An 82,902-nucleotide genomic window follows, 5' to 3' on the forward strand; every position below is an offset into this window, starting at 1 on the left:
GTTTTTTTTTTTTTTTTTTTTTTTTTTTCTTTGTTTTCTTTTTTTTTTTTTTTATAATTATACTAACACCCCACCCCCCCCCCCCCCCCCCCCCCCCCCCCCCCCCCCCCCCCCCCCCCACAAAGGCAGCTTTTGCTGCTTTATCCAAATAACCTATGCGCACTCAATCTAGAGCACCGGCGCAGCCGCCGTCAGCTTCGGCTGGCGATACAAGTCCAGCAGCACCTGATCCAGCACCGACGAGGCGCCCCAAGGCTTCGAATCGTTGAGGATCGCAACCACTACCCAGCTGTTCCCATTGTTGTCGCGACTAAACCCGGAAATAGCGCGCACTGTGTTCAGAGTGCCCGTTTTAACGTGAGCTTCCCCACGCATGGCGGTGGTTTTCAGACGCTTGCGCATCGTGCCGTCGGTGCCTGCAATCGGCAGCGAGCTGATGTATTCCGCCGCATACGGGCCTCTCCACGCAGCCTGCAGCATCGCGGCCATCTCGCGCGCGCTGACCCGTTCGGCGCGGGACAGGCCAGAGCCGTTCTCCATCACCAGGTGCGGCGCAGTAATGCCCTTTTTCGCCAACCACTGGCGCACCACACGTTGCGCCGCCTTGGCGTCGTCGCCGTCGGCATCGTTGCGAAACTGCGCGCCGAGGCTCAGGAACAACTGCTGGGCCATGGTGTTGTTACTGTATTTATTGATGTCGCGGATGATTTCCGCCAGGTCCGGCGAAAACGCACGGGCCAGCACCTTGGCGTCCTTGGGCACTGGCGCCTGAATGTCACGGCCCTGAATAGTGCCGCCCAATTCTTTCCAGATCGCGCGCACGGCGCCGGCGGTGTAGGTGGCGTGGTCGAGCAGCGACAAGTAGGTCTGCGAACTGCAGCCATCGCCCAACTGCCCGCTGACGGTCACGGTAACGCTGCCATCGGCGGCGGTTACCGGGCTGTAGCGCACGTCGCCGGTGCACTGCTTGGCGTTGGACACTTTCACCTGGTTGTCGATGCGAATGCTCGCGATCGGCGGCTCGACCGACACGATTACCCGGCCCGAATCATTACGGGTGACAAAGCGCAGGGCTTTGAGGTTGACCAGCAGGGCATCCGGCTTGACCAGGAACGGTTTGTTCTCATCGTTGCCGTCGTCATTGAATTCGGGCAATTGCGGCGGGTTGAAGAAGCTGCGGTCCAGCACCAGGTCGCCGGTGACTTGTTGCACGCCGTTGGCGCGCAGGTCGCGCATCAACAGCCAGAGTTTTTCCATGTTCAGCTTGGGGTCGCCGCCGCCCTTGAGGTACAGGTTGCCGTGCAACACGCCACCGCTGAGGGTGCCGTCGGTGTAGAACTCGGTTTTCCACTGGTGGTTGGGGCCGAGCATTTCCAGGGCCGCGTAAGTGGTGACCAGTTTCATGGTAGAGGCCGGGTTCACCGAAACATCGGCGTTGAACACGGTCGGCGTGCCGGGGCCGGTGAGGGGCAACATCACCAGCGACAGCGAGGTATTGGGTATTTTGGCCTTCTGCAGGGCCTGCTGAACATTCGGCGGCAGGGTGGTATTGATCGGCGCGGCAGTCACGGAAAAGGCCAGTGGCAGAAGAAAGCTGGCGAGTAGTGCTGAACGAAAAGACTGAGGACGTAAAGAAAGGCAACGCAACGATTTGATCATAACGAATAAGACCCTGCAGCGGAAAGGGCGAAAAAAGGCGAGGGGTATGTAAGAAAATCCCTCATTGGTCACGAAAGTGTCGGCATTATGCCCCAAGGTGGAGCCAGTTGTAGCTGAACGATAGCTGCAAATCAGCGTTTTTTTTAGCGGCTATGGGCCGCCTGTCTTAGAGAGTCGGGCAATCGTCACCTTAAACTGCTAAAGTGCCGCCCGTTATTACTTATGAGGATTGTTCCAATGGCGACTAACCGTTCCCAGCGTCTGCGCAAAAAACTGTGCGTTGATGAATTTCAAGAGCTGGGTTTCGAACTGAACCTGGACTTCAAAGAAGGCCTGAGTGAAGAAGCTATCGACGCTTTCCTCGAAGCATTCATCAAAGAAGCCATGGAAGCCAACGGTCTGGGCTATGTCGGCGGCGACGACTACGGTCTGGTTTGCCTGCAGAAGCGTGGCTCGGTCTCCGAAGAGCAGCGTGCTGCTGTTGAAGCTTGGCTGAAAACCCGTTCCGAGCTGACCAAGGCTGAAGTCAGCCCGTTGCTGGACGTGTGGTATCCGGAAAAGCCGATCAACGCGGCTAAGTGATACTGAAAAAACGGCGACCCTCGGGTCGCCGTTTTTTTATGCCTTGCGCCCGTTCAAAATCAGCAGCGTCAACACGCCCGCCACAATCCCCCAAAATGCCGACCCGATAGAAAACAACGTCAAGCCTGACGCAGTGACCATAAAGGTGATCAGCGCCGCTTCGCGTTCCTTCGGCTCATTCATCGCGATGCTCAAGCCATTGATGATCGAGCCAAACAACGCCAGCGCCGCAATCGACAGCACCAGCTCCTTGGGCAAGGCTGCAAACAATGCCGCCAAGGTCGCGCCAAATACCCCGGCAATGCCGTAGAACACCCCGCACCACACGGCAGCGGTGTAGCGCTTGTTGCGGTCTTCATGGGCATGCGGCCCGGTGCAGATGGCTGCACTGATCGCTGCTAAATTGATCCCGTGGGAGCCGAAGGGTGCGAGCACCAACGAGGCCAGACCCGTCACTGTGATCAATGGCGAGGCGGGCACGGTGTAGCCGTCGGCGCGCAACACGGCGACGCCGGGCATGTTCTGCGAGGTCATCGCCACCACGAACAGCGGGATGCCGATGCTGATGGTTGCCGCCAGCGAGAAGTGCGGCGTGGTCCATACCGGCGTTGCCACTTCCAGGTGAAAGTGGCTGAAATCCAGCAGCCCCATCACGCCCGACAGCACGCTGCCGATCACCAGCGCAGCCAGCACTGCATAACGCGGCGACAGGCGCTTGATGATCAGGTAAGTAAAAAACATCCCCAGCACCAGCCCGGTGCGATGTTGGGCGGCGACGAAAATCTCGCTGCCGATCTTGAACAGAATTCCCGCCAGCAAGGCCGCCGCCAGCGATGCCGGAATGCGCTTGACGAGTTTTTCGAAGCTGCCGGTCAGCCCGCAGAGCGTCACCAGCACTGCGCAGGTGACGTAGGCGCCAATCGCCTCGCCGTAACTCACGCCGCCCAGGCTTGTGATCAACAGCGCCGCGCCCGGCGTCGACCATGCAATGGTGATTGGCGTGCGATAGCGCAGCGACAGGCCGATGCTGCACACCGCCATGCCGATGGAGATGGCCCAGATCCACGAGGAAATCTGCGCCGTGGTCAGCCCGGCGGCTTGACCGGCCTGGAACATCAGCACCAGCGAACTGGTGTAACCGGTCATCATCGCAATAAAGCCTGCGACAACGGCCGACGCAGAGGTGTCGGCCAGCGGGCGCAAAGGCGCTTGGGTGGCGTCGGTCATGGGGCGGTGTTCCTTTTACCAGGGTGTTTGCCGGTGAAGGCGCAGATTCAAGCCTAAACTTAAACGCAACGAGCCATTGCAATACAGCCGGGGCCGCAAACAGCCGTACAGTGTGTTGGCGCATTCGGTTGTGTACAATATGCCGTGTTTTTAGGTGATACTTGCCAGCGGCTCGCCGTTGCCGTATTACCGTTAATTCGCCGCCGTTCTCCAAACCCGAGTGCCCATGAACGAACAGTTGCAACCTCTCAAGAAACAACCGCGAGCCGGCAAGGTCGGTCGCACCGGAACCCAGGACGACATCGTCTACGCGCATATCTTCGAGGCAATCCTTGAGCAGCGCCTGGCACCCGGAACCAAATTGAGTGAAGAGGCACTGGGCGAAATCTTTGGCGTCAGCCGCACCATCATTCGCCGAGCGCTGTCGCGCCTGGCCCATGAAGGCGTGGTGTTGCTGCGGCCCAATCGCGGCGCGGTAGTGGCCAGCCCGAGTGTCGAAGAAGCGCGTCAGGTATTCCTGGCCCGGCGTCTGGTCGAGCGGGCGATCACGGAGTTGGCGGTGCAGCACGCTACCGCCGAGCAGTTGGCCGAGTTGCGCCAGATGGTCAACGACGAGCGCGACAGCTTCTCGCGTGGCGATCGCGGTGCCGGTATCCGCCTCTCCGGCGAATTCCATTTGAAGTTGGCAGAAGCGGCAAAAAACGCACCGCTGATCAGCTTCCAGCGCAGCCTGGTGTCGCAGACCTCGTTGATCATCGCCCAGTACGAAAGCGGCAACCGCTCGCACTGTTCCTACGATGAACACACCCAGTTGATCGATGCGATCGAAGCGCGGGACGCGGTGCTGGCGGTGAACCTGATGATGCACCACATGGATCACATCGACAGCAAACTCAACCTCGATGAGGAAAGCGCGTCGGATGATTTGCACGCGGTGTTCTCGCACCTGTTGCAGACCAAAAAGCCAGGGCGCTCCTCAGTAAAACTGTAATTTCCCTGACTCACCAGGGCCAAGAAATGTGCGAGCGGGCTTGCTCGCGAATGCGGTAGATCAGTCAATGCATCTGGTGACTGACACTCCGTATTCGCGAGCAAGCCCGCTCCCACATTTGTTTCTCGGTGTGCTTTAGATCAGCGTTGATGCACGAGATTGCCGGCCGCGTAGGTCTGCAGAATCGCCCGGTCATCCCCCAGCGTCATCAACACAAACAACGTCTCGGCAATGCTGTTCGCCTGCTTCAAGCGATAGCTCAGCAGCGGCGTCGCGTTGTAGTCCAGCACTAAAAAGTCCGCGTCGTTGCCTGGCTGCAAGGTGCCGATCTTGTCTTCCAAACGCAGGGCCCGCGCGCCGCCCAAAGTCGCCAGGTACAGCGACTTGAATGGGCTCAACCGTGCGCCCTGCAACTGCATGACCTTGTACGCTTCGTTCAGCGTTTGCAGGAGCGAGAAGCTGGTGCCGCCGCCGACGTCCGTGCCCAGGCCCACGTTCAACTTGTGTTTCTCGGCCATCGGCAGGTTGAACAAACCACTGCCAAGGAACAGGTTCGAGGTCGGGCAGAACGCCACCGCCGAACCGGTTTGCGCCAACCGTGCGCACTCGTCATCACACAGGTGCACGCCATGGGCGAACACCGAGCGTTCACCGAGCAATTGGTAGTGGTCGTACACATCCAGATAGCCGCTGCGCTCCGGGAACAGCTCCTTCACCCATTCGACTTCCTGGGTGTTCTCACTGATGTGCGTCTGCATATACAAGCCCGGATACTCGCCGAGCAGTTGCCCGGCCAGCGCCAACTGCGCAGGTGTGCTGGTCGGTGCAAAGCGCGGCGTCACCGCATAGTGCAGGCGGCCTTTGCCGTGCCAGCGCTCGATCAGCGCCTTGCTTTGCTGGTAGCCGGTTTCGGCGGTGTCGGTCAAATAGTCCGGCGCGTTGCGGTCCATCATCACCTTGCCGGCGATCATGCGCAGGTCGAGTTTTTGCGCCGCTTCAAAAAACGCGTCCACCGACTGCGGGTGCACACTGCCAAACACCAGCGCGGTGGTGGTGCCGTTGCGCAGCAGTTCCTTGATGAAAATATCGGCGACTTCTTCGGCATGGGCCGTGTCGGCGAACTGGCTTTCACACGGGAACGTGTAGGTGTTGAGCCAGTCCAGCAACTGCTCGCCATAGGCGCCGATCATGCCGGTTTGCGGCAGGTGGATGTGCGTGTCGATCAGGCCGGGGGTGATCAGTGCATCCGGGTAATGCGTCACGGTGATGTCGGCGGGCAGGCTCGCCAGTAAGTCACTGGCGTGGCCCAAGGCGCTGATCTGGCCGTTATCGATCACCAGCAGGCCGTCTTCAAAATACTCATAAGAGGCGTCGACGCCCACCTCGGCAGGGTCGGCGATGCTGTGCAGGATGGCGGCTCGGTAGGCTTTGCGAGTCAAAGGCATGGTTATCTCAATACTTGGCAACAGAAGCTTGGCTGCGGCGTGAAGCTGGCAGCAGTTTGGCAATCGGTTCGGCGCTCGCAGTGTGCTGGCCGAAATTCGCGTTATAGGTGGCGATGATTTCGCCGGCGATAGAGATCGCAATCTCCACCGGCAATTTGCCCTTGACCTCGCTGAGGCCCATGGGGCAACGCATGCGTTGCATGTGTGCAGTGTCGAAGCCGCGATCACGCAGGCGGTGTTCGAACTTGACCCGTTTGGTCTTCGAGCCGATCAGGCCGAAGTAGGTAAAGTCATTGCGCTTGAGCAGGGCGGCGGTCAGTTCCAGGTCCAGCGCGTGATTGTGGGTCATGACGATGCAGTAACTGCCCACGGGCAAGTCGGCAATTTCGTCGACCGGGTCTTCGCTGACGATTTTACGCACGCCTTGCGGGATATGTTGCGGAAACTCCTGATCACGCGAATCGATCCAGCGTACCCGGCACGGCAGGCTGGCCAGCAGCGGCACCAGCGCGCGGCCAACATGGCCTGCGCCAAACACGGCGATTTGCGCCTGCACCTGGCCCATCGGTTCGAACAGCAGCACGGTCACGCCGCCGCAGCATTGGCCCAGGCTTGCGCCGAGGCTGAAACGTTCAAGATGGGTGTTCTGTTGGCCGCGCACGAGCATGTCCCGGGCGATCTGCATCGCCTTGTATTCCAGGTGCCCACCACCGATGGTGTCGAAGGTCTGCGCGGCGCTGATAACCATCTTCGAACCGGCATTGCGCGGCGTCGAGCCGAGCTCCTCGATGATGGTCACCAGTACGCAGGGCTCACCCTGGTTTTGCAGGTCGGCAAGGGCGCTGATCCAGTTGTTCATGTTTACCTCAACATTTCTGTTGTCAGTTCGGCCATCATCGGGGGCAAGCCCCCTCCCACATTTAGAGCGGCGAGTACATTCCAGTGTGGGAGGGGGCTTGCCCCCGAGGGTGGCGCCTCGATCTAAAGCGACGCCATCTCGGTATCAGCCTCAACCACCTTCGCCACAGTCAATTGGCGCATTTGTTCGCACCCCCACAACACCCGCTCAGGCGTGGCTGGCGCGTCGATGTTGGGCTGATGCCGATAGTCGCCCAAGCTCGCCACGGCGTCCTTGATCGCACACCACGAGGCAATACCGAGCATAAACGGCGGCTCGCCGACCGCCTTGGAATGGAACACCGTGTCTTCCGGGTTCTTGCGGTTTTCCACCAGATTCACGCGCAAATCCAGCGGCATGTCCGCAACGGCGGGGATCTTGTAGCTGGCCGGCCCGTTGGTCATCAACTTGCCTTTGTTGTTCCACACCAGCTCTTCCATGGTCAGCCAGCCCATGCCCTGAATAAAGCCGCCCTCGACCTGGCCGATGTCGATGGCCGGGTTCAGCGAGGCGCCCACATCGTGGAGGATGTCGGTGCGCAGCATCTTGTACTCGCCCGTCAGGGTGTCGACGATCACCTCGCAACAGGCCGCGCCGAACGCAAAATAATAGAACGGCCGACCACGCGCCTGGCTGCGGTCGTAGAAGATTTTCGGGGTTTTGTAGAAGCCCGTGCTCGACAGCGACACCTGACCGAAATACGCCTGCTGAATCAGCGCCTCAAACGTCAGGATCTGCTCACGCACGCGCACATGGCCGTTGCGAAATTGCACATCCGCTTCACTCACGTCGTACTTGCGCGCGGCGAATTCCACCAGGCGTTGCTTGATGGTTTCGGCGGCGTTCTGCGCGGCCTTGCCGTTCAGGTCGGCGCCGCTGGACGCAGCGGTCGGCGAGGTGTTGGGCACTTTGTCGGTGTTGGTCGCAGTGATCTGCACGCGGTCGATGTCAACCTGGAACACTTCGGCCACTACCTGCGCAACCTTGGTGTTCAACCCCTGGCCCATCTCGGTGCCACCGTGGTTGAGGTGGATGCTGCCGTCGGTGTAGATATGAATCAGCGCACCCGCCTGATTGAGGAAGCTTGCGGTGAACGAAATGCCGAATTTAACCGGGGTCAGCGCCAGGCCTTTTTTCAGGATCGGGCTGTGCGCGTTGTACAAGCGAATCGCCTCACGGCGCTCGGCGTATTGGCTGCTGGCCTCAAGCTCGGCGGTCATTTCTTCGAGCATGTTGTGCTCGACGGTCTGGTAGTAATGGGTGACGTTGCGCTCGGTCTTGCCGTAGTAGTTGGCCTTGCGCACGGCCAGCGGGTCCAGGCCCAAGTGGCGGGCGATGGTGTCCATCACTTCTTCAATGGCGACCATGCCTTGCGGGCCGCCGAAGCCGCGGTAAGCGGTGTTGGAGGCGGTGTTGGTCTTGCAGCGATGACCGTTGACGATGGCGTCGCCCAGGTAATACGCGTTGTCGGCGTGGAACATTGCGCGGTCGACAATCGAGTTCGACAGGTCCGGCGAGCAGCCGCAGTTACCTGCCAGTTCCAGGTTAATACCGTGCAGGCGGCCGCTGTCGTCAAAGCCCACATCGTATTCAATATAGAAGGGGTGGCGCTTGCCGGTCATCAGCATGTCTTCGACGCGCGGCAGGCGCATTTTAGTCGGCTGGCCGGTGAGGCGCGCGACCACCGCGCACAGGCACGCAGGGCTCGCCGCCTGGGTTTCTTTGCCGCCGAAACCGCCGCCCATGCGGCGCATGTCGACCACGATTTTGCTCATCGACACGTCGAGCACTTCGGCCACCAGCTTCTGCACTTCGGTGGGGTTTTGCGTGGAGCAGTAGACGATCATGCCGCCGTCTTCGGTGGGCATCACCGACGAAATCTGCGTCTCCAGGTAAAAGTGTTCCTGGCCGCCGATGTGCAAGGTGCCCTGCAGGCGGTTCTTCGCCGTGGCCAGCGCGCCCGCCGAATCACCGCGTTGGTGGGTGTGGCTGTCGAGCACGAAATGCTTGTTGCGAAACGCCTCGACCACGTCCAGCACCGGCTCCAGGTCTTCGTATTCGATCACCGCGGCCATCGCGGCTTTGCGCGCGGTTTCCAGGTCGCGGGCGGCAACCGCCAGCACCACTTGGCCGACGAATTGCACCGTGTCGATGGCCAGCAACGGGTCGCCGGGCAACAGCGGGCCGATGTCTTTCAGGCCCGGCACGTCTGCGTGCGTGATAGCGATGCGCACGCCGTCAAACGCATAGCAGGGCGCGGTGTCGATGCTGATGATTCTGGCGTGCGCGCGGTCGGACATGCGCGCGTACAGGTGCAACTGATTAGGGAATTCCAGGCGGTCATCGATGTACTGCGCTTCGCCGCTGACGTGTTTGGCGGCGCTGTCATGCTTGACGCTGCGGCCGACGCCTGAGGTCAGATCCTGGGCAAACAGCTCGGCGAGTTCGGCCTGGGTTTTTACCACGGCGTGATGGTTAGACATAAGCGGTCACCCGAGTCTCGATGTGCGGCGTTTGCAGTTCGATGAAGTATTTGCGCAGCAGGTTTTGCGCGCTGAGCAGGCGGTATTCCTTGCTCGCGCGAAAGTCTGACAGCGGGGTGAAATCCTCGGCCAAGGCGGCGCAGGCTTTTTCTACGGTGGCGCAATTCCATGTGGCGCCGACCAGCACCGCCTCGCAGCTTTTAGCGCGTTTGGGCGTGGCGGCCATACCGCCGAAGGCAACACGCGCCTCGCGGATCACGCCGTTCTCAAGCTTCAGGTTGAAGGCCGCGCACACCTTAGAAATATCATCGTCCAGGCGCTTGGAAACCTTGTAGGCGCGAAACAAGGTATGGCCCTTGGGCACGATGATCTTCTCGATGAACTCGCTGTCTTGGCGCGCGGTGACCCGGTAGTCGATAAAGTAGTCTTCCAGCGCCAGGGTGCGGCGCGCAGTGCCTTTGCACAGCACGATTTGCGCGCCCAGCGCGATCAGCAACGGCGGCGAATCACCAATCGGCGATGCGTTGCCGATGTTGCCGCCCAAGGTGCCCTGGTTGCGTATTTGCAGCGAGGCGAAGCGCTGCAGCAGCTCGCCAAAATCCGCGTATTCGTGGTGCAGCGCGCTGTAGCAATCAGACAGCGCGGTGGCGGCGCCGATTTCCAGGCGGTCGTCAAACGACTCGATGCGCTTCATCTCCTCGATGTTGCCGACGTAGATCATCACCGGCAAGCTGCGGTGAAACTGCGTCACTTCGAGTGCCAAATCCGTCCCGCCAGCGAGTAGCCGTGCTTGCGGGTAAGCGTCGTAAAGGTCGGCCAGGTCGGCGACGGTCAGCGGCACCAGGCAGCGCTTGTCACCGCTGTTGAGTTCGCCGGTGTGGGTTGGCGCGATGGCTTTGAGGCGAGCAATGGTCTGCGCCTCACGGCTGTCGAACTGGTCGTGGGGCTTGTTGCAGCAGGCCCGTTCGGCGGCCGCCAGAATCGGCCGATAGCCAGTGCAGCGGCACAGGTTGCCGGCCAGCGCTTCATGGGCTTTTTGGCTGTCGGGGGCGTCGCTGTTTTTTTGCAGGGCAAACAACGACATCACAAAACCTGGCGTGCAAAAACCGCATTGCGAGCCGTGGCACTCGACCATGGCTTGCTGAACGCTGTGCAGTTGGCCTTGATGTTTGAGGTCTTCGACGCTGATCAGTTGTTTGCCGTGCAATGACGACACAAACGTCAGGCAGGAGTTGAGGCTGCGATAACGAATCTGCTCGGTGCCTTGCGCGTCGCTGTGCAACTCGCCGACTACCACGGTGCACGCGCCGCAATCGCCGCTGGCGCAGCCTTCCTTGGTCCCGGGTTTGCCCACGTGTTCGCGCAAATAGTTGAGCACGGTGAGGTTCGGGTCCAGGGCGTGCTCGCTACGGAGTTCCTGGTTAAGTAAAAACTGGATCACGGAAGGCCTCACAGAGTCGTTATTGTTGTAAACCGCATTGCGCCGAATCTAGTCATGTCTGACTTTTCGGTCAATGAGTTTCTGACCTGAGGGTCAAGAAATTGCGATCACAACACCTTTAATTAAAGCCCAGTCTTTTGCAGCCAGTGTTTTTGCCGGCTTTCAGGCTTCTTCTGGTGATTGATCTTTGCTTATTTCATGCCAAATTCGCCAAGGTGGGCGTAGCGCCATCAGCGGGCCAATGCGCTACACTGCCGCGCTTGTACCGATAGAAGATTTTGAAGGGAAAACATGACGTTCAAGGCGCCGGACAGTCTCGCCGAGCAAATCGCTCACCACCTCGCCGAACGTATTATTCGCGGCGATCTCAAGCCTGGAGAGCGGATCCAGGAGCAGAAGGTCACGCTGGCGCTGAATGTCAGCCGTGGTTCTGTGCGCGAAGCCTTATTGATCCTTGAACGCCGCCACCTCGTCGCCATCCTGCCGCGCCGTGGCGCCCACGTTACCGAACTCACCGCGCACAAGGTGCAGAGCCTGTGCACGCTGATGGGCGAGCTGTACATTCTGCTGGGCAATGCGGTGGCCGAGGGCTGGCAGGTGCAGGCCGACATGGCGCCGTTCCTGCACATCCAGCAACGCCTGGTGAGCAGTTTCGAGCGTGAGGACATCCGCGCCTTCGTCGAAGAAAGCTTCAACGTGATGCGTGCTGCGTACCCCTTCGCCAATAACCCGTATTTGCAGGAAACCGTCGATAACCTGCAACCGGCGATGAGCCGCGCCTATTACTTGGCGCTGGAACAGCGCAAGGCAGAGATGAGCGAGTACCTGGCGTTGTTCGAGCAATTGCTCGCGGCCGTGCTGGCGCGTGACCTGACGCAGATCCGCCTGGTGCTGTCGGCCTACTGCCACCGCAGCAGCGCGTTGGTCATCGCTGCGTTGGCGGACGCCTAAACGTGCGGCTCAAGTGCATCAAACTGGCGGGGTTCAAATCCTTCGTCGACCCGACCACGGTGAACTTCCCCAGTAACATGGCGGCGGTGGTGGGGCCCAATGGCTGCGGCAAGTCGAACATCATCGACGCCGTACGCTGGGTGATGGGCGAGAGCTCGGCGAAAAACCTGCGTGGCGAGTCGATGACCGATGTCATCTTCAACGGCTCCACCAGCCGCAAACCGGTGAGCCAGGCCAGCATCGAACTGGTGTTTGATAACTCCGACGGCACGCTGGTCGGCGAATACGCGGCGTACGCGGAAATTTCCATCCGCCGCAAGGTCACGCGCGACAGCCAGAACAGCTACTTCCTCAACGGCACCAAGTGCCGCCGTCGCGACATTACCGATATTTTCCTCGGCACCGGCCTCGGCCCGCGCAGCTACTCGATCATCGAGCAGGGCATGATCTCCAAGCTGATCGAGGCCAAGCCCGAAGACCTGCGTAACTTTATCGAAGAAGCGGCCGGCATCTCCAAGTACAAGGAGCGCCGCCGCGAAACCGAAAACCGTATCCGCCGCACCCATGAAAACCTCGCCCGCCTGACTGACCTGCGTGAAGAGCTGGAGCGTCAACTTGAGCGCTTGCACCGCCAGGCCCAGGCCGCCGAGAAGTATCAGGAATACAAGGGCGAAGAGCGTCAGCTCAAGGCGCAACTGTCGGCGTTGCGCTGGCAGGCACTGAACGATCAGGTGGGCCAGCGCGAAGCAATTATCGGCACCCAGGAAATCAGCTTTGAAGCATTGGTGGCCGAACAACGCAATGCCGACGCGAGTATCGAGCGCCTGCGCGACGGGCACCATGATCTGTCCGAGCGCTTCAATCTGGTGCAGGGGCGCTTCTATTCGGTGGGCGGCGATATTGCCCGCGTCGAGCAAAGCATCCAGCACGGCCAGCAGCGGCTGCGCCAGTTGCAGGATGATTTGAAGGAGGCCGAGCGCGCGCGCCTCGAAACCGAATCGCACCTGGGCCATGACCGTACTTTATTGCTGACCCTCGGCGAAGAGCTGGACATGCTCACCCCCGAGCAGGAAATCACCAGCGCCGCAGCCGAAGAAGCCGCCGCTGCGCTGGAAGAGTCCGAGACCACCCTGCACGGTTGGCAGGAGCGCTGGGACACCTTCAACCTGCACTCCGCCGAACCGCGGCGTCAGGCCGAGGTGCAGCAGTCGCGCATCCAACAGTTGGAAACCAGCATGGAGCGCTTGGCCGAACGCCAGCGCCGCTTGCAGGAGGAGCGCGTATTGCTCGCCGCCGACCCGGAAGACGCGGCGATCATGGCGTTGAGCGAGCAACTGGCCGAAAGCGAGATGACGCTGGAGGAGTTGGAAGCCAGCGAAGAACAGCAAGTGGAGCGCCTGGAGCAATTGCGTCAGCAACTGCACCACGCGACCCAGGCCCAGCAGCAAGCGCAAGGCGATTTGCAGCGGCTGAACGGTCGCTTGGCCTCACTTGAAGCGTTGCAGCAAGCCGCGCTCGACCCCGGCACCGGCACCGCCGAATGGCTGCGCGACCAGCACTTGGCCGAGCGCCCACGCCTGGCTGAAGGCTTGACAGTAGAAGCGGGTTGGGAGCTGGCGGTAGAAACCGTGCTCGGCGCCGACCTGCAGGCCGTGCTGGTGGACGATTTTGGCGACTTTGACCTGGCCGGTTTCGCCCAGGGCGATTTGCGTTTGCTCAGCCCGGCCGCCGATGGCACCCGCGTGCCCGGCAGTTTGCTGGACAAGGTCGAGGCGGCGATTGACCTGTCGCCGTGGCTGGGCCAGGTTCGGCCGGTTGAAACACTTGAGCAGGCCCTGGCCCAGCGCAGTCAACTGGCCGCCGGCGAAAGCCTGATCAGCCGCGACGGCTACTGGGTCGGCCGGCACTTTTTGCGCGTGCGGCGCGCCAGCGATGCGCAAAGCGGCGTATTGGCGCGCGGGCAAGAAATCGTCAGCCTGAGCGCCGAGCGCGAAGAGCGTGAAGCCACCCTCGAAAGCCTTGAAACCGAACTGCAAACCCTGCGCGCCACGCAGCGCCAGCAAGAGACCGGCCGCGAACACCTGCGCCGCCTGTTGCAGGACGAAGCACGCCAGCAAGGCGAGCTGAAAGCACAATTGTCGGCGAGCAAGGCCAAGGTCGAGCAACTGACCCTGCGCCGCACTCGCCTCGACGAAGAGGTCGTGGAAATGGCCGAGCAGCGCGCCCTCGAACACGAGCAAATCGGCGAAGCGCGCCTGCAGTTGCAAGACGCCCTCGACAGCATGGCCCTCGACACCGAGCAGCGTGAGCTGCTGTTGGCCGAGCGCGACAGCCTGCGCGAACGCCTCGACCGCGTGCGCCAGGAAGCCCGCCAGCACAAGGACCACGCGCACCAATTGGCGGTGCGCCTCGGCTCGTTGCGCGCTCAACACACGTCCACCGCCCAAGCGCTTGAGCGCCTGGAAATGCAGTCCGAACGCCTCACCGAAAAGCGCGAGCAACTGAGCCTCAACCTGGAGGAGGGCGAAGCGCCGCTTGAAGAGCTGCGGCTCAAGCTTGAAGAGTTGCTCGACAAGCGCATGACGGTCGACGAAGAACTCAAGACTGCGCAGATCGCCCTGGAAGATGCCGACCGCGAACTGCGTGACGCCGAAAAGCGCCGCACCCAGGCCGAGCAGCAATCGCAACTGATTCGCGGCCAACTCGAACAACAGCGCATGGAATGGCAAGCCTTGACCGTGCGCCGCAAAACCCTGCAAGACCAATTGCTGGAAGACGGCTACGACCTGCACGGCGTACTTAATACGCTGACCGCCCAAGCCAACGAAAAAGATGCCGAAGAAGAACTTGAGCGCATTGCGGCGCGCATCCAACGGCTGGGCGCGATCAACCTTGCGGCCATTGATGAGTACCAGCAGCAGTCCGAGCGTAAACGCTATCTGGATGCGCAGAACGCCGACTTGGTCGAAGCGCTGGACACCCTGGAAAACGTGATTCGCAAGATCGACAAGGAAACGCGTAATCGTTTCAAAGATACCTTTGATCAGATTAATGGCGGTTTACAGGCGTTATTCCCGAAAGTTTTCGGCGGTGGCAGCGCTTACTTGGAACTGACGGGCGAAGATCTACTCGATACAGGGGTGACGATCATGGCGCGGCCGCTGGGCAAGAAGAACAGCACCATCCATTTGTTGTCCGGTGGTGAAAAAGCCCTGACCGCATTGGCGCTGGTATTTGCCATCTTCAAGCTGAACCCGGCGCCGTTTTGCATGCTCGACGAAGTTGATGCGCCGCTGGATGACGCTAACGTCGGGCGCTATGCACGGTTGGTCAAAGAGATGTCGCAGACCGTGCAGTTCATCTACATCACGCACAACAAGATCGCCATGGAAATGGCGGACCAGTTGATGGGCGTCACGATGCACGAGCCGGGTTGTTCGCGGTTGGTGGCGGTGGATGTGGAAGAGGCGATGGCGATGGTGGACGCCTAGCGGCGTAGCGGCAAGCGGCAAGCTACAAGCTAAAAGCTAAAAGCCGACTCACTTGCAGCTTATAGCTTGTAGCTTGCAGCTTGCAGCTATCACCTTGTAGCTCACCGTTGGCGGGGTTAGTCAGATATCTTCCCGAGGGTAGAAAAATGGCAAACCGACACACTTCTCGCCAACGGTGTAACGGTCGTGCTAGTTTAATGTCAAATTTTCGTGTGCGTGGGCAAAACGTCAGTCAGAACATAGAGTTGGCGCCACGTTTTAAAGCGGTTTGCACGGTGCTAAACCCCTTATTTTTCAGCATTTTTTATTAGAGGCACGGGATTACATGGAAATCGGTCTGCGCGAGTGGCTGATCGTCATCGGCATTATTGTCATTGCCGGTATTCTTTTTGATGGCTGGCGCCGCATGCGCGGTGGCAAGGGCAAGCTTAAATTCCGTTTGGACCGCAACCTGTCCAACTTGCCCGACGACGACGGCAGTGCCGAGTTGCTGGGGCCACCGCGTGTGCTGGACACCCATAAAGAGCCGCAACTGGACGAGCATGACTTGCCGTCGATGAGCGCGCCTATGCGTGAAGCGCGTGAACCCACCGCCAAGCGTGGCAAGCGCGGGAGCGCGGCGGTGGCTGAGCCGCATCAGGGTGACTTGAACCTCGACGCCGATGACGGCCCGAGCTTCAGCAGCCGCGACGACGATTTCCCTGACGAGGCGCCGGCCAAAAGCGCGCCACGCCAATCGGTGAACGACCAGCCGGCCGCCGAAGAAGTGTTGGTGATCAGCGTGATCTGCCGCGACACCGCCGGCTTCAAAGGCCCGGCGTTGTTGCAGAATATTCTGGAAAGCGGCCTGCGTTTCGGCGAAATGGATATTTTCCACCGTCACGAAAGCATGGCCGGTAACGGCGAAGTGCTGTTCTCGATGGCCAATGCGGTCAAGCCGGGCACCTTTGACCTGGACGATATTGACCTGTTCAGCACCCCGGCGGTGAGCTTCTTCCTCGGCCTGCCAGGCCCGCGTCACCCCAAGCAAGCGTTCGACGTGATGGTGGCCGCAGCCCGCAAGCTGTCGCAGGAACTCAACGGCGAGCTTAAGGATGACCAACGCAGCGTGCTCACCGCCCAGACCATCGAACACTACCGCCAGCGCATCGTTGAGTTTGAGCGTCGCGCTCTGACACAAAAACGCTGAGGATTGCTTCACAGCGTTGTCGATAGAATAAGCGCACTACCATTTGAGCAGCTTCGGCTGCTCTTTTGCTTTCTGAGAGAACACCCATGACCGCCGCCCACACCCGCATCCTTGAATTGCGCGCTGAACTGGATCAGCACAATTACCGCTACCACGTCCTCGATGAGCCGAGCATCCCGGACGCCGAGTATGATCGGTTGTTCCACGAGCTCAAGGCGCTGGAAGCGGCGCACCCGGAGCTGGTCACGCGTGATTCTCCGACACAGCGGGTCGGCAGCGCGGCGCTCTCGGCGTTTACTCAGGTGAAGCATGAGACGCCGATGCTCAGCCTCGGCAACGCCTTCGATGAAACCACGATGCTGGAGTTTGATCGCCGGGTTACCGAAGGTCTCGACCTGCCGGTGGGCGATCTGTTTGGCGCTGGCGCGGCGGTCGAATACAGCTGCGAGCCGAAGCTGGACGGCCTGGCGGTCAGCTTGCTGTATCAAGATGGCGAACTGGTGCGCGGTGCCACGCGCGGTGATGGCACCACCGGCGAAGACATCAGCGTCAACGTGCGCACCGTGCGCAACATCCCGTTGAAGCTGCACGGCAGCGGCTGGCCGGCGACCCTGGAAGTGCGCGGCGAAGTGTTCATGTCAAAAACCGGTTTCGAGCGGCTGAACGCCTCGCAACTGGAAGTGGGCGGCAAGACCTTTGCCAACCCGCGCAATGCCGCCGCCGGCAGCCTGCGCCAGTTGGACTCGAAGATCACCGCCAGCCGCCCGCTGGAATTCTGCTGCTATGGCGTGACCACCGACATCAGCGACACGCATATTGGCAACCTGCACCAATTGCAGAAGTGGGGCATGCCGATCAGCCATGAACTGAAGCTGGCCAAGGGTATTCAGGATTGCCTGGACTACTACCGCGACATCGGCGAGCGGCGTAACAGCCTGCCGTATGAAATCGACGGCGTGGTGTTCAAGGTCAACAGCATCGCCTCCCAGCGTGAACTGGGCTTTCGCGCGCGTGAGCCGCGCTGGGCCATTGCGCATAAATTCCCTGCGATGGAAGAACTGACCGAGCTGCTTGACGTGGAATTCCAGGTTGGCCGTACGGGGGCGGTGACCCCGGTGGCACGCTTGAAGCCGGTCAAGGTGGCGGGAGTGACTGTCTCCAACGCCACCTTGCATAACATGGATGAGGTCGCACGTTTGGGCGTGATGATCGGCGACACCGTGATCATCCGCCGCGCCGGTGATGTGATCCCGCAGGTGGTTTCGGTGGTGCTTGAACGCCGCCCCGAAACGGCCCGCGCCGTGCCGATCCCCGAGCGCTGCCCGGTGTGCGGCTCCCACGTGGAGCGCACGCAGCTGGTCAAGCGCAGCAAGGGCAAGGAAACCGTCAGCGAAGGCGCGGTGTACCGCTGCGTTGGCCGCCTGGCCTGTGGCGCGCAGCTCAAGCAGGCGATTATCCACTTCGTCTCGCGCCGCGCCATGGACATCGACGGCCTGGGCGATAAAACCATCGAGCAGTTGGTGGACGAAAAGCTCATCGGTTCGCCGGCCGACCTCTACAAACTCAAGTATGAGCAGATTATCGACCTGGAAGGCTTTGCCGATATTTCCAGCAAGAAGCTGATCACGGCCATCGACAACAGCAAGACGCCGACCCTGGCGCGGTTTATCTACGCCTTGGGCATTCCCGATGTGGGCGAGGAAACAGCCAAGGTGCTGGCGCGCTCGCTGGCGTCGCTGGCGCGCGTGCAGCAGGCCTTGCCCGAAGTGCTGACCTACCTGCCGGACGTTGGCCTGGAAGTGGCGCACGAGATTCACAGCTTTTTTGAAGACGGCCATAACCAGCAAGTGATCGGCGCATTGCTGTCGCCGGATGAATGCGCCTTGCAATTGCAGGAGCAGGGCGACCTGAGCGCCGAGTTCGCCGCCAGCACCACCTTGGGCGGTTTGCTCGACAAGCTGCACGTGCCAAGCGTCGGCCCCGGCGCCGCGCAAAAACTCGCGGATAAATTCACCACCCTCGAAGGCGTGATCAAGGCGGACTGGCTCGACATGCGCCAGGCGCTGCCCGAGAAGCAGGCCAAGGCGGTGCGCGACTTTTTTGATAACGCAGACAATGCCCATCGCGCCCTCGCCATTGAGCAGCAGCTCAAGGACTTTGGCATGCACTGGCAGAGCGAAAAAAAGGTCGTCGAAGGCTTGCCGGAAGCCGGGCACACTTGGGTGCTGACCGGCTCGCTGGAGCTGATGAGCCGCGATGTGGCCAAGGACAAGCTCGAAAGCCTCGGCGCCAAGGTGGCGGGTTCGGTGTCGGCGAAGACGCATTGCGTGGTGGCGGGGCCGGGCGCCGGTTCGAAACTGGCCAAGGCCAGCGAGCTGGGGCTCAAGGTGCTGGATGAGGAGGCGTTTGTGGCGTTCCTGGCCACACACAACATCAGCGTCTGATCGTTTGCCGGGGCGACGCAGCATGCTCCCGTTGGGCTGCAAGGCAGCCCCTTGAATAAAGTGGAACGATTTTAAGGGCTGAATGATCTAGTCTTGGTCACCCAGGGAGAGATCGCCATGTTCCGCTATTTCGAGCAACTCAGTTCACGCATCGCCGCGCCGTTCATGGTCGAATCCTCGCGCAACAGCAAGGTCTGGCAATGCCGTTGCGGGCAAGCACTGTTCTTTCGCAACAGCCAGTGCCTGGCGTGCCAGGCACTGCTGGGTTACCAGCCGCAACAGAGTCGGTTAGCCTCGCTGCAACCTGGCCCCGTCGCCGGCACCTGGCTACAAGACGACAACCTCGATGCCGGCGCCTTTCGCCGCTGCGCCAACCTTGACACCCCGGCTGCGTGTAACTGGCTGATCCCGGCCCACAGCACTGCGACACTGTGCGTGGCGTGCAGCCTGAATCGTACGATCCCCGACCTCTCGATTCTGGAAAACGCCGAGCGCTGGCGCAAAGTCGAAACGGCCAAGCGCCGGCTGGTCGCGCAACTGATCGGCCTGGGCCTGCAAGTGCTGCCCAAAAGCGTCGACGAGGCCACCGGCCTGGCCTTCGATTTTGTCGGCGTTGACCTGCAAGGCAACGCGCCGACCACCGGCCACGCCAACGGCTTGATCACCCTCGACATCAAAGAGGCCGACGACGCCCACCGCGAGAAGATCCGCGTGCAGATGCGCGAACCCTACCGCACCTTGCTCGGCCACTTTCGCCATGAGGTCGGCCATTACTACTGGGACCGGCTGATCGCCAACAGCCATTGGCTCGAACCGTTTCGTAACCTGTTCGGCGACGAACGCGCCAGTTACGCCGATGCTCTGGACCAGCATTACCAGGAAGGCCCGCGCCCCGACTGGCAGCAAACCTGTGTCAGCGCCTACGCGACCATGCACCCTTGGGAAGATTGGGCCGAAACCTGGGCCCACTACCTGCACATGATGGATGCCGTCGACACCGCGCTGGGCTTTGGCATGAGCGCCCGCGAGATGGACCTGGATTACCTGCCGTTCCCGCTGTCCAGCCTGTATGACCCCGAACACCCGGGCGGTGCGGCGTTTTTGTCGTTCGTCAACGCGTGGATCGAACTGGCGGGCATGCTCAACGAACTGTCACGCAGCATGGGCCAGCCAGATTTCTACCCGTTCGTGCTGCCGCCGGCGGTGATCGCCAAACTGCACTTTATTCACTTGGTGATCCAGGAAGAGGGCGGCAGGGCGGATAAAGCCGTTCTGCTGTAGTCGCAAGCACGCCCCGGCCTGCCGGGATCTGTACGAAACCAGTGGGCAAGTGCTTGAACCATCGAATATTTTTAATCTGGCACCAACGGTTGTAACTTCCGATCAGATCGGTACAATGGCCCCGCTTGCCGAGAGGCAAGCGTCGTTATGGTGACCCCATCGGTCCCCCCGCAACGATTACCCGTGAACCTGGTCAGAGCCGGAAGGCAGCAGCCACAGCGGGAACATTGTGTGCCGGGGTGTGGCTGGTGGGGTTGCCTCCATAACGCTCTTCCTTGCTGCAACCCGCCTGTTTCAAATCAAAAAATCTCTCTTTCGTTCACCTGCCCAGTCTTGTTGGCAGCGCTGACGGCTTTGCGCTGGACAACCTCCAGCCGCCTGCTAGCTTCAATCATGCGTATTTTTAAAAAAACCGTGGTGCTGGAGTAGTAAGGAAGTGATGGCGCCCATTTCTTGGACAAGGATGATTGCCATGAACAGCCCTCAAAGTTTACCCCCGCGCATCACTGCCTCAGTCGGCACCCTTGGCAAGGCGCGCAATGTGCCTGCCGATATTCAGTACATTCAGCGACTGTTTAATCTGATCACGCCCAAACCCGCTGTGCGCTTGCTGGAGAACGGCAAGTGCGACGCGCAGTTGGTGCGCCGCATCAGCGATTATCAGTCGAGTCGCCTCAATGTCAGCCGGCCCGACGGTGTGATTGACCCGGCAGGCCGCACGTTTAACAGCCTGGTCGAGGATATGCGCAAGGCGCAGGCGGGGGCTCAGGCGCCCGAAAGTCTGCCCCCGCCGGTGCAGCCTGAACCAGACAAGCGGCAGTTGGTCACGCGCGCCACCTGTGACGGTAGCGTGGTCCTCACCGGGGCTGACTTTCAGGGCGCCGCCGCGCAATTGGGCAATGGTATTTCGGTGAATCTCATCAAGGCGTTTGCCACGGTCGAATCGGGTGGGCGCTCAGGGTTCGGGCCAGCCAAAATGCCGGTGATCGCGTTTGAGGGGCACATCTTTCGCAAGTACACCCAGCGCAAGTACGACGCCAGCTATCCCTTGTTGTCGTACCCGTATAAAGAGCCGGCCGGCGCGCAATGGCGAGCCAATAACAAGGACCAGGCGAAGGCTTGGGAAACCCTGATTGCAGCGTTTAACCTGGACCCGAACGCGGCGCTGATGTCGGCGTCCTGGGGCATGTTTCAGATAATGGGTTTCAACTTCGCCGCCTGCGGATACGCGTCCGTGGTCGAATATGTCACCGTGATGAAGGTCAATGCCGGCCAGCAATTGATGGCGTTCGTCGGCTTTTGCCGCAAGAACCCGGCGTTGGTCAGAGCCATGAAGAACAAGGACTACGTGGGCATGGCTTCCCTTTATAACGGCAAGGACTACGGCGACTACGACAAACGAATCAAAAAAGCCTTTGATGCGCTGGAGAAAAAATAGCAGCGCGGTAATGGCTCCTCGCAGTGTTGCGCCCCGCGTTGGTAACGGTCTCACCGGCAGCAACGCCGGATGGACAACCCAAAGCCGTCTTGGTAGTTTCCGCCAGCCACCTCTACCACGCCGCGCACCGGCTGCGGTCAGCCCTTGACGATGACGTACTCAGGCCCGCACCGCACTTGAAGGGAAAAATACTATGAGTCGTTTTCTAGCCATTGGCGTGTTGTCGTTGTGTGCCATGGTGCCTGCAGTGTCCAGCGCCGCCGAGTTGCATTCGGGCCAGTACGAAGGGCTGATGCTGGCGGTGACGCCCGAGCATCAGGTGGAGGGCTTTTACGCGCAAGAGATGGGCGAAGGTGTGAGCCGTAATTGCGCCTTCTACTTGCAAGGCAAGCCCGAAGCGCTGACTACCTGGCTCGACGAGGCCTATCCCGGCAGCGTGGCGGCGGCGTCCGAGGGCGTGACGTTGACGGTGGAGCAGGGGCGCCAGCATCCCGGCTGCTTCAGCGTATTGATGCCTGAAATTGCCAGCGGGCTGGAACTGACCCAAACCGTCGCCAGGCAATGGATCGGCCTTGTGACCGTGACTGCCGACAAGGCTCACCTGCTGGAAGCACCAGGCGCCAACGCCGACAAGCGCCCGTATATCGTCAAGGGTGATGTAGTCGGTGTGCTGGCAGCCAAGGACGGCTGGGCTCAGGTTGAGTTCACCAATGCCAAGGGCCGTTCGTTCACCGGTTGGATCAGCCAGGATCAATACAACCGGGTGTCTGCGCCCAATAGCTGAGTAGCGCCTCGGGTTGCGTGAGCGAGCCGTGGACGCCGCAGTGTGCCAAGCACACCGCGGCGTTTTTGTGTGTGCGGTTTACGCCTTGTTGCGGTTGAACAGCTTGCGGATCATTGCCAACAGCGCGACAACACCGATCACCAGAAACTTCTTCGCCGCCAGCAGGAACAAGCCGATCTTGGCGAACAAACCCGCCTTTGCGGCGATACCGCCGGCCACCAAAGCCGCCAACCCATACGTGGCGAGTTTGTCGGTGCTCGGGTTGAAGTCGGTGTACAGGTTGCCGTCGGTGAAGTTGGTAAAGGCCAGCACCTTGGGCAACTCCTGCTTGATCACGGGCAAGTCGGCCATGGCGGCGACTGCGTTGAGTTCCAGCACGCCTTCACGGCCCAGCACGCGGATGCTGTAGTTGAGGGTGTTCTGGTTGGCGTCATCGGCTTTCAGTTCGCGCGCCCAGTACATTTTATGGGTGCTGTCATCGTAGTGCGGCGGCTCGGCCCAGCCCAGCAGGTGCAGGCCTGCGTAGCCTTGTTTCTGACGTTGCTTGTTGTCTTCGACGTCTTCTTCCTGCATTTGCTTGAGCATTTCGGCGTAGTCGATTTTCGCCGCATCCTCGTCGGAAACGTGGCCGTCGGCGTTGTAGCTGACGATCACGCCCCAGCCGCGCTCCGATAACGGGCTGACGGCCTTTGGCACGATCATGCCCAGCGTTTTGAAGCCAGGCGGGTTGCCCCAGCCATCGGTCAACAAGCGCTCGGTGTCGGCGGGGTCGAGGTAGTAAAACTCGTCGTTGAGCTTGAGGGTTGCAATGCCACTCGGCAGGGTGATCAAGCCGGTCTTTTGCTTGAGTGAACCGAGAAAGTGTTCGGCGGTTTCGGCTGGTGCACTGGCTTCAGCGGGAGCCGGTGCGGGTGCCGCGAAAGCGGGAACGGCACACAGGGCGAGTGCGCTCGCCGCTATTAATAAGCGCAAGTAGTTCATGGTAGTCCCTTACATTTTGAATTAATTTCGCGGAAGAATAACGTAAAGGGGTTGTTCTGCGTTAGCCGAAAGCCTCTCGGGTAAGCGTCGCGCCGCGTCGAGGGCGGCAAGCGAAAACATCCATAAATCGCCAGAACGACGCGCCTGCACGCTGCGGGTTCAGGCCTTTGCGTGGCCAGCCAGCAGAGCCTGGTTAGATTAGACGAGCGTGCCGGATGCAATTTTCCCCTTGCTCCGCTAGCATTACCGGCTTCCGCTTCCCAGTTGCGACGGTTTTCGATGAGTTATCAGGTTCTTGCACGTAAATGGCGCCCGCGCTCGTTCCGCGAAATGGTCGGCCAGACCCATGTGCTCAAGGCTCTGATCAATGCCTTGGACAGCCAGCGGCTGCACCACGCCTACCTGTTCACCGGTACTCGGGGGGTAGGCAAGACCACCATTGCACGCATCATCGCCAAATGCCTGAACTGTGAAACCGGTATCACCTCGACGCCCTGCGGCACCTGTTCGGTGTGCCGCGAGATCGACGAAGGGCGGTTTGTCGACCTGATCGAGATCGACGCCGCCAGCCGCACCAAGGTGGAAGACACCCGCGAGCTGCTCGATAACGTGCAGTACGCGCCGAGCCGTGGCCGCTTCAAGGTCTACCTGATCGACGAAGTGCACATGCTTTCCAGTCATTCCTTCAACGCGCTGTTGAAAACCCTGGAAGAGCCGCCGCCCTACGTCAAATTCATTCTGGCCACCACCGACCCGCAGAAGCTTCCGGCAACGATTTTGTCGCGTTGCCTGCAGTTCTCCCTGAAAAACATGACCCCTGAACGTGTGGTCGAGCATTTGACCCACGTGCTGGGCGTCGAGAACGTGCCGTTCGAAGACGACGCGCTGTGGCTGCTCGGCCGCGCCGCCGACGGTTCGATGCGTGATGCCATGAGCCTCACCGACCAGGCCATCGCCTTTGGTGAAGGCAAGGTCATGGCCGCCGACGTGCGTGCGATGCTCGGCACCCTCGACCACGGCCAGGTGTTCGACGTGCTGCACGCGCTGATCGAAGGTGACGCCAAGGCGCTGCTTGAAGCCGTGCGCCATTTGTCGGAGCAAGGCCCGGACTGGAATGGCGTGCTCTCGGAAATCCTCAATGTGCTGCACCGTGTTGCCATTGCTCAGGCCTTGCCTGAAGGTGTCGACAACGGCCATGGCGACCGCGACCGCGTGTTGGCGCTGGCCCAGGCCTTGCCGGCCGAAGATGTGCAGTTTTATTACCAGATGGGCCTGATCGGCCGCAGGGATTTGCCCCTCGCGCCGGACCCGCGCGGTGGCTTCGAAATGGTCCTGCTGCGGATGCTGGCGTTCCGGCCCGCCGATGTCGCAGACGCGCCGAGACAGCCGCTAAAGCCAGTGGGGATCAGCCAGGCCACAGTTGATTCCGCCCAACCAGTGGCTGGCACGGCGGCAGTCGCGCCAGTGGTTGCGACACCTGCGCCGGTTGCGCCGGTGCCTGAACCTGATCCTGAACCTGCGCCTGTAAAGGTCGCGCCGGTAGTCGAACCGCAACCGGTCATCGAGCCCGAGCCGCAACCGGTGCCCGTGGTCGACTTGCCGTGGAACGACGCCGCAGAGCCCGAAGCCGAGTTGCAGCCTTTCGTTGAGCCGGTGCTTGAGACCGCCGGTGAGCAGCCCGAACTGACGCCCATGCCGGCGCCTGCGCCAGACAGCGTAGTGCCAGCCGCGCCGGAATGGGTGTCTGCGCCGGTGCCCGAGCCAACCGTCGCGCAAGTCGACGCCGCCACGCCGGGTATTGATCTGGATGACGAGCCGCCGCTGGACGAAGACTACATCGAGCCGGACATCGATTCGGCCTACAGCTACTTGGACGAGTTGGCCAGTGAACACGCTGCCGAGCCTGCACCCGAGCCCGAGGCGGAGCCCGCTGCAGCCCCGGCCACCGGCCTGGCGTTGCAATGGCTGGAGCTGTTCCCGAAACTGCCGATCTCCGGCATGACCGGCAGCATCGCCGCCAACTGCACCTTGATTTCGATTGAAGGCGACCACTGGTTGCTGCACCTGGACCCGGCCCACAGCGCCCTGTTCAACGCCACCCAGCAACGCCGCCTGAATGACGCCCTGAACCAGTACCATGCACGCACGCTGACCATTACCATCGAGTTGATCAAGCCCGAGCAGGAAACCCCGGCCCAGGCCGCGACTCGCCGGCGTATCAACCGCCAGCGCGATGCAGAAAACTCGATTCACGCTGATCCGCTCATCCAGCAATTGATGCAACAGTTTGGTGCGGTCGTGCGTGAGGATACTATTGAACCTGTCGAAGCCCCGGTGCCCCAAGCGTCATAACACCGGGCTACTAACTTGATCCACGTACTTTTGAGGTGATTCCCATGATGAAAGGTGGCATGGCCGGCCTGATGAAGCAGGCGCAGCAGATGCAGGAAAAGATGGCCAAAATGCAGGAAGAACTGGCCAACGCCGAAGTCACCGGTAAAGCCGGTGGCGATATGGTCAGCGTAGTGATGACCGGTCGTCACGACATCAAACGCGTGAGCATCGACCCAAGCGTATTGCCAGGCGCCAGTGAAGACGACCTGGAAATGCTCGAAGCGCTGTTCGCTGCGGCCGTCAACGACGCCGTGCGCAAGATCGAAGCGAACAGCCAGGACAAAATGTCCGGCGTTACTTCCGGCATGCAACTGCCGCCGGGGATGAAGCTGCCGTTCTGATGGGTTAGCTTGGCTGCACTCGAATGCCAGGCCATGCGCCTGGCATTTTTGTTTCTGGCGTGAGCCTTCAGGCAAGAAGGACCCTCGCGATGCGCGTTCAATATGAACCCTGGCGCTGCGTGTACGGTCTGCACCCTATACCGATGAATTCGATAAAGGAGTCCTTTGATGTCTCAAGAAGCCATTTTGAACCAGCGTATTGTCCTGGTTTCACGCCCTCAAGGCGCGCCGACCCCGGAAAACTTCCGCCTGGAGCGCGTTAATTTGCCGGAACTGGCTGAAGGCCAAGTGCTGCTGAAAACGCTGTACCTGTCCCTCGACCCCTACATGCGTGGGCGCATGAGTGACGCGCCGTCCTACGCCGCGCCGGTGGAAATCGACGAGGTGATGACCGGTGGCGCTGTCAGCCGTATCGAGCAGTCACGCCATCCGAAATTCGAAGTCGGTGACCTGGTGGTCGGCTCCACCGGTTGGCAGACCCACAGCATTTCTGACGGACGTAACTTGATGCCAGTGCCCAATGGCTTGGCCAGCCCGTCGATGGCGCTGGGTGTGCTGGGCATGCCGGGCATGACCGCCTACATGGGCCTGATGGACATCGGCCAGCCCAAAGCTGGCGAAACCCTGGTGGTGGCTGCAGCGTCCGGTGCCGTGGGCTCGGTGGTCGGGCAGGTGGCCAAACTCAAAGGCCTGCGCGTAGTCGGTATTGCCGGTGGCGCCGAAAAATGCCGCTATGTGGTCGATGAGCTGGGCTTTGATGCCTGCGTGGATCACAAAAGCGACGATTTTGCCAACGAGCTGGCCGCAGCGTGTTTCAACGGTGTGGACATCTACTATGAAAACGTCGGTGGCAAAGTGTTTGACGCCGTGCTGCCGCTGCTCAACGCCAAGGCGCGGATTCCGTTATGCGGGCTGATCGCCGGTTACAACGCGCATGAAGCCCCGAGCGGCCCAGACCGTCTGCCGGCGCTGCAACGCACCTTGCTGACCAAGCGTGTGCGCATTCAGGGTTTTATCGTGTTCGACGACTACGGCGACCGCCAGCCCGAATTCCTCAGCGCCATGGCGCCGTGGGTGCGTGATGGCAAAATCAAGTTCCGCGAAGACGTGGTCGACGGGCTGGAACAGGCGCCGGAAGCCTTTATCGGTTTGCTTGAGGGGCGCAACTTCGGCAAGTTGGTGGTGCGCGTCGCGCAGGATTGATCATTTGACGCTAAACCGGGGCGCGGGTATAAACCGCGTCTCGTTGTTTTGCCGGACCTTTGCCCATGAGCTTCAGCCCTCTGATTCGTCAATTGATCGACGCCCTGCGCACCTTGCCAGGCGTGGGTCAGAAAACCGCCCAGCGCATGGCGCTGCAACTGCTGGAGCGTGATCGCAGCGGTGGCACACGGTTGGCCCAAGCGTTGAGCCAGGCGATGGTCGGCGTAGGCCACTGCCGCCAGTGCCGCACCCTCACCGAAGAAGACCTTTGCCCGCAATGCGCCGACCCACGCCGCGACGATACGCTGCTGTGCGTGGTCGAAGGGCCGATGGACGTGTACGCGGTGGAGCAAACCGGTTACCGCGGGCGTTACTTTGTGCTCAAGGGGCATTTGTCGCCGCTCGACGGGTTGGGGCCGGAAGCTATCGGTATTCCACAGTTGGTGGCGCGGATTGAAGCGCAGGGCACGTTTACCGAAGTGATCCTGGCCACCAACCCGACAGTGGAAGGCGAGGCGACCGCGCATTACATCGCGCAGTTACTCAGCAACAAAGGCCTGATCACCTCGCGCATCGCCCATGGTGTGCCGTTGGGTGGCGAGCTGGAGTTGGTCGATGGCGGCACCTTGGCGCACTCGTTCGCCGGGCGTAAGCCAATCGCGCTCGGATAGTTTGGATTCACTGTGGCGAGCGGGTCCACCTGCCACAGAGAGGCCAGGCAGCCGCTTATCGTTCAGTCAGCGCAAACTGCGTCAGGCAAAACGTCGGAATGCCCATGTCTTGCAGGCGTTGTGAGCCGCCCAGTTCCGGCAGGTCGATGATTGCAGCCGCTTCGAAGATCTTCGCGCCCATGCGCCTTACCAGGTTGGCGGCGGCGATCAAGGTGCCGCCTGTCGCAATAAGGTCATCGAACATCAATACCGAGTCGCCTTCGCACAGGCTGTCGGCGTGTACTTCGAGGAAGGCTTCGCCGTATTCGGTCTGGTAACCCTCGGCCAGCACGTCAGCCGGCAGCTTGCCTTGCTTGCGGAACAGGATCAGTGGTTTGTTGAGTTGGTAGGCGATGATCGAACCGATCAAAAAGCCCCGCGCATCCATCGCGCCGATATGGCTGAAGTCGGCCTCGACGTAGCGTTGCGCAAAGCTGTCAGCCACCAGGCGCAGGGCACGGGGCGATTGGAACAGCGGCGTGATGTCACGAAAGATCACCCCAGGCTTGGGGAAGTCGATGACAGGGCGAATCAAGGATTTGATGTCGAACGAGTCGAAGGTCATCGTCGAAGAGTCCTGAAGGCGGAAAACGGACTCGAAGTATACCTGCGGCCTCGCCGATTGGCTCGGCCGCAAGTGTCTGGATCAGCCGTCGAGGGTGCCGCCGGCCAGGGCACACAACTGGATCGGGTCGAGGATATGCACTTCCTTGCCTTCAGCGGCAAGCAACTCATTCTGCTGAAAACGCGTGAACACGCGCGACACGGTTTCCACCGCGAGGCCCAGGTAATTGCCGATTTCGTTGCGCGACATGCTCAGGCGGAACTGGTTGGCCGAGAAACCACGTGCGCGGAAACGCGCCGACAGGTTGACCAGAAACGTGGCGATGCGCTCGTCGGCGGTTTTTTTCGATAACAGCAACATCATCTGTTGGTCGTCACGAATCTCGCGGCTCATCACGCGCATCAGTTGGCGACGCAATTGCGGTAACTGCAGGGCTAATTCATCGAGGCGCTCGAAGGGGATTTCGCACACCGAGGTGGTCTCCAGGGCCTGGGCCGACACGGGGTGAATGTCGGTGCCCATGCCCGACAACCCGACAAGCTCGCTGGGCAGATGGAAGCCGGTGATCTGTTCTTCGCCGCCGTCGCTCAGGCTGAAGGTCTTCAACGCGCCCGAACGCACTGCATAAACCGAGTCGAATTTGTCACCTTGGCGGAACAGAAACTCGCCTTTTTTCAGCGGGCGACCGCGTTTAACAATTTCGTCCAGCGCATCCATGTCTTCCAAATTCAACGAAAGTGGCAGGCAGAGGGGGGCGAGGCTGCAATCCTTGCAGTGAGCCTGGCTGTGAGCGCGCAGTTTGACTGGCTCGGACATTTCTTAAATCCTTGTGGTGAAACACACATAAGACGTAAGGGTAACGCACCGAGGGTGGATCAGGCCAGCGTGTACAAAAAAGCAACAACGGTATAAATATTTATGTATCGAGGCCGATACAGTTGGCATATCTATTCAACGGAGCCTGAATCATGTCTGTTATAGCCGCCTACACATCGGCCATCCGCGTACCTTACGTGCCGGACGCCAAGCCGGTTGCCGAGACCGAAAAACAAGCCTCAAGCACCGCGCTGCCGCCTGAAAGCCCAGCGGTGGCGGTGACTATTTCCGCCAATGCATTCAAGGCCGCGGGTTCGGCCAAAAGTGCCAATGCCGATATCGACGACAGTGGCTTGGCCGATAACGTCAAGCAAGTGCTGAAAATGATCCGTCAATTGAAGCAGCAGATCGCCGAGAAACAGGCTCAACTGGCTGCGGTTGCGGCCAACAGCAGCCTCTCGCCAGAAGAAGCGCGGATCAGAACCAGTGCACTTCAAGGTGAAATCAGCATGCTGCAGGCTGGGCTGATGACCGCCCAGACCTCGCTGGCAAAAGCCATGAAAGGCATGAGCGCTGAGGACTCGATGAAGGTTGCCTCGTTGTCGATGTGATCAGATCACCCGCGAGAATCGCTGCCGGTTCTGGTGCTCCAGGTAGGCATCGAACACCATGCACACCGAGCGCACGAGCAGGCGCCCGGCGGGCAGTACGCGCATGCCCAGTGCATCGAGTTCGATCAGGCCGTCTGCGGCCATCGCCTCCAACTGCGGCCACAGCGCATCGAAGTAGCCACGAAAATCGATGTTGAATACCTGTTCGATCCGCTCGAATCCCAGGCTGAAGTTGCAGATCAACTGCTGAATCACTTCCCGGCGTAACCGGTCATCCGTGGTGCACACCCAGCCACGGCTGGTGGCCAGTTGCGCGCCGGCGAGGGCGTTCTGGTAGTGATTAAGGTCACTGCTGTTCTGGCAGTACAGGTCGCCAATCTGGCTGATCGCCGACACGCCCAGCCCAATCAAGTCGCAATGCCCGTGGGTGGTGTAACCCTGGAAATTGCGTTGCAGCGTGCCTTCTTCCTGGGCGATCGCCAGCTCGTCATCCGGCAGCGCGAAGTGGTCCATGCCGATGTAGCGGTAACCGGCTTGGGTCAACTGTTCAATAGTGGTTTGCAGCATCAACAGCTTGGTTGCCGGGGAGGGCAGGTCGTCGCTGTTGATGCGCCGCTGAGGCATGAAGCGCTCCGGCAGGTGCGCGTAGTTGAACACCGACAGGCGATCCGGTTGCAGGCTGATCACCTCCTCGACCGTGCGCGCGAAGTTGATCGGCGTTTGCTTGGGCAGGCCGTAGATCAGGTCGATATTGATCGAGCGAAACTGCAGGGTGCGTGCCGCGTCGATCACCGCGCGGGTTTCTTCCAGGCTCTGCAGGCGGTTGACCGCACGTTGCACCTCGGGGTCGAGGTCCTGCAGGCCGATGCTGACGCGGTTGAAGCCCAGTTCACGCAACAGGCCCATGGTCGCCCAGTCGGCTTCGCGCGGGTCGATTTCGATGCCGTAGTCGCCGGAGTCATCGTTAAGCAAATTGAAGTGCTGGCGCAGCCGGGCCATCACTTGGCGCAGTTCGTCGTGGCTGAGGAAGGTGGGCGTGCCGCCGCCAAAATGCAACTGCTGCACCGGTTGTTTCGGGTCGAGGTGGCAGGCCACCAGTTGGATTTCCTGCTCCAGGCGCTGCAGGTAGGCATGGGCGCGGCCGCGGTCCTTGGTGATGACTTTGTTGCAGGCGCAGTAGTAACAAATGTTCGCGCAGAACGGCACATGCACGTACAGCGACAATGGCCGTGCCGCCTTGCGGCTGTCTCGCAGGGCATGCAGCAGGTCGAAGGTGCCGACCTGGCTGTCGAATTGCACGGCCGTGGGGTAGGACGTGTAGCGCGGCCCCGCCAAGTCGTAGCGGTGAATCAGATCAGTGTCCCAACGAATGGCGTCGAGCATGCGGGCGGTCCCCCGGATAGGCTAGGAGGCCGAGTCTAGGCGTGCGTGGGCGATGGCATGTTGACTTGCATCAACGGGGAGCGGCGCTCTGCCACACCGCGATTTAATGACCCATCAGCCAGTGTTGATGCGGGCCGGGCAAGGTCCACAGACCAAACACGATCACCAGCAACCCGCCGGCCACACGCACACTGCGTTGACGCAATAACGCGGTGGCGCGTTCGGCGGCCAAGCCGGTGGCGAGCAACACCGGCCAGGTGCCCAGCCCGAACGCGAGCATCAGCACTGCGCTGTGCAGCGCGTTGCCCTGGCTCGCCGCCCACAGCAGCGTGCTGTAGACCAAACCGCACGGCAACCAGCCCCAAAGTGCGCCCAGCAATAGGGCGCGGGGCAGGCTGCTGACCGGCAGCAAACGGTTGGCGACCGGCTGGAGGTGCCGCCACAGGCCGCGCCCGAGGCGTTCTATACGTGTAAGGCCGCTCCACCAGCCGGCCAGGTATAAACCCATGCAAATCAGCAGCAGCCCGGCGAGCACGCGCATAAACAGGGCCGCAGGGCTGTTGGCGACGGCCCAGCCGGCCAGCCCGATCAATAACCCGGCCGTGGCATAGCTGAGGATGCGCCCCAGGTTGTACGCCAGCAGCAGGCGAAACTTTCGGTGGCTCTGCGCTTTGGGAATCGCCAGCGTCAGCGCGCCCATCAGCCCGCCGCACATGCCCAGGCAATGGCCACCGCCCAACAGGCCGAGGATCAAGGCTGAGACCAGCAGCGGCGCGAGCTCAAGCATGCGGCGGATCTTTGCGCGGTTGCTCGGCGCCGTTGGCCTGGTCGACGGCGGCCAAGTGGTTCGGGTCTTGATCGTCAAACAGCACGCTGTGGGCAGGGCCGTCGAGGTCATCGTACTGGCCGCTGTCCACCGCCCAGAAGAAGACGTAAATGGCCACGCCCACCAACAGCAACGCCGCCGGAATCATCACGTATAGAGCTGGCATCTGCACTCCAGGCCCGCGCGGCTCAAGCCGGCAGCGGGCGGTTTACCAAGGTGGCGCGGTTAACCTGCACGCCAGGCAGGCGGGTCAGGCGCAGGGCGTTGAGTACCACGATCAACGAGCTGAGCGACATGCCGATGGCTGCCCAGATCGGGGTTATCCAACCCAGCGCGGCAAACGGCAGCATAAGCCCATTGTACAGCCCGGCCCACAGCAGGTTTTCGATGATGACCCGCCGCGTGCGCCGCGCCAGGGTAAAGGCTTGCACCAGCGCGTCGAGGCGGTTGGACAGCAGCACCGCATCGGCGCTGGTTTTCGCAAGGTCGGTGGCCGAACCCATGGCCACGCTGATGTCGGCGGCGGCGAGTACCGGCACATCGTTGACGCCATCGCCGAGCATCAATACCTTGCGGCCCTCCTTGTGCAGCCGTTGCAGCACCGCAAGTTTGCCATCGGGGGGCAGGCCGCCATGAGCTTCGTCGATGCCCAGCGCCAATGCGACACTGGCAACCATCGGTGAGCTGTCGCCCGACAGCAACAGCGTTCGCCAGCCACGCGCCTTGCACGCGGCCAGCAGCGCCGGTGCGTCGCTGCGCAGGCGGTCATCCAGTACGAACCAGGCGAGGGCACCTTCGCGGTCGCCGAGCAGCAGCCATTGCCCGGCGTCGTCCGGTGATGCGGGCGGTGTGCAACCACTCAACTGGCAAACAAAAGCGGGCTGGCCAATGCGCAACAGGCGTTCGCCCACGCGGCCTTCGAGGCCGAGCCCAGGGAAACTCAAGACTGCCTCGGCGGCCAGCGGCGCACGGCCAAAGGCGCGCGCAATCGGGTGTTCCGAGCGGTTCTCCAGCGCGGCGGCAAGGCTCAGGCAGTCATCGCTGTTTAACGCGCTCAAGGCGCGAATCGCGCGCAGTGCCAGGCGGCCTTCGGTGACGGTGCCGGTCTTGTCGAAAATAACCGTGTCGATCTGGTTCAAGCCTTCCAGCACATGGCCGCGCGTCAGCAGCAGCCCGAGCGTGTGCAAAGTGCCGGTGGCGGCGGTGAGTGCGGTGGGCGTGGCCAACGACAGTGCGCAGGGGCAGGTTGCGACCAACATGGCGAGGACGATCCAGAACGCCCGCGCTGAGTCCAGTTGCCACCACACCACGCCAATCACCAGCGCCGCGATCAGCGAGCAGAGCAAAAACCACTGCGCGGCGCGGTCGGCGATTTGCGCCAGGCGGGGTTTCTCGGCCTGGGCGCGCTCCAGCAGGCGCACGATGGCGGACAAGCGCGTGTCATGCCCCAGCGCACGCACTTCGACGGTCAGCGCGCCGTCGACGTTGAGCGTGCCCGCGGTGACGCTGTCGCCACTGCGGCGGGGTTGCGGCAGGTATTCGCCAGTGAGCAGCGACTCATCGATGCTCGACTGGCCGTCGAGGATTACGCCGTCCGCCGGCAGCACTGCGCCGGGGTGTACCAGCACGCGGTCGCCCAACGCCAGTTCGCTCAGCAGGATGCGTTCGCTCTGGCCGTCACGTTTGAGGCGCAGGCACGAGGCGGGCAATACGTTGACCAGTTGCGCGGTGGCCGCCGCCGTGCGTTCGCGGGCGCGGCGCTCTAGGTAGCGGCCTGCGAGCAGGAACAGCGCGAACATGCCCACCGCGTCGAAATACAGCTCGCCTACGCCGGTAATCGCGGTCCAGATACCCGCCAAATACGCGCCGCCAATCGCCAGCGACACCGACACGTCCATGGTCAGGTGGCGCGTGCGCACATCGCGCATAGCGCCTTTGAAAAATGGCGCGCAGCTGTAAAACACGATGGGCGTTGTCAGAAACATCGCAACCCAGCGCAGGATTACATGCAGCTCCGGGCTCAGGTCGATATTGAATTCGGGCCAGATGGCCATGGTCGCCATCATCGCCTGGAACCACAACAACCCGGCGACGCCGAGTTGGCGCAAGGCTAGGCGATTGTCGCTGGCCAGTTGCTCGGCGGCGCGGTCGGCTTGATACGGATGAGCGGCGTAGCCGATATGGCGCAGCTCGCTCAGTAGCTGGCTCAACGGTAATTGCGCAGCGGCCCAGCGGACCTGCAGGCGGTGGTTGGACAGGTTCAGCCGCGCTTCGGCCACGGCGGGCAGGAGGCGCAGGTGTTTTTCGATCAGCCAGCCACACGCGGCGCAACTGATGCCTTCCATCAGCAGCGTGGTTTCAGACAGCTCACCGTCGTGGCGCACGAAGGGCTTTTGCACGTCGGCGCGGTCATACAGCGCCAGTTCGTCCACTAGCTGCACCGGCAGCGCCTCGGGGTTGGCCGAGGCTTCGCTGCGGTGCTGGTAATAGTGTTGCAGGCCACCGGCCACAATCGCTTCGGCCACCGCCTGGCAGCCCGGGCAGCAGAGCTCGCGGGGTTCGCCGAGGATCACGGCCGTGAAGCGGCTGCCCGAAGGCACGGGCAGGGCGCAGTGGTAGCAGGGGGTGGTCATGGTTTGGAATCTATAGTGGCGGGCAGGGCCTCATCGCGAAGCGCAGGTTTTTATTTTTTCAGCTCTTCAGCACCTTGCAGCGGTTCATCACCCAGCAGCAAGTCCTTGTCGTGGCTGACCTGTTCTTCTTCGAACAGGCGCCAGGTTCTGTCGCCCTCGACGCCGAGCAACTCGACGAAGCGCCGGCCTTCGACCGTGTCGGTGACCTGGCCGATATAGCGGCCGGGTTCGCTGGCACTGCGCGCCAGGTTGATCTTGCGATCCTTCTCGGGCTGCGTCGGCGAAATCAGGTTGAGTTCCAGCGTGGCCGGGTTGCTGTTGCCGGTCAGGTGCAACTCGACTTCGCCGGTCAGCGCGTCCAGGTGCATCCTGGCGCGCAGTTGCAGGGTTTGCGCGAGCAGCTCGCGGTCCAGCGAGCGGTTGATGCCTTTACCGGCCTCGTAGTAGTTGTCGTTGACCAGGTTATCGGGGTTGTTTACCGCGATGGTCACCATGGACAAGGTCAAGGTCACCGAGCAGGCCAGTATGGCGATGATGATCCAGGGCCAAAGGTGTTTGTACCAAGGGCTTGCAGCGTTAGCGATGGGCATTGTTTGGCGCTCTTCCTGTTAACGGACCTGTGGGCCGATGAATCGGCTCTTGGCTTCAATGTGCACGCTGTCGTCGTCCGCATCGCGCAGGATGAATTTCACCTCGTTGGTGGTCGACGGCATCTGTTCCGGCGCGCTCGACAGCTCTACCGGCAGGCTGAAAATCTCCCCGGCCGCGACCTTGATTTCACGCAGGCCTTGCAGCTTGAGGTCCGGCAGGCCCGAGGCGTCGAGCACGTAGGTGTGGTCGCGCTGGTCCTTGTTCATGATCTTCAAGCTGTAGACGTTTTCGATCCGCCCTTCGGCGTTTTCGCGGTACAGCACGCGGTCCTTGCTGACGTCAAAACCGACCAGCGAACGCATGAAGAATGCCCCCGCCAACAGGCCGATCATCGCCAGCAATACCAGCGCGTAGCCGATCAGGCGCGGGCGCAAGGTATGGGTTTTCTGCCCGGACAGGTTGTGTTCGGTGGTGTAGCTGATCAGGCCGCGCGGGTAGTCCATCTTGTCCATGATGGTGTCGCAGGCGTCGATACACGCCGCGCAACCGATGCACTCGATTTGCAGGCCGTCGCGGATGTCGATACCGGTGGGGCACACCTGCACGCACATCGTGCAGTCGATGCAATCGCCAAGGCCTTGAGCCTCATAGTCGATGCCTTTTTTACGCGGGCCACGTACTTCGCCACGGCGTGGGTCGTACGACACGATCAGCGTGTCTTTGTCGAACATCACGCTTTGGAAGCGCGCGTACGGGCACATGTAGATGCACACCTGTTCGCGCAGCCAACCGGCGTTGCCATAGGTGGCGAGCGTGAAGAAACCCACCCAGAAATACGACCAGCCATCGGCCTGGCCGGTGAAGAACTCGAACAGCAGTTCACGGATCGGCGAGAAGTAGCCGACGAAGGTCATGCCGGTGGCAAAACCGATCAACAGCCACAGCGTGTGTTTGCTGAGTTTGCGCAGAAATTTGCTCGCGCCCATCGGCATTTTGTCGAGCTTGATGCGCTGGTTGCGGTCGCCTTCGGTGACCTTTTCGCACCACATGAAAATCCACGTCCACACGCTTTGCGGGCAGGTGTAACCACACCATACGCGCCCGGCGTACACGGTGATAAAGAACAGGCCAAAGGCTGCAACGATGAGAATGCCCGAAAGCAGGATGAAATCCTGTGGCCAGAACGTCGCGCCAAAAATGAAGAATTTACGCTCCGGCAGGTTCCACCACACCGCCTGATGGCCGCCCCAGTTCAGCCACACGGTGCCGAAGTACAGCAGGAACAACGCGGCGCCGCCGAGCATGCGCAAATTGCGAAAAAAGCCGGTGAATGCGCGCGTGTAGATTTTCTCTCGCGAGGCATAGAGGTCGACGGTTTTGGCAGGCGGGGTAACGTCATTTACCGGTATCTGGTTGCTCATCATTGCATCCCACGGCAGTGGAAATTTGCCTCGGCCAGTACGTGCCAACCGGGGTCAAACAAGGGTGTTGCAGTGGCGTAATGATACGCCCGCGATGGCGCTGAAGGGGTGCGACCTTTGGTCGCGTTGGGGTAAATCAATTGATGGTGTATGTGATCTGGATCAATTGACTTTGCAAGTATGGCCGGTTTCCAAGCGCAGGCTGATCATTCATCCCACGGATTAATCACCGCAACGCCGCTGGATTTAAAGTCTCTGACGTTACGCGTGACGACGGTGAGGCCATGCACCAGCGCGGTGGCGGCAATCAATGCGTCACTTTCGTTGGCCTGGTCCGGCACCTGCAGGTGGGCGCAACGCAACGCAACGGCGGCATCGACCGGCAGAATTCTGGCATCGAACGCCGGCATCACATGACGCTTTAGCCAGGTACGCAACACCTTTCCCTGGGCCGGGTCTCTGCGCTCCATGCGCAATACGCCTGTTTCCAATTCTTTAAGCGTAATCGCGGAGATAAACAGATGCAGCGCAATGACGCTTTTGGCCCAAGCGACGACGTTTGCATCCGCCTGGGGTTTACGAAGTTCAGAGATGACGTTGGTATCGAGTAGATACATCAAGCGAGGTCCACGGGTCGGTGAGTGATCACGGCACGTTCGGTTTCGAAGTCTATTTCGGCCGCTTCCTCCATCACCAGCAGGTCAACGATGTCGGCATTGAGGCCTGTCAGTTTCTGGTAGTCCTCAATGCTTAGCAGTACATGCGCGGGCTTGCCTCGATCGGTGATAAAAACCGGCCCCTGGCGGGCGGCTTTTTTGGCACCGCTTGTGTCTTGATTGAATTCACGGCTGGAAATAGTAGTGGTGGTCATGGGGGATTCCCCTTCGTCGGGCTAGATGTAGTTACGTTACTACTTGGCGCGGGGGCGCCGCAAGCCCGAAGCTACGAGTGGTCATGGGGCTCTCCTGCGGGCAGCAACCACACGGCGTTACTGCTCGTCGGCAGGTTTGTCCGCATGCGACAAGCTGTACACATACGCCGCCAGTAAGTGCACCTTGTCGTTGCCTTGCAGCAACTCCTGCGCAGGCATCTGGCCCTGACGGCCATAACGGATGGTCTGCTGCAATTGCGCGAAGCTCGACCCATAAATAAACGCGCCGGGGTGGGTGAGGTCGGGTGCGCCCATGGCGGGCGTGCCTTTACCGGCCGGGCCGTGGCAGGCCACGCAGTTGGCGGCAAACAGCTTGGCGCCATTGGCCACGTCGGCCTTGGCGCCTTCAGGCAGTGTGCGACCGCCCAGCTTGGTCACTACAAAACCCGACACGTCGGCCACGCCTTGTTCGCCAATGATGTCGGCCCAGGGCGGCATCACCGCGTGGCGGCCTTTAAGAATGCTTTCCTTGATGGCGTCGGGTTCGCCGCCCCAGCGCCAGTCGGCGTCGGTCAGGTTAGGGAAGCCGTAGGCGCCTTTGGCGTCGGAGCCGTGGCACACCGAGCAGTTGGAGGCGAACAGGCGGCCGCCCATCTTCAAGGCTTGCGGGTCTTTGGCGACTGCTTCAATCGGCATTGAGGCGAATTTGGCGAAGATCGGGCCGAACCTGGCCTCTGACCTGGCCATTTCCTTTTCCCATTCATGCACGCCGGTCCAGCCGGTTTTGCCATTGGCGAAGTGGGTTTGCGTGTCGTTGTCGAGGTAGTTGTAGCCCGGCAGCAGGCCTTTCCAGTTGCCCAGGCCAGGGTAAAGCACCAAGTAGCCGAGGGCGAAAATGATGGTGCCGACAAACAGCATGAACCACCACTTGGGCAGCGGGTTGTCGTATTCCTCAATGCCGTCAAACGAATGGCCGACGGTCTCGTCCGTTTGTTCGGTGCGTTGGCCTTTGCGGGTAGACAGCAGCAGCCAGGTCAGCGCGAAAATAGTCCCCAGGGTGAGGACTGTGACGTACAGGCTCCAGAACGTAGTCATTCGTTGCTGCTCCTGGACGTTTGCTCGACTTGCTTGATGGCGTGCGGGTCATCCGCAAAAGGCAGCAGGGTTGCCTCGTCGAACGCCGACTTGCGTTTGGGGCTGAACACCCACAACGCCAGGCCGATAAAGGCCACCATCACCACCAGAGTGCCCAGACCACGAATCATGCCGATATCCATGCAGGTCACCGTTTGCTTTTGATGAGGGTGCCAAGGCCTTGCAGGTAGGCCACCAATGCGTCCATTTCGGTCTTGCCCTTGACGGCGGCGGCTGCACCGGCGATGTCTTCGTCGGTGTAGGGCACGCCCAAGGTGCGCAAGACTTCCATCTTCTTCGCGGTGTCCTTGCCGTCCAGCTTGTTTTCGACGAGGAACGGGTACGCCGGCATTTTCGACTCAGGCACCACGTTGCGCGGGTTGTACAAATGCGCGCGGTGCCAGTCGTCCGAGTAACGTGCGCCGACGCGGGCAAGGTCCGGGCCGGTACGTTTGGAGCCCCACAGAAACGGGTGGTCCCACACGCTTTCACCGGCGACCGAGTAGTGGCCATAACGCTCGGTTTCGGCGCGGAACGGTCGGATCATCTGCGAATGGCAGCCCACGCAACCGTTGGCGATGTACACGTCGCGGCCTTCCAGTTCAAGCGCGGTGCGCGGCTTCATGCCTTCCACCGGCTTGTTGGTCACGTCCTGGAAAAACAGCGGAACGATCTGCGTCAGGCCGCCGATGCTCACGGCGATAACCATGAGAAAAGCCAGCAGGCCGATATTTTTTTCGACGACTTCATGCTTCATCAGTGCGCTCCCACAACGGCGATTCTGGCGGCGGCTTCGGCTTCTTTGGGGTCCGAAGCCCGCACGGTGCGCCATACGTTGTAGGCCATGAACAGCATGCCGCTGGCGAAGAACGTACCGCCCACGGCGCGCACGATATAGCCGGGGTGGCTGGCTTGCAGCGCTTCGACGAAGGAGTAGGTGAGCGTGCCGTCATCGTTGATCGCGCGCCACATCAGGCCTTGGGTGATGCCGTTGACCCACATCGAGGCGATGTACAGCACGGTGCCGATGGTGGCCAGCCAGAAGTGCGTGTTGATCAGCCCGACGCTGTGCATCTGAGCACGGCCGAACAGTTTGGGGATCATGTGGTACAGCGCGCCGATGGAGATCATCGCCACCCAACCGAGGGCGCCGGCGTGCACATGGCCGATGGTCCAGTCGGTGTAATGCGACAGTGAGTTGACGGTTTTAATCGCCATCATCGGCCCTTCGAAGGTCGACATGCCGTAGAACGCCAGTGACACCACCAAAAAGCGCAGGATCGGGTCGGTGCGCAACTTATGCCAGGCGCCCGACAGCGTCATCATGCCGTTGATCATGCCGCCCCAGCTCGGCGCCAGCAGGATGATCGACATCGCCATGCCCAGCGATTGTGCCCAGTCCGGCAGCGCGGTGTAGTGCAGGTGGTGCGGGCCGGCCCAGATGTACAGGGTGATCAGCGCCCAGAAGTGCACGATGGACAGCCGATAAGAGTAAATCGGGCGCTCGGCCTGTTTGGGCACGAAGTAGTACATCATTCCGAGAAAACCGGTGGTCAGGAAAAAGCCCACGGCGTTGTGGCCGTACCACCACTGGATCATCGCGTCGGTCGCCCCGGCGTAGGCCGAATAGGACTTGAACCAACTGACCGGCAATGACGCGTGGTTAACGATGTGCAGCATCGCCGTCACCAGAATAAACGCACCGTAAAACCAGTTACCCACATAGATGTGCTTGGTCTTGCGCTTGACGATGGTGCCGAAGAACACCACAGCGTAGATGACCCAGACGATCGCCAGCAAAATCGCGATTGGCCATTCCAGCTCGGCGTATTCCTTGGTGGTGGTGTAACCCAGCGGCAGAGTGATGATGGCGCCGAGGATAACCGCTTGCCAGCCCCAGAAGGTGAAGGCGGCGAGGCCATCAGAGATCAGTCGCGCCTGGCAGGTGCGCTGCACAACATAGTAGGAAGTGGCAAACAGCGCACAACCACCGAAGGCGAAAATCACCAGGTTAGTGTGCAGCGGGCGCAGGCGGCCAAAGGTCGTCCAGGGCAAACCGAAATTCAGTTCCGGCCACACCAGTTGCGAGGCAATGAACACCCCGAGCCCCATGCCAAGGATGCCCCAGACCACCGTCATGATGGCGAACTGGCGGACCACCTTATAGTTATAAGCAGTCGGGCTGATTGCTGCGCTCATTCTAAGGTTCCACGGTTTAGGTTTTTTATAATTGAATTTTGGCCGCAGTATGTAGAAAGCGAGGGGCCATTGCAACGCAATGACTGACCGCTACCGATGCGTTCCACGCCAGATTCTGCGCCCTTTCCATATAGGGTGTAAGGACATTTCAGTACTCTAAAGCTGATCGAGTGGACAAGAAATATAGCAGGTTGCGAAGCGCTTGGTTAGGCGCACAAAAAATCGGTCCGCTGTGCAGGCAAGCGTAGACCCGAATGGCAGGAGGGGACAGGGATGTATTGGACCAACACAAGCAATCACCTGTGGTCAGCAGGCTAACTGTGGCGAGGGGGCTTGCTCCCGATGGGCTGCGCAGCAGCCCCAAAATCCCGGGAGCGCTACGCACTCCAACGCGAGCAAGCCCGCTCGCCACAAGGGCGAGCAGGGCGAGTGGTTATTGCGCGGGGTGGGACAGGCTGTAAACGTACGCCGCCAGCAAGTGCACCTTGTCATTGCCTTGCAGCACGTCCTGCGCTGGCATCTGGCCCTGGCGGCCGTGGCGGATGGTCTGTTGCAACTGCGCCAAACTGGTGCCGTAGATAAAGCCGCCGGGCTCGGTCAGGTTCGGCGCGCCCATGGCTTCTACGCCGTGGCCTTGTGGGCCGTGGCAAGCGACGCAGGTGCTGCTGAACGCGGCTTGACCGGCGACGAGGTCGGCGCTGTTGCCAGCCGGCAACGGCAGTTTGGCCAGGTCGTGGCGCACGTAGGCGGCAAGGTTTTTCACCGCGTCTTCGCCCAGCACTTCACCCCAGGCCGGCATCGCCGCGTGGCGACCGTTCAGGATGGTGGCTTTGATTGCCTCGGCCGAACCGCCCCAGCGCCACAGGTTGTCGGAAAGGTTCGGGAAGCCGTAGCCGCCCTTGGCATCCGAGCCGTGGCACACCGCGCAGTTGGAGGCGAACAACCGACCGCCCATTTTCAGCGCTTGCGGGTCTTTGGCGACTTCTTCCACCGGCATTGCCGCGAATTTGGCGAAGATCGGCCCGAATCGGGTGTCGGCGCGCGCCATTTCCTTGTCCCACTCCTTGGCCGAGGTCCAGCCGTCTTCGTAGCCCGGCAGCACGCCTTTCCAGTTGCCCAGGCCCGGGTAGAGGATCAGGTAGCCGACCGCGAACACCAGCGTGCCGGCGAACAGCATGAACCACCACTGCGGCAGCGGGTTGTCATATTCCTCGATGCCGTCGAAGGCGTGGCCCATGGTCTGGTCGACACTGCCCTTGGTCTCGCCCTTGCGGGTGCCGATCAACAGCCAGGTCAGGCCGGTCAAACTGCCGAGGGTCAGTACGCAAATCCATGCACTCCAGAAAGGTGTCATGGCTGGTTGCTCCTTGTTGCAGGCTCTGGTTGAGCGTCGGATGGAGAAGGTTCATCGGCAAACGGCAGCAGGCGCGCCTGCTCGAAGTCTGCGTTGCGGCGGTTGTTGAACACCCACAGCGACAGGCCGATAAACGCGATGGCGACCACCAGCGTGCCTAGGCCGCGAATAGTCCCCGCATCGAATTCAAATCCCATGGCTCACCTCTTGCTCTTGATGGCAGTGCCGAGCACTTGCAGGTATGCAACCAGCGCGTCCATTTCGGTCTTGCCCTTGAGGCTGGCAACCGCGCCACTGATGTCGTCGTCGGTGTAGGGCACGCCGAGGGTGCGCATCACCTTCAACTTGGTCTCGGTGTGGCTGCTGTCGACCTGCGCCGTGACCAGCCACGGGTAGGCCGGCATTTTTGACTCGGGCACCACGTTGCGCGGGTTGTACAAGTGCGCACGGTGCCAGTCGTCCGAGTAGCGCGCGCCGACGCGGGCCAGGTCCGGCCCGGTGCGCTTGGAGCCCCACAGGAACGGGTGGTCCCACACGCTTTCGCCCGCCACCGAGTAGTGGCCGTAGCGTTCGGTTTCGGCGCGGAACGGGCGGATCATCTGCGAGTGGCACTGCACGCAGCCTTCGCGGATGTAAATGTCGCGGCCTTCCAGTTGCAACGCGGTGTAGGGCTTCATGCCCTCGACGGGTGTGTTGGTCACGTCCTGGAAGAACAGTGGGACGATCTGGGTCAAGCCGCCGATACTCACGGCGAGCACCATCAGCAGCATCAGCAGGCCGACGTTTTTTTCAATCGTTTCGTGTTTCATCGCAGTCTCCTCAGGCCATCTGCGCGACAGGCGCGGCTTCGACCGGTTGCGCCGAACGCACGGTGCGCCACGTGTTGTAAGCCATCAGCAACATGCCGCTGAGGAACACTGCACCGCCCACCAGCCGCACGATAAAGCCAGGGTGGCTGGCCAGCAGGGTTTCGACGAAGGAGTAGGTCAAGGTGCCGTCTTCGTTGACCGCCCGCCACATCAGGCCCTGGGCGATGCCGTTGACCCACATCGAGGCGATGTAGAGCACGGTGCCGATGGTAGCCAGCCAGAAGTGCGCGTTGATCAGCCCGAGGCTGTGCATCTGCTCGCGGCCGAAGACTTTCGGGATCATGTGGTACAGCGCGCCGATCGAGATCATCGCCACCCAACCCAGCGCCCCGGCGTGTACGTGGCCGATGGTCCAGTCGGTGTAGTGGGAGAGGGCGTTGACGGTCTTGATCGCCATCATCGGGCCTTCGAAGGTCGACATGCCGTAGAACGCCAGCGACACCACCAAAAAGCGCAGGATCGGGTCGCTGCGCAACTTATGCCAGGCGCCCGACAGCGTCATCATGCCGTTGATCATGCCGCCCCAACTGGGCGCCAGCAGCACCAGCGACATCACCATGCCCAGCGACTGCGCCCAGTCCGGCAGCGCGGTGTAGTGCAAATGGTGCGGGCCAGCCCAGATGTACAGGGTGATCAGCGCCCAGAAGTGCACGATGGACAAGCGGTAGGAGTACACCGGGCGTTCGGCCTGCTTGGGCACGAAGTAATACATCATCCCCAAAAAGCCCGCGGTGAGGAAAAAGCCTACCGCGTTATGCCCATACCACCACTGCACCATGGCATCCGTCGCACCGCCATAGAGGGAGTAGGACTTGGTCAGGCTGACCGGTATTTCCAGGTTGTTGACGATGTGCAGGATGGCCACGGTGATGATGAACGCACCGAAGAACCAGTTGCCGACGTAAATGTGCTGGGTGGTGCGTTTCATCACCGTGCCGAAAAATACGATGGCATAGGCGACCCAGACGATGGTGATCAGGATGTCGATCGGCCATTCAAGTTCTGCGTATTCCTTGGAGCTGGTGTAGCCCAGCGGCAAGGTGATGGCGGCCAACACAATCACCAACTGCCAGCCCCAGAAGCAGAACGCGGCGATTTTTGGCGCGAACAGCCGGGTTTGGCAGGTGCGCTGCACCGAGTAAAACGAGCTGGCGAACAAGGCGCAGCCGCCGAACGCAAAGATCACCGCGTTGGTGTGCAATGGGCGCAGGCGGCCGAAGCTGGTCCAGGGCAAATCGAAATTCAGTGCAGGCCAAACCAATTGAGCCGCGAGAAAAACCCCGAGCCCCATGCCGACGATGCCCCACACCACCGTCATAATGGCGAATTGGCGGACCACCTTGTAGTTATAGGCGGTACTTAAAGTAGTGTTCATGGTTCCCCATCCACGGTTCAACCCAAGCCAGTGCGGCACTTGGGCTGGAGTTATAGGCAGACTAAAAAGCGAGGCAAGCATGGGCAAAGAGCACAAGGCCAGTATTGACGGGGATCAATGGGCGCAGTGTGTGCGCGAACGCGGCTGGTTGTGGGATGTCGCGACGCCTGCGGCGACGGGCGAGCCCGTCACGTTGATCCTGGCCCACGGCGCCGGTGCACCCATGGACTCGGCCTTTATGCACGACATGGCTGCACGCCTTGCCGGGCATGGCGTGAACGTGTTGCGCTTCGAGTTCCCGTACATGGCGCAGCGCCGTTTGGACGGCGGTAAACGCCCGCCGAACCCGGCGCCCAAACTGCTCCAAGCCTGGCGCGAGGTGTATGCCGAGGTGCGGCGTCATGTCGCTGGGAAACTGGCGATGGGCGGCAAGTCGCTGGGCGGGCGCATGGCCAGTCTGTTGGCCGATGAACTGGGGGCTGATGGGTTGGTGTGCCTGGGTTATCCGTTTTATGCGGTGGGCAAGCCGGAAAAACCGAGGGTCGAGCATCTGGCCGGGCTGAAGACGCCGACGTTGGTTGTGCAAGGTGAGCGTGATGCGCTGGGGAATCGTGCGGCGGTGGAAGGGTATGACTTATCGCCGAGCATCAAGGTGATGTGGCTGGTGGCGGGGGATCATGACTTGAAGCCGCTGAAGGCCTCGGGGTTTAGTCATGTGCAGCATTTGGAGGCTGCGGCGGTGCACGTGGCTGAGTTTTTGGCCCGCTGTTAAGGCCCATCGGGAGCAAGCCCCCTCCCACATGTTGAACTGTGTTCACACATTTCAACATGTGGGAGGGGGCTTGCTCCCGATAGCGGTCTACCGGTTAAAACGCTCCACCAGCGAGTACTGGGTATGGGCGGTATGCGTCAGCTCTTCACTCAACTGCGCCGAGTTCATGGCCTGTTCCGAGGTCTGATCCGCCAACAGCGCAATGGTGCTGATGTTACGGCTGATCTCTTCGGCCACCGAGCTTTGCTCTTCGGTCGCTGCTGCGATTTGCGTGGTCATGTCGGTGATATGCGCCACCGCTTCACTGATCCCCACCAACGCCTGATCCGCCTCCATCACCCGCGCCACACCCTCTTCGGCCTGGCGATGCCCGGCGTCCATGGTTTGCACGGCGGCAGCAGCGGTGTGCTGCAGCTTGGCGATCAGGGCATGAATTTGCCCGGTGGATTCAGCCGTGCGCTGCGCCAGTTGACGCACTTCGTCCGCCACCACCGCAAAACCACGGCCCATCTCACCGGCACGCGCCGCTTCAATCGCGGCGTTCAACGCCAGCAGGTTGGTTTGGTCGGCAATGCCTTTGATCACATCGACCACGCCGCCGATTTCGTCGCTGTCCTTGGCCAATTGGGTGACCGTCACACCGGTCTCGCCCACGGCCACGGACAGGCGCTGAATCGCCTCGCGGGTTTCGCCGGCGATGTCGCGCCCACGGCCGGTCAAGCGATTGGCTTCCTGAGTGGCGTCCGCCGTGCGCTGCACGTGGCTGGCCACTTCCTGTGTGGTCGCCGCCATCTGGTTGACTGCAGTGGCCACCTGCTCGGTTTCCACGCGCTGGCGTTCCAGGCCGCTGGAGCTGTTATGCGCCAGGGTGTTGGACTGCGCCGCTTGGGCGTTGAGGTGTTCGGCAGTGTCCTGCAAGCGCGTGAGGCAGGTCTTCAGACGGGCTTCCTGGCTGAGAATCGACATCTCCAGCCGCGCTTGTGCGCCTCGACTGTCGGTGTACATCTGCGCAATCAATGGGTCGGAGGTGGTCTGCTCAGCCAGGCGCAGCAAACGCTTGAGGCCACGTTGCTGCCAGCTCAGGCCGAGCAGGCCGAGCGGCACCGATAACCCGGCCGCCAGGGCAAAGCCCCAGTGCGAGTTGAGTGAGGCTCCGATCATGAAGCTCAACTGGCTGACCAGAATAAACGGCAGCCAGTCCTGCAAAATCGGCAGCCACTTGTCGCGCTGTGGCACGGCAGACTTGCCCTTGTTGATGCGTTGGTAGAGCGCTTCGGCCCGGCGGATCTGCTCGGCGGTGGGCTTGATGCGCACCGATTCGTAGCCGATCACCTGGTTGCCATCAAAGACCGGCGTCACATAGGCGTTAACCCAGTAGTGATCGCCGCTCTTGCAGCGGTTCTTGACAATGCCCATCCATGGCAAGCCTTGTTTGAGCGTTGACCACATGTGCGCGAACACGGCCGCCGGAACATCCGGGTGACGCACCACGTTGTGCGGGGCACGAACCAGTTCGTCACGGGTGAACCCACTGATCTCGACGAAGGCGTCGTTGCAGTAGGTAATCGTGCCTTTGGCATCTGTAGTGGAGATCAACCGTTGCTGAGCGGGGAAGGTGCGTTCGCGCTGGGTAACGGGTTGGTTATTACGCATGAGAGTTCAATCCGCAAGGCTTTCAGGGGTTGTCGGCCGGAATCTGCATTTATTTAACTTGAATTTGCAACAATCGACGGTGCGCGCTTTTGCAATCAAGAAAATCAGCCAGCCAGCATCGGGTAGGTGAACAACCCGAAGTGAAGCAGATTCAGCCCAAAGTGCGTGGCAATTGCCGCGCCCAGCCCACCAAAACGATACGCCAGGCCGTAACCCACGCCTGCAATGCCCGCCAACAGCACCCAATACCCACCCGCGCCCACGTGCGCCAGGCCGAACAACAGCGAGGCCAGCAACACGGCCAGGTGCTCGCCGTAGGGCAGGTGCTGGAAGCGCGGGCTCAAGCCGCCCTGTATGTAACCCCGGAACAGCGCCTCCTCCACCAGCGTGACCAGCAGCAGGTTGTTGAGTACCCACAGCCAGGCTTGCGCCGGCCATTTTGGTGCCCAACTGATGATCCCCAGCAACGCTGCGCCACCCAGCGCGGTGATTGCCGTGAGCGTCAACGCCAGTGCCGTCACGTAGATCGACAGGCGCAATGAGCGCTGCGCCACCAGCCATGGGCAGGCCAGCAGCAACCAAAAGCCAATCAGCGGTTTGTCCTGGTTCAGGTACATCGAAAACGGCGCGGAGTCAGGCGTAAAACGCTGTGGCGCGATGCCCAGGCCGTTGTAGAACCCCGGCAGCCAGTGCAGCGCCAGGCCCAGCGCCAACACAATAAACAAGCCGTGCCCGAGGTAACGCGCCCAAGGGTTGCGTTGCTGGCGAACGGCGTACCCGGCGATCAGCAGCAGGGCGACCGAAACCCCTGCCAGCATGCCCAGTTGCCCATAGGTCAACGCCACTGCGTAGCCAATCGAAAGCAACATCAGGTACAGCCAGGGCAGAGCGAGCATGTGAATGCCTCCAAAAAAACCGGCAGGCATTGTAGCGAGCGACCTGCGTTGGCTGTATGAAACTCTTGCGCGTAATTCGCCTGGGTGCGCCGCTAAAGCGCGTTGGCGGCTTTCCCCGGTCGCAACACCAGCCACAACGCCCCGGCAATCAACACCCCGCCGTACAGATGCGCCATCGACAACGGTTCATCCAGCAGCAGCGCGCCCCACAGCACGCCGAACGGCGGAATCATGAAGGTCACGGTCATCGACTTCACCGGCCCGATGGATGACAGCAGGCGGAAGTAAAGAATGTAGGCAAACGCCGTACACACCAGCCCCAATCCCAGCAATGACCACCACACTTGCCAGCCGCCCCAACTGGCCGGCGGATGGCTGATGGCGCTGTAGGCAAACAACGGCAGCAGGAACAGCGTAGCGCCCAGCATGCTGCCCAACGCCGCGAGCCGGCTGTCCAGCCCGCCGCGCTGGTCCAGCCAACGCCGCGCGAGAAAACCGGCAAAGCCGTAACAGGTGGTGGCCAGCAGGCAGGCGAGTGCACCCATCAGCAATTGCATGTCAAACGCCACCGGCCCGGCACGGGTCAGCACGCCCACGCCGAACAGGCCCAGCGTGACCCCGGCGATTTTTGACGGGGTGAGGCGTTCGCTGAAGAACAGCCCGCCGATTAACACGCCCATCAATGGCGTCGTGGCGTTGAAGATCGCCGAATACCCCGCGGGCAGCACTTGGGCTGCCAGCGAATACAGGGTTGCGGGAAGCCCGGAGTTGATCACGCCCAGCAGCAGAATGGTTTTGAATTTGCCCTGGAAGTCCCATTTCACGCGCATTGCCGCAAGGATCACCAGCAAGCCGGCGGCCGCAATCGAGACGCGAAAAAACGCGGTCGGCACGCTGCCGATTTCCGGCGCGATGACGCGCATGAACAAGAAACTCGCGCCCCAGATAGCAGCCAGCCCCAACAGGTACAGGATGTCGACAGGTTTCACGAAACGCTCCTCCATCAATAAGGTGGCGGAGTGTTGCGCAGCGGCTTGCTCGACACAATTGCTAATTACACGGTAAGCGGCAAGCCGTAAGCCGTAAGCGGCAAGCGGCAAGCGGCAAGCTGCAAGCAAACGCAATTCGGCAGGTACTTGCCGCTTGAAGCTTGAAGCTTGCCGCTTGCAGCTGCTTTTCTGCGACAATCGGCCCCCTGCATAAATAGATGACCAAAACGCACCTGATGACTGACCAAGCGCCCACTATCGACACACTGCTGAAAAACCTTGATCACGCCATGCTCGCCGACCGCCAACGCCTGCGGCGCCAGTTGCTTGAGCTGCGCAAGAAGCCCGATGAGCAGAAACTCGCGCAGTGGGTCGCGCGCATGCAGGCGTCTTACGCCCAGGTGACGGCGCGGCGCGCCAGCCTGCCGGTGATTCGTTACGACGACAGCCTGCCAATCGCCGCCAAGCGCGACGAAATCAAGGCCGCGCTGCTCAAGCATCAGGTGCTGATCATTGCCGGCGAGACCGGCTCGGGTAAAACCACGCAACTGCCGAAAATTTGCCTGGAAATCGGCCGTGGCCAATACGGCTTGATCGGCCACACGCAGCCGCGCCGCATTGCCGCGCGCAGCGTCGCCAGCCGCGTTGCCGAAGAACTGGCCACACCGCTTGGCGCGCTGGTCGGCTACCAAGTACGGTTCGAAGACCAGAGCGACGCCAATACCCTGATCAAGCTGATGACCGACGGTATCCTGCTGGCGGAAACCCAGAATGACCGCTACCTCGAACGCTACGACACGATCATCGTCGACGAAGCCCACGAACGCAGCCTGAACATCGATTTTTTGCTCGGCTACCTGAAAACCCTGTTGCCGCGCCGCCCCGACCTCAAAGTCATCATCACCTCGGCGACCATCGACCTGGAGCGCTTTTCCAAGCACTTCGACGACGCGCCGATTGTCGAGGTCTCGGGCCGTACGTTCCCGGTGGATACCTGGTATCGGCCGCTGACGCTGGAGCAGGACGAGGAGGGCAACCGCGTCGAGGACGACTTGACCGTCGACCAGGCGATCCTCGCCACGCTTGATGAAATCGCCGCTTATGAGCGTAGCGAGCGGCGCAGCCCCGGCGATGTGCTGGTGTTTTTGCCGGGCGAGCGCGAGATTCGCGACGCCGCCGAGATGCTGCGCAAAGCTCAATTGAAGCACACCGAAATTTTGCCGCTGTACGCGCGCTTGTCGCCGGCCGAACAGCAGCGCATTTTTCAGTCCCATCCTGGGCGGCGTGTGGTGCTGGCCACCAACGTCGCGGAAACTTCGCTGACGGTGCCAGGCATTCGTTATGTAATCGACAGCGGCACCGCGCGCATCAGCCGCTACAGCTACCGCGCCAAGGTGCAGCGCCTGCCGATTGAAGCGATTTCCCAGGCCAGCGCCAACCAGCGTAAAGGCCGTTGCGGCCGGGTTGAGCCGGGTATTTGTATTCGCTTGTTCAGCGAAGAAGATTTTATCGGTCGCCCGGAATTTACCGACCCGGAAATCCTGCGCACCAACCTCGCTGCCGTCATCCTGCAGATGCTGCACCTGCGGCTTGGCGAAATCACCGATTTTCCGTTCATCGAGCCGCCCGACGGCAAGGCCATCAGCGACGGCTTTAACTTGCTGCAAGAGCTTTCGGCGGTGGACCGCAACAGCCAGCTCACGCCGCTGGGCCGCCAACTGGCGCGCTTGCCGGTGGACCCGCGCATGGGTCGCATGCTGCTTGAGGCCGCCAAGCTCGGCAGCTTGCAGGAAGTGCTGATCGTCGCCAGTGCGATGTCGATTCAGGACCCGCGCGAGCGCCCGCCGGAGCGTCAACAAGCCGCCGACCAGGCCCACGCACAGTGGAAGGACGCCGATTCGGACTTCGCCGGTTTGGTTAACCTGTGGCGCGGTTTTGAAGAACAGCGCCAGGCACTCACTGCCAGTCCTTTGCGTAACTGGTGCCGCAAGAACTTCCTGAATTACCTGCGGCTGCGCGAGTGGCGCGACTCCCACCGCCAGCTCAGTCTGATCTGCCGCGACATGCAGTTGACCGTCAATAAAGAACCGGCGGACTTTGCCAAGCTGCACAAGGCGGTGTTGTCCGGCTTGCTCAGCCAGATTGGGCAAAAAACCGAAGACGGCGATTACCTCGGTGCACGCCAGCGGCGCTTCTGGATTCACCCGTCATCGGGCATCGGTAAAAAACGCCCGCAGTGGCTGATGGCCGCTGAGCTGGTAGAAACCACCAAGCTGTATGCGCGCATGGTGGCGAAGATCGATGCTGACTGGATCGAGCCGCTGGCCGGGCACCTGATCAAGAAAAACCACTTCGAACCGCATTGGGAGAAGAAACGCGGCCAAGTGGTCGCGTTTGAGCAGATCACCCTGTTCGGGCTGATTGTGGTCGGGCGTCGGCCAGTGCATTACGGGCCGATTGACCCGGTGGTGTCGCGCGAGCTGTTTATTCGTGAAGGTTTGGTGCGCGGCGAGATTCAGTCCAGGGCCAAGTGCCTGACGGCTAACCAGCAATTGCTGGAGCAGCTCGATGAACTGGAAGCCAAGGCGCGTCGTCGCGACATTCTTGCCGACGAAGAAACGCTGTACGCCTTCTACGATGCGCGCTTGCCGGCGGAGATTCACCAGACCGCAACGTTCGACAGTTGGTACAAGGTCAACAGCCAAAAAGACCCGCAGTTGTTGATCATGCGCGAAGAGGACGTGCTGGCCCGCGAGGCCAGTGAAGTCACCGCCGCGCATTACCCGGACACCTTGCACCTGGGCGACCTGGCGTTGGCGCTGAGTTACCACTTTGAGCCCAACCACCCGCGCGACGGCGTGACCCTGCGCGTGCCGGCGCCGCTGTTGCCGGCGTTGCCGCCGGAGCGGCTGGAGTGGCTGGTGCCGGGCGTGATCGAAGCCAAGTGCATTGCGCTGGTGCGCAACCTGCCTAAAGCGTTGCGCAAGAACTTCGTGCCGGTGCCGGACTTCGTCAAGGCGGCGCTGCAACGTATCGAGTTTGGCCAGGGTTCATTGCCCCAGGCGCTGGGGCGTGAACTGTTGCGCATGACCGGCGCGCGGGTCAGCGATGAAGCGTGGGCCGAGGCCGCGCAACAGGTGGAAAACCATCTGAAGATGAACCTGGAAGTGGTCGACGGGCAAGGCAAGTTCCTCGGCGAAGGCCGCGACTTGGCCGAGCTGACTGCGCGTTTTGCCGAAGCCAGCCAGGCCGCGTTGGCCGTGCCGAATACCGCGAAAAGCCAGCAGCCGGTAGAGGCCAAGGTGTTTGCGGCAGTGGCTGAAAAGACTCAGCAAAAGATCGCCGGCCTGTCGATGACGGTGTACCCGGCGCTGGTCGAAGACAACGGCACGGTCAAAGAAGGCCGCTTCTCTACCGCCGCCGAGGCCGAGTTCCAGCACCGCCGCGCCTTGCAGCGCTTGTTGATGCAGCAATTGGCCGAACCGGCGAAATTCCTCCGCGGTAAGTTGCCGGGCCTCACCGAGTTGGGGCTGATGTACCGCGAGCTGGGGCGCATCGACGGGTTGGTCGAGGAGATTCTGCTGGCCAGCCTCGACACCTGCATACTCGAAGGCGAAACCAGCCTGCCGCGTGACGGCGCGGGCTTGGCCGCCCTGGCCGAACGCAAGCGCGGCGCCTGGACCGAGCACGCCGAGCGCCTGGCACGCTTGACCCTTGAAGTACTCAAGCTTTGGCACGCGTTGCAAAAACGCTTCAAAGGCAAGATCGATTTGGCCCAAGCCGTGGCCTTGAACGACATCAAGCAACAACTGAGTCATTTGGTGTACCCAGGTTTTGTGCGGGAAACCCCGGCGCAGTGGTTCAAGGAATTGCCGCGTTTTCTTAAAGCCATTGAACTGCGCCTGGAGAAACTGCCGAGTCAGGTGCAAAAAGATCGCGTGTGGAGCACCGAGCTGAGCGGGTTGTGGGCGCAGTACCAGAACCGCCTGAATAAACACGCTCAAGAAGGCAAGCGCGACCCTCAGCTGGAGCTTTACCGCTGGTGGCTGGAGGAATATCGGGTGTCGCTGTTTGCCCAGCAATTGGGCACCAAGGTGCCGATTTCCGACAAGCGCCTGAGTAAACAGTGGAGCCTGGTAGAGAGCTAGGAGCCTATTGTAGCGATCGGGTTCGTGCTGGATATGGCGCTAAACCTCCGGGGTTGTGGCAAACTTGGCGGCTATAAATGCCGGGATCGTCGTGATGGGCTGGTGCAGCCGCGGCGCGATGGAATAAAGCGTTGCCAGTTTGATGCCCGCTGGACGGAATCGAACGACTTAAAATGTGGTACGACGGTACCAATATCTTCTGCCTGACAGATTTAGAGGAACGACCGTGCATAACGTCGTCATCAGCGGCACTGGCCTGTACACCCCGGCCAACAGCATCTCCAACGAAGAGCTGGTGCAGTCTTTCAATACCTACGTGCAGCAGTTCAACACTGACAATGCCGCCGCCATCGAGCGCGGTGAAGTGCAGGCCTTGACCGAGTCGAGCGCGGCCTTTATCGAGAAGGCGTCGGGCATCAAAAGCCGCTTTGTCATGGACAAGGACGGCATTCTTGACCCGCAACGCATGGCCCCGCGCTTGCCCGAGCGCAGCAATGACGAGTGGTCGGTACTCTGTCAGATGGCGATCGGCGCCGCCGAACAAGCCCTGCAACGCGCAGGCAAGACCGCTGCCGATATTGACGGCGTGATTGTCGCTTGTTCCAACCTGCAGCGCGCCTACCCGGCGATTGCCATCGAAGTCCAGGAAGCCCTGGGCATCGAGGGGTTCGGTTTTGACATGAACGTGGCCTGCTCATCGGCGACCTTCGGCATCCAAAACGCCGCCAACAGCATTCAGTTGGGCCAGGCGCGGGCGATTTTGATGGTTAACCCGGAAGTCTGCACCGGCCACCTGAATTTTCGCGACCGCGACAGCCATTTTATCTTTGGTGATGCCGCCACGGCGGTGATCCTCGAGCGCGCCGACTTGGCGACCTCCGAGCATCAGTTCGACGTGGTGAGCACCAAGCTGCTGACCAAGTTCTCGAACAACATCCGTAATAACTTCGGCTTCCTCAACCGCACAGCGCCAGAAGGCATCGGCGCGCCCGACAAGCTGTTCGTGCAGGAAGGCCGTAAAGTCTTCCGTGATGTCTGCCCGATGGTCGCTGAATTGATCGGCACGCACCTTGCGCAAAACCAGCTGAACGTCAGCGATGTGAAGCGCTTTTGGCTGCACCAGGCCAACCTGAGCATGAACCACCTGATCGTTAAAAAACTGCTCGGCCGCGAAGCCACGGTGGAAGAAGCCCCGGTGATTCTGGACACGTACGCCAATACCAGCTCGGCCGGCTCGGTGATTGCGTTCCATACCTATCAGGATGACTTGCCCAAGGGCGCTGTAGCGGTGCTCAGCTCGTTTGGCGCGGGTTACTCGATCGGCAGCGTTATCTTGCGCAAGCGCTGATCTCGCACAGGGCTTTCCCTTTCAATATTGAGGTTTTACATGGCGGCAGCAGACGATACGCACCTGCTTGAACGCCTGCTAAAGGGTGAGCAGCGGGCCTACAAGGAAATGGTCACGACCTACCAAAGCGCGATGCGGGCGGTGGCCTATGCCATCGTCGGCCAGCGCCACGCCGATGAAGTGGTTCAAGACGCTTGGCTTTCGGTGGTGCGCAACCTTTCCAGGTTCGAAGGGCGTTCAAGCCTTAAAACCTGGCTGCTGACCATCACCGCCAATTCCGCCAAGGGCCGCTACAAAAAGAATCGTCGTGAAGTATTGCTCGACGATTTGCCCTCGCCTCACGGCACGCTCGGGGATGATCGCTTCGTTGCCGACGATGGCCACTGGGCCGTCGCCCCGTATGCCTGGCACCAAGACACGCCGGAAGCGTTGCTGACCGAAGAAGAGCTGCGTAAATGCCTGGAGCATACGTTGCTGAGTTTGTCGGAGCTGCAAAGCAGTGTGCTGGTCTTGCGTGAACGCCAGGGCCTGGAATTGGAAGACATTTGTAATCTTCTGACGCTCTCGCTCTCCAATGTGCGTGTGCTGTTGCATCGAGCACGGCTTAAAGTCTTTGCCACGGTGGAACATTTTGAGGAAACGGGCGAATGTTGACCTGTAAAGAACAAGTGGCACGTTCCAGTGACTATCTCGATGGGCAATTGACCTTTCGCGAGCGTCTGCTGGTACGCCATCATTTGATGTTTTGCCGTAACTGTCGGCGATTCATCCGCCAGATGCGCCTGCTGCAGGCGACGTTGAAGATCATGCCGGACGCGCCGGTAGAGGATGCTGATGCGGTGGCTGACCGGCTGGTGGCCGAGCGCCTGAAAGATAGGTAAAGCGGCAAGCGGCAAGCCGCAAGCCTCAAGCTTGAAGCTTGAAGCTTGAAGCTTGAAGCTTGAAGCTTGAGACTTGAGACTTGCCGCTGCTTTTCCTAGAACTTGGCTTCAGCATCCAGCTGCAGGGTGTTGGTGTTGGCATCACGCTGAGTGCGGCTGGCGAAGTCAGCCTTGGTCAGGAAGTACGTGGCGCCAAGGGCGAAGTTCTTGTCGATGTCGTAGCTGACCTTCATCTTGTGGCCACGCGAACCGGTCGTGCCGTTGGCGAAGTCCGAGTCGGTGAAGGCGCCAACCACTGCGTTACGTTGCGTATCGCGGTAGTTGTAGTCCAGGTTGAAACCAAACACTTTGGACTTGGCGCCCAGCAACCAGGCAGTGTCCTGATCGGTGGAAGCGTCGTTGTTTTTCACGTACTGGCCGTAGAACGCCAGTGGCACGGCCAGGCCGCCGATGTCTGCCTGGGCAAAACCTTCGTACAGACGGAACTGTTCGTTGGCCGAGTTACCGTTGACCGCCAGTGCGCAAGGCGAGGAGGTCGTGGTGCAAGTGCTGTCCTTGTCGTTCTGGTAGGCGTAAACGCTGCCGCCCAGAGTCATCTTCAGGTTATCGGTAACCGAGAAACGCGTCCCCAACTGGCCGGCAGTCAGGCGCAGGTCGTGACGAAACTGCACGCCGTCGCCGTCGACGTTGTCCTTGAGGTTGTAGTTACCAATGCTGCCGAACAGCTCGGCGCTGCTACCCAGCGGGTATTTGTAGGTGAGTGCCAGACCTTCCGGGTTGATGTCGCTATCCCAGATTACGTCGCCCATGTTGACCCACGGTTGCAGCATTTTGCCGCCGATCACGTGCAGGTTTTTGATCTGGGTCGGGTGGTAGTCGATATAGCCGAGGTCCAGCCAGATCGACTTCTTGTCGAAGTAGTTGTCCTGGTCCTGGTTGGTGGAACGGGCATCGTCGCTGCTGCCGGTGGCAACACGGATGCCGGTGTCGACCTGCGAGTTGATCTCGGTATAGGCACCCAGGCGGGCACGGATGCGCTGACGGTCCTTGTCGCGGCCACCGTTGTTGGATTCGCCCTGGATCTTCACGGTTTCCTGACGGAAGCGCACGTCACCCTTGAACTGAGTCTTGGCGGCCCAAGCCAGCTTCTGGTCAAACACGCTCAGGTCGTTAGTTTTTTTCGCGGTGGCCGCGATCTGCTCGTTGGTCTCTTGTTGAGCTTGCTGTGCGATCTGCTTTTCCTTTTGATCTTTGGCCAATTCGCTTTGCAGTTCGGTGTACTGCGCAGCGGTAATTTGGCCATTGGCCTTGAGCATGTCGAGCAATTTAGCGTCGACTGCAGCGCTGGCCGGAACGCTGAGGGCCAGCAACAGGCCGCCGCACAGGACCGCCGCAGTTTTAGTGGAAGCAAGACGCATATCAATCTCCGAAAGTGAGGAGGGATGGCAAACCATCCAGGACACAACCGACCGATGACGGACGGAAAAATAGCCGCTTGCTATAACCAAGCGCTCTAAAAACTGGCGCCAGTATCACTATCGTTTATGACGGGGGAGTGGCAAAGTGATGTCATCTAGATGACAAAATATTTAGAAATGAACTATCCGTATCGAGCCTTGTCCTGCGATTTCAAGGTGTGCTAAGTGCGTCGATCGGCGATACTCGCAAGGCTTTCACGCCCTGAAGTAGTGAGGATGCCGATGCCGTTGCAACGCCTGAACAGCCTGTCCGAAATCGCCCCGCAGGATTGGGACGCCCTGGTGCCGCAGGCCCAACCCTTTGTTCGGCATGCGTTCTTGAGCGCGCTCGAAGACAGCGCCAGCCTGAGCCCGCAATCGGGTTGGCAGCCTGAGCATTTGCTGCATTGGGAGGGCGCGCGCCTGGTGGCGGCACTGCCCAGTTACCGCAAATGGCATTCCTACGGCGAGTACGTGTTTGATCACGGTTGGGCGGATGCGTGTAACCGCGCAGGCATTGATTACTACCCCAAGTTGCTGACGGCAGTGCCGTTCAGCCCGGTCAGCGGGCCGCGATTGCTGGCGAGAAGTGCCGAGGACGGTTTTGAACTGCTGAACAGCCTGCCGGGCTATTTGGAAATCGAAGGCCTCTCCAGTGCCCACATCAACTTCACCGACCCGTTGGCCGACGCAGCACTGGCGGTGCTGCCTGGGTGGTTGCAGCGTTTGGGTTGCCAGTTTCATTGGCAAAATCGCGGCTACCGCGACTTCCAGGATTTTCTCGACGCCTTGAGTTCGCGCAAGCGCAAACAGATGCGCAAAGAGCGCGAGCAGGTGGCCGGGCAGGGCATTGAGTTCGAATGGTTACACGGCCATGAGTTAAGCGAAGCGCAGTGGGATTTTGTCTACGCCTGCTACGCCAACACCTACGCAGTGCGCCGCCAGTCGCCCTACTTGACCCGTGCGTTTTTCAGCCTGCTGGCCGAGCGCATGCCCGAAGCCATTCGCGTGGTACTGGCCAAACAAGGTTCACGCCCGGTGGCGATGGCGTTCAGCCTGATCGGTGGCGACAGCTTCTACGGTCGTTATTGGGGTTGCCTGGCAGAGTTCGACCGTCTGCATTTCGAAACCTGCTTCTACCAAGGCATGGACTACGCCATCGCCAACGGCCTGCAACGCTTCGACGCGGGTGCGCAGGGCGAGCACAAATTGATTCGTGGGTTTGAACCGGTGATTACCCGCTCGTGGCATTACTTGCGCCATCCGGGTTTGAAAAATGCAGTGGAGGATTTTCTGACGCAAGAGCGGGTGGGGATTTTGGCCTACGCCGAAGAGGCAAGGGCAGCCCTGCCTTATCGGCAGGGCTGAACAGGGGCCTCTTGGGTCCTGGCAGTGTGCCTTCAGTCGATACCGACGAACCCGCCGGTCTGGTGCTGCCACAACCGGGCATACAGCCCGCCATGGGCGATCAGCTCAGCGTGGCTGCCGGTCTCGGCAATCTGGCCTTTCTCAAGCACCACCAGCCTGTCCATCCGCGCGATGGTCGACAAACGGTGCGCAATCGCGATCACCGTCTTGCCCTGCATCAGGGTTTCCAGGCTTTCCTGAATCGCGGCCTCGACTTCCGAGTCCAGTGCGGAGGTGGCCTCGTCCATGATCAGAATCGGCGCATCCTTGAGCAGCACGCGGGCGATGGCAATACGCTGACGTTGCCCACCCGAGAGTTTCACCCCGCGTTCACCGACATGCGCATCCAGCCCGGTACGCCCTTCAGCGTCCGACAGCAGCGGGATGAATTCATCGGCGCGGGCCTTCTGAATGGCGGCCATCAGTTCTTCGTCGGTAGCGTCCGGCTTGCCATACAACAAGTTGTCGCGGATTGAACGATGCAGCAGCGAGGTGTCTTGGGTGATCATGCCGATCTGTTCGCGCAGGGTCTCCTGGGCCACCTCGGCGATATTCTGGCCGTCAATCAAGATGCGCCCGCCTTGCAGGTCGTACAGGCGCAGCAGCAGGTTGACCATGGTTGACTTGCCGGCACCGGACGGGCCGATCAGGCCGATTTTTTCACCGGCCCTGATCTCAAGGTTCAAGCCGCCAATGATCCCGCTCTGCTTGCCGTAGTGGAAATCCACCTGCTCGAAGCGCACTTCGCCCCGCGGCACGTTCAAGCGCGGCGCGTTGTCGCGGTCAGTCACCGCCAGCGGCTGGGCGATGGTTTTCAGGCCGTCCTGGACCATGCCGATGTTTTCGAAAATACCGTTGACCACCCACATGATCCAGCCGGACATGTTGACGATACGAATCACCAGGCCGGTAGCCAGCGCGATGGCGCCCACCGAAATCAGCGACTGCGTCCACAGCCACAGCGCAAGCCCGGTGGTGGTGACAATCAGCAGGCCGTTCATGCTGGTGATCACGATGTCCATGCTGGTAACCACACGGCTGGCCAACTGGGTTTTTTCGGTCTGCTCGATGATCGCTTCCTTGGCGTACTCCTGCTCGGATTGGGTGTGCGCAAAGAGCTTCAAGGTGGTGATGTTGGTGTAGCCGTCAACGATGCGGCCCATCAGTTTGGAGCGCGCTTCGGAGGAAATCACCGAGCGTTCTTTTACCCGGGGCACGAAGTAACGCAACGCCAGGCTGTAGCAGATGATCCAGGTCACCAGCGGAATCATCAGCCGCCAGTCGGCATCGGCAAACAGCACCAGCGAGCTGATCGCGTAGATTGCCACGTGCCAGATCGCATCCACCGCCGCCACTGCGGAGTCGCGCAGGGAGTTGCCGGTTTGCATGATGCGCTGGGCGATGCGCCCGGCGAAGTCGTTCTGGAAGAAATTCAGGCTCTGCTTCAGCACATAGCTGTGGTTTTGCCAGCGGATCAGGCTGGTCATGCCGGGGCTGATGGTCTGGTGCACCAGCAGGTCATGCAGGGCGCCGAAGATCGGGCGCAGCAGCAGGGCGACCACGGCCATCCAGATCAGCTCGGTGCTGTGAACCTGAAAAAAGTCAGCGGGCGGTGTGCCCTGGGCCAGGTCGATGATGCGGCTCAAGTAACTGAACAGCGCCACTTCGATCAGCGCGCCGATCAGGCCAACCACCAGCAAGGCGGCGAAGTGCGGCCACACCTGGCGCAGGTAGTAGAGATAGAAGGGCAGGACTTGGTCGGGAGGAGCGGCGCTCGGCGCGTCGCGGAAAATATCGATCAGTTGTTCGAAACGGCGATAGAGCATTAGGGTTGACGCCCGCCTGGCGGGCTCTCCTGTTTAAATGCGCGCGGCGCCTTGTGGGCACCGCGCGAAAACTACCTGCAGACCTCAGTCGATGCGCTTGGCCGACTTGATCAGAACAGGATCGATAGGCACGTTCTGCATGCCTTGCTTGGTGGTGGTCTGCGAGTTGACGATGATGTCGACCACGTCCATGCCCTTGACCACTTTAGCGAACACGGCGTAACCGGCGTCACGGCCCGGGTCGAGGAACGCATTGTCGGCCACGTTGATGAAGAATTGGCTGGTCGCCGAGTTCGGGTCATTCGTGCGTGCCATCGACAAGGTGCCACGCACGTTATGCAGGCCGTTGCTGGCTTCGTTCTTGATGGGCGCATCGGTCGGCTTCTGCGACATCTGCGTAGTGAACCCGCCGCCCTGAACCATGAAGCCCGGAATTACGCGGTGAAAAATCGTGTTGGTGTAAAAGCCTTTGTCAACATAGGCCAGGAAGTTCTTGGTACTGATCGGCGCCTTGACCGGGTCCAGTTCGATTTCGATGTCACCATTGGTGGTGCTGATCAGCACATGAGGTGCCTTGACGGGCTCGGCGGCCATCAGGTTCGCAGCGAACAGCACGGAGCCGGCAAAGAAGGCGATTTTTTTCAACATGGGTCAGTGATCCTGGGTAGTGGTTTCGACTGTCTTTAGAAAATCGAGCAAGGTAGCGTTAAAGACTTCGGGTTGATCCAAGGGCGTGGCATGGCGGGATTCTCGATCACCACCAGTCGCGCATCGGGTAGCAGTTTTACATAGATTTGTTTCTTCGCCACGGAGGTGTCGTCGTGGTCGGCGCTGATGACCAGCGTTGGACCGGTAATTTTCGACAGACGTTCCTGCACAGCCCAGCCCACAACCTGCATGCTGCAGCGTTCGCGCGGTTTGCCGGAGCGCCCGTGGCCGCGCACATCCACAAGGATCAGCGGGCTGCCGTGGCCATATTCCGCATAATGCAGGCTGCAGCCTTGATGATCGAACCAGGCCATGCATGAACTCCGTTTCAGGCCTGCCGGGGAGCGGCGAAGGGCGCGTCCAGTGGGGCGGTGTCAAAGGTGCGCAGCAATTCCACGAGAATCTGCGTGGCGGGCCCCAGCGGTTTGTCTTTGTTTGAATACAGATAGAACGTGGGGTGGCGGCTGCCGCCCTGTTCCAAGGGTAGCTGCTTGAGCAGACCTTCGGCGAGTTCGCGCTCGATCATGTGCCTTGGCAGCCAGGCGAAGCCCAGGCCGCTGCCGACAAAGGTGGCGGCGGTGGCCAGGCTGCCAACGGTCCAGCGTTGCTCGGCGCCGAGCCAGCCAACGTCGCGTGGCTGTTGGCGCCCCGAGTCGCGGATCACCACCTGCATCTGGCTTTCCAGGTCCTGAAAGCTCAATTCGCGGTTCATGCGGTGCAACGCGTGGTCGGGATGGGCCACGGCGATGAATTCGACGTCGCTCATTTCCGTGCCCAGGTAACCTGGAATGCTGAAACCACTGATCGCTAAATCTGCCACGCCTTCGATCAACAGCTCTTCGACGCCCGACAGTACTTCTTCGCGCAACCGTACGCGGCAACCACGGCTCTGCGGCATAAACGCGGTGAGCGCACGCACCAGCCGCGCGTTCGGGTACGCCGCGTCCACTACCAGCCGCACTTCGGCCTCCCAGCCTTGTTCCATATGGTGGGCAAGATCTTCCAACTGGCTGGCGTTTTTGACCAGTTGCCGTGAGCGGCGCAACAGCACTTCACCGGCCTCGGTGAGCACTGCCTTGCGCCCGTCGATGCGCAGCAGCGGCACGCCGAGTTGGTCTTGCATACGCGCCACGGTGTAACTCACTGAGGATTGTGAACGGTGCAGCGCTTCAGCGGCTTGGGCGAAGCCGCCATGGTCGACCACCGCTTGCAGCGTGCGCCATTGATCGAGGGTAACGCGGGGCGCTTTCAAGATGAGCTCCTCTTGTCCTAAGCTGGCGGTCCCTATTGGAGACTGCCGAATGAGAAAATTCTGTTGTGTGTTGCTGGCGCTGCTGCCAATGACGGCATTTGCGTACCCCATCGACGTGACTAAAAAGATCGACGGCGTGCAAGTGGATTACAGCGCCTCCGACGTGGACGGTGACATCAGTTCGATCCGCTTAAACAATTACGGCACCAACGATGCTGTGTGTTCGGTAACCTTCACCAACGGCCCGGAATCGCCACGTACTCGCAAAGTCACGGTTGCGGCGGGTAAAAGCACCAACACCACGGTCAAGTTCACCCGCGCCATTATCAAGATGCGTATCGCCTTGGCGTGCGCTCCGAAGTAAGGCGGCAAGCGGGGCATGCTCACAGCCATACTGCGCTTATAAACAAATTTATGGATGGGTTGTAGCAGTTTTTTGCGCTTTTTTATCGAATGAGCCCTGGTTAATCTTTTCTCCATCGCCTTACAGCAATTACAGATGGAGCCTACGTAGCCATGTCTAATGTTCTGATCATCGAAAGCAGCGCCCGCCAGCAGGATTCGATCTCCCGCCAACTGACCCAACAGTTCATCAGCCAATGGCAGGTTGCGCACCCCGCGGATCAGATCAGCGTGCGTGACGTGGCGCTTAACCCAGTGCCGCACTTGGACGCCAACTTGCTCGGCGGCTGGATGAAACCTGCCGACCAGCGCAACGAAATCGAACAGGCTTCCCTGGACCGCTCCAACCAATTGACCGACGAATTGCTCGCCGCCGACGTGCTGGTCATGGCCGCCCCGATGTACAACTTCGCCATCCCCAGCACCCTCAAAGCCTGGCTCGACCACGTGTTGCGCGCCGGCGTGACCTTTAAATACACCGCCACTGGCCCTCAGGGTTTGCTCACCGGTAAGCGCGCCATCGTGCTGACCGCGCGCGGCGGCCTCCACACCGGCGCCAGCTCCGATCACCAGGAACCTTACTTGCGCCAGGTGATGGCGTTTATCGGGATTCACGACGTCACCTTCATTCATGCCGAAGGCGTGAACCTGAGCGGCGACTTCCAGGAAAAGGGCATCAACCACGCCAAAGCGCTGCTTGCCCAGCTCGTTGCGTGAGCCACTTAATCGTTTAATCGTCACATAATCGTGCGGTGTTTATATCGCCCCACGCAAACCCTTCAAGTACGCGTATCGAACCTCCCTTTGCACTTGTTGCTCCTGAGTGCTCTCGCCCGACTGCCGCTATAGCGAGGTCGGGTTTTTTTTGCGCCGAGTTTCGTGACGTGCCGAAAACCTTTAATGTGCCGCCCATTCGAAATGAGGCGCGCATGGGCTATCTACTGGTTGTCACCCTGATTCAGGCATTTTCCTTCAGCTTGATCGGCGAATACCTCGCCGGTCACGTCGACAGCTACTTTGCAGTGCTGGTGCGCGTGGTGCTGGCTGGGCTGGTATTTATCCCGCTGACGCGCTGGCGCGCGGTAGAACCGGCGTTCATGCGCGGCATGCTGCTGATCGGCGCGCTGCAATTCGGCGTGACCTACGTGTGCCTGTACCTGAGCTTTCGTGTGCTGACGGTGCCGGAAGTGCTGCTTTTTACGATCCTCACGCCCCTGCACGTTACCCTGATCGAAGACGCGCTCAACCGGCGTTTCAACCCTTGGGCGCTGATCGCCGCGCTGGTGGCGGTAGGCGGCGCGGCGGTGATTCGGTTCGACCAGATCACACCGCACTTTTTGATGGGTTTTTTGCTGCTGCAACTGGCCAACTTCACCTACGCCTGCGGGCAGGTAATGTACAAACATTTGGTGGCACGCTACCCGACTGACCTGCCGCATTACCGGCGCTTCGGTTATTTTTACGTGGGCGCCCTGATCGTGGTGTTACCGGCATTTTTGATGTTCGGCAAAACCAATTTTCTGCCCGAAGCGCCACTGCAATGGGGCGTGTTAGTGTTTCTTGGGTTGGTCAGCACGGCGCTGGGCATGTACTGGTGGAACAAGGGCGCGTGCCTGGTCAATGGCGGCACCCTCGCGGTGATGAACAACCTGCATGTGCCGGTCGGGCTGTTGCTGAATTTGCTGATCTGGAACCAGCACGAGCCGCTGGGCAGGTTGGCCCTGGGCGGTTTGGTGATTCTGGGGGCGGTGTGGATCAGCCGGTTGGGCCTGCGTAACGCGCCTGCCCACCGCTGAAGCCATCCAACCCCGCTCCCACAGGGAAGATGCGCTTTTATGTTGGATGCTGGTCCGGCGCAGGCAAATGACTGGCGCCCAACACCGCCGGCAACATCCCGGCCCTTAAATCATTGCCACTCGGCTGCTGATACAAACTCAAGCCAAACTCCGGCAGCACCGCCAGTAAATAATCGAAAATATCCCCTTGGATCCGCTCGTAATCGGCCCACGCCGTGGTGCGGGTGAAGCAGTAGATTTCCAGCGGCACGCCTTGGGCGGTGGTTTGCATCTGGCGCACCATGCAGGTCATGTTCGGCTGAATGTCGGGGTGGCTTTTCAGATACGCCAAGGCGTAGGCGCGAAAGGTGCCGAGGTTGGTCATGCGGCGGCGGTTGGCCGACAGTTGCGCGCTGTTGCCCTGGGCATCGTTCCAGGCCTTGAGTTCGGCCTGCTTGCGGCTGACGTAATCGGTGAGCAGGTGCACTTGGGTCATGCGCACCTCCTCGTCGTCATGCAGGAAGCGCACGCCGCTGGCGTCTATATACAGGCTGCGCTTGATGCGGCGCCCGCCGGACGCCTGCATGCCGCGCCAGTTTTTGAACGACTCGGACATCAGGCGCCAGGTCGGGATAGAGACGATGGTCTTGTCAAAGTTCTGCACCTTGACCGTGTGCAGGGTGATGTCCACTACATCGCCGTCGGCACCGACCTGCGGCATTTCTATCCAGTCGCCAACCCGCAGCATGTCGTTGCTGGTCAGTTGTACGCTGGCGACGAATGACAACATTGTGTCCTTGTAGACCAACAAGATTACTGCCGACATCGCACCCAGGCCCGATAGCAGCAACAGCGGCGAGCGGTCGATCAGGGTGGCGACGATAATGATCGCGGCAAACACGAACAGCACCATCTTCGCCAGCTGCACGTAGCCCTTGATCGATCGCGTGCGAGCGTGTTCGGTGCGCGCGTAGATGTCCAGCAGGGCGTTGAGCAGGGCGCTCACGGCCAGCGTCATGAACAGGATGGTGAACGCCAGCGCGACATTGCCGATAAACAGCGTAGCGGTCTTGCCCAGGGCGGGCACCAGGTACAGGCCGAACTGAATCACCAGCGACGGCGTCATCTGCGCCAGGCGGTGGAAGACTTTGTTGTGCCGAAGGTCATTCAGCCAGTGCAGCGCCGGTTGGCGACCGAGCAATTTGACGGCATGCAGAATGAGGTAGCGCGCGACCCTTCCAAGCACCAGGGCCACGACCAGTAACACCAGCAAACCCAGGCTGGAATGCAGCAGCGGGTGCTGGTCGAGGGCGCCCCAAAGGTCTTGAACGTTGAGCCAGAGCTGTTTGATATCCATGGATGAAACCGATTCTTCTGTAAGACAACACGGGCCGATTAGAGCATTTAAGTGTGAGGAAGTTGGTTGCGCGGACAAATGTCTTAACAAAAAAGCAGCTGATTAGCGCCGTTCGCGTAAAGAAACTCGGTTTGGACGCCCGAAACCGTTACCCTATGCAGCTGATATTTTGTATTTCTTCGAGGTAGCACCCGTGTTTTCCCAATTCGCCCTGCACGAACGCCTGCTCAAAGCCGTGGCCGAGCTTAAATTTGTCGAGCCTACGCCGGTGCAAGCAGCGGCCATCCCGCTCGCGCTCGAGGGGCGTGACCTACGGGTGACGGCTCAAACCGGGAGTGGCAAAACCGCCGCTTTCGTTCTGCCGATTCTGAACCGCCTGATCGGCCCGGCCAAAGTTCGGGTCAGCATCAAAACCCTGATCCTGTTGCCAACCCGTGAGCTGGCCCAGCAGACCTTGAAGGAAGTGGAGCGCTTCTCGCAGTTCACCTTCATCAAGTCCGGCCTGATCACTGGCGGCGAAGACTTCAAGGTCCAGGCCGCCATGCTGCGCAAGGTGCCGGATATTCTGATCGGCACGCCAGGCCGCATGATCGAGCAACTCAACGCCGGCAACCTCGACCTCAAGGAAGTCGAAGTGCTGGTGCTCGACGAAGCCGACCGCATGCTCGACATGGGGTTTGCCGACGACGTGCAACGCCTTGTCGCTGAATGTGTGAACCGCCAGCAGACCATGTTGTTCTCCGCCACCACCGGCGGCTCGACCCTGCGTGACATGGTCGCCAAGGTGCTGAATAACCCGGAGCACTTGCAGGTCAACAACGTCAGCGACCTGAATGCGACCACGCGTCAGCAGATCGTGGCCGCCGACCACAATGTGCACAAAGAACAAATCCTCAACTGGCTGTTGGCCAACGAGACCTATCAGAAGGCCATCGTGTTCACCAACACCCGCGCTGCGGCTGACCGTATTTATGGTCGTCTGGTGGCACAGGACTACAAAGCGTTCGTGCTGCACGGCGAGAAAGACCAGAAGGACCGCAAGCTGGCCATCGACCGCCTCAAGGCTGGCGGCGTGAAGATTCTGGTTGCCACCGACGTTGCCGCGCGCGGCCTGGACGTGGATGGCCTGGACATGGTCATCAACTTCGACATGCCACGCAGCGGCGATGAATACGTGCACCGTATCGGCCGCACCGGGCGTGCCGGTAACGATGGCTTGGCGATCTCGCTGATCTGCCATGGCGACTGGAACCTGATGTCGAGTATCGAACGCTACTTGAAGCAGTCGTTCGAGCGCCGCACCATCAAGGAAGTCAAAGGCACTTACACCGGGCCGAAGAAGGTCAAGGCTTCGGGCAAGGCCGTTGGCGTGAAGAAGAAAAAAGTCGACGGCAAAGGCGACAAGAAGAAAGCCGGTGCCAAGTCGCCGACCAAGCGCAAGATCGCCAACCGGCCGAAGACCGACAACCTGTCGCTCGTGAGCAAGGACGGCATGGCGCCGCTCAAGCGTCGCAAGCCAGAAGCGCCGGCTGCCGAGTAACGGTGGTTTGATATGAAAAAACCGGACAATGTCCGGTTTTTTTATGGGCAATATTTGCGCCTTCGTCTGATCGACTGAACGGCGAGAAGTGCAGCCTGTCCACCGCTTGAGGGGCTATTTTTCCATCGGCCCACAGGAGGAATCAGGATGACGACTTATAACTGGGATTTGATCGAACGGTTGCTGCATGAAGTGCAGAACGGCGAGGGCAGCTTTGCCCCGCGCAAATATGCTGAACAGGAAGCCGCGGAGAAGGCCACGGCGGGCGAATCCATCGGTAACCTGGACACACTGAAAAAGACCGCTGCCGATTATGAGGCGCTGCTGCTCAAGCGCGGGTTTATCGAGTCGCGGCCGGAAGAAGAGGGCGGCAACGGTGAAAACTTCATCCTGACCCCGCGCGGCTCGCAATTGCTGTCGCTGATTGACAGTTCGATTCCCGGTAACGACCACCCGCGCCAGGTGCTGGATGAGCAGGCCGATGCACTGGAACCGGCGACGTTTGATCAACTGGCGTCGAAGGCTGCGATTGCCTGATTTTGCCAATCAAAAGCGGGAAAAGCCGACTCAATCTCACCAGCAGAACACAGTCAAAATGTGGGAGCGGGCTTGCTCGCGATTGCGGTGTGTCAGGTAAGTAAATGTCAACCGACCCACTGCACTCGCGAGCAAGCCCGCTCCCACCAATGTGCTCCTAAAAAAATCAGCTATTGTTGGCGGCCTTGAGGCATTTCAGGGCCTTGAAGTCGCTGCGCACGCTGTCAATCTTCTGCGTCAGTTTCAAGCGTTGCTGCGCGGTGCTCTCGGCCATCAGGTCGACGATCAGACCGCGTGCCGCCGTTTCCGTTTGGGCGTACGCAGCGCGGTAGTCCGGTGTCCACAGGCTTTCGCGATCAACCAGTAATTGCTCGATTTTTTGCGCGAAGTCGGCGCTCTGGCGTTGCTGCACAGCGGCGATAAACTGCGCCTGCCAGTGCGCGCGGTTGCCAATCCACGCGGTGTTCTGGTCACCCAAGGCGATGGACCACGCGGTGACCCGGTTCTGTTGGCTGGCACTCAGCGGGCCTATCCACGCATCCAGGCGCTTGCTCATACGCTCGGCGCGTTCCTTGATCTGTTGGGCGAGGGGCGGCTTGAGGTATTCGTCCTGGCGCTTGCGCAGGTCTTTGGCCAAGGCTTCATTCATCTCCTTGACCTGCTGATCATCCAGGCCTTGCAGCAGTTGAGTAGCCGAGGGCGTAATCTCCCGCGCGACGTCGGCAATCGCCTGTTTGGCTTCGACGGTGCGGGCTTGCAGGGCGGCGTCGGTGACCTGGTTGTTGTCGACCATCTGTTGCAGGCGGTCGAGCCAGTCCAGGTAGCCCGGCAGTTGCGTGGTGCAATGCCAGGCCAGGTGCTCCTTGAGTTTTTCGTTGAACCAGCTCTTTTGCCCGGCATTCATGTCCAGGTAGTCGTTGAGGGTCCAGGGAATAATCACATCCAGATTGCGGTAGGCCAGACCCACGCGATTGCAGCCGGCGAGCACCAGGCTCAGGGTCATGAGTACCAGCAGAAGTTTGAGCCGACGCAGCATGGGCGAGTCCTTGCGCAAAGTGGGTTAATGCATGTGAACCCACGCACGGCGCGACAGTTCAGCCCATCAATAAAACGACCGCACAGCCTTCAAGGTCAACAGGCCATCGCATTGCGAATTGTGTCCTGAGTAGGCTGAGCAATCGCCGCCGCTGAGGCTGGAGCCGCTGTAGATCAGGTCCAGGTCAATGCCCTTCCACGCGCGCGAGAACTGTACCGACCAATCGCTGAAACTGCTGATAGAGCCACCTTCCACGGCGGCCGGGGTGCCTAACTGATGCGTGGTGTATTTCATGCTGACGCCGATACCGAAGGGCTGCGTGCCGCTGAGGTCGGCAAACAATGTGCTGTCCTGACGGTCCGGGTCGTTGCTGAAAGACACGCCAAAGCGGTTGCCCAGCAAGTTCAGGCCGCCATAGAACTCCTGGCTGTCGAGCGGGCTGAGCTTGGGATAACTGTAGTGGATCAAGCCCACTTCGTAGCCCAAAGTCTGGTCGAAGGGGCGTTTGAAGCCCATGTAGGAGTCGACTTCAATGTTGTCGGCCGATGAAAGCCCCATGTTCGGTGAGAATTGGCCGATATACAGGCCGCTGCCGTGGCTCAGGTCCAGGCCGCCGTGGAAGGAGTCGCTGCCGGGGCTGGTCGGTTTAACCAGGCCTTGGGCCATGCTACGGCTCGGCGTGGTGCCCAATTTCAGGTCGAAATCGCCCAATTCACGCTGAAAAACCTGCGCTTCGGCCAGGGGGCTTGCCGCTAGGGCAGTTATCAGAAAAAAGCAGGGCTTAAGCATGCTTCACTCCATGAAAAGCGAGGAGCAGTGACCGGGAAAATCGGGCAAATGCCCGTGCTAGACGTGTGCAAGCATACCGGCGAATACCAGGCGGTGAGTCCCGTTCGTCGATTAGCGTAAAACCGGGTAGTGCAGAGGGGGTATTTCAGGCTCTAGTCCTAGCGCCTTGAGTGCAAGACGCTTAGGGACCAGTTGCAGTGCGGGGTGTTACTTTTTACCCAGGCTGATCTGCTTGGACGGGCCGAAAGTCTGGCCGCTCACGCCCTTGGCAATTTGCTGGATTTCGCCGCCGGACTTGAGGAACGCAGCGATCTGGCTGTTGATCGATTCGCTGGTTTCAACGGCGGGAGCTGGCTTTGCTTTGCTGTTGGATGCTTTTACGCGCATGGCGGCCACTAACCTGTAGAAAATTAACTTGGCCAGGCATCGTACAGGAAATACTTGACAATTGCTTGGCAAATATCCTTCAAAAATAATCCGCACGGGCGTATCAGACGAGCGGAGCACTGCTCGTCAGCCCGCCGCGCAGGCCTAAGATTTTCAGGCGCGCGGGCGTGTCGAGCACAACTCGGGTAGAATGCCGCCCACGCAATGAGGGTATTTGAAATGGCTCTAATCGGGCGCTACAACAGCTTGCAAGTGGTTAAACACACTCACTTTGGTTTGTACCTGGACGGTGCGCAAGACGGTGAAATCCTCTTGCCTAATCGGTATATTCCAAAGGATACCCCCAGTGAAGATGAAGACTGGCTCAACGTTTTCATTTACCTGGACAGCGACGACAAACTGATCGCGACGACTGAAACGCCGAAAGTCCAAGTCGGCGAATTCGCCAGTCTGAAAGTAGTCGAAGTCAACAGCATTGGTGTATTCCTCGACTGGGGTTTGCCCAAGGATCTGTTGCTGCCGTATTCCGAAGAAAAACGTCAGATGACTGCCGGTGAATACTGCGTCGTGCACGTCTACCTCGACAAGCACACCAAACGCATCACCGCCACCGCGCGCCTTGACCGCTACCTGGACAAGACCCCTGCCAATTATCAGGTGGGCCAAGAGGTCGACCTGTTGGTGGCCGAAGCCACCGACATGGGCTTCAAGGCGATCATCAACAACAAGCACTGGGGCTTGATCCACAAGAACGAAGTGTTCAAGTTCCTGCGCCCGGGCAAGGAAGAGAAAGGCTTTATCAAAGAGATCCGCGCCGATGGCAACATCAGCCTGAGCCTGCAACCCGTTGGCCAGGAAGCGGCCTCCAGCCTCAACTCGAAGATCCTCGCCAAGTTGCGCGAAAACAACGGCAGCTTGCCGGTCAGCGATAAAAGCGACCCCGCAGTGATCAGCAACTTGTTCGGCGTCAGCAAGGGCAATTTCAAGAAGGCCATTGGTGCGCTCTACAAACAAGGGCAGATCGTGATTCACGCGGATCGCATTGAACTAAGCTAAGTGCTGTTTGCTCTCTGTTAGAAGCGAGGGGAACGCCCGGTTCTGGCTCGCTTCTACAGAGGTTTGCGTCAATGACCAAAAAAACACTGTTTGCTTACCTCGGCACGTTGCTCGCCTTCCTGGTGCTCGACGGCCTTTGGCTGGGCGTCCTGATGGGCCCGACCTACAAGTCCCTGCTGGGCTCGCTGATGCTTGATCAGCCACGCCTGTTGCCCGCCGTGTTGTTCTATCTTTTATATGTGACGGGCTGCGTGGTGTTCGTGGTGTTGCCAAGCGCTAGCTGGCAACGCGCCGCACGCCTGGGTGCGCTGTTGGGCTTGGTGGCCTATGGCACTTACGACTTGAGCAACTGGGCGACGCTGCAAGGCTGGTCGGCTGGCCTTGCGGTCATGGACATGGCCTGGGGCACGTTCCTGACGGCCATGTGCTGCACGGTCGGCTACCTGTGCGCAGATCGGGGGCGCAAGTGATTGTGTACAGGTTTGCTGTGCACCGTTGCCGAGCATGACCTCAGCTTTTAAACCTCTTTAGACCCTTATGCAGCCCAGTTGCAAAAGGATTGTGTTCTATTGGCACGCATTCTGCTGACTTTCTCGTATACAACTTGAGCCGCCTCCCGTATGCACACGGTTACGGGAGCGCAGGCCGGTATTTCGAGGAGCCACGCGATGACCGAACACTTGCCCAACGGCTACAGCCCGCGCCTGTACAACAAAGACCTTGGCCCACTGCCGCAAAAGTGGACCTGGTACAACATCTTCGCCTTCTGGATGAGCGACGTGCACAGCGTCGGCGGCTATGTGTTCGCCGCCAGCCTGTTCGCCCTCGGGCTGGCCAGTTGGCAGGTATTGATCGCCTTGCTCGCGGGCATTTGCATTGTGCAGGTGATCGCCAATCTGGTCGCCAAACCCAGCCAGCAGGCTGCCGTGCCCTATCCGGTGATTTGCCGGCTGGCATTCGGTGTGTTCGGGGCGAATATTCCAGCGGTGATCCGTGGCCTGATCGCCGTGGCCTGGTACGGTATTCAGACCTACTTGGCGTCGAGTGCCTTGATCATCGTGGTGCTGCGCTTTTTCCCACAAATGGCGGCGTACGCAGAGCCGCATTTCGCAGGATTATCCTACTTGGGCTGGCTTGGCTTTCTCAGCTTGTGGGCAGTGCAGGCGGCGGTGTTCTGGGCCGGTATGGAGTCCATCCGCCGCTTTATCGACTGGGCGGGCCCGCTGGTCTACGCCGTTATGTTTGCCCTGGCAGGCTGGATTGTGTTCAAGGCCGGCTGGGCGAATATCAGCTTTACCCTGTCGGAAAAATCGCTGTCGGGCTGGCAGGCCTTTGGCCAGGTGATTGTTGCGACGGCGCTGGTGGTGTCGTACTTCTCTGGCCCTACCTTGAATTTCGGTGATTTCAGCCGCTACTGCCGCAGCATGCAAGACGTGCGACGCGGTAACTTCTGGGGGCTGCCGGTGAATTTCCTGGCGTTCTCGCTGGTCACCGTTGTGATCGTTTCGGGCACGTTGCCGGTGTTCGGTGAAATGCTGCATGACCCGATCGCCACGGTGTCGCGCATCGACAACAGCGTGGCCGTATTGCTCGGCGCGTTTGCCTTTGTCACAGCGACCATCGGCATCAATATCGTCGCCAATTTTGTGTCGCCGGCGTTCGACTTCGCCAACGTTGCGCCGAGCAAAATCAGCTGGCGCGCGGGCGGCATGATCGCGGCGGTAGCATCGATTTTTATCACGCCGTGGAACCTGTTTAACAACCCGCTGATGATCCACTACACCCTCGATGTGCTGGCCGCGTTTATCGGGCCGTTGTTCGGCATCCTGCTGGTGGACTTTTACCTGATCAAAAAGCAGCAGATCGATGTGGCTGCGCTGTTCGATGACAGCCCCAACGGCCGCTATTATTTCGACGGCGGGGTCAACTGGACGGCGGTTAAAGCGCTGGTGCCTGCGACGCTGGTGGGCGTGGCCATTACCTTCACACCGGCGTTGCAGGGCATGGCCAACTTCGCCTGGTTTACCGGGTGCTTCCTCGGTGGGCTATTTTTTCTGTTGCTGGCGCGCCGAGAACAGGTTCGCGTAGCTGCGCCGCTGGTGGTCGGCTGACCGCTGCGGCAGGGCGCAGTAACACCGCGCCCGCCACCAACAGGCCTGCGCCTGCAACCAGCAAAGCCGGTTGCAGGCCGCCGCTCAGATGGCTGCTCACCGAGGCGAGCAGCGGGCCGCTCAACTGGCCGATGGCGAAGCTCGCGGTCAACAGCCCCGTGCTGCGCTGATAGCCGTGCGGCGCTATATCTCGCAAGCGTTGCATCACCAGCATCATGCACGCCAGAAACGGCGCACCGCACAGCAACACGCCCAACGCCAGGCCCCAGCCATTGCCCAGCAGGCAGGCGAATACGCCGACTGCTTGCAGCCATAACGTTGTCATCAGCCAGCGACGGGTGTTCTGCGGATTGCTGCGGCGCAGGCTCACCACCACCACGCCAAGCGCCGCGGCCAAGCCGAAGCATGGCCAGAACAGATCCGCCTGCCACGCGCCGTTGAACTGCGCTGCGGCCATCTGTGACAGGAAGGTCGCCGGGATGATGTAGCCCAGGCCGTACAGGAAATAAACCCAGTACAGGTGCGCGATGCTTTGATTGTGGCCGACGCTGGAGGCGGGTGCGCTATTGACGGTCGGCTGGGGCAAGAAAGGCAGGATCGCCAGCAGCATGACCAGCGCCACCACCCCATACACCAGCCACAACGTTGCAGAGCTTTGCCCCAGCACATTCGAGCCCAGCGCCAGCAACCCCGTTAGCACAATCCCCAACCCGGGCCCGGCAAACACCAATGCGCCCCAGCGCGGCCGCCCTGCGGCAACCGCCAGCGGCTGGCTTAAACTGGTGATCATCACCAATGCCCACGCACTGGCGACACCGGTACCAAAACGCAGCAACAGATGCGGCCAAAACCCGTTGGCCCAATACGATGCCAGGGTCAGCAGCACGCAGAGCCACAGCCCGCCGTACAGGCGGCCACGCACATGCTGGTGGCTGCGCGCGAAGGTCGAGTCCACGGCACCCACAAAATAGCCCAGGTAATTGGCGGCGGCGATCAGCCCGGCGCCGGTCAGGTCGATTTGCCCTTCGCTGAGCAAATGCGGCATTTGCGGGGTGAGCGCGAAGCGGCCAATGCCCATGGCCATCATCAACGCGATAAAACTCGCGAGTAAACGAATAAGCGGTGACATGCTCAGGTTTCCTGTCTGCAAGCGAAGACCTTCAGCCTAAAGCGCTTTGACTTTCTGTAAAAATGAATAATAGTGAGAAACTTGTTCGGTTTTGGAGAAAGGTATGGAGTTCAGTCAATTGCGGATTTTCCACGCCGTGGCGCAAGAGGGCTCCATCACGCGCGCGGCCGAGCGCCTGCATCGCGTGCCGTCGAACCTGTCGACCCGCCTCAAGCAGATGGAGGCGCAACTTGGTGTCGAGTTGTTCGTGCGGGAGCGCCAGCGTTTGCAGCTTTCTCCTGCGGGCAAGGTCTTGCTCGACTACAGCGCCCGCTTGCTCGCATTGCATGACGAAGCCTGCGGCGCGGTGCAGGGTGGGCAACCGGCCGGCGACTTTGTGTTGGGTAGCATGTACAGCACCGCCGCGATCCATTTGCCCAAGCTGCTGGCGCGTTATCACAAGGCTTATCCGAAGGTGAACTTGCAGGTGCAAATGGCACCCAGTGGTGAACTGCTGGAAGGTTTAATCACCGGGCGTCTGGATGCGGCGCTGGTGGATGGCCCGCTGACCATCGCCACCTTGGACGGTGTGCCGCTGTGCGAAGAGCGCTTGGTGTTGATTTGCGAGGCTGATCACCCACCCGTGCGTGGGCCTCAGGATGTTGCCGGGCGCTCGGTGTTCACCTTCCGCCGCAGTTGCGCGTATCGCACGCGGCTGGAGACGTGGTTTTCGCACGAGCATGTGGCCATGGGCCGGGCGATTGAGATCGAGTCTTATCAGGGCATGCTCGCCTGTGTGATTGCCGGTTCCGGCGTGGCGTTGATGTCCGAATCCATGCTCGACAGCCTGCCAGGCAAGGACGGCGTGTCCGTTCATCCGCTGACAGGGCCTTTTGCTACTGCGACCACCTGGCTGATGTGGCGAAAGGGTATGCTCGGCGCTAACCTCAATGCATGGATTGACCTGCAGCGTGAAGGCAACGCCGATGTGCTGCAGGACGCGCGCGCGATGGCTTGAACGATCTGTCAGGATTTGAATCAATTCAGTAATAGTTCGTTGTGGTTTCGTTCAAGCATTGCGTAGGACTTAGAGCTACTATCTGTACGAAGCGGCGACATTTCGTAAGGCTGCATAGCTACCGCCGACCCGCACTACCCTCAAAGGGGGCAACCATGAAAGACAAAATTCAAAACTGGCTCCATGATCTCGGCGTTGCACTGGGCTTGATTGAGCCGCCGCTGCAACCCGTGCCGATTCGCACGGATGACGAGCAGCGCAGGCCGCGTCGCAGGTAAGCGCAGGTCGAAGCGGGCGTTGAGGTGGGCACTGGCTTATGTGGGAGCTGGTTTGCCTGCGATAGCATTACCTCGGTCTGCCTGATGCGCCGAGGCGCCTGAATCGCCGGCAAGCACGGCTCCCGCACACACATCCGGCTTCCACATAAGCCTGCTCTCATAGTTGTGTTCCTGAAATTCATGGCCAGACCCCAATGTTCCCGCTGCCTCAGGCCCGTCACTCATTGTTTGTGCCCGCTGATCCCCAACCTCGACAGTCGCACCCGTGTGTTGCTCTTGCAGCACCCGAGCGAGGTTAACCATGCGCTGAATACCGCGCGACTCGCCGCGCTGGGATTGAACAATGCGCAGTTGGTGGTGGGTGAGGTGTTCGAGGACCTGCCGACCTTATTGAACCCACCTGGCTATCAGGTACGGCTGTTGTTCCCGTCTGACGATGCGCTGCCGCTGCAAACGTATGCACCCGGCGACGAGCCGCTGTTGCTGGTGGTGCCCGACGGCACGTGGCGCAAGGCGCGCAAACTCTTGCACCTCAACCCATTGTTGGCTGCCTTGCCCCGCGTCACGCTGGCCGAAGGCGCGGCTTCCCGCTACCGGCTGCGCAAGGCGCCTGGGGCAGGGGCGTTGTCGACGGTGGAGGCGATCGTACAAGCGTTGCAGATGCTGGAAGCGCCGGTGTCTTTCGAACCGTTGCTCGTACCTTTCGATGCCCTGATCGACGGCCAGATCGCAGCCATGGGACCTGCGGTGTTCCAGAAAAACCACGGCTGACAAGGGCTTTCAGCCTGCTTATTCCTTTAAGCCATAAGCACCGCACTTTGCGTGATATGGCCTGCCAGCCTTTCCCGGTATGATGTTCGCCCCCGCAGTCTGGATTGCGAATACGCCATGACCTTGCAGTACCCTACAATCGCCGATTGCGTCGGCAACACGCCCCTGGTCCGCTTGCAACGCATGGCGGGTGAAACCAGCAATACCCTGCTGCTCAAGCTTGAGGGAAACAACCCGGCCGGTTCCGTCAAGGACCGCCCGGCGCTGTCGATGATCACCCGCGCCGAGCTGCGCGGGCAGATCAAACCCGGCGACACCCTGATCGAAGCCACCTCGGGTAACACCGGCATCGCCCTGGCCATGGCCGCGGCGATCAAGGGTTACAAAATGGTGCTGATCATGCCCGACAACGGCAGCGCCGAGCGCAAGGCGGCGATGACCGCCTACGGCGCCGAGTTGGTGCTGGTTACCCAGGAAGAGGGCATGGAAGGCGCCCGCGACCTCGCCGAGCGCATGGCTGCCGAAGGCCGTGGCCAGGTGCTCGACCAGTTCGCCAACGGCGACAACCCCGAGGCGCATTACACCTCCACCGGCCCCGAAATCTGGCGTCAGACCCACGGCAGCATTACTCATTTCGTCAGCTCCATGGGCACCACCGGCACTATCATGGGCAATTCTCGCTACCTCAAGGAGCAGAACCCGGCGATCCAGATTGTCGGCCTGCAACCGATGGAAGGCGCGTCCATCCCCGGCATTCGCCGTTGGCCGCAAGAGTACCTGCCGAAGATCTACGAAGCCGTGCGCGTGGACCGCATCATCGACATGGCCCAGCGTGAAGCCGAAGACACCACCCGCCGATTGGCGCGTGAAGAAGGCATCTTCTGCGGCGTGTCTGCCGGTGGTGCCGTGGCCGGCATGTTGCGTTTGTCTAAAGAACTGGAAAACGCGGTGATCGTCGGGATCATCTGTGACCGTGGCGACCGTTACCTGTCGACCGGCATTTTCGACGAACCCAACTGATGGCCAAGCACGAGAGAGGCCTGCGTTTCCAGCCGACGGGCGGCAGCCGGGCGCCACAGATTCCGGTGGGCAAAAAACAACGCCTGAGCATCGAGCGTTTGGCCAACGATGGGCGCGGCATTGTTTTTTTTGAAGGCCGCACCTGGTTTGTGAACGGCGCGCTGGCCGGCGAAGAAGTCGAAGCGCGGGTATTGGGCGCCCACGGCAAAGTGGTCGAAGCGCGCACCGAGCGTGTGTTCAAGGCCAGTGCGTTACGCCGCCCGGCGCCGTGCGCGCACTTTGGCCGCTGCGGTGGTTGCAGCGTGCAGCACCTGCCCCAAGACGAACAACTCGCCCTGAAACAGCGCATGCTCGCCGAGCAACTGTCCCGCGTGGCCGGTGTCGAACCGCAAGAGTGGGCCGCACCTTTAAGCGGGCCGGAATTTGCCTACCGTCGCCGTGCCCGCGTGGCCGTGCGTTGGGACGCGAAGGCCAAGCAACTGGAAGTGGGTTTTCGCGCGGTGGCCAGCCAGGACATCGTCGCCATCGATGATTGCCCGGTGCTGGTACAGGCCTTGCAACCGATCATGCAGCGTTTGCCGAACATGCTGCGCCGCTTGAGCAAACCTCAGGCGCTGGGGCATGTGGAGCTATTCAGCGGTTCGTCGATTGCGGTGTTGTTGCGGCATATGTCGCCATTGTCGGACGCCGACCTGCTGACACTCAAAGAATTCTGCGTCTTCCATGAAGCCCAATTGTGGCTGCATGGCGAAGGCCAGCCGGAACCGGTCGAGGCGCATACCGCGTTGGGTTATCGGTTGGAACAGTGGGGCCTGGAACTGGCCTATCGGCCGGGCGATTTTGTACAAGTGAATGCCGCCGTTAACGCGGCAATGATCGCCCAGGCCCTGGAATGGCTTGCGCCGCAGCCTGATGAGCGCGTGCTGGACTTGTTCTGCGGGCTGGGCAATTTTGCCCTGCCGTTGGCCAAACAGGCGCGTGAAGTGGTGGCGGTGGAAGGTGTGCAAACCATGGTGGATCGGGCCGCACTCAACGCCATCAGCAATAATTTGCATCACAATGTAGAGTTTTTTCAGGCCGATTTGTCTCAGCCTTTGAGTGACGCGCAGTGGGCCAAACAGGGCTTTTCTGCGGTACTCTTGGACCCACCGCGTGATGGTGCGCTGGAGGTTGTGCGTAAGCTTGCGACCCTTGGAGCCAAGCGCGTGGTGTATGTGTCCTGCAACCCGGCCACGCTGGCGCGGGACACGGTTGAGTTGGTCAAGCAAGGCTACCGGCTAAAACGTGCCGGGATCCTCGACATGTTTCCGCAAACGGCACACGTCGAGGCCATGGCATTATTTGAAGCGGGCTAGGATGCCCGTTTAATCCGACTGGCCTGTAGTCTCCTGGGCTGTGATCTGTCAGGGAACGTGCGTAGCCTAAGGTTGCAAAGCAGGTCAGCGATGTTTTTTGGCGCATTCAAGGTGCGTCGTAGGGAAGGTAAGCAAGATGGTACAGGTGAGAGCACACCAGCCGATCAACACCGACGGCAGTATCAATCTCGAGGCATGGCTGGATCATGCCGTCAGTGTCGACCCGGCACTGGACCGTGAAGCCTTGAAGGCCGCTTGCGAGTTCGCTCGTGAGTCCGAGCAGCAAAATAATGCGGCCAAGAATCTCTGGGCCGAAGGCACGTCAAGTTTTCGCACCGGGTTGGAAATCGCCGAAATCCTCGCCGATCTCAAGCTCGACCAGGATTCGCTGATCGCCGCCGTGCTCTATCGCGGCGTTCGCGAAGGGCATATCGCCTTGCCACTGGTCAGCCAGCGTTTCGGCACCGTAGTGGCCAAGCTGATCGACGGCGTGCTGCGCATGGCCGCCATCAGTGCCAGCCTGAGCCCGCGCCAATCGATGGTGCTGGGCACGCAGGGCCAAGTCGAAAACCTGCGCAAAATGCTCGTGGCGATGGTCGACGACGTGCGTGTCGCGCTGATCAAACTGGCTGAGCGTACCTGCGCGATCCGCGCGGTGAAGACCGCCGACGACGAAAAGCGCAACCGCGTGGCCCGCGAGGTTTTCGATATTTACGCGCCGCTGGCACACCGCCTGGGCATTGGCCATATCAAGTGGGAGCTGGAGGACTTGTCCTTCCGCTACCTCGAACCCGATCAATACAAACAGATTGCCACGCTGCTGCACGAGCGGCGGCTCGACCGCGAGCGCTTTATCAGTGACGTGATGGGCCAGTTGCGTTCCGAGTTGCAGGCCACCGGCGTCGAAGCCGACATCAGCGGCCGCGCCAAGCACATCTATTCCATCTGGCGCAAAATGCAGCGCAAGGGCCTGGCCTTCAGCCAGATCTACGACGTGCGTGCCGTGCGCGTGCTGGTGCCGGAAATGCGCGATTGCTACACCGCGTTGGGCATCGTCCACACCTTGTGGCGGCACATTCCCAAGGAATTTGACGACTACATCGCCAACCCCAAGGAAAACGGCTATCGCTCATTGCACACCGCGGTCATCGGCCCCGAGGGCAAGGTGCTCGAAGTGCAAATCCGCACCCACGCCATGCACGAAGAGGCAGAGCTGGGCGTTTGCGCGCACTGGCGCTACAAGGGCACCGACGTCAAGGCCGGCTCCAACCAGTACGAAGAGAAAATTTCCTGGCTGCGCCAAGTGCTGGAATGGCACGAAGAACTCGGCGACATCGGCGGCCTGGCCGAGCAACTGCGCGTGGACATCGAGCCCGACCGGGTTTACATCTTCACCCCCGACGGCCACGCCATCGACTTGCCCAAAGGCTCTACGCCGCTGGATTTTGCCTACCGCGTGCACACCGAAATCGGTCACAACTGCCGGGGCGCCAAGATCAACGGGCGCATCGTGCCGCTCAACTACAGCCTGCAGACCGGCGAGCAGGTCGAGATCATCACCAGCAAGCACGGTACGCCGAGCCGCGACTGGCTGAACCCGAACCTGGGCTACATCACCACGTCGCGGGCACGTGCGAAGATCGTGCATTGGTTCAAATTGCAGGCGCGCGACCAGAACGTCGCCGCCGGTAAAACCTTGCTTGAGCGCGAACTGGGCCGTTTGGGCCTGCCGCAGGTGGACTTCGACAAGCTGGCCGAAAAAGCCAACATGAAGATCGCCGAGGACATGTTCGCAGCCTTGGGCGCCGGCGACCTGCGCTTGGCGCAACTGGTCAACCTGGCGCAACAACTGGTCGAGCCGGAGCGCGGCAGCGAACAGCTGGAGCTGATCCCGCGCAAAGCCACCGGCTACAAACCGGGCAAGCGCGGCGACATTCAGATCCAGGGCGTGGGCAACTTGATGACGCAAATGGCCGGCTGCTGCCAGCCATTGCCGGGCGACGCCATTGTCGGTTACATCACCCAGGGCCGTGGCGTGAGTATTCACCGCCAGGACTGCGCCTCGGTGCTGCAACTCGGCGGGCGCGAGCCGGAGCGCATCATTCAGGTCAGTTGGGGCCCGGTGCCGGTGCTCACCTACCCAGTGGACATCGTGATTCGTGCCTACGACCGTTCCGGTTTGCTGCGTGACGTGTCGCAAGTGCTGCTCAATGAGCGTATTAACGTGCTGGCGGTCAACACCCGCTCGAACAAAGAGGACAACACTGCATCGATGTCCTTGACCATCGAGATTCCGGGGCTGGACGCGTTAGGGCGGCTGCTGGGGCGGCTTTCGCAGTTGCCGAACATCATCGAGACGCGGCGCAACCGTACGCCATGAAGTCCGACTGAAAGTGTGGGAACTCCCACACTTAAACAGTGGTGCTGCCAAACATTGAGCAGAGATTGATTGATGTATTCACTTGAAGACCTGCTGCACCTGATGAGCCGCCTGCGCGACCCGCAATACGGTTGCCCGTGGGACATCAAGCAAACTTACGCGAGCATCGTGCCGCACACCCTGGAAGAAGCCTACGAAGTAGCCGATGCCATCGAGCGCGGCGACTTTGATCACCTGCAGGGTGAGCTGGGCGATTTGTTGTTTCAGGTGGTGTATTACAGCCAGTTGGCGCGCGAAGAAGGGCGTTTCGAATTTGCCGGGGTGATCGACAGCATTACGCGCAAACTGATTCGCCGGCATCCGCATGTGTTCCCGACGGGCGATTTGTACGCGCCGCTGGATATTCCACAACTCAGCGAAGAACAGGTCAAGCAGCGCTGGGAGCAGATCAAGGCCGAAGAGCGCGCCGAAAAATCCGCCGCACCGCAGCAACTTTCCCTGCTCGACGACGTGCCCATGGCCTTGCCGTCGCTGTCGCGTGCCGCCAAATTGCAAAAGCGCGCAAGCCAAGTCGGTTTCGATTGGCCAGCGGCGTTGCCGGTGGTGGATAACGTGCGCGAAGAGCTCGATGAAGTGCTTGAAGCCATGGCCGATAACGACGCGGTGGCCATCGCCGATGAAGTCGGTGACCTGCTGTTTGCAGCGGTCAACCTGGCCCGCCACCTCAAGGTAGACCCGGAAGCTGCGCTGCGTGGCGCCAACGCCAAATTCGAACGACGTTTCCGATTTATCGAACAGGCATTGCGCGACACGCATCAACCCATAGAAGATTGCACCCTCGAAACGTTGGACGCCCTGTGGGGCGAAGCCAAACGCCAGGAACTAAGTGAGTAAGCACCATGAGCATTTCCCTTCGCGACCAGTTGCTCAAAGCAGGCCTGGTCAACCAAAAGCAGGCCAAGCAGGTCGGCAAAGAGAAGCAGAAACAGCAGCGCCTGGTCCACAAGGGCCAGGTCGAGGCCGATGACACCCAGGCGCGTCAGGCCCAGCAAGCGCAGGCCGAGAAGGTCAAGCGTGACCAGGAACTGAACCGCCAGCAGCAAGAAAAAGCCGAGGCCAAGGCGCGCACGGCTCAGGTCAAGCAACTGATCGAGACCTCGCGGCTGCCCAAGCTGACCACCGAGGATTACTACAACTTCGTTGACGACAAGAAGGTCAAGCGCCTGTCGGTCAACACGCTGATGCGCAACAAGCTGAGCAACGGCTCGCTGGCGATTGTGCACCACGGCGGCAGTTACGAGGTGATCCCGCGTGAAGCGGCGCTGAAGATCCAGGAACGTGCGCCGGAGCGTATCGTCCAGCTGAATATCCTCACCGAAACCCAGGTGCCGGACGCGGATGATCCGTACGCCGCTTACCAGATCCCGGATGACCTGATGTGGTAAAGCGTTAAAAACAACAAACCCCGCTCAACAGGCGGGGTTTTTGTTTGCAGGCGGCCCTGGTTGGGCGCTTGTCGAACCGCAGCGGTACGACAAGCTCGCCACAACCGGGCGGCTGCGGGATTTCAGGTTTCAGGCGCTTTGTTCCTGGCGTTTCATTTCGAGGGTTTCCAGCTCGTTTTTATAATTATGAGCGTCGCTCTCGTTGTGAAACATGCCGACCAGCAGGTCTTGTTGATGTACATCCCAGATGTGAATCCCATGGCCCAAGGCTTCGTGGGACATATGTGCATCGTCGCGTTCAGTTACTTTTACAGTCATCTGCTTGCTCCAATCTCTGGTTGATCTGCGGCAAGTCGTCGCAGGCCTTTGTTATATGTTTTGTTAGCTTGCTAAGTAAACTGGTTTTGCGCGCAACTATTCATTGCAAAAAACGCAACAGTCCTACAGGCCGCATAAACCGCGACATTGCGTCGCAGGTGCTTGGCTTATATGACAAAAGTTTCATGTTGAAGGCGCTCAAGTGTGGGGGGGGGGGGGGGGGGGGGGGGGGGGGGGGAGAGAAAAAAAAAAAAAAAAAAGGGGGAAAGAGAAGCACCCCACACAGCCCACCAACCACAAA

The 82,902-nt window shown here is 60.4% G+C and carries 75 protein-coding genes, 1 other RNA gene and 1 pseudogene; 37 read left to right on the plus strand and 40 right to left on the minus strand.

Annotation, left to right across the window (positions count from 1 at the left end; genetic code table 11):
* Positions 1–168: 168 nt before the first annotated feature.
* The gene (gene dacB / locus ACOZK9_RS06580; protein ID WP_099240647.1) at positions 169–1,659 is read right to left on the minus strand and encodes a D-alanyl-D-alanine carboxypeptidase/D-alanyl-D-alanine endopeptidase; all 1,491 of its coding nucleotides are present in this window, start codon (positions 1,657–1,659) and stop codon (positions 169–171) included.
* 237 nt (positions 1,660–1,896) lie between these two features.
* Here dacB and ACOZK9_RS06585 point away from each other — a divergent pair, with 237 nt between their 5' ends.
* Complete coding sequence (locus ACOZK9_RS06585; RefSeq protein WP_010208515.1) at positions 1,897–2,241, plus strand: YggL family protein; 345 nt, start codon at positions 1,897–1,899, stop codon at positions 2,239–2,241.
* Between the two features lie 36 nt (positions 2,242–2,277).
* On the opposite strand, the gene ACOZK9_RS06590 is transcribed toward ACOZK9_RS06585, so the two are convergent.
* A complete protein-coding gene (locus ACOZK9_RS06590; RefSeq protein WP_421555480.1) occupies positions 2,278–3,468 on the minus strand; it encodes a benzoate/H(+) symporter BenE family transporter in 1,191 nt (396 codons plus the stop codon).
* Positions 3,469–3,694: 226 nt separating this feature from the next.
* On the opposite strand from ACOZK9_RS06590, the gene ACOZK9_RS06595 reads away from it, so the two are divergent.
* Positions 3,695–4,459, plus strand: a complete 765-nt coding sequence (locus tag ACOZK9_RS06595; RefSeq protein ID WP_058412252.1) for a GntR family transcriptional regulator — start codon at positions 3,695–3,697, stop codon at positions 4,457–4,459.
* Positions 4,460–4,599: 140 nt separating this feature from the next.
* Here the strand turns inward: ACOZK9_RS06595 and guaD are convergent, their stop codons facing one another.
* From guaD to xdhA, 4 genes are all read right to left on the minus strand, one after another.
* Entirely contained in the window at positions 4,600–5,904 is a 1,305-nt protein-coding gene (gene guaD, locus ACOZK9_RS06600; RefSeq protein ID WP_421555481.1) for a guanine deaminase, read from the minus strand.
* A 7-nt stretch (positions 5,905–5,911) separates the two neighbouring features.
* A complete protein-coding gene (gene xdhC / locus ACOZK9_RS06605) occupies positions 5,912–6,763 on the minus strand; it encodes a xanthine dehydrogenase accessory protein XdhC (protein WP_152749844.1) in 852 nt (283 codons plus the stop codon).
* Between the two features lie 122 nt (positions 6,764–6,885).
* Complete coding sequence (gene xdhB / locus ACOZK9_RS06610; protein WP_421555482.1) at positions 6,886–9,285, minus strand: xanthine dehydrogenase molybdopterin binding subunit; 2,400 nt, start codon at positions 9,283–9,285, stop codon at positions 6,886–6,888.
* Entirely contained in the window at positions 9,278–10,726 is a 1,449-nt protein-coding gene (gene xdhA, locus ACOZK9_RS06615; protein WP_421555483.1) for a xanthine dehydrogenase small subunit, read from the minus strand. Before xdhA ends, xdhB begins: the two co-directional genes overlap by 8 nt.
* A 291-nt stretch (positions 10,727–11,017) precedes the next feature.
* On the opposite strand from xdhA, the gene ACOZK9_RS06620 reads away from it, so the two are divergent.
* From ACOZK9_RS06620 to ffs, 6 genes are all read left to right on the plus strand, one after another.
* Entirely contained in the window at positions 11,018–11,677 is a 660-nt protein-coding gene (locus ACOZK9_RS06620; RefSeq protein WP_152749840.1) for a GntR family transcriptional regulator, read from the plus strand.
* Positions 11,678–11,679: 2 nt separating this feature from the next.
* Positions 11,680–15,168, plus strand: coding sequence for a chromosome segregation protein SMC (gene smc, locus ACOZK9_RS06625; RefSeq protein WP_421555484.1), 3,489 nt, complete (start codon positions 11,680–11,682; stop codon positions 15,166–15,168).
* A gap of 325 nt (positions 15,169–15,493) precedes the next feature.
* Positions 15,494–16,357: a cell division protein ZipA gene (zipA, locus tag ACOZK9_RS06630; protein ID WP_152745642.1), complete on the plus strand. Its 864-nt coding sequence runs from the start codon at positions 15,494–15,496 to the stop codon at positions 16,355–16,357.
* Positions 16,358–16,443: 86 nt separating this feature from the next.
* The gene (gene ligA / locus ACOZK9_RS06635; RefSeq protein WP_152749838.1) at positions 16,444–18,801 is read left to right on the plus strand and encodes an NAD-dependent DNA ligase LigA; all 2,358 of its coding nucleotides are present in this window, start codon (positions 16,444–16,446) and stop codon (positions 18,799–18,801) included.
* A 117-nt stretch (positions 18,802–18,918) separates the two neighbouring features.
* The gene (locus ACOZK9_RS06640) at positions 18,919–20,082 is read left to right on the plus strand and encodes a zinc-binding metallopeptidase family protein (protein ID WP_152745638.1); all 1,164 of its coding nucleotides are present in this window, start codon (positions 18,919–18,921) and stop codon (positions 20,080–20,082) included.
* 157 nt (positions 20,083–20,239) lie between these two features.
* Positions 20,240–20,336: signal recognition particle sRNA small type (gene ffs, locus ACOZK9_RS06645), an RNA gene on the plus strand.
* A 45-nt stretch (positions 20,337–20,381) separates the two neighbouring features.
* Here ffs and ACOZK9_RS06650 read toward each other — a convergent pair.
* On the minus strand, positions 20,382–20,543 hold the full coding sequence (locus ACOZK9_RS06650; RefSeq protein WP_161936693.1) for a hypothetical protein: 162 nt from the start codon (positions 20,541–20,543) through the stop codon (positions 20,382–20,384).
* A gap of 11 nt (positions 20,544–20,554) precedes the next feature.
* Here ACOZK9_RS06650 and ACOZK9_RS06655 point away from each other — a divergent pair, with 11 nt between their 5' ends.
* Both ACOZK9_RS06655 and ACOZK9_RS06660 read left to right on the plus strand, forming a co-directional pair.
* The gene (locus ACOZK9_RS06655; protein WP_152749836.1) at positions 20,555–21,520 is read left to right on the plus strand and encodes an N-acetylmuramidase family protein; all 966 of its coding nucleotides are present in this window, start codon (positions 20,555–20,557) and stop codon (positions 21,518–21,520) included.
* A 193-nt stretch (positions 21,521–21,713) separates the two neighbouring features.
* On the plus strand, positions 21,714–22,304 hold the full coding sequence (locus ACOZK9_RS06660) for an SH3 domain-containing protein (RefSeq protein ID WP_152749834.1): 591 nt from the start codon (positions 21,714–21,716) through the stop codon (positions 22,302–22,304).
* 78 nt (positions 22,305–22,382) lie between these two features.
* Here ACOZK9_RS06660 and ACOZK9_RS06665 read toward each other — a convergent pair whose 3' ends face one another.
* Positions 22,383–23,285, minus strand: coding sequence for a DUF2167 domain-containing protein (locus ACOZK9_RS06665; protein ID WP_421555485.1), 903 nt, complete (start codon positions 23,283–23,285; stop codon positions 22,383–22,385).
* A 279-nt stretch (positions 23,286–23,564) separates the two neighbouring features.
* Here ACOZK9_RS06665 and dnaX point away from each other — a divergent pair, with 279 nt between their 5' ends.
* From dnaX to recR, 4 genes are all read left to right on the plus strand, one after another.
* Positions 23,565–25,637 carry a DNA polymerase III subunit gamma/tau gene (gene dnaX / locus ACOZK9_RS06670; protein ID WP_421555486.1) on the plus strand — a complete coding sequence of 691 codons (2,073 nt, stop codon included), beginning with the start codon at positions 23,565–23,567 and terminating at the stop codon, positions 25,635–25,637.
* A 44-nt stretch (positions 25,638–25,681) separates the two neighbouring features.
* A complete protein-coding gene (locus ACOZK9_RS06675; RefSeq protein ID WP_058412239.1) occupies positions 25,682–26,020 on the plus strand; it encodes a YbaB/EbfC family nucleoid-associated protein in 339 nt (112 codons plus the stop codon).
* 168 nt (positions 26,021–26,188) lie between these two features.
* Positions 26,189–27,223: an NADP-dependent oxidoreductase gene (locus tag ACOZK9_RS06680; protein WP_122249745.1), complete on the plus strand. Its 1,035-nt coding sequence runs from the start codon at positions 26,189–26,191 to the stop codon at positions 27,221–27,223.
* A gap of 65 nt (positions 27,224–27,288) precedes the next feature.
* Positions 27,289–27,894 (plus strand): recombination mediator RecR, encoded by a 606-nt coding sequence (gene recR / locus ACOZK9_RS06685; protein ID WP_099240614.1) that lies wholly within the window; start codon positions 27,289–27,291, stop codon positions 27,892–27,894.
* Positions 27,895–27,949: 55 nt separating this feature from the next.
* On the opposite strand, the gene ACOZK9_RS06690 is transcribed toward recR, so the two are convergent.
* Together ACOZK9_RS06690 and fnr are read right to left on the minus strand one after the other, a co-directional pair.
* Positions 27,950–28,498, minus strand: a complete 549-nt coding sequence (locus tag ACOZK9_RS06690; RefSeq protein ID WP_083357366.1) for an adenine phosphoribosyltransferase — start codon at positions 28,496–28,498, stop codon at positions 27,950–27,952.
* Positions 28,499–28,579: 81 nt separating this feature from the next.
* A complete protein-coding gene (gene fnr / locus ACOZK9_RS06695) occupies positions 28,580–29,314 on the minus strand; it encodes a fumarate/nitrate reduction transcriptional regulator Fnr (protein ID WP_058412235.1) in 735 nt (244 codons plus the stop codon).
* Between the two features lie 152 nt (positions 29,315–29,466).
* Here fnr and ACOZK9_RS06700 point away from each other — a divergent pair, with 152 nt between their 5' ends.
* Complete coding sequence (locus tag ACOZK9_RS06700) at positions 29,467–29,925, plus strand: FlxA-like family protein (RefSeq protein WP_082649004.1); 459 nt, start codon at positions 29,467–29,469, stop codon at positions 29,923–29,925.
* On the opposite strand, the gene hemN is transcribed toward ACOZK9_RS06700, so the two are convergent.
* The 16 genes from hemN to ccoN (ACOZK9_RS06780) all read right to left on the minus strand — a co-directional run bounded on the left by hemN (position 29,926) and on the right by ccoN (ACOZK9_RS06780) (position 44,581).
* On the minus strand, positions 29,926–31,308 hold the full coding sequence (gene hemN / locus ACOZK9_RS06705) for an oxygen-independent coproporphyrinogen III oxidase (RefSeq protein WP_058412233.1): 1,383 nt from the start codon (positions 31,306–31,308) through the stop codon (positions 29,926–29,928).
* Positions 31,309–31,411: 103 nt separating this feature from the next.
* Positions 31,412–32,095, minus strand: coding sequence for a sulfite exporter TauE/SafE family protein (locus tag ACOZK9_RS06710; protein ID WP_421555487.1), 684 nt, complete (start codon positions 32,093–32,095; stop codon positions 31,412–31,414).
* Positions 32,088–32,300 carry a cbb3-type cytochrome oxidase assembly protein CcoS gene (ccoS, locus tag ACOZK9_RS06715; protein WP_058412231.1) on the minus strand — a complete coding sequence of 71 codons (213 nt, stop codon included), beginning with the start codon at positions 32,298–32,300 and terminating at the stop codon, positions 32,088–32,090. Before ccoS ends, ACOZK9_RS06710 begins: the two co-directional genes overlap by 8 nt.
* A 22-nt stretch (positions 32,301–32,322) precedes the next feature.
* Positions 32,323–34,767: a heavy metal translocating P-type ATPase gene (locus ACOZK9_RS06720; RefSeq protein ID WP_421555488.1), complete on the minus strand. Its 2,445-nt coding sequence runs from the start codon at positions 34,765–34,767 to the stop codon at positions 32,323–32,325.
* Between the two features lie 50 nt (positions 34,768–34,817).
* Positions 34,818–35,357, minus strand: a complete 540-nt coding sequence (locus ACOZK9_RS06725; RefSeq protein ID WP_058412229.1) for a FixH family protein — start codon at positions 35,355–35,357, stop codon at positions 34,818–34,820.
* Between the two features lie 18 nt (positions 35,358–35,375).
* Positions 35,376–36,779 (minus strand): cytochrome c oxidase accessory protein CcoG, encoded by a 1,404-nt coding sequence (gene ccoG, locus ACOZK9_RS06730; protein ID WP_421555489.1) that lies wholly within the window; start codon positions 36,777–36,779, stop codon positions 35,376–35,378.
* A 206-nt stretch (positions 36,780–36,985) separates the two neighbouring features.
* The gene (locus ACOZK9_RS06735; RefSeq protein ID WP_152745617.1) at positions 36,986–37,396 is read right to left on the minus strand and encodes a type II toxin-antitoxin system VapC family toxin; all 411 of its coding nucleotides are present in this window, start codon (positions 37,394–37,396) and stop codon (positions 36,986–36,988) included.
* Positions 37,396–37,650: a type II toxin-antitoxin system Phd/YefM family antitoxin gene (locus ACOZK9_RS06740; RefSeq protein WP_421555490.1), complete on the minus strand. Its 255-nt coding sequence runs from the start codon at positions 37,648–37,650 to the stop codon at positions 37,396–37,398. Before ACOZK9_RS06740 ends, ACOZK9_RS06735 begins: the two co-directional genes overlap by 1 nt.
* A 117-nt stretch (positions 37,651–37,767) precedes the next feature.
* Entirely contained in the window at positions 37,768–38,745 is a 978-nt protein-coding gene (gene ccoP, locus ACOZK9_RS06745) for a cytochrome-c oxidase, cbb3-type subunit III (RefSeq protein WP_421555491.1), read from the minus strand.
* The gene (locus ACOZK9_RS06750; RefSeq protein ID WP_058412224.1) at positions 38,742–38,927 is read right to left on the minus strand and encodes a CcoQ/FixQ family Cbb3-type cytochrome c oxidase assembly chaperone; all 186 of its coding nucleotides are present in this window, start codon (positions 38,925–38,927) and stop codon (positions 38,742–38,744) included. Before ACOZK9_RS06750 ends, ccoP (ACOZK9_RS06745) begins: the two co-directional genes overlap by 4 nt.
* Before the next feature lie 5 nt (positions 38,928–38,932).
* On the minus strand, positions 38,933–39,541 hold the full coding sequence (ccoO, locus tag ACOZK9_RS06755; protein WP_058412223.1) for a cytochrome-c oxidase, cbb3-type subunit II: 609 nt from the start codon (positions 39,539–39,541) through the stop codon (positions 38,933–38,935).
* Positions 39,541–40,983 (minus strand): cytochrome-c oxidase, cbb3-type subunit I, encoded by a 1,443-nt coding sequence (gene ccoN / locus ACOZK9_RS06760; RefSeq protein WP_122249753.1) that lies wholly within the window; start codon positions 40,981–40,983, stop codon positions 39,541–39,543. The genes ccoO (ACOZK9_RS06755) and ccoN (ACOZK9_RS06760) overlap by 1 nt, the downstream gene beginning before the upstream one ends.
* Positions 40,984–41,416: 433 nt before the next feature.
* Positions 41,417–42,337 carry a cytochrome-c oxidase, cbb3-type subunit III gene (gene ccoP, locus ACOZK9_RS06765; protein ID WP_421555492.1) on the minus strand — a complete coding sequence of 307 codons (921 nt, stop codon included), beginning with the start codon at positions 42,335–42,337 and terminating at the stop codon, positions 41,417–41,419.
* Positions 42,334–42,534 (minus strand): cbb3-type cytochrome oxidase subunit 3, encoded by a 201-nt coding sequence (locus ACOZK9_RS06770; RefSeq protein WP_058412220.1) that lies wholly within the window; start codon positions 42,532–42,534, stop codon positions 42,334–42,336. Before ACOZK9_RS06770 ends, ccoP (ACOZK9_RS06765) begins: the two co-directional genes overlap by 4 nt.
* A gap of 3 nt (positions 42,535–42,537) precedes the next feature.
* Positions 42,538–43,146, minus strand: a complete 609-nt coding sequence (gene ccoO, locus ACOZK9_RS06775; protein ID WP_058412219.1) for a cytochrome-c oxidase, cbb3-type subunit II — start codon at positions 43,144–43,146, stop codon at positions 42,538–42,540.
* Positions 43,147–43,156: 10 nt separating this feature from the next.
* Entirely contained in the window at positions 43,157–44,581 is a 1,425-nt protein-coding gene (ccoN, locus tag ACOZK9_RS06780) for a cytochrome-c oxidase, cbb3-type subunit I (protein WP_152749814.1), read from the minus strand.
* A gap of 79 nt (positions 44,582–44,660) precedes the next feature.
* On the opposite strand from ccoN (ACOZK9_RS06780), the gene ACOZK9_RS06785 reads away from it, so the two are divergent.
* On the plus strand, positions 44,661–45,353 hold the full coding sequence (locus ACOZK9_RS06785) for an alpha/beta family hydrolase (protein WP_421555493.1): 693 nt from the start codon (positions 44,661–44,663) through the stop codon (positions 45,351–45,353).
* An 87-nt stretch (positions 45,354–45,440) separates the two neighbouring features.
* Here ACOZK9_RS06785 and ACOZK9_RS06790 read toward each other — a convergent pair whose 3' ends face one another.
* From ACOZK9_RS06790 to ACOZK9_RS06800, 3 genes are all read right to left on the minus strand, one after another.
* Positions 45,441–47,006 carry a methyl-accepting chemotaxis protein gene (locus ACOZK9_RS06790; protein ID WP_058412216.1) on the minus strand — a complete coding sequence of 522 codons (1,566 nt, stop codon included), beginning with the start codon at positions 47,004–47,006 and terminating at the stop codon, positions 45,441–45,443.
* Between the two features lie 104 nt (positions 47,007–47,110).
* Positions 47,111–47,902 (minus strand): CPBP family intramembrane glutamic endopeptidase, encoded by a 792-nt coding sequence (locus ACOZK9_RS06795; RefSeq protein ID WP_152749810.1) that lies wholly within the window; start codon positions 47,900–47,902, stop codon positions 47,111–47,113.
* A gap of 92 nt (positions 47,903–47,994) precedes the next feature.
* Positions 47,995–48,891, minus strand: coding sequence for an EamA family transporter (locus ACOZK9_RS06800; protein WP_122249759.1), 897 nt, complete (start codon positions 48,889–48,891; stop codon positions 47,995–47,997).
* A gap of 236 nt (positions 48,892–49,127) precedes the next feature.
* On the opposite strand from ACOZK9_RS06800, the gene hrpA reads away from it, so the two are divergent.
* From hrpA to ACOZK9_RS06820, 4 genes are all read left to right on the plus strand, one after another.
* Positions 49,128–53,039, plus strand: a complete 3,912-nt coding sequence (gene hrpA, locus ACOZK9_RS06805) for an ATP-dependent RNA helicase HrpA (RefSeq protein ID WP_421555512.1) — start codon at positions 49,128–49,130, stop codon at positions 53,037–53,039.
* A 226-nt stretch (positions 53,040–53,265) separates the two neighbouring features.
* Complete coding sequence (locus tag ACOZK9_RS06810; protein WP_099240564.1) at positions 53,266–54,387, plus strand: beta-ketoacyl-ACP synthase III; 1,122 nt, start codon at positions 53,266–53,268, stop codon at positions 54,385–54,387.
* A 39-nt stretch (positions 54,388–54,426) separates the two neighbouring features.
* A complete protein-coding gene (locus tag ACOZK9_RS06815) occupies positions 54,427–55,041 on the plus strand; it encodes an RNA polymerase sigma factor (RefSeq protein ID WP_058412212.1) in 615 nt (204 codons plus the stop codon).
* A complete protein-coding gene (locus ACOZK9_RS06820) occupies positions 55,035–55,268 on the plus strand; it encodes a zf-HC2 domain-containing protein (protein ID WP_058412211.1) in 234 nt (77 codons plus the stop codon). The genes ACOZK9_RS06815 and ACOZK9_RS06820 overlap by 7 nt, the downstream gene beginning before the upstream one ends.
* Before the next feature lie 95 nt (positions 55,269–55,363).
* Here the strand turns inward: ACOZK9_RS06820 and ACOZK9_RS06825 are convergent, their stop codons facing one another.
* Positions 55,364–56,686, minus strand: a complete 1,323-nt coding sequence (locus tag ACOZK9_RS06825) for a putative porin (protein ID WP_058412210.1) — start codon at positions 56,684–56,686, stop codon at positions 55,364–55,366.
* 282 nt (positions 56,687–56,968) lie between these two features.
* Here ACOZK9_RS06825 and ACOZK9_RS06830 point away from each other — a divergent pair, with 282 nt between their 5' ends.
* On the plus strand, positions 56,969–58,093 hold the full coding sequence (locus ACOZK9_RS06830) for a GNAT family N-acetyltransferase (protein WP_421555494.1): 1,125 nt from the start codon (positions 56,969–56,971) through the stop codon (positions 58,091–58,093).
* 32 nt (positions 58,094–58,125) lie between these two features.
* Here the strand turns inward: ACOZK9_RS06830 and ACOZK9_RS06835 are convergent, their stop codons facing one another.
* The 4 genes and pseudogenes from ACOZK9_RS06835 to ACOZK9_RS06850 form a co-directional block, all read right to left on the minus strand.
* Positions 58,126–59,958, minus strand: a complete 1,833-nt coding sequence (locus tag ACOZK9_RS06835; RefSeq protein ID WP_421555495.1) for an ABC transporter ATP-binding protein — start codon at positions 59,956–59,958, stop codon at positions 58,126–58,128.
* An 84-nt stretch (positions 59,959–60,042) separates the two neighbouring features.
* Positions 60,043–60,606: a peptidylprolyl isomerase gene (locus ACOZK9_RS06840; RefSeq protein WP_058412208.1), complete on the minus strand. Its 564-nt coding sequence runs from the start codon at positions 60,604–60,606 to the stop codon at positions 60,043–60,045.
* A 3-nt stretch (positions 60,607–60,609) separates the two neighbouring features.
* A pseudogene (locus ACOZK9_RS06845) lies at positions 60,610–60,980 on the minus strand (alpha/beta fold hydrolase).
* Between the two features lie 14 nt (positions 60,981–60,994).
* Positions 60,995–61,918, minus strand: coding sequence for a PA3225 family LysR-type transcriptional regulator (locus ACOZK9_RS06850; RefSeq protein WP_058412206.1), 924 nt, complete (start codon positions 61,916–61,918; stop codon positions 60,995–60,997).
* Between the two features lie 49 nt (positions 61,919–61,967).
* Between ACOZK9_RS06850 and ACOZK9_RS06855 the strand changes: the two genes are divergently transcribed.
* The 3 genes from ACOZK9_RS06855 (at position 61,968) to ACOZK9_RS06865 (ending at position 64,116) form a co-directional block, all read left to right on the plus strand.
* A complete protein-coding gene (locus tag ACOZK9_RS06855; protein ID WP_058412205.1) occupies positions 61,968–62,282 on the plus strand; it encodes a hypothetical protein in 315 nt (104 codons plus the stop codon).
* A 152-nt stretch (positions 62,283–62,434) separates the two neighbouring features.
* Positions 62,435–63,037 (plus strand): FMN-dependent NADH-azoreductase, encoded by a 603-nt coding sequence (locus ACOZK9_RS06860; protein WP_058412204.1) that lies wholly within the window; start codon positions 62,435–62,437, stop codon positions 63,035–63,037.
* 212 nt (positions 63,038–63,249) lie between these two features.
* The gene (locus ACOZK9_RS06865; protein WP_058412203.1) at positions 63,250–64,116 is read left to right on the plus strand and encodes a carboxylate/amino acid/amine transporter; all 867 of its coding nucleotides are present in this window, start codon (positions 63,250–63,252) and stop codon (positions 64,114–64,116) included.
* A 37-nt stretch (positions 64,117–64,153) separates the two neighbouring features.
* On the opposite strand, the gene ACOZK9_RS06870 is transcribed toward ACOZK9_RS06865, so the two are convergent.
* Positions 64,154–65,452 (minus strand): mechanosensitive ion channel family protein, encoded by a 1,299-nt coding sequence (locus tag ACOZK9_RS06870; protein ID WP_152749808.1) that lies wholly within the window; start codon positions 65,450–65,452, stop codon positions 64,154–64,156.
* 193 nt (positions 65,453–65,645) lie between these two features.
* Between ACOZK9_RS06870 and ACOZK9_RS06875 the strand changes: the two genes are divergently transcribed.
* Both ACOZK9_RS06875 and ACOZK9_RS06880 read left to right on the plus strand, forming a co-directional pair.
* A complete protein-coding gene (locus ACOZK9_RS06875; RefSeq protein ID WP_058412184.1) occupies positions 65,646–66,992 on the plus strand; it encodes a DEAD/DEAH box helicase in 1,347 nt (448 codons plus the stop codon).
* Between the two features lie 147 nt (positions 66,993–67,139).
* Positions 67,140–67,529, plus strand: coding sequence for a transcriptional regulator (locus ACOZK9_RS06880; RefSeq protein ID WP_152749804.1), 390 nt, complete (start codon positions 67,140–67,142; stop codon positions 67,527–67,529).
* A 166-nt stretch (positions 67,530–67,695) separates the two neighbouring features.
* Here the strand turns inward: ACOZK9_RS06880 and ACOZK9_RS06885 are convergent, their stop codons facing one another.
* The 3 genes from ACOZK9_RS06885 to ACOZK9_RS06895 form a co-directional block, all read right to left on the minus strand.
* On the minus strand, positions 67,696–68,565 hold the full coding sequence (locus ACOZK9_RS06885; protein ID WP_058412182.1) for a DUF6279 family lipoprotein: 870 nt from the start codon (positions 68,563–68,565) through the stop codon (positions 67,696–67,698).
* A gap of 66 nt (positions 68,566–68,631) precedes the next feature.
* A complete protein-coding gene (locus tag ACOZK9_RS06890) occupies positions 68,632–69,354 on the minus strand; it encodes a TorF family putative porin (protein ID WP_058412181.1) in 723 nt (240 codons plus the stop codon).
* Between the two features lie 207 nt (positions 69,355–69,561).
* On the minus strand, positions 69,562–69,741 hold the full coding sequence (locus tag ACOZK9_RS06895) for a hypothetical protein (protein WP_003193095.1): 180 nt from the start codon (positions 69,739–69,741) through the stop codon (positions 69,562–69,564).
* Between the two features lie 219 nt (positions 69,742–69,960).
* Here ACOZK9_RS06895 and ACOZK9_RS06900 point away from each other — a divergent pair, with 219 nt between their 5' ends.
* The 3 genes from ACOZK9_RS06900 (at position 69,961) to ACOZK9_RS06910 (ending at position 72,908) form a co-directional block, all read left to right on the plus strand.
* Positions 69,961–70,797: a CvfB family protein gene (locus tag ACOZK9_RS06900; protein WP_122249764.1), complete on the plus strand. Its 837-nt coding sequence runs from the start codon at positions 69,961–69,963 to the stop codon at positions 70,795–70,797.
* A 71-nt stretch (positions 70,798–70,868) separates the two neighbouring features.
* On the plus strand, positions 70,869–71,267 hold the full coding sequence (locus ACOZK9_RS06905) for a DUF2177 family protein (protein WP_421555496.1): 399 nt from the start codon (positions 70,869–70,871) through the stop codon (positions 71,265–71,267).
* 198 nt (positions 71,268–71,465) lie between these two features.
* Positions 71,466–72,908 (plus strand): NCS1 family nucleobase:cation symporter-1, encoded by a 1,443-nt coding sequence (locus ACOZK9_RS06910; RefSeq protein WP_152749796.1) that lies wholly within the window; start codon positions 71,466–71,468, stop codon positions 72,906–72,908.
* Here the strand turns inward: ACOZK9_RS06910 and ACOZK9_RS06915 are convergent.
* Positions 72,820–74,037: an MFS transporter gene (locus ACOZK9_RS06915; protein ID WP_421555497.1), complete on the minus strand. Its 1,218-nt coding sequence runs from the start codon at positions 74,035–74,037 to the stop codon at positions 72,820–72,822. The two genes, ACOZK9_RS06910 and ACOZK9_RS06915, sit on opposite strands and share 89 nt — an antisense overlap.
* A gap of 103 nt (positions 74,038–74,140) precedes the next feature.
* Here ACOZK9_RS06915 and ptrR point away from each other — a divergent pair, with 103 nt between their 5' ends.
* The 8 genes from ptrR to ACOZK9_RS06955 all read left to right on the plus strand — a co-directional run bounded on the left by ptrR (position 74,141) and on the right by ACOZK9_RS06955 (position 82,283).
* Positions 74,141–75,034, plus strand: a complete 894-nt coding sequence (gene ptrR, locus ACOZK9_RS06920) for a putrescine utilization regulator PtrR (RefSeq protein WP_058412176.1) — start codon at positions 74,141–74,143, stop codon at positions 75,032–75,034.
* A gap of 155 nt (positions 75,035–75,189) precedes the next feature.
* Positions 75,190–75,312 (plus strand): PA1414 family protein, encoded by a 123-nt coding sequence (locus tag ACOZK9_RS06925; protein WP_256586059.1) that lies wholly within the window; start codon positions 75,190–75,192, stop codon positions 75,310–75,312.
* A 180-nt stretch (positions 75,313–75,492) separates the two neighbouring features.
* Positions 75,493–76,083, plus strand: a complete 591-nt coding sequence (locus ACOZK9_RS06930; protein WP_421555498.1) for a tRNA-uridine aminocarboxypropyltransferase — start codon at positions 75,493–75,495, stop codon at positions 76,081–76,083.
* 117 nt (positions 76,084–76,200) lie between these two features.
* Positions 76,201–77,103: a cysteine synthase CysM gene (gene cysM, locus ACOZK9_RS06935; protein ID WP_058412174.1), complete on the plus strand. Its 903-nt coding sequence runs from the start codon at positions 76,201–76,203 to the stop codon at positions 77,101–77,103.
* A complete protein-coding gene (gene rlmD / locus ACOZK9_RS06940; protein WP_421555499.1) occupies positions 77,103–78,458 on the plus strand; it encodes a 23S rRNA (uracil(1939)-C(5))-methyltransferase RlmD in 1,356 nt (451 codons plus the stop codon). The genes cysM and rlmD overlap by 1 nt, the downstream gene beginning before the upstream one ends.
* A gap of 136 nt (positions 78,459–78,594) precedes the next feature.
* Complete coding sequence (relA, locus tag ACOZK9_RS06945) at positions 78,595–80,838, plus strand: GTP diphosphokinase (RefSeq protein WP_058412172.1); 2,244 nt, start codon at positions 78,595–78,597, stop codon at positions 80,836–80,838.
* Between the two features lie 72 nt (positions 80,839–80,910).
* Complete coding sequence (gene mazG / locus ACOZK9_RS06950) at positions 80,911–81,732, plus strand: nucleoside triphosphate pyrophosphohydrolase (RefSeq protein WP_058412171.1); 822 nt, start codon at positions 80,911–80,913, stop codon at positions 81,730–81,732.
* Positions 81,733–81,737: 5 nt separating this feature from the next.
* The gene (locus ACOZK9_RS06955) at positions 81,738–82,283 is read left to right on the plus strand and encodes a DUF2058 domain-containing protein (protein ID WP_058412170.1); all 546 of its coding nucleotides are present in this window, start codon (positions 81,738–81,740) and stop codon (positions 82,281–82,283) included.
* Between the two features lie 129 nt (positions 82,284–82,412).
* Here ACOZK9_RS06955 and ACOZK9_RS06960 read toward each other — a convergent pair whose 3' ends face one another.
* Positions 82,413–82,601 (minus strand): hypothetical protein, encoded by a 189-nt coding sequence (locus tag ACOZK9_RS06960; RefSeq protein ID WP_058412169.1) that lies wholly within the window; start codon positions 82,599–82,601, stop codon positions 82,413–82,415.
* Positions 82,602–82,902 lie beyond the last annotated feature (301 nt).

This window comes from Pseudomonas kitaguniensis (genome assembly GCF_049199985.1).
Classification (GTDB): Bacteria; Pseudomonadota; Gammaproteobacteria; order Pseudomonadales; family Pseudomonadaceae; genus Aquipseudomonas; species Aquipseudomonas kitaguniensis.

Coding starts and splice junctions, on each gene's coding strand:
- ACOZK9_RS06795 (WP_152749810.1), bottom strand. CDS start 47,902: ATGCTCGCTCTGCCCTGGCTGTACCTGATGTTGCTTTCGATTGGCTAC.
- ACOZK9_RS06885 (WP_058412182.1), bottom strand. CDS start 68,565: ATGCTGCGTCGGCTCAAACTTCTGCTGGTACTCATGACCCTGAGCCTG.
- ACOZK9_RS06865 (WP_058412203.1), top strand. CDS start 63,250: ATGGGCTATCTACTGGTTGTCACCCTGATTCAGGCATTTTCCTTCAGC.
- ACOZK9_RS06895 (WP_003193095.1), bottom strand. CDS start 69,741: ATGCGCGTAAAAGCATCCAACAGCAAAGCAAAGCCAGCTCCCGCCGTT.
- zipA (WP_152745642.1), top strand. CDS start 15,494: ATGGAAATCGGTCTGCGCGAGTGGCTGATCGTCATCGGCATTATTGTC.
- ACOZK9_RS06930 (WP_421555498.1), top strand. CDS start 75,493: ATGGCCAGACCCCAATGTTCCCGCTGCCTCAGGCCCGTCACTCATTGT.
- ccoN (WP_152749814.1), bottom strand. CDS start 44,581: ATGAACACTACTTTAAGTACCGCCTATAACTACAAGGTGGTCCGCCAA.
- hemN (WP_058412233.1), bottom strand. CDS start 31,308: ATGCTCGACGCCATTCGTTGGGACACTGATCTGATTCACCGCTACGAC.
- ccoP (WP_421555492.1), bottom strand. CDS start 42,337: ATGACACCTTTCTGGAGTGCATGGATTTGCGTACTGACCCTCGGCAGT.
- ACOZK9_RS06675 (WP_058412239.1), top strand. CDS start 25,682: ATGATGAAAGGTGGCATGGCCGGCCTGATGAAGCAGGCGCAGCAGATG.
- ACOZK9_RS06905 (WP_421555496.1), top strand. CDS start 70,869: ATGACCAAAAAAACACTGTTTGCTTACCTCGGCACGTTGCTCGCCTTC.
- ACOZK9_RS06740 (WP_421555490.1), bottom strand. CDS start 37,650: ATGACCACCACTACTATTTCCAGCCGTGAATTCAATCAAGACACAAGC.
- ACOZK9_RS06725 (WP_058412229.1), bottom strand. CDS start 35,357: ATGCCCATCGCTAACGCTGCAAGCCCTTGGTACAAACACCTTTGGCCC.
- ACOZK9_RS06680 (WP_122249745.1), top strand. CDS start 26,189: ATGTCTCAAGAAGCCATTTTGAACCAGCGTATTGTCCTGGTTTCACGC.
- rlmD (WP_421555499.1), top strand. CDS start 77,103: ATGGCCAAGCACGAGAGAGGCCTGCGTTTCCAGCCGACGGGCGGCAGC.
- xdhB (WP_421555482.1), bottom strand. CDS start 9,285: ATGTCTAACCATCACGCCGTGGTAAAAACCCAGGCCGAACTCGCCGAG.
- ACOZK9_RS06835 (WP_421555495.1), bottom strand. CDS start 59,958: ATGCTCTATCGCCGTTTCGAACAACTGATCGATATTTTCCGCGACGCG.
- ACOZK9_RS06690 (WP_083357366.1), bottom strand. CDS start 28,498: ATGACCTTCGACTCGTTCGACATCAAATCCTTGATTCGCCCTGTCATC.
- cysM (WP_058412174.1), top strand. CDS start 76,201: ATGACCTTGCAGTACCCTACAATCGCCGATTGCGTCGGCAACACGCCC.
- xdhC (WP_152749844.1), bottom strand. CDS start 6,763: ATGAACAACTGGATCAGCGCCCTTGCCGACCTGCAAAACCAGGGTGAG.
- ACOZK9_RS06860 (WP_058412204.1), top strand. CDS start 62,435: ATGTCTAATGTTCTGATCATCGAAAGCAGCGCCCGCCAGCAGGATTCG.
- ptrR (WP_058412176.1), top strand. CDS start 74,141: ATGGAGTTCAGTCAATTGCGGATTTTCCACGCCGTGGCGCAAGAGGGC.
- ACOZK9_RS06880 (WP_152749804.1), top strand. CDS start 67,140: ATGACGACTTATAACTGGGATTTGATCGAACGGTTGCTGCATGAAGTG.
- dnaX (WP_421555486.1), top strand. CDS start 23,565: ATGAGTTATCAGGTTCTTGCACGTAAATGGCGCCCGCGCTCGTTCCGC.
- ACOZK9_RS06700 (WP_082649004.1), top strand. CDS start 29,467: ATGTCTGTTATAGCCGCCTACACATCGGCCATCCGCGTACCTTACGTG.
- ACOZK9_RS06790 (WP_058412216.1), bottom strand. CDS start 47,006: ATGCGTAATAACCAACCCGTTACCCAGCGCGAACGCACCTTCCCCGCT.
- ACOZK9_RS06815 (WP_058412212.1), top strand. CDS start 54,427: ATGGCGGCAGCAGACGATACGCACCTGCTTGAACGCCTGCTAAAGGGT.
- ACOZK9_RS06590 (WP_421555480.1), bottom strand. CDS start 3,468: ATGACCGACGCCACCCAAGCGCCTTTGCGCCCGCTGGCCGACACCTCT.
- ACOZK9_RS06620 (WP_152749840.1), top strand. CDS start 11,018: ATGACGTTCAAGGCGCCGGACAGTCTCGCCGAGCAAATCGCTCACCAC.
- ACOZK9_RS06830 (WP_421555494.1), top strand. CDS start 56,969: ATGCCGTTGCAACGCCTGAACAGCCTGTCCGAAATCGCCCCGCAGGAT.
- ACOZK9_RS06825 (WP_058412210.1), bottom strand. CDS start 56,686: ATGCGTCTTGCTTCCACTAAAACTGCGGCGGTCCTGTGCGGCGGCCTG.
- ACOZK9_RS06770 (WP_058412220.1), bottom strand. CDS start 42,534: ATGGGATTTGAATTCGATGCGGGGACTATTCGCGGCCTAGGCACGCTG.
- ccoP (WP_421555491.1), bottom strand. CDS start 38,745: ATGACTACGTTCTGGAGCCTGTACGTCACAGTCCTCACCCTGGGGACT.
- ACOZK9_RS06925 (WP_256586059.1), top strand. CDS start 75,190: ATGAAAGACAAAATTCAAAACTGGCTCCATGATCTCGGCGTTGCACTG.
- ligA (WP_152749838.1), top strand. CDS start 16,444: ATGACCGCCGCCCACACCCGCATCCTTGAATTGCGCGCTGAACTGGAT.
- ACOZK9_RS06595 (WP_058412252.1), top strand. CDS start 3,695: ATGAACGAACAGTTGCAACCTCTCAAGAAACAACCGCGAGCCGGCAAG.
- relA (WP_058412172.1), top strand. CDS start 78,595: ATGGTACAGGTGAGAGCACACCAGCCGATCAACACCGACGGCAGTATC.
- guaD (WP_421555481.1), bottom strand. CDS start 5,904: ATGCCTTTGACTCGCAAAGCCTACCGAGCCGCCATCCTGCACAGCATC.
- ACOZK9_RS06655 (WP_152749836.1), top strand. CDS start 20,555: ATGAACAGCCCTCAAAGTTTACCCCCGCGCATCACTGCCTCAGTCGGC.
- dacB (WP_099240647.1), bottom strand. CDS start 1,659: ATGATCAAATCGTTGCGTTGCCTTTCTTTACGTCCTCAGTCTTTTCGT.
- hrpA (WP_421555512.1), top strand. CDS start 49,128: ATGACTGACCAAGCGCCCACTATCGACACACTGCTGAAAAACCTTGAT.
- ACOZK9_RS06735 (WP_152745617.1), bottom strand. CDS start 37,396: ATGTATCTACTCGATACCAACGTCATCTCTGAACTTCGTAAACCCCAG.
- ccoO (WP_058412219.1), bottom strand. CDS start 43,146: ATGAAACACGAAACGATTGAAAAAAACGTCGGCCTGCTGATGCTGCTG.
- ACOZK9_RS06855 (WP_058412205.1), top strand. CDS start 61,968: ATGAGAAAATTCTGTTGTGTGTTGCTGGCGCTGCTGCCAATGACGGCA.
- ACOZK9_RS06710 (WP_421555487.1), bottom strand. CDS start 32,095: ATGCTTGAGCTCGCGCCGCTGCTGGTCTCAGCCTTGATCCTCGGCCTG.
- ACOZK9_RS06840 (WP_058412208.1), bottom strand. CDS start 60,606: ATGTTGAAAAAAATCGCCTTCTTTGCCGGCTCCGTGCTGTTCGCTGCG.
- ACOZK9_RS06750 (WP_058412224.1), bottom strand. CDS start 38,927: ATGGATATCGGCATGATTCGTGGTCTGGGCACTCTGGTGGTGATGGTG.
- ACOZK9_RS06785 (WP_421555493.1), top strand. CDS start 44,661: ATGGGCAAAGAGCACAAGGCCAGTATTGACGGGGATCAATGGGCGCAG.
- ACOZK9_RS06890 (WP_058412181.1), bottom strand. CDS start 69,354: ATGCTTAAGCCCTGCTTTTTTCTGATAACTGCCCTAGCGGCAAGCCCC.
- mazG (WP_058412171.1), top strand. CDS start 80,911: ATGTATTCACTTGAAGACCTGCTGCACCTGATGAGCCGCCTGCGCGAC.
- recR (WP_099240614.1), top strand. CDS start 27,289: ATGAGCTTCAGCCCTCTGATTCGTCAATTGATCGACGCCCTGCGCACC.
- ACOZK9_RS06915 (WP_421555497.1), bottom strand. CDS start 74,037: ATGTCACCGCTTATTCGTTTACTCGCGAGTTTTATCGCGTTGATGATG.
- ccoO (WP_058412223.1), bottom strand. CDS start 39,541: ATGAAGCATGAAGTCGTCGAAAAAAATATCGGCCTGCTGGCTTTTCTC.
- ccoN (WP_122249753.1), bottom strand. CDS start 40,983: ATGAGCGCAGCAATCAGCCCGACTGCTTATAACTATAAGGTGGTCCGC.
- ccoG (WP_421555489.1), bottom strand. CDS start 36,779: ATGAGCAACCAGATACCGGTAAATGACGTTACCCCGCCTGCCAAAACC.
- ACOZK9_RS06660 (WP_152749834.1), top strand. CDS start 21,714: ATGAGTCGTTTTCTAGCCATTGGCGTGTTGTCGTTGTGTGCCATGGTG.
- ACOZK9_RS06955 (WP_058412170.1), top strand. CDS start 81,738: ATGAGCATTTCCCTTCGCGACCAGTTGCTCAAAGCAGGCCTGGTCAAC.
- ACOZK9_RS06820 (WP_058412211.1), top strand. CDS start 55,035: ATGTTGACCTGTAAAGAACAAGTGGCACGTTCCAGTGACTATCTCGAT.
- ACOZK9_RS06720 (WP_421555488.1), bottom strand. CDS start 34,767: ATGACCACCCCCTGCTACCACTGCGCCCTGCCCGTGCCTTCGGGCAGC.
- ACOZK9_RS06960 (WP_058412169.1), bottom strand. CDS start 82,601: ATGACTGTAAAAGTAACTGAACGCGACGATGCACATATGTCCCACGAA.
- fnr (WP_058412235.1), bottom strand. CDS start 29,314: ATGTCCGAGCCAGTCAAACTGCGCGCTCACAGCCAGGCTCACTGCAAG.
- ACOZK9_RS06640 (WP_152745638.1), top strand. CDS start 18,919: ATGTTCCGCTATTTCGAGCAACTCAGTTCACGCATCGCCGCGCCGTTC.
- ACOZK9_RS06665 (WP_421555485.1), bottom strand. CDS start 23,285: ATGAACTACTTGCGCTTATTAATAGCGGCGAGCGCACTCGCCCTGTGT.
- ACOZK9_RS06910 (WP_152749796.1), top strand. CDS start 71,466: ATGACCGAACACTTGCCCAACGGCTACAGCCCGCGCCTGTACAACAAA.
- ccoS (WP_058412231.1), bottom strand. CDS start 32,300: ATGCCAGCTCTATACGTGATGATTCCGGCGGCGTTGCTGTTGGTGGGC.
- ACOZK9_RS06870 (WP_152749808.1), bottom strand. CDS start 65,452: ATGGATATCAAACAGCTCTGGCTCAACGTTCAAGACCTTTGGGGCGCC.
- ACOZK9_RS06900 (WP_122249764.1), top strand. CDS start 69,961: ATGGCTCTAATCGGGCGCTACAACAGCTTGCAAGTGGTTAAACACACT.
- ACOZK9_RS06585 (WP_010208515.1), top strand. CDS start 1,897: ATGGCGACTAACCGTTCCCAGCGTCTGCGCAAAAAACTGTGCGTTGAT.